The organism is Pseudomonas sp. MF08817 (assembly GCF_059862705.1).
In genome coordinates, this window is the sequence record NZ_JCBCUY010000016.1 from 1 (window position 1) to 115,343 (window position 115,343).

Here is a 115,343-nt window from a genome sequence, read left to right on the forward strand (position 1 = left end):
AAGCGTTTCGACTTCAAATGTCCTATCGAGGTCATAGGCGAGGTGATGCAAGCAGCCATGGCTATGCGGCATGATGCTCCGGCTTCAATTCAATAACCGTGTTGCACTCAGCTCCTGCAACCGCCCAATTAAAATCATTGAGGCCAAGGACGTCTTCGGTATTCTCAAGGATTTATTGCTAACGGCCGAATCCTTGGCGGGTGCCAATTTAACCAACCCGAAGATCGAGTTGATTAAAGCCGCACTGAGCATTACCGCAAAAGTGCTGGACAAAGTCAGCGAGGCGATGAAATACAGCCATCTTATTGAAGCCAGGAAGAGCGTGCAAATGCGCCTGGATACACGGCGCCAGGATCTGGCCACAACCAACAACACCATTAAGGATTACGTACAACGCAAAGAGCAACTGATCGAAGTACAAAGTATCGTCACTCCCCGGGAGGCCTATGAGCGGGAAGCTGGAACGATCGCCGAGTCAGTAAATAAGTTCCTAGAAATTATTGGAGCGGTTCCTACCAACGATCGTGCGGCAACCATACAAACATTCGTCGTGCACGCGGCATTGTTGCGCAAACACCTGGAGACGCTGCGAGCACAGTGGCGAACTTAAGTTCGGCAACCTCAGAGTAACTATCTGGGGGCAAGGGCAGAGCGGTGCAGACTCTGCCTTGCCCCAGGATGGGGAACCGCCCCGCCACTGAGCCTCAGGCTTGCAACTGCTCCAGCTGTATCCGTCGCAACGCATATTCCTGGGCCAAGGCCCTGACCTGCGGTTGGGGTGCCTGGCCCAGGGCCTGGCTGGCCACCCGTAAGAAATTCAAGTTGCCCAGCACCAAGGCCTGGCGCAACCAAACGAGCCCTTCCTCGATCCGCCCCCGCTCTACCATCACCACGCCATAGCTGAATTGCCCGCGAAAATCCCCTGCCTCGGCAGAACGCCGGTACCACTCCAACGCCGCGACCGGGTCGGCCGGGCAGTGCTGGCCCTCTTCCAGGTAGCGCCCCAGCAGGTTCATGGATTTAGCGTGGCCCAGTTCGGCGGCGCGGCGGTAGCAGGCCAAGGCGTGGGCCTGGTCTTGCACCACCCCGCGCCCGGTGGCCAACAGGTTGGCGTAGTTGTACAGGCCCCAGTCCAGCCCGGCCTCGGCGGCGCGGCGGTAATGGCCGGCGGCAACGCTGGCGTTGGCGGTGCAGCCCCAGCCGTGCTCATGGCAACGGCCGAGCATGTTGCGTGCCATCAAGTGGCCGCCATTGGCGGCGATCCCAAACCAGCGCAGGGCCAGGGCCGGGTCTTTTTCGATGCCCTGGCCGTCGAGGAGGATCTGCCCGAGCAAGGCCTGGGCGTCGGGCACATTGGCTCGGGCCGCCACCAGAATCGCCTGGGCGGCGCGCACCGGACTCTCGGCCAGCATGGCCCGCAGTTGCGCCAGGTTCAGCACTTCCTCGCGGCGCAGTTGAAAATTCACGGCTTACACCTCGACCCAGCGCCGCAGCAGGTTGTGGTAAGTGCCGGTGAGGCGGATCAGCGACGGGTGGTCGGGCAGGTCCTGGGTCAGTTGCTGGATGGCGCCGTCCATTTCAAACAGCAAGGCGCGCTGGCTGTCTTCGCGCACCAGGCTTTGCGTCCAGAAGAAGGAGGCGTAGCGGGCGCCACGGGTCACGGCGTTGACCTTGTGCAAGCTCGTGCCGGGGTACAGCACCAGGTCGCCGGCCGGCAGCTTGACCCGTTGCGTGCCGTAGGTGTCCTGGATTTCCAGCTCGCCGCCGTCGTATTCGTCCGGGTCGCTGAAGAACAGGGTCGAGGACAGGTCGGTGCGCACCCGCTCGGCGCTGCCCCGGGGCTGGCGCACGGCGTTGTCGATATGGAAATCGAAACTGCCGCCCGCGGTGTAGCAGTTGACCAGCGGCGGGAAGACCTTATGGGGCAGCGCCGCCGACATGAACTGCGGGTTCTGCCACAGGCGCTCGAGCATGGCGGTGCCGATTTCCTTGCCTAGCGGGTGGCCTTCGGGCAATTGCAGGTTGTGCTTGGCCTTGGCCGACTGATAGCCCGCGGTGATCTTGCCGTCCGCCCAGTCGGCGGTTTCCAGGGCCTCGCGGATACGGGCCACCTCGTCACGGGAAAACAGACCGGGGATATGCAGCAACATGGCGCGGGCACCTGAGAGCGAAAGGAGCGCAATGGTATTGATTCTTATTGGCCCTGTAAAACGCCATAGACGAACGAGAATGTAAAAACCGTAAAGGCCAATTGTAAAGAACGTAAATTCAGTGCAAATAGCAATGCCTCTCAATTGATACCGATACTTGTTTGACCTATATTCCGCGGCCTCAAATCCTTGGGGAGGGGAATTCACATGTCGCGTCAACTACCACAACTGCCTGTCAGCTCACCGCGTCTACTCGCTTCGGCCATTGGCGTGGCGCTCACCGCCACATCCGCGGCCCACATGGCCCACGCCGCCGAAAAGACCGATGAAAAGGCGCCGCGCAACGCCATCGCGTTGGACGCCACCCCTGTGGTGGGTGAATTCCAGGAGCCAACCTCCTACCAAGTGCAGAAGGCTTCGTCGCCCAAATACACCGCGCCACTGGTGGACACGCCGCGCTCGGTCACGGTGATCCCGCAGCAAGTGCTCAAGGACACCGGCGCGCTGTCGATGCAGGACGCCCTGCGCACCGTGCCGGGCATCACCTTCGGCGCCGGCGAAGGCGGCAACCCCCAGGGCGACCGCCCGTTCATCCGTGGTTTTGACGCCCAGGGCGACACCTACCTGGACGGCGTGCGCGACACCGGCTCACAGAGCCGCGAGATCTTCGCCGTGGAATCGATCGAAGTGAGCAAAGGCCCGAACTCGGCCATTGGCGGGCGTGGCGCGGCCGGCGGCACCATCAACCTGGTGAGCAAAAAAGCACACCTGGGCAACAGCTTCGATGGCGGCTTCACCTGGGGTTCGGACCAGACCCAGCGCTACACACTCGATGGCAACTACCAGTTCTCGGACACCGCCGCCGGGCGCCTGAACCTGATGAGCCACGAAAGCAACGTCGCCGGGCGCGACAAAGTCGACTACGACCGCTGGGGCATCGCGCCATCGCTGGCCTTTGGCCTGGGCACCGACACCCGCGTCAACCTCGACTACTACCACCTCGAAAGCAACGACCTGCCCGACTCGGGCGTGCCGTACACCATGCCGGCGTCGGGCAAGCCTGCCGACCGCAACAAATCCAACCCGGACAAACCCTGGGCCGGTGGCGACAGCAGCAACTTTTATGGCCTGGCCAACCGCGACTTCCGCAAGACCCGCACCGACACCACCACCTTCGCCATCGAGCATGACCTCACCGACGCGCTAACCGTCAAGAACACCCTGCGCCACGGCAACAGCCTGCAGGACTACATCCTGACCCAGCCCGACGACAGCAAGGGCAACGTCAACAACGGCACCGTGTGGCGCCGCATCAACAGCCGCGTAAGTAACACCGCCACCACCACCAACCAGACCGACCTGTTTGGTGACGTGTACATCGCCGGCTTCAAGAACAGCTTCTCCACCGGTATCGAGTTGAGCCGCGAGAAGAGCGTCAAGAGCTCGTACAACGTCGATACCGACACCACCCCCGGCTCCACCCCGGCGGACAACAGCTCCAAGTGCACCCCGGCGATGATCGGCACGCCCAGCGGTTTCAACTGCACCAGCCTGAGCAACCCGAACCCCAACGACAACTGGAACGGCGCCATCTCGCGCAACCGCGCCGGCACCGACACCACCGGCAAAACCCGGGCGATCTACGTGTTCGACACCCTCGAGCTGTCGTCGCAATGGCTGGTGAACATGGGCCTGCGCTACGACCACTTCGACACCGAATACGACAGCTACGACAAAAACGGCGCCACCCTGGTGAACAAGAACGGCGTGGTCGCCAAGGGCAAGGACACCAGCGAGTTCGTCACCGGCCAGTTCGGCGTGGTGTTCAAGCCCACCGAAAACGGCAGCATCTACGCCTCCTACGCCACCTCGGCCACGCCACCGGGCGCGACCCTGGGCGAAGGCATGGAAGGCAACCTGTTGCCCAACAGCAGCGACCGCACCGGCAACCTGCTGAGCAGCGACATGGAACCTGAAGAAACCAGTAACTACGAGATCGGCACCAAGTGGGACCTGTTCCACGATCGCCTGTCCCTGACCGCTGCAATCTTCCGCACCGAGAAAGACAACGCCCGCGTCCAGGTCAATACCACCTCCTACGAGAACGTCGGTACCACCCGCGTCGATGGCCTGGAACTGTCGGCCAGCGGCAAACTCACCGAGCAATGGCAAGTGTTCGCCGGCTACGCCTACATGGACGGCAAGCAGGTCGATGGCGGCGACGTGAATAAAGCCAACGACGGCAACCAGTTGCCTAACACCCCACGCAACAGTGCCAGCCTGTGGACCACTTACAACGTCACCCCGAAACTGACCCTGGGCGGCGGCGCGTTCTACGTCGATGAAGTGTTCGGCAGTGCGGCCAACACCACCATGGTCGATTCCTATGTGCGCTACGACGCCATGGCCAGCTACAAACTGACCAAGAACGTCGACCTGCAACTCAACGTGCAAAACCTCACGGACGAGCGCTACTACGACAAGGCCTTCTCGACCCACTTCGCCAACCAGGCACCGGGCCGTACAGCGCTAATCAGCACCAACTTCCATTTCTGATGGGTCAGCCGGTAGCAAGCGGGCTGCGCAGCGGCCCTCATCCCGTGTCGAACTAGGCACAAGAGCGCGGGCAAGCCCGCTTGCGACGGCCAAAGCCTCACGCCCCCAAATGCGTGGGGCTTTTGTGTGTAAAGAAGAATGTTTCTCGAAACCCCACGGCATAATGCGCGCCGTGAAAAATGGGCCCACACGGGCGAGGCGGTGGATGTGTTGAAGAAAACCCTGTTCCAGTTGCACTGGTTCTTTGGCATCAGTGCCGGACTGGTCCTGGCCTTGATGGGCATCACCGGGGCGGCAGTGTCGTTTCAGGACGAAATCCTGCGCGCGCTCAACCCCCAAGTGCTGCACGTCGAGAAGCAGGTAGCGGGGGTGTTGCCACCGGTGCAACTGGTGGAAAAAGTCGAAGGCGCCTCGGGCAAGAAAGTCTCCATGCTGTGGGTCGATACCGAAAACGGCAACGCCGCCAAGGTGTTCTTCACCCCGCCAGCGGGGGAGCGGCGCGGTGAGATGCGCTACTTCGACCCCTACACCGGCGACTTCCTGGGCGAGGCCCGTGGCCAAGGCTTCTTCGGCCTGATGCTGCAACTACACCGCTTCCTGGCCATGGGCGACACCGGCCGGCAAATCACCGGCGCCTGCACCCTGCTCCTGATTTTCTTCTGCCTCTCGGGCCTGTACCTGCGCTGGCCGCGCCAGGTCGGCAACTGGCGCGCCTGGCTGACCCTGGACTGGGCGAAAAAAGGCCGCAGCTTCAACTGGGACCTGCATGCCGTCGCCGGCACCTGGTGCCTGGTGTTCTACCTGCTGGCGGCGCTGACCGGGCTGTCCTGGTCCTATCAGTGGTACAGCAATGGCTTGAACAAATTGCTGTCGGACACCCCCAACGCGCAGATGCGCAAGGGCGGGCGCGGTGCGCCACCGGCCGGCCCGCCGCCGAGCGCCGATTACGCCGCCCTGTGGAGCAGCCTCTACAGCGCCGCCGGCCCGGGCCTGAGCACCTACAACATCCGCATGCCCGCCGGCCCCCGGCAACCGGCGACGGTGTTCTACCTGCTCAAGACCTCGCCCCACGACCGCGCGCTCAACCAGTTGAGCATCGACCCGGCCACCGGCGTGGTTAGCCGCCACGAGCGCTACGCCGATAAAAGCTTCAAGGCGCAACTGTTGGCCAGCATTTATGCCCTGCATGTGGGCAGCTACTTCGGCCTGGTCGGGCGCATTCTGGTGACCCTCGCCGCCCTGAGCATGCCGCTGTTCTTTATTACCGGTTGGCTGCTGTACCTGGACCGGCGCCGCAAGAAACGCCAGATCAAGCAAGCCCGCCAAGCCCTGGCCCCCAGCGCCAGCAACGCCCCGGCATGGCTGATCGGGTTTGCCAGCCAAAGCGGTTTTGCCGAACAACTGGCCTGGCAAACCGCCGGGCAACTGCAAGCGGCGGGCGTAGCGAGCCAGGTGGTGCCGCTGGCGGACGTCAACGCGCAAACCCTGCAAGGGGCTAGCCATGCCCTGTTTGTGGTCAGCACCTTCGGCGACGGCGAAGCGCCGGACAGCGCCCGCGGTTTTGAACGCAAAATCCTCGGCCAACCCCTGGGCCTGGACCACCTCAAGTACGCCGTGCTGGGCCTGGGCGACCGCCAGTACCCGCACTTCTGCGGCTTTGCCCGGCGCCTGCACGCCTGGCTCGGCAACCATGGCGCCAGCACCCTGTTCGCCCCGGTGGACGTGGACAGCGCCGACGCCTACGCCCTGCGCCACTGGCAGCAGCAACTGGGGCAACTGACCGGGCACGCCCCGGCCGACCTCTGGCAAGCGCCGAGCTACGAGCCCTGGACCCTGAGCCAACGCACCTTGCTCAACCCCGACAGCAGCGGCGCAGGTGTGTACCTGCTGGGGCTGACGCCACCGGGCAAGCGCAGTTGGCTGGCCGGTGACCTGGTGCAAGTGCTGCCACGCAACTGCCCGTGGGCCGTGGAGCATTTGCTCGATGGCCTCGGCGTGCGCGGCGACAGCTCGGTGCAATTGGACGGTTCGCTGGAAACCCTGGAACAGGCCCTGGCCACCCGCCAGTTACCGGAAAACCGCAGCCACCTCGTCGGCCTGCATGCCCAAGCCCTGGTCGATGCCCTGGTGCCCCTGGCCGCGCGCGAGTATTCGATCGCCTCGATTGCCGCCGACGGCGAGCTGGAACTGCTCGTGCGCCAGGAACGCCACGCCAGCGGCAGCCTCGGCCTGGGCTCCGGTTGGCTCACCGAATATGCCCCGGTGGGCAGCGCCCTCCACCTGCGGGTGCAGCGCAACAGCGGCTTTCACCTGCCCAGCGAACCGCTGCCGATGATCCTGCTGGGCAACGGCACGGGCCTGGCCGGGTTGCGCAGCCTGCTCAAGGCACGCATCGCCGACGGCCAACAGGCCAACTGGCTGCTGTTCGGCGAACGCCACCGCGCCCACGACTTCCATTGCCAAGGCGAACTGGAGAATTGGCTGATAGAGGGTGACCTGCAACGCCTGGACCTGGCTTTCTCGCGCGATCAGGCGGAGAAAATCTACGTTCAGGATCGCCTGCGTGACGCCGCTGAACCGCTCAAGCAATGGCTCGCCGACGGCGCCGCGATCTACGTCTGCGGCAGCCTGCAAGGCATGGCCTCGGGCGTGGACCAGGTACTGCGCGAGGTACTCGGCGATGACGCCGTAGAGCGGCTCACCGAACAGGGCCGCTACCGCCGCGACGTGTACTGACCGGCGGGCCTCTGTGGGAGCAGCTGTCCCTACTGCGTGCCGCCACCGCGAGCAGGCTCGCTCCCACAGAGGGAAAATCAGAACCCCACCCACACCACAGTTCAACTGTGGGAGCGGGCCCTGCCCGCGATGGCGGACAGCCTGCTATGGCAGGGTTGCCTGACCCACCGCTATCACGGGCCGGCCCGCCCCCACAGGAGATTGGGTGCCAAGCCTCAGCAGTGCCTGCTCACGATGAAGCCGGCACTGCTGGCTACGGGGCGGTCGGGGCCAGCACCAGCTCCTGGGTGTGAGGGCGCTTGAGCAGGGCGTAGCTGACCGCCGTCAACAGGCTACCGGCCACGATGGCCAGCAGGTACGCCAGCGCATGGTTGATGGCATTGGGGATCAGCATCACAAACAGCCCCCCGTGGGGCGCCATCAGTTTGCAGCCCAGGTACATCGACAGCGCCCCGGTCAACGCGCCGCCGGCGATGCACGCCGGGATCACCCGCAAGGGGTCTTTGGCGGCGAACGGGATGGCGCCTTCGGAGATAAAGCACAGCCCCAGCACAAACGCCGCTTTACCCGCCTCGCGCTCGGTCTGGACGAACTTGCGCCGGGCCAGGAAGGTGGCAATACCCAGGCCAATGGGCGGCACCATGCCAGCCGCCATGGTGGCGGCCATCGGCGCGTAGCTCTGGGAGGCCAGCAACCCCACGGAAAACGCATAAGCCGCTTTATTGATCGGCCCGCCGAGGTCGACACACATCATCGCCCCCAGCACCACGCCCAGCAGGATGGCGTTGGTGGTGCCCATGCTGTCGAGAAACGCGGTCAGGCCCGCCAACAACCCGGCCACCGGTTTGCCCACCACATAGATCATCACCAACCCGGTGAACAGGCTGGCCAGCAGCGGAATGATAAGGATCGGTTTGAGCGCTTCCAGGCTCTGCGGCAGGCGCACCCAGCGGTTGATCGCCTGCACCGCGTAACCGGCGAGGAACCCGGCGATGATCCCGCCGATAAACCCCGCGCCCAAGGTGCTGGCCAGCAACCCGCCGATCATCCCCGGCGCCAGCCCCGGGCGGTCGGCGATGGAATAGGCGATGTAGCCCGCCAGCAGCGGCACCATCAACTTGAACGCGCTCTCGCCACCAATCTGCATCAGCGCCGCGGCCAGGGTGCCCTCCTCTTTAAAGGCGTTGATGCCAAACACAAAGGACAAGGCAATCAACAGCCCCCCGGCCACCACCATCGGCAGCATGAACGACACGCCGGTGAGCAAATGCTTGTAGACCCCGGTTTTCTCTGTTTTGGCCGGGCCGCTGGCGGCAGTCGCGGCGTTTTCCAGCTTGCCTTCGGCCAGGGCTTTGTTGAGGGTGGCTTCGGCCTGTTTGAGGGCGATGCCAGTGCCGCAGCGGTAGATCTTCTTGCCGGCGAAGCGCTCGGTGGGCACTTCAATGTCGGCGGCCAGCAGCACCACCTCAGCCTGGGCAATGGCCTCGCTGCTCAGCGGGTTGCGTGCGCCCACCGAGCCCTGGGTTTCCACCTGCAACTCATAGCCCAGGCGCTTGGCCGCTTGCTGCAAGGCTTCGGCGGCCATGAAGGTGTGGGCCACGCCTGTGGGGCACGCGGTCACCGCCACCAGGCGCGGGGCCTGGGTGGGGGCCACAGCGCTGGCCGGCGCCGCATACACCTGGGCCTGCGTGGCGCCCCGGCGCAGTACCGCGTCCACGTCCTGCAAGGCCTGGGCCGGGGTGCACTGCAACACCCGTTTGCCGACGAACCGGGTCATGTCCAGCGCACCGCTGCTGACCACCAGCACCCACTCGGCCGCGTCCAGGGTGGCCGCCGATAACTGGCGCTCAGGGTGCGCGGCGTCATGCACTTCAACGCTGGCGCTCCAGCCCTGGCGCTGGGCCGCTGCTTCCAACAAACGCGCGCACAGCACGCTGGTGACCATGCCATTGGGGCAGGCAGTAACAATGGCTAACTTCATGGGCGACCCTCTTATTGTTCGGTCAGGGGGCGCACGCGCACGCCCTGTTCAAGTTGCGCCAACTGCGCAGTGCCGGTGATGCCGAAACCGATTTGCGTCACCGCCATCGCCGCGATGGCCGTGGCGGTGCGCAGGGTCTGCTCGGCGTCGTGGCCGCTGAGCAGGCCGTGGAGCATGCCGGCGAGCAAGGAGTCCCCGGCGCCGACGGTGCTGGCCACGCTCACCGTGGGCGGCACGGCGCGCAAGGCCGGGGCGGCGCTGAACCAGTCCACGCCTTCGGCGCCCTGGGAAATCACCACGTGTTCCACCCCTTCGGCGCGCAGGCGCCGCGCCGCTGCGGCCTGGGCCTGCGGCGAGGCCACGGCCACGCCCAGGGCTTGGGCCAGTTCTTCGGCGTTGGGTTTTACCAGCCACGGCCCCGCCGCCAGCCCTTCGCGCAGGGCCTCGCCGCTGGTATCCAAGGCGACTTTCAAGCCCAGCGCCTTCAAACGCAGGAGCAAGGCCCGCAGCCACTGGGCGCTGACGCCCCGGGGCAAACTGCCGGCGACCACCACCGCGTCATGGCCGACGGCGATCTGATCCAGGCAATCGAGTAACGCCTGTTGCGCCGCCGCGCTGACCTGCGGCCCCGGGCCGTTGAGGTCGGTGATGCGCCCGTCGCCCTCGGCCAATTTGATGTTGCTGCGGGTTTCCCCAGGCACGCGGACAAATTCATCGACAAAACCACGGCGGGCGAACAGGGCCTCGAAGGCTTGCGGGTTGGCCCGGCCGAGAAAACCGCTGACGGTAAGCTGATGGCCCAAATCGGCCAGCACTTGGGCGACGTTCAGGCCTTTACCGGCGGCATGGCTGTGCAGCGCCTCGCTGCGGTTGACCTGGCCGAGGTGGAGTTGGCCCAGTTGCACGGTGAGGTCCAGCGCCGGGTTGAGGGTGAGGCTGAGAATGCGCGCCATTACACCGCCTCCACGAGGCGGCGCACGTCGTTCGCGCTGCCCATGGCCAAGGCCTGCCGGGCCAGGGTTTGCGCCTGCACCAGGCTGAACTCGCGCACCCGCGCCTTGACCTCGGCGATGCTGCGCGGCGCGACGCTCAACTCATCCACCCCAAGGCCCAGCAACACCGGCACCGCCAGCGGGTCGGCCGCCAGTTCGCCGCATACCCCCACCCATTTGCCATGGGCGTGGGCGGCGCGCACCGTGATGTCGATCAGTTGCAGCACCGCCGGGTGCAGGCCATCGGCCTGGGCCGAAAGCGTAGGGTGGCCACGGTCGATGGCCAGGGTGTATTGGGTCAGGTCGTTGGTGCCGACGCTGAAAAAGTCCACTTCGCGGGCCAGCACCGGGGCCAGCAGCGCCGCCGAGGGCACTTCGATCATGATCCCCAGTTGCAGGTCGGCCACGGGGATGTCCCGGCGCAGGCGCTCGGTCATGTCGCGGGCCTGGCGCCACTCCTCGACGCTGCCGACCATGGGGAACATGATGCGCAGCGGCCGGTGGTCGGCGGCCCGCAGCAGGGCGCGCAGTTGCGCCTCCATGATGGCCGGGCGCTGCAGGGTCAGGCGAATGCCACGCACGCCGAGGAAGGGGTTTTCCTCCTTGGCGATGGGCCAATACGGCAGCGGTTTGTCGCCGCCCACATCCAGGGTGCGCACCACCAAGGGCCGCCCGCCGAGGCCGTCGAGCACACGGCGGTACTCGGCCTCCTGGGTGGCTTCGTCCGGGGCTTGCGGGTGGGCCATGAAAATCAGTTCGGTGCGCAACAGCCCAATGCCTTCGGCGCCCTGCTCCACCGCGCTGGCCACGCCGGCGCTTTCACCGAGGTTGGCGAACACTTCGACGCCGTGGCCGTCGGTGGTCAGGGCCGGTTGATGGCGTTGCTCGGCGGCGGCGCGCAGGCGTTGTTCGCGGTGGTCGCGTTCGTGCTGGGCGCGCTGCAAGGTCGCCGCGTCCGGGGCAACGTGCAGGCGCCCACGCTGGCCGTCCAACAGCAACGGCGTGCCCGGCGCCAACAACAACACCGCCGCGCCCGCGCCGACCAGGGCCGGAATACCCAGGGCGCGGGCGACGATGGCGCTGTGGGCGGTGGCGCCGCCCCGGGCGGTGAGGATGCCCGCGACCCGCGCTGGGTCGAGGCGCGCCACGTCCGAGGGGCCGACTTCGTCCATCACCAGAATGTAGGGCTGTTGCGGCTCTACCGCTGCCGGCACGCCGCACAACTGGGCCAGTACGCGGCGGCCGATGTCGCGCAGGTCCGCCGCGCGCTCGGCGAGCAGGGCATCGTGCAGGGCTTCCTGCTGGCGGGCAGCGGCTTCGATCACGCCCAGCCACGCGGCCTCGGCGCTTTCGCCTTGTTGGAGGCGGCTGCCGACCTCACCGGCCAGCTCCGGGTCGTCGAGCATTTCCTGGTGGGTGATGAAAATCTCGCGGATGGCTTGGGCGCTGCTGCGCTGGATCAGGCCTTGAATGTCTTCACGTACCGCACCCAACGCGGTTTGCAGACGTTCGCGCTCAATCGCCGGGGTTTCGCCGCGCACGGGGTAATCGAAGGGTTGCAGCACCTGCACATGAGCCGGGCCGATGGCGATGCCCGGTGCGGCGGCCACCCCTTGCACCAGGCTGCCGGCGGCCGGCGCGCTGAGGCTGGGTTCGGCCTCGGCCAGCGCTGGCGCGGTGACGGCGGGCAGTGGCTGCACCGCTTCGCCCAGGCCTTCGCGCACTGCCGCGAGCAGGGCCGGCAAGGCGTCGGCGGCAATGGCCGGGGCGGCGCTGAACTCCAGCACCTGACCACGGCGGGCGCCCAGGCTCAGCAGTTTGCTCAGGCTCTTGGCCGACACGGCGCTGTCCTGGCCGTCGACGATGCGCACGCGGACCTCGCCGTCGAAGCTTTTCGCCAATTGGGCGAGGATTTTTGCCGGGCGCGCATGCAGGCCGTGGGCGTTGGCCAGGGCGATGGCGGCACTGGGCCAGTCGGCGGGCACATCACCGCCCAGGGCTTGCAGCACCGCGCGACGGCTGGTGGCACGCCCCAATTCATGGCCGCGCCCCTCGATCAGCAACGCGCACAGGCGTTCGAGCAGGGCCTGATGCGCCTCCCCCAGGCTGGCCAGGCAAAACAGGCCACTGAGGGGCTGGCCCAGGTAGCGCATGGGTTTGTCCGGGGTGACGAACGCCAGCCCCGGGCGCTTGACCGTTTGTTCGCTGTGCAGCCACCACAGGCCATCGCCCAGGGGCAAGGCGTCCACTTGCTGCAACACCGCCGCAAAACCGTTACTCACGCAGTCGGCCTGGCGCAGCAGGCGGGCGCCGCGCCACACCAGTTCCTCGAAATCATCAGCCGACACGCCCAGGCCAATCATCTGCGCGTCCAGCGCCAGTTCCTGGGGCGCACCTTGCAGCAGTTTGAGCAGGGCCTCGGCGCTGCTGGCGCGGCGCAGGGCCTGGCCGAGATCTGTTTCGCCCAGGGCACGGGTCAGCAGTTGCAGCAGGCGCAGGTGTTCGTCGGACTTGGCGGCAATGCCGATGGCCAGGTAAACGATCTGGCCGTCGCCCCAGTCCACGCCCTCGGGGAATTGCAGCAGGCGCACGCCGGTGGCGAACACCTGGTGGCGGGTTTCGGGGGTGCCGTGGGGAATGGCGATGCCTTGGCCGAGAAAGGTCGAGCCCTGGGCCTCGCGGGCCTGCAAGCCGGCCAAATAGCCTTCGGCGACCAGGCCATCGGCCACCAGTTTGTCGGCGAGCAACCGCAGGGCCGCGGGCTTATCCACCGCCGACTGGCCAATGGATATCTGCTCCAGGGTGAGTTCGAGCATGCTTTCTCCTATTCAGCGCCGGGCGGCGCTAGGTATTTTTGTAGATTAGGCGTTTTGATAGCACGGCCGCAGGATGGCTTATCGGCAGCACCTTTCCCACGGCTTCAAACAGCTGAAAATACGCCTGCTGAAACGTTTAATCTAGAATGCTCGGCACGTTACTTCATATTCCATCTTCCTAGAAGCCCTGCCGGTCGGTACAGCTGCGACCTAGGTCGGCTACGGATTTCGGTTACGATTGGACAAACTCTCGGGACAAGCGCCACACAATAAGGAAAACCCGGTTTGAAACTCAGTGATATCGCGCAACTGGCCGGTGTGTCCGTGACCACCGCCAGCTACGTCATCAACGGCAAAGCCGAACAACAACGGATCAGCCGCAGCACCGTCGAGCGGGTGCAAGCGGTGGTTGAACAACATGGTTTCACCCCCAACCCGCAAGCGGCGGGGCTACGCAGCCGGCACACGCGAACCTTGGGGTTCATCCTGCCGGACCTGGAAAACCCCAGCTACGCACGCATCGCCAAGCTGTTGGAGCAAGGTGCCCGCGCCCGCGGCTACCAATTGCTGATCGCCAGCTCCGACGACGCGCCGGACAGCGAGCGGCAATTGCTGCAACTGTTCCGCGCGCGGCGCTGCGATGCGTTGTTCGTCGCCAGTTGCCTGCCGGCCGAGGACGACAGCTACCGCCAGCTCCAGGCCAAGGGCCTGCCGATCATCGCTATCGACCGGGCGATGGACCCGGCGCACTTCTGTTCGGTCAGCAGCGACGACCAGGACGCCAGCCTGAGCCTGACCCGCAGCCTGTTGCAGCCGCACTTGCGGCATATCGCCCTGATCGGCGCACGCCCGGAGCTGAGCATCAGCCAGGACCGCACCGCCGGTTTCAACCAGGCCTTGGCCGGGTTCGACGGGCACATTTTGATCGAACAGGGCGACGCTTTCAGCCGCGAGTGCGGCCAGCACCTGATGGAAGAACTGCTACAACGCCTGGGGCATTTGCCGGATGCGCTGGTGACCACCTCCTACGTGTTGCTGCAAGGGGTGTTCGACGCCCTGCATGACTTCCCGCTGCAATCGCGGCCCTTGCGCCTGGGCACCTTCGGCGACACCCAGTTGCTGGACTTTTTACCGTTGCCGGTCAACGCCATGGCCCAGCAACATCAACTGATCGCGCAAACCGCCCTGCAACTGGCTCTGGCCGCCATCGAACAACAGCACTATCAGCCTGGCGTGCACGCCATCGCCCGTACTTTCAAGCAGCGTATCGTCGAGGTGTGAGCGTGGAGCTGATCGACACCCATACCCACCTGGATTTCCCCGATTTCGACGCAGATCGCCCCGCGTTGCTCGCCGAGTGCCGCGCCCACGGGGTGCGGCGCATGGTGGTGCTGGGGGTCTATCAGGACAATTGGCAGCGGGTGTGGGAGTTGGTGCAAAGCGACGCCGACCTCTACGCGGCCCTGGGCCTGCACCCGGTGTACCTGGACGCGCACCGCAGCGCCGACCTGGCCCAACTGGGCGATTGGCTGACACGCCTGCGTGGCCAGCGCCAGCTCTGCGCGGTGGGCGAAATCGGCCTGGACTACTTTCTCCCGCACCTGGACCGCGACCGCCAACAGGTGCTGTTCGAGGCCCAATTGCAGTTGGCGGCCGACTTCCAACTGCCGGCCCTGCTGCATGTGCGGCGCAGCCACGCGGCGGTGATCGCCACCCTCAAGCGCCTACGCCTGGCGCGCGGCGGCATTGTCCATGCGTTCGCCGGCAGCCGTGAGGAAGCCCGCGAGTACATCAAGTTGGGGTTCAAACTGGGCCTGGGCGGCGCAGCCACCTGGCCCCAGGCGCTGCGCTTGCGCAAAGTCATCGCCGACCTGCCGCTCGAAGCCGTGGTGCTGGAAACCGATGCCCCGGACATGGCCCCCGCGATGTTCGCCAACCAGCGCAACAGCCCCGCGCACCTGCCGGCCATCTGCACCGCCCTGGCCGAAATCCTGGGTATCAGCCCCGAGCGTTTGGCGGCGGCCAGCACCGCCAATGCCTGCGCGGTGTTCGGCTGGTAGCGGCGCGGGTCACACCCGGAACGCGCTAATCAGTTGCTTGAGTTGCACCACTTGCACCGACAGCTGACGGCTGGCGTCTTCGGTCTGGTGGGCGCCCTGGGCGGTGCGTTCGCCGGCGCGGTTGATCTCGACGATGTTCTTGTCGATGTCGTGGGCGACGGCGGTTTGCTGCTCCACGGCAGCGGCGATCTGTTGGTTCTGGTCGACGATCATGCCCACCGCGCCGAGGATGTTTTCCAGCGCTTGCTGGACCTTTTCCGACTGGCCCACCGTGCCATTGGCCATCTGATGGCTTACGCCCATGGCCTTGACCGCCGCGCCTACACCGGTGTGGAGCTTACCGATCATTTGTTCGATTTCCTCGGTGGACTGCTGAGTGCGTTTGGCGAGGGTCCGCACTTCGTCCGCCACCACGGCAAAGCCTCGCCCCTGCTCGCCGGCACGGGCGGCCTCGATGGCCGCGTTGAGGGCCAGCAGGTTGGTTTGCTCGGCGATGCTTTTAATCACTTCCAGCACGCGGCTAATGGATTGGCTGTCGCTGGCCAGTTGGTTAATCACCAGTACCGATTGATCGATCTCGCCGGCCAATTGGGCAATGCTGCCCTGCTGCGAGGCCACCAGGCCACGGCCGCTGACGGTTTCTTCGTTGACGCTGTGGGCGCTGCTGACTGCCGCCGCCGCGCTGCGGGCCACTTCCTGGGACGTGGCCGACATCTGGTTCATCGCCGTGGCCACTTGCTCGATCTGGATACGCTGCCCGGCCACCGCTTGGTTGCTCTGGGCCGAGACCGATTCCACCTGCCCGGCCTGGCGCTCGACCTCGACCACGGTTTGGCCCACCAACTCGATCAGGTCATGGATCTTGGCCACGGTGCCGTTGAACACTTTGCCCAACTCGCCCAATTCGTCGCGGCTATGGGCGGTGAAACTGACGGTCATGTCACCGGCCGCCACTTTGTCCATCACTGCGCCCAAGCGACTCAGGGTGGTGCGGGTCGAGGCGTAGAAGCCGCCATAGAGGTAGACAATCAGTAGGAACACCGCTGCCAACGCCACCACCAGCAGCACCATGTGGGTGCGGTTTTGCGCCAAGCGTTGCTGCAACTCGACGCCGAGGAACTTCAGCGTGTTGTCGTTGAGTTGGTAGGTCTGTGCCATCAACGTACTGGCCTGGTCGTAAAAGGCCTGCCAGGGTGCGTCGAGGGTATCGACCATAATCACCTGTTCTTCAAACAGCTCACTGCCCTGCTTCAGGGAGTTTTGGCTGGCATCGGCCTGGGCGCTCAGGGCGCTGTGGGCGGCGGGGCTGGCGCCGACCGCGTCTTGGACCTTGAGGCCGTACTCGGCGTGAAGCTTCTCGATTTGCTGGAGAATTTCGTCGAAACGGGTGCTGGAAGAGGAATTGAGGAAGCCCTGCCCCAACGAATAACTGCCAATGGCCCGGCCTTCGCCCAGGGTCTGGGTGACTTGCGGGGTAACGGCCGTCACCAGGTCAGTGAGTTGGCGGATATCGCTCTGGGCGTCACCACTCAGGCCTGCCTGGCTGGCGATCAACTGGCTGAACACCTGGGCGCTACTGAGCAACTTGCCGATCAAGGCACTTTTGCTTTGCAGGGAGCTTTCGGCTTGCTGGGCCTTGAACGCGGCGATCATTTCATCGCGCTTGGTATCGAAGGCTTCGATCTGCTGAGGGTCCACCGCCATCGCCTGAAAGCCCTGCAAATGCTCCAGCACCGTGCGCTCCAGGGCCTCGATCTTGGCCTCCACATCCCCGGCCTTGCCCGACTGGCCCAGGACGGCGTTGATCTGCACCAGGTTGTTCAGGGTTTCCAGGTCGCGGCGCAGGGCCAGGCTGGCGCCCAGCAGGTCCAGGCTTTGCAGTTCGACTTGGGTGGCGTGGAACTGGCGGTAGGAATCACGCACCAGATAGAAATTGGTCACCAACATCGGCGCGAAGAACAAGACGCTGATTAGGCTGAACTTCATGCCGAAACTCAGGCGGTTCATCAGCGCGATGGCGGGATAGAGCAAGCTCTTCAAAAGACTTCTCCCTTACCTATTATTGTTATGGGCAGTCGTACAGGAGCAGCAAAAAGCCACTACTGAACGCAGATGCTTGTATAACTCAAATCAGCAGGGAGTTTTGTAACTTAAGGTTAACCGCCGGTCGGGAGTGCAGCGCCGACCGGCAGGTGCGACAAAGCGCCTACAGCAGCACGGTCCACAGGGCAAAAGTGGCATACCAGAGCACAGCGGCGCGTAGCAGCAGTTCCCAGATGCGGTCCAGGCTGGCGATGCCTTCGGCGCCAGTCTCTGGGGGCGGGATTTCGGCCCCGGCCAACCCGGCCTTTTCGATCAGCTGCGCGGCGCTGATGTGCCAGTTGAGTAATTCGTGCAGCATCACCCGGCTGACTGCCGCAAAGTTGCCCACCAGGGCGAAACTGGCGGCCAGCAGGCGCACCGGCAGCCAATCGAAGGCATGGCGCAGTTGGCTGGCGCGTTCGATCAGGGCCGTGCTCTTGCCCTGTTCAGCGGCTAACGCCAGCAGGCGATAGCTCAACGCCGCCACCGGCCCCAGCAGGAAGTACCAGAAAATCACCGTGAAGAAGCTTTGGTAGGCCTGCCACAGCAAGTGCCCCTGGACCCGCTCCAGCAACTGCTCGCCGCTGTCGGCGCCAATGTTCAGGTCGCGCTGGGCGACGTGGGCCGCCGCTTGCAGGTCTTCACGGCGCCAGGCATCGCGAAACGGCCCCAACTCCCCGAGCAGATCCCCGCGTCCCAGGCTGTAGATCACCACCAGCAGATGGATCGGCAATGCCAACAGGCCATAGGCCACGGGTTCCAGCACCAGCAACAACAGGCCCAGCACGGCCACCGGCAGCAGGATCATCACCGCCAGCACCAGCCAGGGCTGGTTGCCCAGGCGTTTGCCGGCCTCCAGTTTGTTCAGTTCGCGTACCCAGCCGCTGTCGCGCTGGAGACGCTGGCGCAGGGCCGAGAATTTCTCGACCAGCACCGCCAATAGCAACACCAGAAAACTCATTGTCCTTCTCCCTCATTCAAGGCCCGGCGATAGCGTGGCCAATCGAACGCCGGCCCCGGGTCGGTCTTGCGCCCGGGGGCAATATCGCTGTGACCGCAAATACGCTGCGTGGTGATGGCGCTGAACACCCCTTGCAACTGCCGGGTAAGGGCGACCAACGCGTGGTACTGGGCGTCGCTGAAGGGTTGGTCATCCGTGCCCTCCAGCTCGATCCCCAGGGAAAAATCGTTGCACCCCTCGCGCCCCTCGAACGACGACACGCCGGCGTGCCAGGCGCGGTCCAGGCAGGACACGAACTGCGTGACCTTACCATCGCGCTCGATCAGAAAATGCGCAGAAACCCGCAGGTCGGCGATGCCTGCAAAGTAGGGATGTTCCGTGACATCCAGGCGATTCTGGAAAAACTCCTGCACCTTGCCGGTAGCGAACTGCGCCGGTGGCAAGCTGATGTTGTGAATGACCAACAGGGAGACTTCATTCGCGGGGCGCGCATTGAAGTTGGGCGAGGGGCATAACTGCACGCCCTGACACCAACCGCTCGCGGGGTCCAACTGCATACAGGTTCCTTGGCACGGGTTGCGATGGCGCAGTATGCCGTGATCCGCCCCGCGGTTGCGATCACTTGCCGCGATTGAGGCGGCTCAAGTTGCCCAGCACCGACTCCAACGCCCGCTCGAACAGCAGCCGATCGTCGAGTTGGCGGGCCGTGCCGTCGCGCAGCTCCAGGGCCAGGGCGGCGCGGCTGCGTTTAAGCACTTTCATCCCGGTGCGGTTGACGAACAGGTATTGGCCCTGGGGTTCAAGGACGGAAATCAGCTTGCAGCGCAGGCGATTGTCCTCGTCTTCCTGGAACTCGACCCAGCAACCGGGGCGCAGCTTGGCGACCTGCAACAGGCCAGGGTCGCCTGCGGACAAGTCCGCAACCGAGGTGTCCAGTGGCGTGCTGTCCGCCTCACAGGTGCGCCGCTCCAGCAGCAGGCTGCGGCGGCGCTCGGCGTCGGTGAAGGCGATGAATTCAGCGAGCAACTCGGTGAAGATCGCCGGGTCGTCGTCGAAATCGTTGAGCAAGCGCTGCACCACCTGTTCGATGCGCAAGTACAGGGTGTCACGTTGGTGGTCGTCGCACTCGCCCGAGCCCAGGGCCGCGGCGGCGATTTCGTTGAGCAGGCGCCGCGCCGGGTGGTTGCCGCGGCTAAAGAAGCTTTTGTCCAGCACCGCGACCTTGAGCATCGGGATCTGCAAGCGCCCCATCAACGCCTTGAGGGACTCCGGCAGGTTGCGGTCGGCCAGGATGAATTCAAAGAGCATGGCCATCAGGTTGATAACGTCTTCATCGGCCACCGCCACTCCCCGGGCCTTGCCGCTCTTGACGCTGCCACGGGTGAGCAGTTGTTCGAGCTGGTTGCGTAGGTCGAAATCCTCCTGGGCGCCGGGCTCGGGCACGTAGTGCTGCAAATGGGAGAGCAGGCGCAGCAGGTCACGGGTGGAGATCGGTTGCGCCTGGGCGCTGGCTTCCAGGGTCGGCGCAACGCTGCCGCGCACGTGGAACAGCAGCTCCTGCAAGGCGCGGAAGACTTCCTCGACCTGCTCGTCACAGGCCCCCTGCGCAGTGGCGGCCGGTGCTGGGTGTGGCTCGGCCTCCACCGTGCTGCGGCGCCCCGGCGCGGCCTTGAGCTGGGGTAGCACGCCGGTGGCGATCAGCAGTTGGTTGGCGTCGCCGTAGAGCTGGTCGCTTTCGCTGAGCACGTACTTCTCGAACAGCTTGAGCAGGATCAGCTTGACCTTGATCTCCACCCCCAGGTTGCGCCCCGCCTGCAAGAAGTACTCGCAGAGCAACGCCGGGCCCATGGGGTTGTGGCGCTCGTCCAGGCGCTTGCCCAGCAAGGCGTTGAGGCGCGCGGTCAATTGGCCCAGGGCAAGGCCCTCTCGGCTCAGTACCCGGGCGACCATGGCGTCCACGGCCACGGCGCGCTCCAGGTCGTCATCGCGCACCTGGGTTGAGGGGTCGAAAGCGCCCGCCACCGGCAAGGACACTTGGGCCAGGTCGTAGTGGGTCAGCCCGGCACAAGCGGCGAAGAATTGCTCAAGAAAGCCGCGTTCGATGCTTTTGCGCTTGAGGCGCAGGTCGCGCATGGCTTCAAAGAAGGTGTTCTGTTCAACATTGTTCAGCGCCCGGTCGGCCATCTCGAAGAGGGTGTCGTCGGCATTGTCGAAGAGCGCTTGCAGGCCATGGCGCAGTTGCTGGGCGGCCTTGTCACGCACCTGAATCAGAATCACCGGCAGGCGGGCGAGCGGCGAAGGATTCGCCTGATCGGCAGTGCCTTTGTGCAAAGGCACCACATTCCCGTCGTTGTGCATCCAAGCCTCCTGGAACGGTGATTTAAAGATCGGTGCCACTGAAACGGCCAGGATGCACAGGGATGCGCGGGCCGAAAACAGGGACGTCAAAGCTATGACGTCAAATACCGGGCGGACTATCGGTAAAAGATGGCACTTGTGCCAGCATCCTCTGCAGCTGAGTGGAAATTAGCTTTTACGGCAATTATGTGACGGTGCGATAAACCCCGACGAAACCAAGCGCCAGGGCATTTGTCGCCTTGGGTTGGACGCTGGCATGCCCCTATAATCGGGCCACTTTGTTTGTGGAGCCCGTTATGCCTAATCTTCGTCTCGCCGACCTGTCCACCGAAATCGAAGCGAACGTGCGCCGTGCGTTGCTCGAAGACATCGGCAGCGGCGACATCACCGCCCAATTGATCCCCACCGAACGCCTGGCCAAAGCCACCATCATCACCCGCGACAGCGCCACCATCAGCGGCACGGCGTGGGTCGATGCGGTGTTCCGGCAGTTGGACCCACGCGTGGCAGTGCATTGGCAAGTACACGACGGCGAGCGTGTAAGCCCCAACCAGGCGCTGTTCCACCTCGAAGGGCCGGCGCGCTCATTGCTCAGCGGCGAGCGCAGTGCGCTGAACTTCCTGCAATTGCTCAGCGGCGTGGCAACGCGCGCGCAGTTTTTGGCGGACATGGTCGCCGATACCCGGGTCAAGTTGCTCGATACGCGCAAGACCCTGCCGGGCCTGCGCCTGGCGCAAAAATACGCGGTGACCTGTGGCGGCTGCCACAACCACCGCATCGGCCTGTATGACGCCTTCCTGATAAAGGAAAACCATATCGCCGCCTGTGGCGGGATCGCCCAGGCCATTGCCGCCGCGCACAAAATCGCCCCGGGCAAACCGGTGGAAGTGGAAGTGGAAAACCTCGGGGAGTTGCAGCAAGCCCTGGCCGCCGGCGCCGACATCATCATGCTCGACGAACTGAGCCACGACGATATGCACGAAGCGGTGCGCCTGAACGCGGGCAAAGCCAAGCTGGAGGCCAGCGGCGGAATCAACGAAAGCACCCTGCGGCCCATTGCGGAAACGGGCGTGGATTACATTTCCATCGGCTCGATGACCAAAGACGTAAAAGCAGTAGACCTGTCGATGAGGCTTAGCCTTTAAGCCGCTAAAGTTGCGAGCTACAAGCTGCAAGGGATTGGCTTGAGCTTGTAGCTTGCGGCTTCAAACTTGCAGCGCTAGACCACCAGATTATTCATCTCGCAGTATTCGTCCCATTCCACGCCCAGCACTTCGGCCGCTTCCTTGTGCAGTACAAGGCGCTCGGCTTCAAATGCTTCTGGGCTGGCGGTGTACTTGAGGGTCAGTTCCCAGGGCTGTAGCCCCTGCGCCTCGGCTTCGTCCTCGAAGGCCCATTGGATCTGGTCCTTCTGATCGTCGGCGCTCAGGTCCTTGATTTCGTCCAACAGCTGTGGCGCATCAAGCATGTACTTCTTGAGGGCTTCTTCGTGGCGGGCTTGCGGGTCCAATGCTTTAACGCTCATGTCGTTCTCGCTGATCGGGGGAATGGAAGATGGATCTGGATCATCAAGGATCTCTCTGACGCAAAAAACCGCTTACAGACCGGTTTGTCTGGCCTTCAGAACCATTCGGGATCATCTGAAAACAAGGTATCGCTGGTGCCCGAGACAGGAATCGAACCTGCGACCTTCGCGTTACGAGTGCGCTGCTCTACCGGCTGAGCTACACGGGCAGTGGGCTAAACCTAGCACTGACCTTCAGGTCAAGCAACTCGCGGGCGCGCCTCAATTTGTCGCGGGCAAAAAAAAACCCCGCAGCTTTCGCGGCGGGGCTTTTCTCTACCAGGTCAACGCGTGATTAAACGCCCGAAGCCTTGGCTGCTGCGACGTCCTTGATGGACAGCTTGATACGGCCGCGGTTGTCCACGTCCAGTACCAACACTTCCACTTCCTGGCCTTCTTTCAGAATGTCGGTCACTTTCTCAACGCGAGCGTCGCTCAGCATGGAGATGTGAACCAGGCCATCCTTGCCCGGCAGGATGTTGACGAATGCGCCGAAGTCGACGATGCGCTCAACCTTGCCGACGTAGATCTTGCCGATCTCGGCTTCGGCGGTGATGCCCAGAACGCGCTGGCGTGCAGCTTCAGCAGCTTCCTTGGTTTCGCCGAAGATCTTGATCGAACCGTCGTCTTCGATGTCGATCGAAGCCTTGGTTTCTTCGCAGATCGCACGGATGGTCGCGCCGCCTTTACCGATGACATCACGGATTTTGTCGGTGTCGATTTTCATCGCGATCATGGTCGGAGCATTTTCCGACAGCTCGGTGCGGGACTGAGCAATGATCTGGTTCATCTGGCCGAGGATGTTCAGGCGCGCTTCCAGGGCTTGGCCCAGGGCGATCTCCATGATCTCTTCGGTGATGCCCTTGATCTTGATGTCCATCTGCAGCGCAGTCACGCCTTTGGCGGTACCGGCTACTTTGAAGTCCATGTCGCCCAGGTGGTCTTCGTCGCCCAGGATGTCGGTCAGGACGGCGAACTTCTCGCCTTCTTTAACCAGACCCATGGCGATACCGGCAACCGGTGCCTTCATCGGTACACCGGCGTCCATCAGCGCCAGGGAAGCGCCGCAGACCGAAGCCATGGAGCTGGAGCCGTTGGATTCGGTGATTTCCGACACCACGCGGATGGTGTACGGGAACACGTCGGCGGCAGGCAGCATGGCCTGTACCGAACGGCGGGCCAGGCGGCCGTGACCGATTTCACGACGACCCGCGCCGCCCATGCGACCACACTCGCCCACCGAGAACGGAGGGAAGTTGTAGTGCAGCATGAAGGGGTCTTTTTTCTCGCCTTCGAGGGTGTCCAGCAACTGTGCGTCGCGGGCAGTACCCAGAGTTGCAACGACCAGGGCCTGGGTTTCGCCGCGAGTGAACAGGGCCGAACCGTGGGTCTTGGGCAGAACGCCGACTTCGATATTCAGCGGACGCACGGTGCGGGTGTCGCGACCGTCGATACGTGGCTTGCCGTTGACGATGTTTTCACGAACGGTGCGGTATTCGATTTCACCGAAAGCCGCTTTCACTTCGCTGGCAGAAGGCTGGCCTTCTTCGCCCGACAGCTTGGCCACGACCTGATCCTTCAGCTCGCCCAGGCGAGCGTAACGGTCGGCCTTGACGGTGATGGTGTAGGCCTGGGAGATCGCTTCGCCGAACTCGGCACGGATGTCGCCCAGCAGCGCGGTGGCTTCTGCTTGCGGCGCCCAGGCCCAGGTTGGCTTGGCGGCTTCGGCAGCCAGTTCCTTGACGGCGTTGATGACGACCTGGAACTCGTCGTGGGCGAACAATACGGCGCCCAGCATCTGGTCTTCGGTCAGCTCTTTGGCTTCGGATTCCACCATCAGCACAGCTTCGCTAGTACCGGCTACGACCATGTCCAGGCTCGAAGCCTTGAGTTGCTCATAGGTCGGGTTCAGCAGGTAGCCGGTGTCAGGGTGGTAGGCAACACGGGCAGCGCCGATCGGGCCATCGAAAGGAATGCCGGAGATCGCCAGGGCAGCCGAGGTACCGATCATCGCAGCGACGTCCGGATCGGTTTTCTTGCTGGTGGAGACGACGGTGCAGACAACCTGCACTTCGTTCATGAAGCCTTCGGGGAACAGCGGACGGATCGGACGGTCGATCAGTCGGGAAGTCAGGGTTTCTTTCTCGGAAGGACGGCCTTCGCGCTTGAAGAAACCGCCAGGGATCTTACCGGCAGCGTAAGTCTTTTCCTGGTAGTGAACGGACAGAGGGAAGAAGCCCTTGCCTGGATCTGCTTGCTTGGCACCAACGACAGTCACCAACACGCTGACGTCGTCGTCAACGGTGACCAATACTGCGCCGGAAGCCTGACGGGCGATGCGGCCAGTCTCGAGGGTTACGGTCGACTGACCGAACTGAAATTTTTTGATTACCGGGTTCACGGTGTCCTACCTTCTTTGTGGCTCTTGGGGAACTGGTTTTCTTGCGAAATTCTTGGGCAATGTCGGGAGTCGGCCCAACGCTACTGTCCAGGGTAAAACGTGTATCCAGATAAAACTTGAGGCTGGGAGCCTGCCATGGGCCAGCGGGAAACCCACTGACACACGGCAAACAACCAACCTCTAGCGCAATCGCTGATTAGCGACGCAGACCCAGGCGACCGATCAGAGCCTGATAACGACCCAGATCTTTGCCTTTCAGGTAGTCCAGCAGCTTACGGCGCTGGTTTACCATGCGGATCAGACCACGACGGGAGTGGTGGTCTTTACCGTTGGCCTTGAAGTGACCTTGCAGTTTGTTGATGTTGTGGGTCAGCAGTGCAACTTGCACTTCTGGCGAACCGGTGTCACCAACAGCTTGCTGATAGTCAGCTACGATTTGTGCTTTTTCTTGAACGTCGAGAGCCATGAGGCAATCCTTTTTTTAAGGAAACCACCCAAAAGGGCGGTTTCAACAGGCCAGGGACAAATCCCTGTATCTAAAAATGAGTAGTGACCATGCCTGTTAACAGCCACCCTCGTCCCAGTTTGTGCAAAAGCTACTGCGCTTTTACACCAAACTGGTTCCGGTCATTCTGACCGAATCAGTCGACGCGGCGCGATGCGCCCGTCTTCGCTCACTTCACCGATACCGATGAAGCGGCCATTGTGATCCTGTACCCGCACCATGCCGAACTTCGGCGCATCCGGGGCACGCACCGGTTGGCCGTTGAGCCAGTAGAACGCGCTGTGCTCGGAGAAGTGCAATAGCGGCCAATCCAGCAAACCGCTGTCCGAAGGCATCAGGAAGCGGTCGACCGCCTCGTTGCCGCCTTCGGCGTGAACCGCTTCGAGCTCTTCTAGCGTCACCGTCTGGGCCAACGTAAAAGGCCCAGCCTGAGTACGTCGCAGTTCTGCCACGTAGGCACCACAGCCCAGTTGCTCACCGATATCTTCCACAAGGGTACGGATATAGGTGCCTTTGCTGCAATCTACCGCCAGCCGCACAGTGTCGCCTTCAAAGGCAAGCAGTTCCAAGCGCGCAATAGTAACAGAACGCGGTTCGCGCTCCACCACTTCACCTGCACGCGCGAGCTTGTACAGCGGCTGGCCGTCACGCTTGAGCGCCGAGTACATCGGCGGTATCTGGCTGATTTGCCCACGAAAAGCAGGCAGAACGGCGTCGATATCCTCGCGACCAACGGTCACTTCGCGCTCCAACAACACCTCACCTTCGGCGTCTGCCGTGGTGGTGGTCTTGCCCAATTGCGCCAGGGTTTCATAGCCCTTGTCGGAATCGAGCAGGTACTGGGAAAACTTGGTGGCCTCGCCAAAGCACAGCGGCAATACGCCAGTGGCCAGCGGATCTAGGCTGCCGGTATGCCCGGCCTTCTCGGCATTCAACAACCAGCGGACCTTCTGCAAAGCCGCATTGGAAGTAAAGCCCAATGGCTTGTCGAGCAGGATGATGCCACTGACATTACGACGGATACGTTTGACCTGAGCCACCGATTACTCCTTGGTGTCTTCGGGTTCAGCCGCAACCGGATGCTGACTGTCTTCTGCCACCGCGCGCTCGATCAACGCAGACAGGTGGGCGCCACGCACAACGCTTTCGTCGTAGTGGAAGTGCAACTGCGGAACACTACGCAGCTTCATCTCGCGGGCCAGCTGCATACGCAGGAAACCGGCGGCCGCGTTGAGCACTTTGATGCTCTGGGCAATATCGTCGGCGCTGTCTTGGCCCATCACGGTGATGAAAATCTTCGCGTGACCGACGTCACGGCTGACTTCCACTGCCGTGATGGTGACGAGTCCTACGCGCGGGTCTTTGACTTCACGACGGATCAGCTGTGCCAGCTCACGCTGCATCTGATCGCCAATACGCTGGGTACGGCTATATTCTTTTGCCATGTCTTGTTACCTGTTACTGCCGCACGGTGAAACCCGTGGGGTCTGAAAGCGGCAAACGCCCGGCCTGACAGAAGCCAGACCGGGCGTTGCGTTTAGAGGCCTGCTGATGCGCCGTGCATTTGCATGCGGCTGCCCATCACGGCTCCTGAAGTGCGCGAGTTAGAGGCTGCGAGCAACCTGAACCTTCTCGAAGACTTCGATCTTGTCACCGACTTTGACGTCGTTGTAGCTCTTCACGCCGATACCGCATTCCATGCCGGCACGTACTTCGGAAGCGTCATCCTTGAAGCGGCGCAGGGATTCCAGCTCGCCCTCGAAGATAACGATGTCTTCACGCAGTACACGGATTGGACGGTTTCGGTGCACAACACCTTCGATAACCATGCAACCGGCGATCGCGCCGAATTTCGGCGAACGGAACACGTCACGCACTTCGGCCACGCCCAGGATGTTCTCCCGCACGTCGCTGCCGAGCATGCCGGTCAGGGCTTTCTTGACGTCTTCGATGATGTCGTAGATCACGTTGTAGTAACGCATATCCAGACCTTCCTGCTCGACGATCTTGCGCGCACCGGCATCGGCACGCACGTTGAAGCCGAACAGTACAGCGTTGGAGGCCAGTGCCAGGTTGGCGTCGCTCTCGGTGATACCACCGACACCGCCACCGACCACGCGCACTTGCACTTCGTCGTTGCCCAGGCCATTCAAGGCACCGTTCAACGCTTCCAACGAACCACGGACATCGGATTTGAGGACGATGTTTAGCGTCTTCTTCTCTTCCTGACCCATGTTCTCGAAGATGTTTTCCAGCTTGCCAGCATGAGCGCGAGCCAATTTGACTTCGCGGAACTTGCCTTGACGGAACAGAGCCACTTCACGGGCCTTCTTCTCGTCGGCCACTACGCTCATCTCGTCGCCAGCGTCCGGTGTACCGTCCAGGCCGAGGATCTCGACAGGAATGGAAGGACCGGCTTCCTTGATGGACTTGCCGTTCTCGTCGAGCATGGCGCGCACGCGGCCATAGTTCGAGCCCACCAGGACCATGTCGCCTTGACGCAGCGTACCGTCCTGAACCAGAACAGTCGCTACCGGGCCGCGGCCCTTGTCCAGACGGGACTCGACCACAACACCGCGACCCGGGGCCGAAGGCGTTGCCTTGAGCTCCAGAACTTCGGCTTGCAGCAGGACCGCTTCGAGCAGGTCGTCAACGCCGGTACCCATTTTTGCGGATACGGAAACGAATGGCGTATCACCGCCCCACTCTTCGGATGTCACGCCGTGAACCGACAGTTCGCTACGGATGCGATCGAGATCGGCGCCCGGCTTGTCGATTTTGTTCACCGCAACAACCAGTGGAACACCAGCAGCCTTGGCGTGCTGTACGGCTTCAATGGTCTGCGGCATTACGCCGTCGTCCGCTGCAACCACCAGGATCACGATGTCGGTAGCCTTGGCACCACGGGCACGCATGGCGGTAAACGCGGCGTGACCTGGGGTGTCGAGGAAGGTGACCATGCCGCGTTCGGTTTCAACGTGGTATGCACCGATGTGCTGGGTGATGCCACCGGCTTCGCCAGCTGCAACCTTGGCACGACGGATATAGTCGAGCAGGGAGGTCTTACCGTGGTCAACGTGGCCCATTACGGTCACGACAGGGGCACGGGAGAACGCCTCGCCTTCAAACTTCAGGGACTCGGCCAGGGAATCTTCCAGGGCGGTGTCGCTGACCAGGGTCACTTTATGGCCCAGTTCTTCAGCAACCAGTTGGGCAGTTTCCTGATCCAGTACCTGGTTGATGGTCGCTGGGGTACCCAGCTTGAACATGAACTTGATGATTTCAGCTGCCTTGACCGACATCTGCTGGGCGAGATCGCCCACAGTGATGGTCTCGCCGATCTTCACTTCACGCACGACAGGGCCGGTTGGGCTCTGGAAACCGTGGGCGTTGCGCTTCTTCAGCTTGGCCTTGCCGCGACCACCACGACGGAAGCCATCGCTTTCTTCGTCGGTAGTACGTGGCGCAACCCGTGGCGCCGGAGCCTTTTCCTTGACGGTCGCACGATGAGGAGCGTTTTTACGCTCGCCATCGCCACTGCCGCGACGGTTGTTATCATCGGCACGCGGTTTGTCGGGGCGACGTGGCTCCTCACGCTTGCGTGCATCCGCCGCTGGGGCAGGTGCTGCAACCGCGGCTTCACGCACAGGCTCGGCCGATGCAACAGGTGCTGCAACCGCAGGGGTCGAGACAGGTTGCGCAGCAGTAGGCTGGCGAGGCGCTTCTTCTTCGGCGCGACGCTTGGCTTCTTCTTCAGCCTTCTGACGGGCAGCATTTTCTACTGCGCGACGTTCATCCAGTTCACGCTTGCGCTCGGCTTCGATTTCTTCCGGGCTACGCTGCACGAAAACTTTTTTCTTGCGCACTTCAACACTGATGCTTTTGCTGCCAGCAACACGCAGGGTGCTGGTGGTTTTACGCTGCAAAGTGATCTTGCGCGGTTCTTCCACTTTCGCCTTGTGGCTGCTCTTCAAGTGAGTCAGCAGGGACTGCTTCTCACTATCGCTCACACCTTCATCGGCGGCGGTGTGCGGCAGACCTGCCTCACGCATCTGCTGCAACAGGCGCTCTACCGGTGTTTTGACCTCATCGGCCAGTTGTTTCACCGTGACTTGCGTCATGCACTTCTCTCCTCAGGCCGCGCCTAATTACTCGAACCAATGGGCTCGGGCGGCCATGATCAACTTGCCGGCACGATCATCGTCAATGCCGTCGATGTCGAGCAGGTCGTCAATAGACTGCTCGGCCAGGTCTTCGCGGGTAATTACGCCGCGCACCGCCAGTTCCATCGCCAAATCCTTGTCCATACCCTCAAGCGAGAGCAGGTCTTCGGCCGGATGGGCGTCTGCCAGCTTTTCCTCAGTAGCGATGGCTTTGGTCAACAAACGATCCTTGGCGCGAGCGCGAAGCTCGTTGACGGTATCTTCGTCAAAGCCGTCGATGTTGAGCATTTCCTCCACCGGTACGTAGGCAATCTCTTCCAGGCTGGTGAAGCCTTCGTCAACCAGTACCTGCGCCAGGTCTTCGTCGACTTCCAGCTCGTCGATGAAGTTGCGCAGAATATCGCCGGTTTCCGCTTGCTGCTTAGCCTGGATGTCCGATTCGGTCATCACGTTCAAGGTCCAACCGGTCAATTGGCTAGCCAGACGTACGTTCTGACCACCGCGACCGATGGCCTGAGCCAGATTGTCTGCGCCGACGGCGATGTCCATGGCGTGGGCATCTTCGTCAACAATAATTGCCGCGACTTCCGCCGGGGACATGGCGTTAATCACGAACTGCGCCGGGTTGTCGTCCCACAGAACGATATCCACACGCTCGCCGCCCAACTCGCCCGATACTGCCTGGACGCGCGAACCGCGCATGCCAATGCAGGCACCTTGCGGGTCGATACGCTTGTCCTTGGAGCGGACCGCGATCTTGGCACGCGAACCCGGATCGCGAGACGCTGCCATGACTTCGATCAGGCCTTCGGCGATTTCCGGCACTTCGATGCGGAACAACTCGATCAGCATTTCCGGCGCGGTACGCGACAGGATCAACTGCGGGCCGCGGTTCTCGGTGCGGATTTCCTTGAGCAGCGCACGCAAGCGCACGCCAACACGGAAGGTTTCGCGAGAAATGATGTCTTCACGAGCCAGCAACGCTTCAGCGTTGTTGCCCAGATCGACAATCACGTTATCGCGGGTCACTTTCTTCACGGTGCCCGAGATGATTTCACCCAGACGCTCGCGATAGGCATCGACAACCTGAGCACGCTCGGCTTCGCGAACCTTCTGCACGATGACTTGCTTTGCAGTCTGTGCAGCGATGCGGCCAAACTCGATGGACTCGATCTTCTCTTCAACGACATCGCCAACCTTGGCGCCAGGATGCGTTTGCGCAACCTTGCTCGGCCAGGTTTCGATTGCCGGATCATCCAGATCGGCTTCTTCGACCACCGTCCAGCGACGGAAAGTCTCATAGGCACCCGTGTGGCGATTGATTTCCACACGCAAGTCAACTTCGTCTTCAAAACGCTTCTTGGTAGCAGTGGCCAGGGCCAGCTCCAGCGCTTCAAAAATCACGTTTGCCGGTACGCCCTTTTCATTGGATACCGACTCAACAACCAGCAGTACTTCTTTGCTCATCGTACGCCTCGCCTTTCGCAAGCCATTGGATCCGCGGGATCCGCGTCTCAGTCAAAACTGGGAATTATATTGGCCTTGTCGACCATATCGATCGGCAACAGGAACTCGTGGTCTTCAACCTGCACCACGACGTCCTGATCCTCTACACCACGCAGAAGGCCTTGAAAATTGCGTCGACCTTCGAAAGGAGAGCGCAATTTGATCTTCACTTGCTCACCGGCAAACTGGGCAAACTGTTCAAGCGTGAACAGCGGGCGTTCCATGCCAGGAGAAGAAACTTCCAGGGTGTATTCAACGGATATTGGATCTTCAACGTCCAGAACACCGCTGATCTGACGGCTGACAATGGCGCAGTCATCCACCAAAACGCCGCCTTCTTTATCGATATAAACGCGCAACAGTGAGTGGCGACCTTGAGCCGAAAACTCAATACCCCAGCATTCATAGCCAAGGGCCACGACCACCGGGGCCAGCAAGGCCTGCAACTGTTCTAGCTTGCTCGACACCTGAACCCCCTCGTGCATGTTTGTGCATGCTGTGTAAATAAAAAAAAATGGGCGAAGCGCCCATCCCTGAAACGCCGTCGAATAGCGGCGTTATAAAGTGTCCAGCTAACAAAAAGCCCCTTAAAAGGGGCCCTTGAAACTGGTTGCGGGGGCCGGATTTGAACCGACGACCTTCGGGTTATGAGCCCGACGAGCTACCAGACTGCTCCACCCCGCGACAAAGCTGGGGCGGAAGTATACGACCGATCCCTTGCAGGGTCAATGTAACCTTCCACCTACAAGAAAGCCCGCAACAGCGGGCTCTCCTGATAATTGGTACCGAGAAGGGGACTCGAACCCCTACACCCTATGGGCACAACCACCTCAAGGTTGCGTGTCTACCAATTCCACCACCTCGGCAATACAACGTTACTGCATGAAACCCTTCTTACTTTTGCTCTTGAGCTGGAGGTACGTCAGTCGCATCAGTTGCCGACTTTTGCTCTTGAAGCACCGGTACATCATCAGAAGCCGGCTTTTGCTTTGGAACTTCCAACACCGCTGGATTAGGCAAACCTACCTGAGTCAGCTCTTGAGCTTTCTCTTTAGCAAAGTAACCTAACCCCAAGCTGGTTATGAAGAAACCTGCGGCAAGTATAGCAGTAAACTTACTAAGAAAGGTAGAGGAACCTTGGCTTCCGAAGACAGTATTTGAAGCACCTGCCCCGAAAGACGCACCAGCGTCCGCACCCTTGCCCTGCTGAAGCAATACCAGAGCAACTACGCCCAACGCACCCAGCAGATGAAAAACGACTACGACTGTTTCCAGCATTTTCTCAGTTTCCCGCGGCGCGACATATCGCACCGAACTCATCTGCATTCAGGGAAGCCCCACCAATGAGCCCCCCATCGATATCCGGCATGCCGAACAGTTCGACCGCATTGGCCGCCTTCACGCTGCCGCCGTATAGAAGCCGCACACCTCGTGCGACCTCAGAATTCTCTGCCGCCAACTGTGCGCGAATGGCTGCGTGCACATCCTGCGCTTGTTGCGGCGAAGCAGTCAGCCCGGTACCAATGGCCCAGACCGGCTCGTAAGCTATAACCGCCTTGGCAAAGGCACCGACTCCCAGCTCCTCGATGATGCTGCCTAGCTGACGCCCGACAACCTCAAGAGTTTTCCCGGCCTCGCGTTGCGCAAGGGTTTCCCCTACACACAACACCGGAGTCAAGCCACAAGCCTGTGCCGCTGCGAATTTCCGATTCAGCGTCCCATCAAGCTCGCCCATGATTTGACGACGCTCGGAGTGCCCGACAAGCACAAGGGAACAACCTGCATCCACCAACTGACTAGGCGCAACCTCACCCGTCAACGCACCTTGCATCGGTTCCACCGCAGAGTTCTGCGCGCCGACTGAAATCGACTTACCTTTCAAGCCATCAACCACTTGGTTGATATACAAGCAAGGCGGGAAAACCGCGACATCAACACCGCTCGACAAGGCCAGATGACGAAGGCCATTTATCAGCTCAGCGACGCTGGCGCGGGCACCGTGCATCTTCCAGTTACCAGCTACCATAGGGCGACGCATGCTGTACCTCGTCGGTCAAAGTGGGCGCAGATGTTACCCAACCCTTTCAACACTGGCAAGCCGAAATCAGGCAGAAACTTCAGCAACCAGTTTTGCCAGCTCCTCTGCATAGCCGCGAACCTGAGCCTCGTCATCACCTTCGACCATGACACGAACCAAAGGCTCAGTGCCCGACTTACGCAACAACACGCGCCCACGACCAGCCATCGCAGCAGTGACACGGGCGCACGCCTCTTTGACAGCATCATGCTCGACCGGGTTTACCCCACCCGAGAAGCGCACGTTCAGTAAGACCTGGGGGCACTTGCGCAGCGCCTGACGAGACTGGGCAAGGCTTTCATTACGCCGCTTCAAGGCCATCAAGACCTGCAACGCGGCAATAATCGCATCGCCCGTCGTAGTGTGCTGGAAGCACACGATATGTCCGGAGCTTTCACCACCAACCTGCCAGTTGCGCTCCAGCAGATCCGCAATGACGTAGCGATCACCTACATTGGCGCGAACAAATGGAATGCCCAGATCAGCCAGGGCCAACTCCAGCCCCAGATTGCTCATCAGCGTACCGACCACACCGCCCTGCAGCTGCTTACGCTCATGCAAATCGCGCGCGATGATGAACAAAAGTTCGTCGCCATCAACTATCGCTCCGGTGTGATCGACCATGAGCACCCGGTCGCCGTCACCATCAAAAGCTATCCCAAGATCAGCATGCTCAGCCAACACTGCCGCCTGCAATGAGGCCATGTGAGTGGAGCCACAATTGTCATTGATGTTCAGCCCATTGGGCTGTGCGGACAGCACAGTAACCTCGGCGCCGAGCTCGCGGAACACACTGGGTGCAACCTTGTAGGTCGCACCATGGGCACAATCAAGTACAACCTTGAGCCCGGAGAAACTCGTACTGGTAGGCACACTGCTTTTACAGAATTCGATGTAGCGGCCCGACGCATCGTTGATCCGCGAAACCTTGCCTATCTTGCTGGACTCGACCACCGTCATCGGCGTCTCAAGCAACTCTTCGATCATCAGTTCGATTTCGTCCGGCAGCTTGGTCCCCTGCCCGGAGAAGAACTTGATGCCGTTGTCATCATGGGGATTGTGCGACGCACTGATGACAATACCGGCCTGAGCCTGAAACGTGCGCGTGAGGTAAGCAATGGCTGGCGTAGGCATAGGGCCAAGCAACATGACATCGGCGCCGGCAGATGTCAGGCCAGCCTCTAGAGCCGACTCGAACATGTAGCCAGAGATTCGCGTGTCTTTACCAACAAGCACTTTGCAAGCACCCATGCTGCGGAAGGCCATACCTGCGGCCCATCCGAGCTTGAGCATAAAATCCGGTGTGATCGGGTAAACGCCGACACGACCACGAATGCCGTCGGTCCCAAAATATTTTTTAGTCATAAGTGCTCCATCATTCCTATTCGGCCGATTCCACCGCAGCGAGCATCCGCACCACATCGACCGTTTCGGCGACATCATGAACTCGCAAAATCCGTGCACCTTTCACAATTGCCAATGCAGCGAGCGCGAGACTGCCGTGAAGGCGCTCTCCTACGGGGCGATTCAACGCCAGGCCTATCATGCTCTTGCGCGAAACACCGACCAACAGCGGCCGACCAAGAGCATGCAAGGCGTCCATATGCTTAAAAAGACTTAGATTGTGCTGCAGGTTTTTAGCGAACCCGAATCCCGGATCGAGAATGATGCGATCAGGCGTGATTCCCACAGCGGCGCATTGGGCAACGCGCTCAACCAGGAACTCTCCGACCTCACCAACAATATCGCGGTACTGCGGGTTGTCCTGCATGTCACCCGGCTCACCAAGCATATGCATCAAACACACTGGCAGCCCTGTTGCCGCAGCTGCATCCAAAGCACCCTCCCGTCGCAGGGATCGAACATCGTTTATCAGCCCAGCCCCCAAACGGGCAACCTCACGCATCACCGCAGGCGTGGAGGTATCCACCGAGATAATGACATCTAGCTCACGATGAATGAGTTCGACAATAGGCGCGACGCGCTCCAACTCCTCAAGAGGCGATACCATCCGCGCACCAGGACGGGTCGATTCTCCGCCTACATCAATCAGCGTGGCGCCAGCGTCGACCATCGCTCGCGCATGACGCAAGGCTGCATCCAACTGGCTGAATCTGCCGCCATCGGAAAAGGAGTCAGGAGTGACATTAAGGATACCCATAACATGCGTATGGGCCAAATCAAGAACCCGATTGCCGCAAGGCAATCGGGTGGAGGAGGGAACAAAAGTCATTTCAAGCCTTAAACGTCAGCAGCAGGGCCGCCAATAGGTGTTTCCGGACGCTCATCCTGCACAACCGGCGGAGTACCCGAAGTACCGGCGCCACCCGACCAATCACGAGGCTCGCGTGGCGGGCGCCCCGCCATGATGTCGTCAATCTGTTCGGCATCAATGGTTTCGTACTTCATCAAGGCATCAGCCATCGCATCCAGCTTGTCGCGGTTATCCGTGAGGATTTGTTTAGCCGTGCCATAGCACTGATCGATGATGCTGCGCACCTCGGAATCGATCAGCTTAGCGGTTTCACCGGAGAAGCTAGCATGCTGACCACCGCCGCCACGACCGAGGAACACTTCACCCTCTTCTTCTGCGTACATCAAGGGGCCAAGCTTCTCGGACAAACCCCATTTGGTAACCATATTCCGCGCTATCTGGCTGGCACGCATGATGTCGTTGGACGCACCTGTCGTCACACCGTCAAAGCCCAAGGTCATCTCTTCGGCAATACGCCCACCGTAAAGCGAGCAGATCTGGCTGATGAGCGCACGCTTGGAGAGGCTGTAGCGATCCTCTTCCGGCAGGAACATCGTCACGCCCAGGGCTCTGCCGCGAGGAATGATCGAAACTTTGTAGACAGGATCGTGCTCCGGCACGACGCGCCCGACAATGGCGTGACCAGCCTCGTGATAAGCGGTGTTCTGCTTCTCTTTCTCCGACATGACCATGGATTTGCGCTCTGCGCCCATCATGATCTTGTCCTTGGCCAGCTCGAATTCTTTCATCTCAACTACACGCTTGCCTGTACGAGCAGCGAACAGCGAGGCTTCGTTGACCAGGTTTGCCAGGTCAGCACCCGAAAAACCAGGAGTACCGCGGGCAATTACCGCAGGAGCAACGTCGTCGCCCATCGGCACCTTGCGCATGTGAACCTTGAGGATCTGCTCACGCCCCCGAATATCGGGCAAGCCCACCACGACCTGACGGTCGAAACGGCCTGGACGCAACAGCGCCGGGTCGAGCACGTCGGGGCGGTTGGTTGCGGCGATGACGATGATGCCGTCATTCATCTCGAAACCATCCATTTCCACCAGCAACTGGTTGAGCGTCTGCTCACGCTCATCATGACCACCGCCCATGCCCGCACCACGATGGCGACCAACGGCATCGATCTCGTCGATGAAGATGATGCACGGTGCGTGCTTTTTCGCCTGCTCAAACATGTCGCGAACACGGCTGGCGCCCACACCGACGAACATCTCGACGAAATCGGAACCGGAAATGGTGAAGAATGGAACCTTGGCTTCACCAGCGATAGCCTTGGCCAGCAGGGTTTTACCGGTACCTGGCGGACCGACCATCAATACGCCACGAGGAATACGGCCACCCAAACGCTGGAACTTGCCTGGATCGCGAAGGAACTCGACCAGTTCGCCGACTTCTTCCTTGGCCTCGTCGCAACCTGCGACGTCGGCCAGGGTGGTTTTCACCTGATCTTCAGAGAGTAGGCGCGCCTTACTCTTGCCGAAACTCATCGGCCCGCCCTTGCCACCGGCCCCGCCCTGCATCTGCCGCATAAAAAACATGAAGACCGCGATTATCACCAGGATCGGGAAGCTAGCGACCAGAAGTTGAGTCCAGATACTTTGCTGTTCGGGCTGCTTGCCCTCGACAACTACATGGTTGTCCACCAGATCGCCAATCAGGCCATTGTCTTGGATCGCCGGACGGATGGTCTTGAAGCTGTCGCCATCGGTGCGCTTGCCGGTAATCACGTAGCCATCAACCGCTACGCGCTCGACCTTGCCATCCTTGACCTGCTGGATGAAGTCGGAATAGTTGAGGGTTTGCGGCTCGTTAGGACTGGAGAAGTTGTTCATCACCGTCACGAGGACAGCTGCGATGATCAACCACAGGATCAGATTCTTTGCCATATCGTTCAATTAACTACCCTCTGAAGCAAGCTCCGCTACTGGCGCGCGCTTCGCATGATATTCACCGGCCTAACTTACTACATTACCTACAGCTCTGGCAGGCGCTGTCTGTAACCCTTTGTGAAACTTTGACTACAAGATATTCGTAAAGCTTCGTGACGAAAGCGACACAAAAAAACCTATCGGCTCACTCAAAGACGCTCATCGCTGGCAGCGCCTTCTATCCCACGAAAACCGCGTCCCAGCAAATACTGCTCGCGGGAACGGTCACGCGATGAGATCGGCTTGCGCATCTGAACCTTGTCGAACAGTTTGCGGATGTCCTTGTGGTATTGATCGAAGCCTTCACCTTGGAAAACCTTGATTAAAAAATCACCACCTGGACGCAGTACCCGCCCCGCCAAGTCCAATGCCAATTCGCAGAGGAACATCGCGCGCGGCATATCTACAGCAGCCAATCCACTCATATTGGGGGCCATATCGGAAATCACAAGGTCTACCTGCGTATTTCCGACCGCTTCCAGGATTTGCGCCAGCACCGCATCTTCGGTGAAGTCGCCCTGAATGAAGGTCACATCGGGAATACTGTCCATTTCCAGGATGTCGGAGGCGATCAAGCGGCCCTGACCGCCAATCAGACGACTGGTCACCTGGGACCAACCGCCGGGCGCCGCCCCCAGATCAATAACGGTCATGCCTGGGCGGATCAAGCGGTCTCGCTCCTGGATCTCCAGCAATTTGTAGCTTGCGCGGGAACGGTATCCATCTTTTTGCGCCATTTTGACGTAGGGATCGTTGAAATGCTCTTTCAGCCAGTTATGGCTAGTCTTGGAACGGGCCACGGGCCACCTCTAAAAATAAATCGGGTCGTGATTAACTGGGCGGTCCCGGACTCGCTCGGGTAAACTGGCCGCCGCTTTTTACAAGATCAGACGCAGGGGTCAGATTATGCCGCTCACTCAAGAGCAGAAGAAACAGTACAAATCCATTGGCCACCATCTGAAACCAGTTTTGACTGTGGCTGACAACGGTTTGACTGAAGGTGTGTTAGCCGAACTCGAACGCGCCCTAGGCGATCACGAGTTAATCAAGATCAAACTCAACATCCTGGATCGCGAAGCGCGCCTGGCTGCCATTGCAGAACTCTGCAAGGCCGGCAAGGCTGACCTGGTCCAGGTCATCGGCAAGATGGCGTTGATTTATCGCAAGAACTTCAGCGCCAACAAGCAGCTGTCGAACGTGCATCGCTTCAAGTAAAAAAGAGTCAAGGGTGTGCTTCGCGCACCCTGCCACTCCACCCAGGCACGGGTTGCATCACCAGTACCAGCCCGCTGATGCCAAGCACAAGATAGTTCAATAACTGCCAGCGCAATGCATCCGGCAGCATCAACTGCACAATGAAGTACATCACGCTCGCATAAACAGCGACCAGCAGCATTTGCCCGCGAACATCCCGCCACAAGCCCGGCAGCCCCAGCACTTGCGTCAGCACCAAAATCTGGAAACACACGCACGCCGCTGAAAAACCAACCAGCAGCGTGCTCAGGGAACGTGAGATTTCATCTATCAGCAGCGGTGCCAGGCCGATTCGATCCAGCACCGGCAGCACGCCAAGATAAAGCAGCCAGAGGCCACCGACCCATAGCATCTGGGTCAATTGCCAAAGCATGGCGCCGGCCTGGAGCAGGCGCCCGCCTTCAGATGTGACGAACTTCGACAATCTCGTACTCGATCACACCACTGGGTGTTTTGACAGCGACTACATCGCCCTCTTCCTTGGCGATCAACGCCCGAGCCAGAGGCGATCCGACAGAGATCTTGCCGAGCTTGAAGTCCGCTTCATCTTCACCAACGATCTGGTAGGTGACGCGCTCGTCAGTCTCGACGTTGGCGATTTCGACAGTTGTACCGAAAATCACCTTGCCGGTGTGAGGAATGGTCGTAACGTCGATGATGACCGCATTCTGCATACGACCTTCGATGTCACGAATCCGCGCCTCGACCATCCCCTGCTGCTCGCGGGCAGCGTGGTACTCAGCGTTTTCCTTCAGGTCACCCAACTCGCGGGCCGTACCGATGTCCTGGCTGAGCTTGGGACGGACGACCTTGGTCAGGTGAGCGTGCTCTTCTTCCAGGGCGCGAGCGCCCTGAACAGTCATGGGGTACTTGGTTATGCTCATGCCTTCAATCCTGCGTGTAGATCCTGCAAGCGACGCACGGTCTTTTCCGGACCGAACTTGAGCGCTTCGCAGATGGCTTCGCCAGCAGCAATGGTGGTGGTGCAGTAGATCTTGTGCTGCAGAGCGTTGCGACGAATGGAATAGGAGTCAGCAATCGACTGACGCCCTTCTGTGGTGTTGATAATCAGGGTCACTTCGTCGTTCTTAATCATGTCGACCACGTGCGGACGACCTTCGGTCACCTTGTTCACGCGGCGCACTTTCAGGCCGGCCGCCTCGATCAACTTGGCAGTACCGGCGGTAGCCACTACATCGAAGCCCAGGCTGATAAGGTCACGGGCCACACCCGCCACCAGCGGCTTGTCGTCGTCACGCACACTGATGAAGGCAGTACCACCAGTGGGCAACACTTCACTGGCGCCCATCTGGGCCTTGGCAAAGGCTTCGCCGAAGGTATCGCCAACGCCCATCACTTCACCGGTGGACTTCATCTCTGGGCCGAGGATCGGATCGACTCCAGGGAATTTGGCGAATGGGAACACCGCCTCTTTCACACTGTAGAAGTTCGGAATGATTTCCTTGGTGAAGCCGATTTCCTTCAGGGTTTTACCTGCCATCACACGAGCGGCGATCATGGCCAGGGAAACACCGATGCACTTGGACACAAACGGCACGGTACGCGAGGCGCGCGGGTTGACTTCGATGACGTAGATGTCTTCGCCCTGCAGCGCCAATTGCACGTTCATCAGGCCGACAACGCCTAGTTCCAGGGCCATTTTCTTGACCTGCTCGCGCATTTCGTCCTGGATGTGGGCGGGCAGCGAGTACGGAGGCAGCGAGCAGGCGGAGTCACCGGAGTGAACGCCCGCCTGTTCGATGTGCTGCATGATCGCGCCGATCACCACGTCGGTGCCGTCGCAGACAGCGTCTACGTCCATTTCGATGGCGCAATTGAGGAAGTGATCCAGCAGCACCGGGCTGTCGTTGGACACTTGTACCGCTTCGCGCAGGTAACGCTTGAGTTCTTCTTCTTCGTAGACGATTTCCATCGCCCGACCGCCCAATACGTAGGACGGACGCACCACCAGCGGGTAGCCGATCTTGCTGGCTGCACGGATGGCTTCGTCTTCGCTGCGCACGGTGGCATTCGGCGGCTGGCGTAGGTTCAGGCGTTCAACCATTTGCTGGAAACGCTCGCGGTCTTCGGCACGGTCGATGGCATCCGGGCTGGTACCGATAATCGGCACGCCGGCTTCTTCCAGGGCACGGGCCAATTTCAATGGCGTCTGGCCACCATATTGCACGATCACACCCTTGGGCTTCTCGACCCGGACGATTTCCAGCACGTCTTCCAGGGTGACCGATTCAAAGTACAGGCGATCGGACGTGTCGTAGTCGGTGGAAACGGTTTCCGGGTTGCAGTTGACCATGATGGTCTCGTACCCGTCCTGGCGCAGGGCCAGAGCCGCGTGCACACAGCAGTAGTCGAACTCGATACCCTGGCCGATACGGTTCGGCCCGCCACCGAGGATCATGATCTTGTCACGGGTCGATGGGTTAGCTTCGCACTCCTCCTCGTAGGTGGAGTACATGTAAGCGGTGTCAGTGGCGAACTCGGCCGCGCAGGTGTCAACGCGCTTGTAGACCGGGTAGACCTCGAGTTTGTGGCGGTGGCGGCGCAGGCTCTTCTCGGTCACACCCAGCAGCTTGGCCAGGCGCATGTCGGAGAAACCCTTGCGCTTGAGGCGGTACATGGTGTCACGGTCGATGCTGGCCAGGCCCAGGGTCTTGACGCGCTCTTCGTCCTTAATCAGATCTTCGATCTGCACCAGGAACCAAGGGTCGATCATGTTCATGGCGAAGATGTCTTCGACGCTCATACCCGCACGGAAGGCATCCGCCACGTACCAGATACGCTCGGCGCCCGGCACGGTCAGTTCGCGCTTGAGCACCGCCATGCTTTCCGGATTGCTCAGGTCGAGCTTCGGATCGAGGCCACAGACGCCAACTTCAAGGCCGCGTAGGGCTTTCTGCAGGGATTCCTGGAAGGTCCGGCCGATGGCCATGACTTCGCCCACCGACTTCATTTGCGTGGTCAGGCGAGCGTCAGCCTTAGGGAATTTCTCGAAGGCAAAGCGCGGCAACTTGGTAACGACGTAGTCGATGGACGGCTCGAAGGACGCCGGGGTCTTGCCGCCGGTGATTTCGTTCTGCAACTCATCGAGGGTGTAGCCGATGGCCAGCTTGGCGGCGACCCGGGCAATCGGGAAACCAGTGGCCTTGGAGGCCAGGGCCGAAGAGCGGGATACCCGCGGGTTCATCTCGATCACGACCATGCGGCCAGTGGTCGGGCAAATGCCGAACTGGACGTTGGAGCCGCCGGTTTCCACGCCGATCTCGCGCAGTACCGCCAGGGAGGCGTTACGCAGGATCTGGTATTCCTTGTCCGTCAGGGTCTGGGCCGGTGCCACGGTGATCGAGTCACCGGTGTGCACGCCCATCGGATCGAAGTTTTCGATTGAGCAGACGATGATGCAGTTGTCCTTTTTATCGCGGACAACTTCCATTTCGTACTCTTTCCAACCGATCAGCGATTCGTCGATCAGCAGTTCCTTGGTGGGCGACAGGTCCAGGCCACGGGTGCAGATTTCTTCGAACTCTTCGCGGTTGTACGCGATGCCGCCGCCGGTGCCGCCCATGGTGAAGGACGGACGGATGATGCACGGGAAGCCAAGCTTCTCCAGCACCGCGTTGGCCTCTTCCATGGTGTGGGCGATGCCGGAGCGCGGGCAGGCCAGGCCGATGGATTTCATGGCCTTGTCAAAGCGCGAACGGTCTTCAGCCTTGTCGATGGTGTCGGCATTGGCGCCGATCATTTCCACACCGAACTTCTCCAGGACGCCTTCGCGCTCCAGATCCAGGGCGCAGTTCAACGCAGTCTGACCGCCCATGGTCGGCAGCAGTGCGTCCGGGCGTTCCTTTTCGATGATCTTGGCGACGGTTTGCCACTTGATCGGCTCGATGTAGGTGGCATCGGCCATGTCTGGGTCGGTCATGATGGTGGCCGGGTTGGAGTTCACCAGGATGACGCGGTAACCCTCTTCGCGCAGGGCCTTGCAGGCCTGGGCGCCGGAGTAGTCGAATTCACAGGCCTGGCCGATAACGATCGGGCCAGCACCGAGAATCAGGATGCTTTTTATGTCTGTACGTTTTGGCATGGGTTGTCACTCAATCCGCAGGTCCGACGGCATTCCCGAAGGAGGAACCGCCTTAAACAGTCTTTGAAGAACCTGCCGGGGCCGCCGGTTGCACCGGGGCCGCCCGCAGGCGCTTCGCTACATCAAGGCCAGCCGTTAGCGGCGCTTGGCCATTTCGTTGATGAAGCGGTCGAACAACGGCGCCACATCATTCGGACCCGGGCTGGCTTCAGGGTGCCCCTGGAAGCTGAACGCGCTCTTGTCAGTGCGCTCGATGCCTTGAAGGGTGCCGTCGAACAACGACTTGTGGATCGCCCGGACATTGGCCGGCAGCGTGGTTTCATCCACCGCGAAGCCGTGGTTCTGGCTGGTAATCATCACCACGCCCGTGTCCAGGTCCTGGACCGGGTGGTTGGCACCGTGATGACCATGGCCCATTTTCAGAGTCTTGGCGCCAGACGCCAGGGCCAGCAGTTGGTGGCCGAGGCAGATGCCGAAGACCGGGATATCGGTTTCCAGCACAGCCTTGATCGCAGTGATCGCGTAGTCGCAAGGCTCAGGATCACCCGGGCCGTTGGACAGGAACACGCCATCCGGGTTAAGCGCCAGCACATCGGCCGCAGGGGTTTGGGCCGGTACCACGGTCACGCGGCAACCGCGCTCGACCAGCATGCGCAGGATGTTCACCTTGACGCCGTAGTCGTAGGCCACAACGTGGTAAGGCAACTCGGAGGCCTCGATGGTGGCGTGGCTGTCGGTTTTCAGGTCCCAGACCGTGGAGCGCCACTCGTACTGCTTGGTGGTGCTGACGACTTTCGCCAGGTCCATGCCCTTGAGACCAGGGAAACCCCCGGCCGCAGCGATGGCGGCTTCTTCACTGATATTGTCGCCGGCCATGATGCAGCCGTTCTGTGCGCCTTTCTCACGCAGGATGCGGGTCAGGCGGCGGGTGTCGATACCGGCGATTGCCACCACGTTGTTGGCTTTCAGGTAATCGGACAGGGGCATCGTGCTACGCCAGTTGCTCGCAACCAGCGGCAAATCGCGGATCACCAGGCCGGCCGACCAGACGCGATCCGACTCGGCATCTTCAGGCGTGGTGCCCGTGTTGCCGATGTGCGGGTAGGTCAGGGTAACGATCTGTTGGGCATAGGAAGGATCGGTAAGGATTTCCTGATAGCCGGTCATTGCGGTGTTGAACACCACCTCACCAACGGTTTGACCGTCGGCTCCAATGGCTTCGCCGCGAAAAATGCTGCCATCAGCAAGGGCGAGTATGGCTGGCTTAGTCAAGAAGACCTCCCGTAAATAAAGCCTGAAAGGGCGATCGCAGGTTGCAAAAAAGCGGAGTGACGTATGGACACGTCACCCCGCTTTTTCACTGAATTATTCTGCGCGCTTTTAGTGGACACACTAAAGCTGTAGCTTACAGAAAAAGGCCTTTTTGGTCCACCGCTAAAGAGCCTTAAAGGCAGAGGAATGCGACAGAACATCGCTTAGCGGTTGAAAACGGGGCCCAAGCCTAAAGGTAGAGCCCCGTTTTAGCTACATCTCAACGAAGTTCGAGCACATCCTGCATGTCATATAGGCCAGCCTCGCGCCCTTGCAGCCACAACGCCGCACGTACGGCGCCCTTGGCGAAGGTCATACGGCTCGACGCCTTGTGGGTGATTTCCAGACGCTCGCCCTCAGTGGCGAACAGCACCGTGTGATCCCCCACCACATCACCTCCACGCACCGTGGCGAAACCGATGGTTTCGCGCTCGCGCTCGCCGGTGTGGCCTTCGCGGCCGTACACCGCCACCTTGGCAAGGTCACGCCCCAGCGCATCGGCGATCACTTCGCCCATGCGTAACGCGGTGCCTGAAGGCGCGTCGATCTTGTGCCGGTGATGGGCTTCGATGATCTCGATATCCGCATCGTCACCCATGACTCGCGCCGCCATGTCGAGCAACTTCAACGACAGGTTGACGCCAACACTGAAGTTGGCGGCGAACACAATCGCAATGTCCTTGCCCGCCTCGGCCAGTACTTGCTTCTGCGCTGCGTCCAAGCCTGTGGTGCCGATCACCATGGCTTTACCTGCCTGACGGCAGACTTCCAGGTTTTTCAGCATCACCGAGGGCAGCGTGAAGTCGATCAGGACGTCGAATTCGTCTACCACGCTTTCCAAGTTGCCGCACAGCGGTACGCCGATGCGGCCAAGGGAAACCAGCTCACCAGCATCGGCGCCGACCAGCGAACCGCCCGGGCGCACGATGGCGGCCGTCAAGCCGCACTGTGGCGCGCGCTGCTGCACCGCTTCGATCAGGTTCTTGCCCATGCGCCCGGCAGCGCCCATTACAGCTATACGTCGCATGCGCCGCTCCTTACAGATCACCGAAGAAGCGCTTCACGCCTTCGAACCAGCCTGTGGTTTTGGGCGAGTGGGTGTTGTCGTCCGCAAGGGAACCGCGCAGCTCTTCGAGCAATTCGCGCTGACGACGGCTCAGGTTGACCGGCGTCTCGACCGCAACACGGCACATCAAGTCACCCGCGCCACCACCACGCACCGGCGCCACGCCTTTGCCGCGCACACGGAACTGCTTGCCGGTTTGCGTACCTTCCGGGATTTTCAGCTTCACTCGGCCGTCCAGAGTCGGGATCTCCAACTCGCCACCCAGGGCCGCATCGACAAAACTGATCGGCACTTCACAGAACAGGTGCTTGCCGTCGCGCTGGAAAATTGCGTGTTCGCAGACATTGATGACCACATACAGGTCACCCGTCGGCCCGCCCTGGGCGCCCGCCTCGCCTTCGCCGGAGAGGCGGATGCGGTCGCCGGTATCGACACCCGCAGGCACCTTGACCGACAACGTCTTGTACTCTTCGACGCGGCCTTCGCCGTGGCAGGAGTCGCACGGATCAGAAATGATCTTGCCCTGGCCATGGCAACGCGGGCAGGTCTGCTGCACCGAGAAGAAACCCTGCTGCATGCGAACCTGGCCGATGCCGCCGCAGGTCGGGCAGGTGATTGGCGAAGAACCTTTCTTCGCACCCGAGCCGTCGCATGGCTTGCAGTTAACCAGCGTGGGCACACGGATGTTGACGGTGGTACCGCGCACCGCCTCTTCCAGGTTCAGCTCCAGGGTGTAGCGCAGGTCACTGCCGCGCTGGGCGCCGCCACGGGAACCGCCGCGAGCGCCACCAAAGAAATCGCTGAACACATCACCGAAGATGTCGGAGAAATTCTGGCCGCCAAAACCAGCACCGCCGCCGCCCATGCTCGGATCGACGCCCGCATGGCCGTACTGGTCATACGCGGCGCGCTTGTTGGGATCACACAGGCATTCATAGGCCTCGTTGGCCTCTTTGAACAGATCTTCGGATTCTTTGCTATCCGGATTACGGTCCGGGTGGTGCTTCATCGCCAGACGGCGGTAAGCCTTTTTCAGCTCCGCTTCGCTGGAGCCGCGCTCCACACCCAATACTTCGTAATAGTCACGTTTTGCCATAAGTCTTTGCACTCTTAAGGACGTTCGGCAAACCCCTCCTGAGCTTCGCCAAACTCGTTGAGCCCCAATACAGGCCCGGACCCAACTCACGTCAATTCAACGATCCTGGTCTTTTGATTTTTCAGCCAGGAACCCGGCCAAAAACGCGATGACTGCCGCCCGGAAAGCAGGAGCATTCCCGATCGCACCGCCAGCATCCGAACGAAGTCGCATACCGTGAAAATTCACTTGCTCCAGACACGCCAACGCGGGAGCAAGCTCCCGCGCGGCGCCATCCTACCAGCCACCGCTTGAATGCAGTTAACCGGCCGACCAACAACTAATTACTTGTGGTCTTTTACTTCTTCAAACTCAGCGTCGACAACGTCGTCAGCTTTTTCAGCCGCCGGCTCGCCTTGCGGTGCCGCGCCATCAGCTGGCTTGGCTTGTTCGGCGTACATCTTCTGGGCCACTGGCGCAGAGACCTTCGACAGTTCTTCAACCTTGGCTTCGATGGCAGCCTTGTCGTCGCCTTTGACGGCGGCTTCCAGGGCAACCACTGCCGCTTCGATGGCTGTCTTCTCTTCGTCAGTCACCTTGTCGCCAGCATCAGCGATCATTTTGCGCGTGGAGTGAACCAACGCATCGCCCTGGTTGCGGGCACTGGCCAGCTCTTCAAACTTACGGTCTTCTTCGGCGTTGATTTCAGCATCACGAACCATTTGCTGAATCTCGTCCTCGGACAGACCCGAGTTGGCCTTGATGACGATCGACTGAGTCTTGCCGGTCGCCTTGTCCTTGGCACCTACGTGCAGGATGCCGTTGGCGTCGATGTCGAAGGTCACTTCGATTTGCGGCACGCCACGGGGTGCTGGCGGAATCTCGGCCAGGTCGAACTTGCCCAGCGACTTGTTCTGCGCCGCTTGCTTACGCTCGCCTTGCAGCACGTGAATGGTCACTGCGCCCTGGTTGTCGTCGGCCGTCGAGAACACTTGCGATTTCTTGGTAGGAATCGTGGTGTTTTTCTCAATCAGCGCGGTCATCACGCCACCCATGGTTTCGATACCCAGGGTCAGCGGGCTGACGTCGAGCAGCAGCACGTCTTTCACGTCACCGGCCAGTACCGCACCCTGGATTGCAGCGCCCATGGCAACGGCTTCGTCCGGGTTCACGTCCTTGCGTGCTTCTTTGCCGAAGAAGTCGGTTACCAGTTTCTGTACCAACGGCATACGGGTCTGGCCGCCGACCAGGATCACGTCGTTGATCGCACCAACGTCGATACCGGCGTCTTTCAGGGCAATGCGGCAAGGCTCGATAGTGCGCTGCACCAGGTCTTCGACCAAGGCTTCCAACTTGGCGCGAGAAATCTTCACGTTCAAGTGCTTAGGACCGGTGGCGTCTGCCGTGATGTACGGCAGGTTGACGTCGGTCGACTGGCTCGAAGACAGCTCGATCTTGGCTTTTTCCGCAGCCTCTTTCAGGCGCTGCATCGCCAGCGGGTCACCTTTAAGGTTCATGCCGCTTTCTTTCTTGAATTCGTCGACGAGGTAGTCGATCAGACGAATGTCAAAGTCTTCACCACCCAGGAACGTGTCGCCGTTGGTAGCCAGTACTTCGAATTGGTGCTCGCCATCGACTTCGGCGATTTCGATCACGGAAACGTCGAAAGTACCGCCGCCCAGGTCATAAACGATCACGGTGTGATCGCCTTTTGCCTTATCCATACCGTAGGCCAGAGCGGCCGCGGTAGGCTCGTTGATGATCCGTTTAACGTCCAGGCCCGCGATGCGGCCGGCGTCTTTAGTGGCCTGACGCTGGCTGTCGTTGAAGTACGCCGGAACGGTGATAACCGCTTCGGTCACCGCTTCGCCAAGATAGTCTTCAGCAGTTTTCTTCATCTTTTTCAAGATTTCAGCCGAGATTTGTGGCGGTGCCATTTTCTGGCCGTTCACTTCAACCCAGGCGTCGGCATTGTCAGCCTTGACGATCTTGTAAGGGACCATCTGAATATCTTTCTGTACAACTTCTTCGTCGAAACGACGACCGATCAGACGCTTCACCGCATAGAGGGTGTTGTGCGGATTGGTCACGGCCTGACGCTTGGCCGATTGGCCGACCAGGATTTCACCGTCGTTGGCGTAGGCAACGATCGACGGCGTGGTGCGCGCGCCTTCGGCGTTCTCAATAACTTTAGCCTTGCCGTTTTCCAGCACGGAGACGCAGGAGTTGGTGGTCCCCAGGTCGATACCGATAATTTTGCCCATGTTCACTCTCCCGAAACTTTGGATTTGGTTGCCGCAGCAGTGGTGGCTATCTGCGGTAGCACTTAAACGCTTGACTTATAAATGGGGGCCTTACGGCTAATTTCAAGCCTGCTCGTCAATCGAGGGTGCAACAGCGGCAGGCGCCTTGCTGACCACGACCATTGCCGGACGCAACAAGCGGCCGTTGAGCTGGTAACCCTTCTGGAATGCGGCGACCACGCTGTTAGGCTCAAGGTCGGCATTCTCTTGAATCGACATCGCCTGGTGGCAATCGGCATTGAACGGCTCGCCGCACTGCGGGTCGATGGCTTCCAACTGATAACGCTTGAGGGTGTCCTCGAACATTTTCAGGGTCAGCTCAATGCCTTCGCGCATCGGACGGATACTCTCGTCGTCCGGATTAGACAACTGCAGGCCACGCTCCAGGCTGTCGATGATCGGCAACAGGTCGCGCGCAAACTTCTCCAGCGCAAACTTGTGGGCCTTTTCTACATCCAGATCGGCGCGACGCAGAACATTCTGCAGCTCGGCGGCGGTGCGCTTGGTTTGATCCTGCGCACCGGCCAGTTGCTCCTCGAGCGCTTGCACACGAGCCCCGAGATCCTCGTTGGAATCCTGGGAAGCCTGATTGGCATCTGGATTTTGCGTATCCAGCGTCTGTTCGTCAGCCATAGATTTCTCCTCTCAATTTCGTCTGCGAGCTCGACTCGCACTTCTGTCCCGGTATATGGGGCCGCATTTTCCAGGTTCAAGGGCCGCGGGCCGGCAAAACCCATTTCCCTGCGAAATATCAGGCTATTCAAATTCCTACTCGCACTAAAGATGCGTCGATAACGAGAAAAACGAGCTAAGCGCCGGGATTGTCACACCCGAATAAAACACTGTATAAATAACCAGACAAAACACCCGAGAGCCTCCCTATGCTGGTCCACCTGTCTGTCCATAACTACGCCATCGTTGAACATCTCGATCTAGAACTCGATCGTGGGATGAGCGTAATCACAGGCGAAACCGGTGCCGGGAAATCGATCATGCTCGATGCCCTGGGCCTGACTCTGGGCGACCGCGCCGATAGCGGTGTGGTTCGTCCAGGCGCGGACAAAGCCGACATCCTCGCAACCTTCGACCTGAGCGACATCCCGGAAGCCAGCGCCTGGCTGGCCGAGCGCGACCTGGACTGCGACGGCCCCTGCATCCTGCGCCGGGTCATTACCGCCGAAGGCCGCTCACGCGGCTACATCAACGGCACGCCCTGCCCTTTGGGCGACCTCAAGGCCCTCGGCGAACTGCTGATCGACATTCATAGCCAGCATGAACATCAATCCCTGCTGAAAACCGACACCCACCGTCGCTTGCTCGACGAATACGCGGGCGCCACCGACCTGGCCCGTCAGGTACACCTTGCCGCCCAGCGCTGGCGCCAGACCCGCCAAGAGCTGGAACACCTTTCCAACTCCGGCGACGAACAGCGTGCACGCCATCAACTGCTCAGCTACCAACTCGAAGAGCTGGAAAATCTGGGCCTTGGCGAGAACGAACTGGAGCAATTGGAGCAGGAACACAAAAACCTGACCAACGCCGAGACGGTGCTGGGGATCTGCCGGCAGGTCGTGGAGCAATGCAGCGAAAGCGATTCCGGCAATGTGCTCAACGCACTCACCGCCAGCCTCAACCGTCTCTCCAGCGTAAACAACAGCAGCGGCGCTCTGGGCGAGGCCACCAGCCTGCTGACCAGCGCACAAATCCAGGTGGAAGAGGCTGTTGGCGAACTCAATCGTTTCCTCGATCATTTCGATGCCGACCCGGCACGCCTCCAGTACCTTGAGGAGCGCTTGGACGCGATCTACACCCTGGCGCGCAAACACCGCATCCAGCCCGCAGACGTGGCGCAAATGCAGCAAAAACTTCTGGATGAAATCGAAACCCTGAACGCCAACGATGAATCTATCGAACGGTTGCGCGAAGAACTGACGTCCTATGCCCGCCACTACCAAGAAAAAGCCCGCGACCTGAGCGATCTACGCCAAGGTGCAGCCTCTGGCCTGGCGTGCGCAGTAGAAGCAGAAATCCAGCGTCTGGGCATGCCCGGTGGGCGCTTCACCATTGAACTGCGACCCAATACCGGCACCGAGCTGTTGCCCCATGGCCTGGAGCAAGTCGAACTACTGGTCAGCGCCAACCCCGGGCAGCCTCTCAAGGCCCTGGCTAAAGTGGCCTCGGGTGGAGAGTTGTCACGGATCAGCCTGGCCATTCAGGTGATTACCGCCCAAACCTCCCGTGTGCCGACACTGGTGTTCGATGAAGTCGACGTGGGTATCGGCGGCCCCACGGCGGAAATCGTCGGGCAATTGCTGCGGCGCCTGGGTGAACGCGGCCAGGTGCTGACAGTGACGCACCTGCCACAAGTGGCCTCCCAGGGCCATCAGCACCTATTTGTCCACAAGGTGCGCGGCGACGATGCGACCCACACCGCCGTATCCAAACTAAGCAAAAATGAACGCGTGGAAGAAGTTGCGCGGATGCTCGGCGGCATCGACCTGACCAAGGAATCCCTGGCTCACGCCAAGAAAATGGTAGTCACTGCAAAAAACTGAGTACGCCACAAAGCACGAAGGCGACCCTTGGGTCGCCTTCGCTCGTTTCGCGGACAACACCGCGCGACATGCTTACTTTTTCTTGCGTACGTACAGCACCAGATTGTGGTCAACCATCTCGAAACCGTACTTATCGACGATGGCTTTTTGCAGCCTCTCGATTTCTTCGTCGAAGAATTCGATGACTTCACTGGTCTCGACGTTGACCATATGGTCGTGATGCTTGCCGTCATCGAGTTCAAATACCGCGTGGCCGCCATCGAAGTTATGACGGACCACCAGGCCTGCCGCTTCGAATTGGGTCAGTACACGGTAAACCGTGGCCAGACCGACATCCTCTCCAGCTTCCATCAGCGCCTTGTAAACATCTTCGGCACTCATGTGACGCTGCTCGGCGGAATCGAGCATTTGTAGAATTTTGACCCGTGGCAGGGTCACTTTAAGGCCGGCTTTACGTAGTTCGCTATTTTCAACCATGGTCAGCTTTCTCGCGATGCTGCTTCGCAGCTTCTCTTAATACGGGTATGATCGGCGTTTACGTTGTCCCAGCCAAGATAGTGGAAGTCGCCCACCGATGCAAAACACCAAGCTCTTGCTAACCAGTTTCACCTTTGTGGGACTGCTCGCACTCGCCGGTTGTTCATTCCCCGGGGTTTACAAAATCGACATCCAGCAGGGCAATGTCGTCACGCAGGACATGATAGACCAGTTACGCCCGGGAATGACCCGCCGGCAAGTACGGTTTATTATGGGCAACCCTCTGCTGACAGACACATTCCATGCCGATCGCTGGGATTACTTGTATAGCCTGCAGCCCGGAGGCGGTGAGCGCCAACAGGAGCGCGTCAGCGTTATCTTCAACGCCAACGATCAACTCGTGAGCCTTTCCGGTGACTTCATGCCGGGCGTGAGCCGTGACGAAGCGATCCTGGGCAAAGACAGCGCCACAACCGTGACCGATCCGGCGCAGAACGCCGAGAAGGCAAAACCAGAAAAACCGGTCAAGCCGGGTTCTCTGCTGGATAAGATCCAGAAGGATGTCGACGGTGTAGAAACTGTTCCAGTCCCGAAGCCAGAGCCACTGGATACCTCGCCGCAATAATCGGCCAGATAACAAAAAACCCGGCATGCCGGGTTTTTTGTTGCACACCAAAAAGCTAGAGCCCCATCGCCTTGGCCTGCGCAGCTTTGGCCGCCCTCAAGCGTCGCACCTCTTTAGGATCGGCCAGAAGCGGGCGATAAATTTCGATCCGATCGCCCTCCTCGATCAAGCGGGCCTGCGGGTCTGCCACCACTTTGCCAAAGATCCCGACTTGGCAATGCTCCAGATCCAACTTCGGAAACTGCGCCGCAACACCCGACTCACGCAACGCTGCCTGCACACTCGTGCCATGCGCAACGCGAGCCTTGAGCAAAACCTGACGCTCGGGCTCGGCATAGACCACCTCGTACTCGATCAATGGCTCAACCATGCATCTGCTTGGCGCGCTGGCAAAACGCGTCCACCAGGGTGTTAGCCGCCTGATTGAACAAAGGCCCCAGCGTGGCACGCACGATGGGCCCGGCGTAATCAAAAGACAGGTCCAGGCTGATCTTGCAGGCTTTCTCCCCCAGCGGCTTGAACACCCAGATGCCGTGGAGCTGGTTGAACGGCCCTTCTTCCAGGTTCATTTCAATCGAATGCCCCGGCACCAGGGTGTTCTTGGTGACGAAGTGCTGGCTGAGCCCGCCCTTAGCCACGCCGACACTGGCGCGCATATGCTCGTCACTGGCTTCAAGCACCTGGGCAGACGAGCACCAGGGTAAAAACTCCGGGTAACGCGCCACATCATTGACCAGGTCATAGAGGGCTTGTGCCGGATAGGGCAACAGGGCCGAACGTTGGATATGGGTCGTCATGTCAGCGTCACTTCCACAGCTGGGCGGCAAATACTACGAGGATGCCGATGGGCGCCACATAGCGCATCAAAAACAAGGTCAGGGCAAACAGGGCCGGGCTGCGCATCGACAATTCATCACGCACGGCCTCGCGCCCCATCACCCACCCGGCAAACATCACGAAACAGAGTCCGCCAAGGGGCAACATGATGCGCGATGTAAAGAAATCGATCACCCCAAAGAAGTCCAGACCATTTGCCGCACCCCATTGGTAGAGATGAAAGCCGGCGCCATCGTTCACGAAAAACTTGGCCTGCTTCCAGATATTGAAAGAAAACACCGTCCCCAAACCGACGAACCAGCAACTGAATGACAGCCAGAACGTGACCCAGCCACGGCGAACCCCGCTGCGCTCCACCAGGTACGCCACCATGGGTTCGAGCAGGGAAATGGCCGAACTCCAGGCCGCTACCGCCACGAGAACGAAAAACACCAGCCCCATTAATTGGCCGAACAGGACATTGCCGAAGGCGAACGGCAGGCTGACAAACATCAGCCCCGGCCCTTCGCTGGGGTTCAAGCCCGCGGCGAACACGATCGGGAACAGCGCCAACCCGGCCAGCAGCGACACAAAGGTGTCCAGCAAGGCAACACCAACGATGGTCGCCGAGATTGAAGATTGTTTCGGCATATAGGCGCCGTAAATCATGATCGAGCCAACGCCCACGCTCAGGGAAAAGAACGCATGGCCCATGGCGGGCAACAAACCATCGAGGAGTTTTTCCGGGCGGAAGTCGAACATAAAATGCACACCGTCCATGAAATGCCCGGTGGTCAAGCTGTACACCAGCAGAATCACCAGCATCACGAACAGCAACGGCATCATGATCCGCAGGCTGCGCTCCAGGCCCGCGACCACGCCCTTGGCGATGACCACGGCCGAGAGCAGCATAAACAACGTGTGCCACAGCGTCAGGCGCCACGGATCGGCGATGACCTCGGCGAAATGCGCCCCCACCTGCTCTGGCGTCGCGCCCTGAAAATCACCGCGGCCCATATCGATGATGTAATCCAGGGACCAACCGCCCACCACGCTATAGAAGGACAGAATCAGCAGCGCCGTTATCATCCCGGCAAATGCGCCCCAGGACCAACGGGCACTGTGCCCCGCCTCAAGGGCCAAGACCTTCAAGGCATTGGCTGGACTCTGCCGCGCACGGCGCCCGATAAGGGTTTCGGCCAACATCACCGGAACCCCGATCAACGCGATACAGGCCAGAAAGGCCAAGACAAAGGCACCGCCTCCGTACACCCCGACCATATAGGGGAATTTCCAGATACTGCCCAGGCCTACCGCCGCGCCCGTTGCCGCGAAGATAAACACCCAGCGACTGGCCCAACCGCCATGGACAGAAACCTTGTCTGTCGACATCCAACACGTCCAGCGTCAAAAAAAGTGGCCGCATTGTCCGGGATTCACACAAGGTGCTCAAGCACGCAGCTTCACCGTAGCCGACTCGCGCGCAACTGCCTATAATGCCGCCCCTATGGCTAAACAGAAGAAACACCCAACAGGGACCATCGCGCAGAATAAAAAGGCGCGTCACGATTACTTCATCGAACAACGGTTCGAGGCTGGTCTGGTCCTGGCCGGCTGGGAAGTAAAAAGTCTGCGGGCGAGCAAGCTCCAACTGGTCGACAGCTATGTGCTGCTCAAGGATGGCGAAGCCTGGCTGCTGGGCAGCCACATCACGCCGCTGACCACCGCCAGCACCCATGTCATTGCCGACCCGGTACGCACGCGCAAGCTGCTGCTCAACGCGCGCGAGCTGGAGAAGCTGGCCGCCGCCGTGCAGCAGAAAGGCTACGCCTGCGTGTGCCTGTCGTGGTACTGGAGCAAGCACCTGGTCAAGTGCGAAATAGCCCTGGGCAAAGGCAAGAAGGAATACGACAAGCGTGATACCGAGCGCGAACGCGATTCCAATCGCGAATTGCAGCGCGCGGTGCGCAACAAAGGCAAGGAAGACTGATTCTCCTGGCCTGAGCCGGCTATCGCGGGCAACCCGCGGTAGCCGTCACTCCATTCCCTTGCGCCGCTCGGCCCGAGCCATGCGCTGTACTTCCTGACGCACCTCTTCCAACACTTCCTGCACATACAGGATGTGGCGGCTCGACACCTCGCGCGCGTCTTCGGCTCGCCCTTCAATAATCGCCAGGTACAGCTCCCGGTGCTGGCTAATCAGCATGTCGCGGGTTTCTGTACGCTGCTTGTACATGCCGCCGATGTTGGTCACTACGTTGCGCTTGAGCAGGTCGAACAGCCCGCGGATGGTGTGCAGCAACACCGCGTTATGGCTGGCCTCGGCAATCGCCAGATGGAATTTTGCATCCGCCGCCCCCTCCTCCAGGCGGCTGACATCGTCGCACCGGGCGTAGCAATTCTGTAGCTCTTCAAACGCGCCCGTCAGGCGCTCGCGGTCAACTTGGGTGGCACGCAATGCTGCGTAATAGGCGCAAGAAGCCTCCAAAGTGTGGCGAAATTCCAGAAGATCGCGCTGAGCTTCGGGGTTGCTCTCCAACAAATGCAGTAACGGGTCACTGAACGTCGAGCCCAGGGAATCAACCACATAATTGCCACCACCCTGGCGACTGACCAGCAAGCCCTTGGCCGACAACTTCTGGATTGCCTCACGCAACGACGGGCGCGACACGCCAAATTGCTCGGCCAATGCGCGCTCGGCCGGCAATCGCTCGCCGGACTTGAGCGTGCCCTCGAGAATCATCTCCTCAAGCTGCTCGACAATATCGTCAGACAAACGGCGCTGACGAATCTGATCAAACCCCATAACTCACTTCTCCACGATCCCGGCCACTCGCCGGGGTGTCTATTCTGGCCTATTGGCGCGGCGCCGACACCTGGCAGACACCCTTTGATTTACCCGTGCAGACGCCCGTGCGGGCCGGCATTGGACAAAAGTTTTAGGGCGACAAATTGACACGCCCAGCATAAGGCTTTTAACCTAGCGCCTAGCCATTGTAAATTGGTATGACCAATTATCCAATGCCGCTAATCAGTGCCTGACCAACAACAATTAGGGGCCACCCCATATGCAAACCTGGCAACAGCTGTACAGTCCGCTTGGCAGCCTCGGGCTGTCCGCCCTCGCGGCCGTGATTCCCATCGTTTTCTTCTTCCTGGCCCTGGCCGTGTTCCGCCTCAAAGGACACGTCGCCGGCAGCATCACCTTGGCGCTGTCGATCCTGGTGGCGATCTTCGCGTTCCAGATGCCGGTCGACATGGCGTTCGCCGCCGCCGGTTATGGTTTTGCCTATGGCTTGTGGCCCATCGCGTGGATCATCGTCGCGGCGGTGTTCCTCTACAAACTCACGGTCAAGAGCGGCCAGTTTGAAGTGATCCGCAGCTCCGTGCTGTCGATCACCGATGACCAACGCCTGCAAGTGCTGTTGATCGGCTTCTGCTTCGGCGCGTTCCTCGAAGGCGCGGCCGGTTTCGGTGCGCCGGTGGCCATCACCGCGGCATTGCTGGTGGGCCTAGGCTTCAACCCGTTGTACGCGGCGGGCCTGTGCCTGATCGCCAACACCGCCCCCGTGGCCTTCGGCGCCCTGGGGATTCCGATCATCGTCGCCGGCCAGGTAACGGGCATCGATGCGTTCAAGATCGGCGCCATGACCGGCCGCCAGCTCCCGCTGCTGTCGCTGTTCGTGCCGTTCTGGCTGGTGTTCATGATGGACGGCCTGCGCGGCGTCAAAGAGACCTGGCCTGCCGCCCTGGTGGCTGGCTTGAGCTTCGCCATCACCCAGTACTTCACGTCCAACTTCATTGGCCCGGAACTGCCGGACATCACTTCGGCCCTGGCCAGCCTGATCTCCCTGACACTATTCCTGAAAGTCTGGCAGCCCAAGCGCACCGCAGGCGCGCAGATCGCTGGCGCCACCTCCAGTGTCGCAGTCACCGCCAGCGCCGGTGGTTTCGGCCAGAAGCGCAGCACCGTGGCATCGCCCTACAGCCTGGGAGAAATCTTCAAGGCATGGTCGCCGTTCCTGATCCTCACCGTGCTCGTTACGATCTGGACCCTGAAACCCTTCAAGGCCATGTTTGCCGCCGGCGGTTCGATGTACAGCTGGGTGTTCAACTTCGCCATCCCGCACCTGGACCAGATGGTGGTCAAGGTTGCGCCCATCGTGGCCGCGCCGACCGCCCTCCCGGCGGTGTTCAAGCTCGACCCGATTTCCGCGACCGGCACGGCGATTTTCTTCTCCGCGTTGATTTCGATGCTGGTGCTGAAGATCAATTTCAAAACTGGTCTTACCACTTTGAAAGAAACCTTCTACGAACTGCGCTGGCCGATCCTGTCCATCGGCATGGTGCTGGCCTTCGCGTTCGTGACCAACTACTCCGGCATGTCTTCGACCATGGCCTTGGTGCTGGCCGGTACAGGCGCCGCGTTCCCGTTCTTCTCGCCGTTCCTCGGTTGGCTGGGCGTGTTCCTCACCGGTTCCGATACCTCCTCCAACGCGCTGTTCAGCTCGTTGCAGGCCACCACCGCGCATCAGATCGGCGTCAGCGACACCTTGCTGGTAGCCGCCAACACCAGCGGCGGCGTGACCGGCAAGATGATTTCGCCGCAGTCCATCGCCGTTGCCTGCGCCGCCACCGGCCTGGTGGGCAAAGAGTCGGATCTGTTCCGCTTCACCCTCAAACACAGCCTGTTCTTCGCCACCATCGTCGGCCTGATTACCCTGGCCCAGGCGTACTGGTTCACGGGCATGCTGGTGCACTAAGCGCACCGCGCTTAGGGTAAGCAAGAACGACGCCGGGCAGCGCTCCCGGCGTCAGCAATTCACAACCCGGTCTGCAAGGCTGCTGAAAGCTTGACCCTCTATCTTTCAGCGGCTGCGCCAGACGGATAACCGGGACCACCCGGAGACACGCCTGATGAGCGATCTTTTCTACAACGCCGTGCCGAACGCGACACGCGTCGCCCCGCCCCTGGCCGAACCACGCCAGTACCCTAGCGAGAAACCGGCGCGGGTCTACCTGTTCGGCACCTGTGTGGTGGATCTGTTCTACCCCGAGGCCGGGATGGACGCGATCCACCTGCTTGAACGCGAAGGTATTCGCGTCGAGTACCCGCAAGGGCAAAGCTGCTGCGGGCAACCGGCCTATACCTCGGGTTACACCGAGCAGGCGCGGCAAGTGGCACGGGCGCAACTGGCGCTGTTTGCCGGGGATTACCCGGTGGTGGTGCCGTCGGGTTCCTGCGCCGGGATGCTGCGCGAACACTATGCCGACCTGTTCAAGGACGAGCCGGACACCCTTGAACAAGTGCAAGCCCTGGCAGCGCGCACTTATGAACTGGCGGAGTTCCTGCTGTTCGTCTGCAAGGTGCGCCTCACGGACAGCGGCGAGCCGGTGAAGGTGGCGCTGCACACCTCGTGCTCGGCACGCCGGGAAATGAACACCCACCTGCACGGGCGCGCGCTGTTGGCGCAACTGGGCAATGTGGAACGGGTAGAACACAGCCACGAAAGCGAGTGCTGTGGCTTTGGCGGGACTTTCAGCGTGCGGATGCCAGACATCAGCGGCGCCATGGTCGCGGACAAGACCCGCGCCTTGCAGGAGTCCGGCGCGCACCAGGTGCTCAGCGCCGATTGCGGTTGCCTGATGAACATCAACGGCGCGCTGGAGAAACAGCAAGCGGCGCTGCGCGGGCAACACCTGGCGAGTTTCCTCTGGCAACGCACCGGAGGTGGCCAATGAGCGCGCCAACACTGATCCCCACCGTCGCCGTGGAAGAGGATTTTCGCGCAAGGGCCCACCAGGCCCTGGGCGATGCGCAACTGCGCGGCAATTTTCGCAGCGCCATGGACTCACTGATGCACAAGCGTGCGGCCTCGTTCAGCGATGCCCACGAACGCGAACACTTACGTGCCCTGGGCAACGCGATCCGCGCCCGGGCATTGTCCAAGTTGCCCGATTTGCTCGAGCAACTGGAACAGAACCTGACCCGCAACGGTGTGACAGTGCACTGGGCGGAAACGGTGGACGAGGCCAACGACCTCGTTCTCTCGATCATCCGCGCTCACGAGGCGCGGCAAGTGATCAAGGGCAAATCGATGGTCAGCGAAGAAATGGAAATGAACCATGTCTTGGCTGAACAGGGCATTGAATGCCTGGAATCGGACATGGGCGAGTTCATCGTCCAGCTCGACCACGAGAAGCCTTCACACATCATTATGCCGGCGATCCACAAGAACGCCGGTCAGGTCGCGTCCTTGTTCCACGACAAACTTGGCGTGGAATACACCAAGGACGTTGACCAACTTATTCAGATCGGGCGCAAGGTCTTGCGCCAGAAGTTCTTCGAAGCGGACATCGGCGTCTCCGGCGTCAACTTCGCCGTGGCCGAAACCGGCACCCTGCTGCTGGTGGAAAACGAAGGCAACGGCCGCATGTCCACCACCGTGCCGCCCGTGCACATTGCCGTGACCGGTATCGAAAAAGTCGTGGAAAACCTGCGCGACGTAGTGCCGCTGCTGTCGCTGTTGACCCGCTCGGCCCTGGGCCAGCCGATCACCACCTACGTCAACATGATCTCCGGCCCGCGCCAGCCCCACGAACTGGACGGCCCGCAAGAGGTGCACCTGGTGCTGCTGGACAACGGCCGCAGCCAGGCCTTTGCCGACAGCGAACTGCGCCAGACCCTCAACTGCATCCGCTGCGGCGCGTGCATGAACCACTGCCCGGTGTACACCCGCATCGGCGGCCACGCCTATGGCGAGGTCTACCCCGGCCCGATCGGCAAGATCATCACCCCGCACATGGTCGGCCTGGCGAAAGTCCCCGACCACCCCAGCGCCTCGTCGCTGTGCGGCGCCTGCGGCGAAGTGTGCCCGGTGAAGATCCCGATCCCGGCGCTACTGCGGCGCCTGCGCGAAGAAAACGTCAAGGCCCCGAACGCCCCCGGGCAAGTGATGCGCGGCCAGGGCAGCAAGTATTCGCGCAAGGAACGCTTTATCTGGAACGCCTGGGCGCGGCTGCACAGCTCACCGGCCCTGTACCGCTTGTTCAGCTTCGGCGCCACGCGCCTGCGTGCCCTGGTCCCCGCCAACGTCGGCCCCTGGACGCAAAACCACAGCGCGCCGAAACCCGCCGCCCGTTCACTGCACGACCTGGCCCGCGAACACCTGGCCAAGCAGGGAGACCGTTGATGAGCGCCAAACAGAACATCCTCGCCAAGTTACGCCACAGCCTCACCGGCACCACGCCTGTGGCCGACAACTTCGACGAAGCCCTGGTGACCGAGCCCTACACCTACGCGCCGGAGCAGCGCATCCCGCAGTTGCGCAAGTTGATGGAAGCGGTGCACACCGAAATCCACCTCAGCACCGAGCAGGATTGGCCCACGCTGCTGGCGCGCCTGCTGCACAACCGCCAGTTGCCCAGCCTGCTGATCGCCCCGACTACGCCCCATGGCCAGCGCGTGACCGCGTACTGGGCGCAAAACCCGGGGCTGCCGACCCTCAAGGCCTACGACCGCCCGGTGGAAGCGTGGAAAGCCGAACTGTTCAACAACACCCCGGCCAGCCTCACCTCCACCCTGGGGGCGATTGCCGCCACCGGTAGCCTGATCCTGTGGCCCACCCGCGAAGAACCGCGGTTGATGAGCCTGGTGCCGCCGGTGCATTTCGCCCTGCTCAAGGCCAGCCAAATCCGCGACAACTTCTATCAGGTACAACGCGAATTCAACTGGGCCGCCGGCATGCCGACCAATGCGCTGCTGGTCTCCGGCCCGTCGAAAACCGCTGACATCGAACAAGTACTGGCCTACGGCGCCCATGGCCCCAAAGACCTGGTGGTACTGATCCTGGAGGACCAATGAGCCTACCGGCCGCTTTCCTGCGCGATGCGCAGCAACTGATCCCGCCTGAGCGCCGCTTCGACGACCCGCTCTCCACCCTGGCCTTCGGCACCGACGCCAGTTTCTATCGCTTGATCCCCAAACTGGTGGTGCGCGTCGAGTCCGAAGACGAAGTGGTCGCCCTGCTGCAATTGGCGCGCCGCGACCAGGTGCCGGTGACCTTCCGCGCGGCCGGCACCAGCCTCTCGGGCCAAGCCATCAGCGCCTCGGTGCTGATCGTGCTGGGGGATAACTGGAATGGCCGCGAGATCCGTGGCCAAGGCACGCAAATCCGCCTGCAACCAGGGGTGATCGGCGCCCAGGCCAACGCCTGGCTGGCACCCTACGGGCGCAAGATCGGCCCGGACCCAGCGTCGATCAACGCCTGCAAGATCGGCGGCATCGTCGCCAACAACGCCAGCGGCATGTGCTGTGGCACCGCGCAAAACACCTACCACACCCTGGCCGGCATTCGCCTGGTGCTGGCCGACGGCAGCCGCCTCGACACCGAGGACGCCAACAGCGTCGCCGCATTCCGCCATAGCCACGCCGAACTGCTCGAACGCCTGGCCACCCTGGGCCGCGAGACCCGCGCCAACCCGCAACTGGCGGCCAAGATCCGCCACAAATACCGCCTCAAGAACACCACCGGCCTGTCCCTCAATGCCCTGGTGGATTTCGACGGGCCTGTGGATATCTTGAGCCACCTGCTGGTGGGTTCCGAAGGCACCCTGGGCTTTATCAGCGCGGTGACCTACGACACCGTAGTCGACCACCCGAACAAGGCCTCGGCGCTGATCGTCTTCCCCGATGTGGAAACCTGCTGCAACGCCGTCACCGTGCTCAAGCAGCAACCGGTTTCGGCGGTGGAGCTGCTCGACCGCCGCAGCCTGCGCTCAGTGCAGGACAAGCCCGGCATGCCGGCGTTCGTGCAGCAACTGTCGGCCAACGCCTGCGCGCTGCTGATCGAATCGCGCGCCGCGTCCTCTACCCTGCTCCACGAGCAATTGGCGCAGATCATGGCCTCCCTGGCCGGTTTCGCCGTGGAGAAGCAAGTCGATTTCACTGAAGACCCGGTGGAAAACGCTCGCCTGTGGGCCATCCGCAAAGACACCTTCCCCGCCGTCGGCGCGGTGCGTAAAACCGGCACCACGGTCATCATCGAAGACGTGACCTTCCCGGTGGAACAACTGGCCATCGGCGTAAATCGCCTGATCGAGCTGTTCGACAAACACCACTACGACGAGGCGATCCTGTTTGGCCATGCCCTGGAGGGCAACCTGCACTTCGTCTTCACCCAGGGTTTTAACAGCGCCGAGGAAGTGGCCCGCTACCAGGCCTTTATGGACGACGTGGCGCAACTGGTGGCCGTGGAATTCGGCGGCTCACTCAAGGCCGAACACGGCACCGGGCGCAACATGGCGCCGTTCGTCGAGCTGGAATGGGGCAGCGACGCCTATCAACTGATGTGGCAACTCAAACGCCTGCTCGACCCCCACGCCATCCTCAACCCGGACGTGGTGCTCAGCGACGATCCGCAAATCCACCTCAAACACCTCAAACCGCTACCGGCGGCCGACGAGCTTGTGGATAAGTGCATCGAGTGCGGCTTCTGCGAGCCAGTGTGCCCGTCCAAAGGGCTGACCCTCAGCCCGCGCCAACGCATCGTCATTTGGCGCGATATCCAGGCGAAAAAGCGCGCCGGCGTCGACACCACGGAGCTGGAAGCGGCCTACCGCTACCACGGCCTCGACACTTGCGCCGCCACCGGTTTGTGTGCGCAACGCTGCCCGGTGGGCATCAACACCGGCGACCTGGTGAAAAAGCTGCGCGCCCGCGATGCCGATCACGGCAAGACCGCCGATTGGCTGGGCAATCACTTCGCCACTACCCTACAAGGCGTGCGCTTCACCCTGCATGCCGCCAACGGCGCGCGCATGCTGCTGGGGGCGCCGCGCCTGGCGAAGTTCTCGGCGGCGCTGACGCGGCTGTCCAAAGGCAAAGTGCCGCAATGGAGCGGTGCCATGCCCCAACCGGAGCGGGCGGTGCGCTTCAGCCCGCCACTCACCGATGCGCGGCCGCGGGTGGTGTACCTGGCGGCCTGCGTGTCGCGGGTGATGGGCCCAGCGGCGAGCGACCGCGAGCAAATGTCGCTGTACGACAAGACCCGAGGCCTGCTGGAAAAGGCCGGCTACCAAGTGGTCGCCCCCGAAAACCAGGACAGCCTGTGCTGCGGCCAACCCTTCGCCTCCAAGGGCTACGCCGAACAGGCCGAGCACAAGCGCCAGGAACTCATCGGCGCGTTACTGCACGCCAGCCGTGGCGGCCTCGACCCGATCTACTGCGACACCAGCCCCTGCACCCTGCGCCTGATCCAAGACCTGGGCGACACACGCCTGGACCTCTACGACCCGGTGCGCTTCATCCGCACTCACCTGATGGAACGCCTGGACTTCACCCCCCAGGACGCCCCCATCGCCGTGCATGTCACCTGCAGCACCCAGCATCTGGGCGAAAGCCAGGCGCTGATCGACCTGGCGCGCCGGTGCAGTAACAACGTGGTCATCCCCGAAGGCATCCACTGCTGCGGCTTCGCCGGCGACAAGGGCTTCACCACCCCCGAACTCAACGCCCACGCCCTACGCAGCCTCAAGGACGCCGTGCAGCAATGCGACGAAGGCATCTCCACCAGCCGCACCTGCGAAATCGGCCTGAGCCTGCACGGCGGCATCGACTACCACGGTTTGGTCTACCTAGTGGACCGTGTCACCCAGCCGCGGGCAACCTGACCCACCGCCAAAAACGTTGGGAGAGGGCCGGGGCGGCTCTCTCCTAAAGCGCTTTGACCCACGCGAAAAAAAAACGAATTCCTGAGCATGTCTATAGTCACTTGCTTAGACCCCTTTGACAGGGGCCTATACCAACTCGGCTGACCGCCCCCATCGGCAGCACCGAGACCCTCAGCTCAAGGAGATACCCATGAAGCGTTCCGCACTGGCTGGACTGTTCATTACTGCTGCGATGCTGGCCTCACCGGTGTTTGCTGCCGAAGATTTGTGCGCGATCAACCTGCAGAAAATCAGCGATGCCAAGGTCAGTACCGGTGAAATGCCCGAAGACCTGAAAAACACCATCGACAAAGCCGAAAGCGAGGCTAAGGCAGCTCAAGCTGCCGGTAACAAGGATGAGTGCATTTCGCTCACCACCCAGGCGATCCAGGAAATTGCCAACAACAACAAGGGCGGTAAATAAGCCCAGCACGCTCTAGGCCAACCTTCGGGTTGGCCTTCTGTCCCGCGTTGGCGTACACTGCCGCTACTTGCTGCCCTAACAGATCCACAGGGCAGCAGGTTCGGGGCCGTTTAGGATTCGACGCCGGTTGCGAACCTTTAGGTGCATGCCGAGTTGGTAACAGAACTCGTAAATCCACTGTTGCAACTTTCTATAGTTGCCAATGACGAAACCTACGGGGAATACGCTCTCGCTGCGTAAGCAGCCTTAGCCCTTCCCTTCTGGTACCTTCGGGTCCAGCAATCATCAGGGGATGTCTGTAAACCCAAAGTGATTGTCATATAGAACAGAATCGCCGTGCAGTACGTTGTGGACGAAGCGGCTAAAACTTACACAACTCGCCCAATGCACCCTGCCCGTCGGGCGGCTGAGGGTTAACTCAATAGACACGGCTAAGCATGTAGTACCGACAGCGGAGTACTGGCGGACGGGGGTTCAAATCCCCCCGGCTCCACCAAATTTACATCTAAAGACGTCCACGGACGTCTTTTTTTGTGCCTAAAACCCAGCAAAATCAAGGCTTTTGGGTCTACCGGCGTCCATGGACGTCCGGCACAATCCACGACATCGGGTATTCCAGATGGTATTCCAAGCCCTTCAGTGGTAATTTTTGGAATACCAATTGATGTCATGGAACACCTCATGTGCGCCCAAGCCACCCGCCTCTCTGACCGCCAACTCAAAGCGGTAAAGCCGAAAGACAAGGACTACGTACTCAGTGATGGAGACGGTCTACAGCTGCGTGTGAGGGTTAATGGCTCTACGCTATGGAACTTCAACTACCGGCAGCCGATTACCAAAAACCGCATCAATATGGGCCTCGGAACCTACCCAGAACTCTCGCTCGCGCAAGCCAGGAAGAAAACGGTCGAAGCCAGAGAGCTTCTCGCCCAGGGCATCGACCCGAAAGAACAACGTAGCGAGTTGGAGCAGACAAAAAGGCAGGCAACCGAGCACACATTCGAGAACGTGGCGTCTGCCTGGTTTGAACTGAAAAAGGATTCTGTAACCCAGGCTTATGCCGAGGACATCTGGCGCTCGCTCACACTGCATGTTTTTCCCACACTGGGAACAACACCTATCTCGCAGATCAATGCCCCAACGGTCATCGAACTGCTGCGTCCTCTTGAAACCAAAGGCAGCCTGGAGACAGTGAAGCGACTGACCCAACGGCTCAACGAGATCATGACCTACGGCGTGAACTCGGGAATGATCTTTGCCAACCCGCTCAGCGGCATTCGGGCTGTGTTCAAAAAGCCGAAAAAGCAAAACATGGCTGCCCTACGCCCCGAAGAGCTGCCAGAGCTAATGGTCGCCATCGCCAATGCGAGTATAAAAAGAACAACACGCTGCCTGATCGAATGGCAGCTCCATACCATGACCCGTCCTGCGGAAGCCGCCACGACCTCCTGGGCTGACATCGATCTAGACAAGAAAACCTGGACGATCCCAGCGGAACGGATGAAGAAGCGACGCGCTCACGTCATACCACTCACCGAACACGCACTGGCTCTACTTGAGACGATCAAACCCTACAGCGGCCACAGAGAGTATGTGTTCCCCGCCGATAGAGACCCGCGGACTCACTGCAACAGCCAGACAGCAAACATGGCCCTGAAGCGAATGGGCTTTGAAGGGCGCTTAGTGAGCCACGGCATGCGTTCGATGGCTAGTACTATCCTGAACGAACAAGGATGGGATCCGGAGCTGATCGAGGTCGCACTTGCACACGTGGACAAAGACGAAGTGCGTAGCGCCTACAATCGTGCGGATTACATTGAGAGAAGACGCCCGATGATGGCTTGGTGGAGCGAGCATATACAGCAAGCGGGGACGGGGAGCCTTTCACTGTCCGCAATCCAAGCCCATAAAAGAGGCAGGCTAGCACTCGTATAGTCCGCAGGACTAAAGAGAAGATACTCACGTGCAGTTTACAGTTACTCCTCATTCGGGTTTGTGTCCCAGATACATCGCAGGCGGCTATGAGGCTTGACCACCGCGAGTGTTCAACTCAGTCAAGCCGCTAATCAACGGTTAGCCAGATTGCCGCGAAGCTGTTCACTGCTGAAAAACTCATAGTGCTCACTCCCTGCGGACAGATAAAAACAATCGCAGCGCACTGTAAACCCGGACTCAAAACACTCAACCCGCGTGCCAAGCCATGATCATGCTCTCGCCAACCCCATACAAGTTATCTTCAGGGGCCGGTGGAGAGCTGAGACCGATTTAAATTTTTCGCCCCAACGGCGAAAAACAAGGCGCTCCGGCCTTCAATTCCGTCAACACTTCCTCATACTCCAAGTCCCCCTCCGCCTCACGAGCAGGAATCACTTCTCCATGTAACTGAGCACGCAGGTCATCCCAACGTTCCAACAGGACCTGCCAGTTATGCTCGTCGTAAGTCCCTCGAAAGATCACTGGATGCACATCAATGCGCGGCAGCTCTGACGCTGGACTCCCCCGATCCAGCGCTTCACCCAACCGGCGACTCCAATGACTGCCCACTCGATCGACTCGGCCGATCTGTTGTTCGACCACACCGGGGTTCCACTCCGGGTGCATGAGGATGACGGTCTTGCATGCCTGATGCAGGTTGAGGCCTTCGCGGCCGACGGTGGATTGGGCCACGAGAACACGGGGAAAGCTGTTCGGGCGGTTGAAGGCCAGTTGCAACAAGCGGCGGGTAGATTGTTCAGTGCCGCCGTACATCAGGCGAGCGAAACCACCCTCCTGGTGGGAAAACTCGGGCTGCAGACGGGCGAGTAGCAGCTCCCATTGCAACGCAATTTCGCCGATATCCGGTGTGTGGGGATTGTCGTCCGTGTGCTGGTCGCCGGCAGCGCTCAGCAGTTGGCAAAAGGCGGTGCACGCTTGCTCAGGCGTCAGATGTTCGACGTCCCCGCCAGTGAAGTCGAGGATTGCCCGGGTAAACAGCGCCACGGGATGTTTCTCGGCGGTGCCCACCAGCTCCTTGTTGAGCTCGGCCTCCTGAAGGTGTTTGAACATCGCGCGGGGTACCTGCTCATGTTCGGGCAGTCCCGCATCCAGCCAGCCGAGCAGACGCCGGCGTAGCTGCTCCCGACGTGTGCTGTGGGTGCTGTATTGATTGGCCAGCAGCTCAGGGATGGAGTTGAGTTTCAGCCGGCAATTCAGCTGACGGTGCGCAATCTCCACTGCTGCCCATTCCGAATGGTCATCGGGCTCGTCGGCACGAGCCTGGATTACGCTTTGCGGCCAGTAACGGCCGGCCTCAAGGCTGCGAAGCATTTCACGTGCGTTCAGCAGCCGGACCAAGGCTCGCATGGGTGCGGTGAAACGGCCGAACACCAGCACCTTTTCCTCTTGCTCGTGTGCGGCTTCAATGGCCGTGATGGTGGCCAGAATTGCCGGGTGCTCAAACAAGTGGTGGGGATGCTGAAACGCCTGCGCAGCTGTCTTCAACCACCACTGCACGCGTTGCTGGCGCTTGTCATCGACCGCGCTGGACTGTCCGTAATTCGGCAGGGTAGAAGGCTCCGCTGGTTCATTAATTTGCGCTAGGAGGTCAGCGATTCCATGCCCATTGGCCAGGGTCAATCGCAAGCGTTTGGCTGTTGAGTTTTCGTCCAGTCGCGAGGCCACGGACAGCGCCTCGGTTGCGCACACGGCCTGTCGCCAAGGTAACTTCAGCGTGCGTACATCCACACTGACGGGCTTTTGGGTGTTGCGATAGCTTTCCCCCTGAGTTTCTTGGGCGAAGCGTGAAACGTCGGCGTCTTCACGTTTATCCCGGCGCAGCAGATAAGGGCTCAACGTCGATTGAAAGGCACTGGCAGCTGCCTGATATTGTTGACGGGCCGTGTCGCTGGAACGCCAATGAACGCGTAGATGACGGATGGCCTGCGCAAAGTCGTTGATCACAGGCTGAAGTTGATCGCGCACTTTTTCGTCGAGACCAAGCCGTTCGAAGGTTTGCCGCCATTGCTCGATATCCAGCTCCACAGGAGTCGCTGTCATGCACAAGCGACGGCTGTGCTGAGTTCCCTGCACCAGGTTATCGAGCAACCGGCTCAGGCCGCTGTCGGTGCCGCGACTTTTGTGGGCTTCGTCGATCACCAGCAGGTCGAAGGAGCCCAGGCCAAACCCGACCACCTGTTCAAGCCAACTCCGATGAGGAGTACCGCGGCGGTAATTGGTGTGAGTATCAGGGTTTGGCCAGGCATGCCCGGTCGTGACGTCAGTCAACCAGGTGTAAGCGGGTTGCGCGGCGTCTTCGCTGATACGCCCCACAATACTGGCGGCGGCTCGCTTGACCCTTTCATCATCAGAGCCTGACAGGTGGTAGCCATTTGGATACTTGAAACCTGTCTCTTTGCGCCAGCGTGCGAAGACTTCCGGCACCAACTCTCTGCGCCAGGGCGTTGCGTTCTCGCCCATACGCCAGTTGGCAAAGGTATGGGACAGCACCAGGGTGGACTCCTGAAACCATGGCTTTTGATCAAGGACCTCTTCGGCACTCCAGGCTTCAAAGTAGCCGAGCAGACCACGCAATATCGCGGGAGTTGCGACGCCTCCCAGCTTCAGCTCTGCCTGCCACTGATAGCCCAGCCCTGGCGGGGCGATGACGGCGGCTCGACCGCCAGCGTCCTTGACTGCGCGAATCAGCTCGACAGCGATACGGGTCTTGCCCATTCCCACTTCGTCGGCCAGCACTACCCCGTGTTCGCCAATACGATCGGCCAACGCATGCAGGCTGGCTCGCTGGCCTGGATTCAGGTGCGCAGCCGCCTCACCTGCGTCATCTGCAAGTTGTTGCTGTTGCATCGCCCGTTCGCGCAGTGAAGCCGCAACGGTTGCCCAACTGAAGGCTATCCGCTTCATGGCAGGACTCCCAGGGGATGTGAGGTGTCGAGTTTCCAGTGGGCCTCGATATTGCTCAGTGCGGTTTCGTAGCGCTGCCCTTGCGGATGGTCCGCTGTCTCGGCAAAACAAGGCCTGAACGCAGGTTGGCGCAAGGCATGGATGGGGTTGATTTCGAGTGTCAGAAACTGCTGCAACAACCCACAACCGGCGGCCTGAATGAGTGATTGCTCCAGTCGGGCACACCACACCGGCCAATCCCGAGGCTCCAGCGCAGTTTGTTTCGCGGCGATACCTTCGATCAGTTCCATCATTTGCCGGATCGGGTAACGCGCCGCTTCTTTTCCTGGCGCAATGGTTCCCTGTTTGTCGGCAGAGCGCTTGCTATCGTCGAATGCGTTGGGCAGTTCTTCTTCACCGGGCGAGTGTGGAAAACTGTCGAGTTGCATCCACGCATCCTCCAGGCTGATTTCTGGCAGCTCGGTGGCCGCCAATCGGCCAAACCCATCCAGCACCGGCACCGTCATGACATGCGTTGCACCCGCCTCTTGCCAACTGACAACCACCTGCCGCGGTCGTGGTCCGCACCAGGCGAAGCCTTGACCCTCAACATATGCACAAGGCTGTTGCGACGTATCCAGCACTGAGTAATTGCCGAGCGAGCGATCATCGGCGCTCAACCAGCCTTGCTCTGGTGCATCCGAGTCGCGCCACATCAAGTAAGCCACGGGCGCTGCGCTGAACACCTCGCTCCCCACCTCAAGATCCTTGCCTTGCTGCAGCGTCTCAGGGACGCATTCCTGCTCCCACTGAATCGGCAGGTAATAGCCAATCGATTCGGGATCAGCGCCCCCCAATTTTGCCGGGTACCAGTTCAACGGCGTCGGAGCGAATACCACCCCGGCCTCAAGGTTGCCCGTCGATCGCCCCATCTTCAGGGTGAAGCCCTGCCGAGTAAGATTGCCCGAGCCAAGGTACAGCCATGGGCTGGCTGTTTTTTCCGAATGCCCAGTCTCGCTGGCGCTGAAAATGAACTTGGCATGCAAGGTGCGTTTTTGCACGTCAGGAAAGTAGGCCGGCTGAGCCGCAGGTCGTACGCTGACGCTGGCAGCCGTCAAGGTCGCGGCTGCCGCTGCAATGCCCTGGCAGCTCGCCTCGTTGACAAACAGATCTACAGTGCTGGTCGCCGTCAGCAGACGCGGCTCTCCCGCTTCACCGCGCAAGCACCTGATGATGCTCAACGGGACCGATGCATGCTCACCGGGCATTGAAGATTCATAAAAACCCGAGCCCATGGCCAAGTAGTTACGCGCAGTTTCTCGACCCGAGGCATAAACGACTTTGGCTGGCAGCTGGGCGAGCAGCGACGCTTTTCGGTTATCGAAGAAACGCGCGTTCAATCCGCAAGCTTTCGGCTTGACCTGCTTGTGCAGGATCGCGTCAATATCCGCCACAGCCTTGGCTGTCAGCGGGTTGGCGAGCAGCGCACGGCAGTCGTAATGCTCCCGTAGCCACAGCAGTAGACTCCAGGCGCTGCAGATATCTGTCCGTACCTGCTGCGTTGCCTCGGTGGGTGCTGCCAGTTCGTCGCTGCACAGGTCCAGGCGCCAGATCAGGTCAAGGCTCTGCTCTAATGTCTGCCGGGTCCAGTTGCCGGTGGACACAAGCAAACGCAAGCACCAGGCGTCGCTCTTGTCAGTGCTGCGGTAACCCAGCACCGCGACCTTGGCGTGCATCAGGTTGAATGGCAATTCAGCTTTCGCCCAGGGTAAATGCAACAGGCCCGGCACTTCGACCGGGGTAATCTGGATCGCGCGCGGGTCCAGCATCAGTGCCAATAGCGTTTCCCCGGCATAGGCACGCTGATTGGCTTGCTGGTGGCTGAAACGCTCAATCGCATCGTTGAGAAACCTGTCGTCAGCCGAGAAGCCGCACAGCCAACCGAAGTGGCCAGTAAAACCGTCCGGCGTTTCGAAGTGTTGGGCCAGAGAGGCAGGAGCATGACTCATAAACTTACCTCTTCAAGGGCTACTGCTGGAGCCGAGGTGAGCCAGGCGCTCAATTGGCCCCGGAGATCCAGGTCCAGTCGATGCAAACGACCTACACGATGGGAAATCCAGGCTGGCAAAGCGGCGTGGGAAGCCTCGCCTTGGGCCTCGATAACGGCTTGGCCAGTATCGACCTCCAAAACCTGATGCTGGAACGCACCGCCAGGCAGAATGTCCTTGCCTTGCAGACGCAGAACCCGACCGTCGCGGCTCACCAGACTGGCCAACAGGCTCGAACTATCAGGATCCATACACTCATGGCAGAAGGTCGAGGCGACAGGATCGATTCGCTGCCGCTGAGGGTTATCCAAAAACAATCGGGCCATTTCGCGCAAATGGGTGATTTGCGTCGAGATGCGTTCGGGCAGGACACGCCCTAACTCGAACCGCTGCGTGCTCAACACCGCCATGTGCTGCTCCACCGCGTTCAGCACGTCGTAGGCGGCATCCTGCACTTGAAAAAACAGAGCGCCATAATGCAAGTCGTTCCAGTGTTCGGTATCGATTTCATCGGGTCGCTCGGCCCAATCGAACACGGCTTCCGGTTTGGCGTGACGAGCCCGTACCCAGCCACGTATGGCTGCACGTCGCAAGCCACCGCTGGCTGGCGAGAGTTCCGCATCGATGCGGCGAGACAACAGCGCACGGGCCTGTGCGGGTAATACTTGCAGAGGCGAGAGCAGCCCGGAAACGGGGCCTTTCAACCTATCTACAGAATCGCCTCGTTGTGCCCACTGCACCAACTCCTCTAACAGCGCTCCGTCATCCCCACAGCAGGCGTTAACGAATTCATGACCAAAGGCCGTGCAGGCAAAGGCATTAAATCGCTCACCCTGCGCGCGCACCAGCCCCAGGGCCAACAATGCCTGGCCGGTCCCCATTCGCATCGGTTGGCTGACATAGAACCCTGGCTTGCACAGGGTCTTGAAGTTGAAATTCGCCTTGCCGCGCAGTTTCTCCGAACCCCGCACCCGGGCATCACCCTGGCCTTTGTTCTGTTTGAGCGCGTAGTAGCAGCCCAACGCTTCAATGGCGTTGGCCGCGTCAATGTTCGAGACATTCGATTTGCGCTCGCGCAACTTCTGCGCGAGCGCGATACCCAGCATCGCCAAAAACAGCTGTTTGGCGTACCACACGCCGCCCATGCCAGGGACAGCGCGCTCGTTGTACTCACGCACTGCGGCGCCAATATCAAGCGTGCGGGTGCGTCTCTCGCCATCCAATTGTTCAGGACCAGAGAGTCCCCAGGTCATGCTCATAAAAGGCTTCCTTTGCGTTTGCAGCGAGTCAGCATGTGAGCTGGCGCATGGCCGTCGACGGTAGCAAAATGCCATAATCTCGTCCACGTCGGCTTCGCAGGGATCTTCATGATCGACCTTGCAAGTCCCAACTAAAGCTTGTCTGCCCCATGCCGATATCGTGCAGTAGATCTCTCTCGCAGGCACTCACGCCTACACGCACAAGGAAGTTGCGAATGTCTGTGGCCATTCTGATTTATCCACGCCTCATCTCTCTTCTCGTACCCCGCTGCCCTGCCGCTGAACGACTGGCCACAACCCGGCTGACTTCCCGGTGAGTACTACACACCGCTGCTCATACGATCCAGATGTCGCGCGCGACACAATATGTCGTGGGCATGTTCGACATTTACTCGTCTTGTTTTACCTCTGAACCAGCGAGAGATATTCCCATGCATGAGTCCTTCTATCCGTCGCAGAAACGCTCGAAGCAGCCCACCTTGTTCCTGGCCATCGACATGTGGGGGATTGAAGGTGAGTACGCCGACGGAAACTGGCATGTCCTGCTTCAAAGGTTCGCTCTGGACTGGAGCAAGAAACATCCGGACCAGGCAGCTGCAACGCTGTGGTCAAGCGTTCAACCCTGCAGCCTTTTCGCCAATGGGTCGTCTTGCTACGTCTCCGGCAGCTCCAGGTTGCCCGATGCGTTTTTTCAGCAACTGGAGAGTTTTCTACGCTCAGAGTTTGGTAACTGCGCCCGTATTGGTGGAGAAATCCAGGTCAATCCGGATGAGTGGCGGGTGTACCTGCACTTTGAGAACGGCGCAGTCTGGGAGAAATACAACGGCTATGAATGGAGGGAGCTCAAGTTTTGAAGCGACTGGAGCCCCTCACCCACAACGATGCCCATAAACGTTTTTTGATATACACAAGGATTCGTACTGATCATGTTGAACACCCAAAGCACCTACCTCAACTATCTGAAATCCATCCTGCCGCTCATTGTAGAAACCTCGATCCAGCCCGATGAGGTGACGCGGCTGAAGAACGATATCGAACATACCGAACTGCTCGTCCCCGTCATTGGTGCGTTCAGCGCTGGCAAGAGCAGCTTGCTGAACGCTTTCCTTGGCGAAAACGTCCTGGGTATTGGCCTGACGCCCGAAACCGAGTTGGCCACTGAGTTGCGCTACAGCAATGACCCGCATCTCCTGGCCATTCGCCTGGATGGCAGTAGTGAACGCCTGGACGTCAGCGCTCTTGCCGGTATCAAGACTCGCGCTAACGAATTCACCCACCTTCAGTTGTACCTGGATAACCCGCGACTCAAAGCCTCGCCCTCACTGGTGCTGGTTGACATGCCGGGGTTCGGCTCCTCATTGGCCAACCACAACAAAGCGATCGCGTACTACCTGCCCCGTGGCGTGCACTTCATCGTGGTGACCAGCGTGGAAGACGGCAACATCACTCAGTCGATGTTGCGTCAACTGGATGACCTGCAGACTTACGGGCGTGATTTCACCTTCCTGCTGAACAAGGTCAACCTGCGCTCGGACGAGCAAGTGCAAGAAGTCGCGGAACTGATCGACGAGCAGATCCGAATCAACTTTGTCGATACGCGCCCCCTGGTCAAGGTAGGACTCGACGGAGATGTCCAACTGGCCGAAGTGCTTGCGCGTCTGCAACCCGAACAAATCGTTCGCCAGGTGTTTGAAGATCGATTGAAAGATCTGACCCATTCACTGCTTAACCAGATCAACCTTGCGCTGACCTCGCTGAAAAAGAACCAAGCCGAAAATCAACATGCCCTGAGCGAGCTGGCCAATGGTATTCGGCAGATCGAGCGCAAGCGCGACGGCATTCTTGAAGACCTGCGCGACAAGCAGCTGGACCGCGCTGTAGACAGCTGCCTCAATGCGGTCGGCCGTGAACTTGATAACGCTCAGTCGGAATTGGTCAGCGCCGGCCTGGCGGGCAATCAGGACGCTTTCTCGCGGATCGTATCCGAAGTGGTCCGAAGCTCGATGACCCGCACCATTAAGGAGCAGATGGACATTCTCAGTCGCTCCGTTGTCACCGACTTTGCGCAAGCCGTGGGTGACCTTGGCAAGAGCATGAGCCAGTTCAGCAATGATCCCAACTGGCTGGACCAGATCACCGACAGGATCAACCGCACCCTGCAAAAAACCGGAGAGGCCCTGGGCAACTGGAGCGAATCGCTGGCCACGCGCAATACAAACGAACTGGAAAGACTGAAACAAGAAAGTGGCTGGAAGGACGGAAACCCGCTACCCAAAGTGAGCTATCAAGGCCTGGCCACCGTGCTGGCAGTCACTACGTCGGTAGTCAATCCACTGATCGAACTGGCCATCATCTTTCTTCCGCAGATTCTGTCCTTCCTTAATGAGGGGCGTCAGCGTGACCAACTCCGCCAGAAAGTGACCAATGAAATCATTCCTTCGGTTAAACGCGAGTTGCGGGATCGACTGCCGGTCCTGCTCGCCGAACAGATGGAAGTGCTGGTAACCCAAGTCAGCGTGGAGTTCGAGCGCGAAATCGGTGAAAAGCAGAAGCTCATTGATGAACTGGTCGCCAGCCGCAATCACGATACCGAGGCGGCCGAGCATCAGATCGCGCTGCTGACCCGCGCCAGAGAACAACTGCAACAACTCGCCAAACAAGCCCTCTACGAGTCGCAGCAATGAACGCACAGCACGTCCTGGATCTGAACCAACGCCTCCATCAATGGATGGAAAAGTACAACCCGGAGCTGGAAAAAGACATCGCTCAATGGCTACGCAAGCATGCCATCGACCGGACCGAGGACCTGAATAAGGCCTTCAGCAAACTGGCCGAAGAGAATCGTTTGCTGCAGATCGGCGTCGTGGGCCGAGTCAAGGCCGGCAAGTCTTCATTGCTCAACGCTCTGATCTTCGACGGTCATGCGATTCTGCCCAGGGCTGCCACCCCGATGACCGCTGCGCTGACCACCCTGACCCATGGCGACACCTTTGGTGCCGAGGTTCAGTTCTACAGCGCGGCTGACCGGGAAAATATCGAGCAAAACGCCCTGCGTTACGAGCAACGACTTCGCGAAGAAAAGTCTCGCGCCTACGAAACGCTAAGCCAGCGTCGTCAGCGCAGTGGCCGACACGTAGAAGACGAGCAGTTCCATGCCGACGTCGAGAAAACTGCCCGGCGAGCCCTGCAAGGCGAACATGCGCTGGCGGCCGCCCATGACCAGTGGCAGAGCATTCGCAGCTCCAATGTAGATTTCAGATCCCTCGACAGTCTGGGCCGCCTGCAGGCAACTGATGCTCTGTCATTAGCCGACAAGTTGCTGGACTATGTCGGCGTCGGCGGCAACTACATGCCGTTGACTAAAAGCGTCGATATCTTCCTGCCGCTGGACTCATTGCGTAACGTGCGCATCATTGACACCCCGGGCTTGAACGACCCTGTGCAGTCTCGCGAGGAACGCACGACAGCCCTGCTCAAGAATTGCGATGTGGTCTTTATCGTCAGCCCTGCCGGCCAGTTCCTCAGTGAGCAGGACATCGAGATGATGAGCCGGATCACCCAGAAAGAGGGTGTCCAGGAACTGGTGTTGATCGCCAGCCAGGTCGACAACCAGCTGTATGGCAGCGACACCCGCCAGCCAACGCTTCAGGGATCGCTGGACAAGATCACTCAGACGCTCAGCGCGCACATGGTCGATACCCTGCAACGCTTGAAGGTCCAGCATCCGGAGATCGGTGCGACTTTCGACAATCTGATTGATAAAGGCGCCGGCAAGGTCCTGCATACCTCGGGCATGTGCCACAGCCTTTCGGTTCGTTTTGACCAACAGAACGATTGGGACAGTGGCGAGCAGAAGGCGTGGGAAAACCTTCAAGCGAATTACCCTGACTTCTTTACGCCAGAGCATGCCGAACGTTGCCGAGGCAATCTCGACCTGCTGGCCAACACCGAAGCGCTGCGGGCGGTGCTGGACAGTGTCCGCGCGCAGAAGGACCGCATTATCGAAGATCGGCGCGAGGAGCTCATTCGCGCCAAGTCCTCGGCACTGGAAGCGTTCCGGGCCGACTTGCTGAACTTTACCCAGGCCAAGTATCAGGAAGTCCGCAATGCCGACATTGAGGACCTGAAGGCTCAGCGGCGCAAGCTGGACAGCCTGATGGTAGTGGGCACCTACGAGCTCGATAACGTATTGACCAATTGCGCAAAAGAGTTTTGCGAGGATCTGAAAAAGGATCTCACAAAGGAACTTGAATCTGCTTATCGCTCCACGCTTAAGGAGGTCGGTGCATCCGCTAGTGAAGAGTCGAAATCCAGAGAGGTGGTGCGCGACAGCATCGTGGCAAAATTTGCCAACTGGGGTTGGGGTGGCGGCAAGGAAACTCACCACTACACCGTATTCAAGTTGTTCTGGCGCCAGGTATGCAACGAGCTGGAGGAGTTTGCCGAAGGTCTGACAGGCACCCTGAAAAGCACAAGCGATGCCCTGACTAAAAAGTTTCGCGACAACCTAGTCAAGGAATCGACCGCGGTCGCCAGGCGTCACCTTGGCGATGACCTGGACACCGCGTTGATCATCCGAACCAACCAAGGTCTGGCTGCCCGCCTCAAGCTCCCCGTTTTTGAACTCAGCAGCCAGGAACTGAGCAAACTAAAAGGCACTGGCAGTTACCTGCTGGACGATGAGGCACGAGAGTTCCTGCACAATGCCCGGCATCTTCTGGATGGCCTCAAGGGACAGGCCAAAAAGCAAATCCGTCATTTGGCGGAGGACATGACTGAAAAGCTTCCACCCTCCTACGGCAGTGCATTTTTCCAGGATATGCAGGCGCGGATGGAACAGCTGGAAGAACAGGTCGAAAATGCTCTTCTGACCCTGGACCGCCTGCAACGCATGGCCAAGGAACTGGAGGCGGCATGAAGACTGAATTGTTTCCTCCAGCGCTGATGACCCAACTGGATAAACTCGGCCAGTTGTTCATCCGGCGTCGCAAGCTGCTGCGTGACGTTGTGGTCGAAACTCTCCAGGCTGCGGATGATCAGCACGATGCCTTGACCCGCGATTATCAGGGCGCAGTGGTGCGTCTTGAGACGCTGACTGCCGACCATGGGCAACTGACCGAACGCCAGGCCAGCACCGCCGCCGAGCTGACCGACACCCGGCAAGCCTTGCACGCTGTGCAGCAGTCGCTGGAGCAGGCCGATACTGAGCATACGCACGCTCAGCAGACGGCGCGGCTGCGCTTCGACACCTTGTCGACGCGGCATGCGCAACTGGTGCAGGAACGTAACAGCATTGAGGACGCTCGCCAGGTCCTCGAACAAAACCTCGAGCAAGCGCGACTTGAATTGCAAGCCGGTGCCGAAGCGCTCAAGGCGGCGGATGAACGTCATGAGACGCTGATCCAAGAGCACCAGAACACCCTGGCGCGCCTTGAAACCCTGACAGCGGAACATGGACAACTGACCGAGTGCCAGGCCAACACCGCTGCCGAGTTGATCAGCACCCGGCAGACACTCGAAGGTGTGCAGCAGTCGCTGGAGGAGGCCATCGACCAGCATCAGCGCGACCAGGAGCAGGCGCGCGAACGCTTCGACAGTCTGTCGATGCAACATGCCCAACTGGAACAGGAACGCAATACCGTCGAGTCGCAACGCCAGGCTCTTGAGCAGACACTGGAACAGACTCGCCTGGAACTGCAAGCCAGCATCAAGGCGCACGAAACACTGCAACAGATCCATGAAGATGAGCTACAACAGCACGCTCAGTTGGCGAACGAATTTCAGGCGTTGAATCAACGCCACGGGGACACCTGGACGCGCTTCCAGCTCATCTCCCGGCTGCTCGCGGCTCGCCCTCGGGAAAGCGCTGGCCTGGCCCGTTTCAGAGAGTTGTTGGCGAACGATTACATGGTGTTCGCAGACAATGAATCGTCCCTGGCCGCCGAAGCCAAGGCCCTCACAATGTTGCAGTCGATCCAGCAGGAACTGGCCTTGCTCGTAGGCTTTCCAGACGTTCATGAGCGCACCATCGTCGGCATTGTCGGTGGCTTCAGCAGCGGCAAGTCCGAGTTCATCAACAGTTTCATCCGTGACCCCGAGGTGCGCCTGGCGGTCGGTATGCAGCCAGTCACCGCTATCCCCAGCTACGTGCTGGCGACTGATGAACGGATGATTCGCGGGTACTCCGCGAACGGCGGCCATATCAAACTGGATGTGGACTTCTACAAAAGCATCTCCCATGCCTTCATCAACTCGTTCAGTTTCGACTTGAAGAGCCTGATGCCGTTCATGTGCGTGGGTGTTCAGATGAACCCTGACTACTTCAGCAACATTTGCTTCATCGACACGCCCGGCTACAACCCACCGGCGACGGCGGCCGAACACAGTCAGGGTGACAAACGCACTGCCATCCAGTTTGCGCAGCAGTCCGACGCGATCATCTGGCTGATCGGCCTCGACTCCAACGGCACGGTGCCTGACTCAGACCTGGACTTTATCCAACAGATTGGCGTCGAGCAGCGGTCGGTCTATGTCGTTCTGACCAAGGCCGACCTCAAGTCCGAAGACGACATCGAGTACGTCATGGATGAGGTCCAGGACATCCTGCAATCCGAGGGAATTGCGGTTGTCGGGATCAGTGCGTACAGCTCCACCCTGCGCAACGAAGTGGCTTATCGAGACGTGCCACTTCTGGAGTATTTCTCCCGGATCAACCTACAAGGTGATGCGCGGCAACACCTCGATGGGCGACTGCGCGAAGTTTTCTCGATGTATGACGATGCCATTCAGGCAGATATCAGCGCGATGCGTGCACAAAAAACCGCCATCAACGGACTACGACTCGACAGCCTGGAAATCGGTGGCAAGAATGTTTATGAGCGAATGCTCGGCCCCATCGACAAACTCGACAGCAAACTGGATACAGCACCACTGGAGCGCTGGCTCAAGGAGTCACGACGTCTGTTCGAAGACTTCAGCGATGCCGTCCGGCTGACTGCGGAAGTGCCCGAAACAGAGGTATAGAGGCGGGTTTGGCGAAAGCCACTTCACCGTCCATCTTGATCACACAACCCTCGTCAAAACCAATGACCGTAGAGAGAAACCCATGTCAGACAACGCATTTGAAAAGGATTACTCAGACGACTCGTTCTGGGACAAAGTTAAAAACTATGCGAAGTCCGCTGGCGAGGCGGCACTAGAACCCGCACTGAAGATGTACTACGCCGCAACCGACTCAGACACGCCCACCTGGGCAAAAACCACCATTTATGGTGCGCTCGGCTATTTCATCTCTCCGATCGACGTCATCCCCGACATCACGCCAATCGTGGGCTACACCGACGACATCGGCGTGTTGTGCGCAGCGTTGGCAGCGACCGCTACTCATATCAAGGCAGAACACGTGACCAAGGCGAAGGAAACACTGAAGCAGTGGTTTTCCTGATCTGACCGGGAAGCCTTACTACAGGTCCCGCTTGGGGTAAGGCTTCAGCATAAACAGGTGCAACCGTCAGCGTCATGGCATGGCCACAAACCATGACACACCCCATTCCATCTCTCCTGAAGAGTCAATCTCATGGATTACCAAACCCTCAAGGCGCGTCACCGACTTGAACGCGACAACCATCACGTCAACCTGACATTGCGTGTGCATCGGTCCTTGAGCTGGTTGCAACGCGCCGAACAAGCTGATGATCCCGACGGTCGTTTCGTTTTCCTGTGGATTGCCTTCAACGCCGCCTACGCAACTGACATCGACGAGAACTATCGGTTATCCGAACAGGAAACCTTCCGTGCCTTTCTGCGCAAGCTTTGCGATCTAGATCGCGAGCGGCAGATAGAGACGCTGGTATGGTCCGAGTTTTCCGGAAGCATCCGTGTGCTGCTGGATAACCCATACGTTTTTCAGAGCTTCTGGGACCACCAGAATGGCAAGATCACCGAGCAACAATGGAGCGAACGTTTCGCCGACGGCCGACGCAGAGCACAGTCCGCTCTGGCACAACGCGATACTGCCGATGTACTCGCGGTGCTGTTCAATCGCATCTACACCTTGCGCAATCAGATCATGCACGGCGGTGCGACCTGGGATAGCAGTATCAACCGACCACAATTGCGCGATTGCGGGAAGCTGCTTGGCAAGTTGGTGCCGTTAATCATCCATCTGATGCTGGAAAATCCCGACACGCTCTGGGGGGATGCATGCTATCCGGTCGTGCAGGCTTGAGTGGAAAGGGAATCAATCCCCGCCAGTGGCTGCCTTACGCCAAATATCGTTCTCTCGTTCCATTTGCTTGTACTTCTGGTACAGATCAAAGCTCTTTTTGAGCACCACGACCAGACCAACTGTTGCCAGCACGTTCTTCAGCATTGCTCATCCCTCTCTGGTCCATTTTGTGGATTCCAGACTAAGAGTCAGGCACGACAGATTGTGTCGAGCCTGAACACTCACTGACCACTGTTACCACGACACATTCTGACCAGCCCTCATCCCATCCTGCCTCCTCCACAGCATCAGGAGATTCAGCATGGGTACCCGACTCACCCCCTTCGCCCACGACAGCCGCCGCGCTGCCGACACTTGTGCACTCTCGCTGAAGTGGAGTTTCCAACTGCTGCTGGACCTGGGGGGGCATCGGAATTTAGTCAGTCGACACGGGTTCAACGATGATGATCTGGCCCGTGAGGTTGGCCTGACCAAATGGGTAGACCGAGACGAGTACAGCCCACCGCAAGCCTTGTCGGCCCTGCGTCGAGCAGCTCGCGCTTTCGAGGCAAGCAATCCGGATACACCTTACCCGGATCGCCTGGGGAGCAATCTGGAGGCATTGGGGACATTGTTGGGACTGGAAGAGGCAGAGTTGCGGGTACTGGGTTTCTGCGTACTGATGCATATCGACCCGGTGCTCTGTGATGCTACCGATCAGTTGGGCATGGTGGGATTCAACCGTACCATGAAAGTCCTCGCGGTATTGTTGGGCCTGCAACTCCCCGAGGTCGAGGCCTGCCTGGCGAGTAATAGCCCCCTGATCCGGGCGGGCTTGCTGGAGGTGGGGAGCAATTCCCGCGCCTCAACAGCACTGAGTTCGATGTTATCGGTGAGTAATCAGGAGCTTCCCGGCCTGCTGCGATTCAGCAAAGGCACATCACTGGATTTGTTTGCTTATGCCTTCCGCCTGAGTCCGCCAGGCAGCCTGAGCCTGGAGCACTACCGACACATCAAACAGCCACTGAACATCGCCGAACGCTACTTGGCCAAAGCCTTGGCACAGGGCCGTCAAGGCGTGAACATTCTGCTTTATGGTCCGCCAGGCACCGGCAAGACTCAGCTCAGTCGACTGCTCGCAAAGAGCCTGAGCAGCGCGCTTTATGAAGTGGCCTGCACGGACAGCGATGGCGACCCCGTGCATGCAAAACAGCGTCTGTGCTCCCTGCGCGCGGCCAATAGCGTGCTGCGCTCGCAACGGGCCCTGCTCGTACTGGATGAGATCGAAGACATCTTTCAAACCGCCAGCACCGACGCTCATAGTCGCTCGCAGAAGGGTTGGATCAATCGCATGCTGGAGGAGAATGCGCTGCCGTGTTTCTGGTTGAGCAATAGCATTGAGGCTATCGACGCTGCACATATACGTCGCTTCGATCTGGTGATCGAGATCCCCAACCCGCCCTTGGCGCAGCGCAAGCAGATGCTCCGTGAGTGTGGCGGGGGCAAGTTGAGTGATCAGTTGATAGAGCATCTCAGTGCCCATGAACAGGTGACACCGGCGGTGCTGGAGCGAGCCGTGCGAGTAGGCCGCAGCGTAGGAAACCGCGCGAGCAAGACGCTGGACACGACGATCCGTTGCATCGTCGACGGAACGTTGAAAGCACAGGGTCTCGAGAAGCTGCAACATGACGGCGGTAGCAGCTTGCCCACCTTCTACTCTCCGCAATGGATCAACGCAGACCATGCTCTTGACGGCCTGGTTGACGGACTACGTGTCCATCCCCAGGCACGCCTGTGCTTCTACGGTCCGCCAGGCACCGGTAAAACTGCCTTTGGCCAATGGCTGGCGCAAGAGCTGGGCAAGCCGTTGATGGTCAAGCGCGTCTCCGACCTGGTTTCACCCTATGTCGGAATGACGGAGCAGAATCTGGCGGGCGCCTTCGAGCGCGCACAACAGGAAGACGCAGTGCTGCTGCTCGATGAGGTTGACAGTTTTTTGCAGGACCGGCGCAAGGCGCGGCAGAGCTGGGAAGTGACCGCGGTCAATGAAATGCTCACGCAAATGGAGAGCTATCAAGGGCTGTTCATTGCCTCGACAAACCTGATCCGAGACCTGGACGAGGCTTCCTTGCGGCGCTTCGATCTGAAGGTACATTTCGGCTACCTGGCCACCGCCCAGGCCCAGGCGTTATTTGCCGCACACTTGAAAGCGCTGGCCTTGAAAGACCCGCAGCACAACGCAGCTAATCGCTTGCGAGGTGAGGCGCATCTGACCCCGGGTGACTTTGCGGCAGTGGCGCGCCGAGGGCGTTTCAAGCCATTCGCCAGTGCCGACGAGCTGGCGGAGGCGTTGCTGGCCGAGTGCCGGCTCAAATCCGCCGGGCAGCAGCGCCCAATCGGTTTCATACATTAACCAGACTAAAGGTTGCCGGGTTGTCGCCGATAGGCAGACAACCCGGCAAATTCGCTAGCCACAGGCCAGCTTCAACACTACAAGGATGATTTCTCTTGCCATCAGCCAAGACCCATACCGCGTTGAGTCGTCAATGGGAGTTGCTGCAACAGCTTCCCAAACGCGCCCCTGGTATCACAGTGAGTGAGTTGCTGACCCGCCTGACGAGCGCAGGCTACTCCATCAGCCGCCGCAGCATCGAGCGCGACCTGCGTGACCTGTCCCTGGTGTTTCCGTTGCAGTGCAACGATGGAGGAACGCCCTTCGGTTGGTATTGGAAACCGGGCGTGAGCGTCGAGTTGCAGGGCATCACCTTGACTGAAGCCGTAAGTCTGGCGCTGGTCGAAGATGCCGTGCGCCCGCTACTTCCGGGCAGCATGTTGAGCGTGCTGGAACCGCGCTTTGAGCATGCCCGGCAAAAACTCAAAGGCCTCGAAGACGGCAACCCCGCCGCCCGCTGGCCCGACAAAGTTGCGAGCGTTCGGCCGGATTTCAATCTTCGAGCTCCGGAAATCCAGGCAGAAACGTTGGAGGCACTGCAGCACGCCCTGATCAGCGAGCAGCAAGTTCATTGTCAGTATTACTCGGCACACACCGACAAACTCAGCGAACTGACTCTCAACCCCCTCGCGATTGTCCAGCGTGGGCTGATCACCTATCTCATCGCCACCGCTGCGCCCTATACCGATGTCCGTCAGTTCGCGGTGCATCGCTTTCGCGCGGTAACGGTACTCGACACGCCGTGCCAAGGGCTGGAGACGTTCGAACTGCAAACCTACCTGGCCACCGACGCCTTGCAGTTTGGCAAACCGGAGAAAATCCGGTTCAAGGCCTGGGTGAGCGAACACCAGGCAAGGATGATTCGTGAAACGCCCTTGAGCACGGACATGGTGCTGGAGGTGCTGACGGATGGTTTTCAGGTGCAGGCGACCGTCAACAATACCTGGCAGCTGCACTGGTGGATTTTGTCTTTGGGTGATTCGTTGGTCGTGCGGGAACCGCCGGAGTTGCGCCAACAGATGGGAGACACACTGCGGCGGGCGGCTGCAGCGTATGAGCATGAGGAAGGCAAGGCGAGCCTGGTGTAACTCGCCAGGAGGGCTCCAGCCTGGCGGATCAATGCACTTTGCCGACTCTAGCGAAGCGGTCGCGCCAGCCTGGCCTTGAAAATTTCCAGACGCGTAGCCGGCCGGACATCCAATGCAGTGTGTCGGCATGAGGGGCAATTGGAAAACCAGTCGATCCCCTCACGCAGCGCATCGCTGGGCGGCACCGTTGTTTTTTTCCAGTGGCATTGGGGGCAGGTGAAAGTGAAGGGATGGGGCGGCCAAGGCATGGAGATAACCCGTCAGTCGTAGAAAAATAAAATCGTCGACGCTACACGGCGTCAGGCCGAATCACCGGCGCGTTTGTCCAATTCCTGTTTCATCTCGTTGTATTCACGGAAGAACTCGTAGCCTTTTTTTACAACGACGATGACGCCAATAATTGCGAACAGATTTTTCATGCTGCGGTCCCTTATGGTTGCCTGACTCAAGCGGTTCGGTTCGGTGTAAACCATTCGTCCTGCTGATGAGGCGAGCATGAGGGCGAAGGGCGACAAGACGTGTCGTGACCGGATGACTCATCGGCGCTTTGCTGAAGACTGCACCCTGCGCGGACTACTCCAGCAAGAGCCCATTGACCAATCGATAAGCCTCAGGCAACGCCAGCTTTCCGCCTTCCACCGCCTCGATCAGCCGTAGCGCCTTATCGGCACTGATGACATCTTTCTCGATCACCTCACGAAGTGACGAAATAAAACCGGACTTGTCCAACAGCGTGACCGCCCCCATGCGCTCCTTGGCCTCCATCTCGGCCAACCGCTCCTGGTAGACCAACAACAATTCCTGCTTGCGCCCCTCTGACATCGCACCGCCGCGAATCCAGCGCGAGACGCCGTAGGCCAGAACACCACCGGCCGCCGCAACGCCGAGAGCCCAGCCTAGTGGCGTCGCCGCCACGGCAGTAACACCGACCCAACCGGCGGCCGTCGTGAGGACCGGAATACTGGTCGCACCCGCGATACCCGCCACAGTGCCAGCTGCGGCGGCACCGAGGCCGATACCGAGCGTGCTGATGCCCACCTCCCCCAGGATGCGAACACGGTCTTGGGGGGCTCGTTCAAGCTCATCGATGACCTTGAGCAGCTGCTTTTTGCTGACCTTCGGTGGCCGACTCATGATGTTTTCGCCGAAGAAAATTCAGCCATGATGATCTGGAGCGTCTCAATGAACAGATCAAAGTACGTCCGGGCCATTTCGATCAGGTTCTGCGGAAGCTCCTCCAGGCTCACCCCTCTGCCGTTCCGGTCCGGATGCTTATCGCGTTGATGACCGGTGGCCGCGATCGTCACGCCAAGCAGTGCCCCCAATGGCGCCAATATCGAACCGAGCAACGGAATCGCAGCGACCAGCGAAGCGATAGCAGCACCCAACACGGTGCCAATGGCCAGATTCTTATGCGCCGTAATGAAGTCGCGCAACTTCATTACGATCAGCTTGCCGATGGAAACAACCTTGTTACCGATGCGCTGAGTCACGTTGAGCAGCTCTTTGACTCGGACGGCGATTTCGGGCGACAGTCCGCATTCGCGCAACCAGATATAAAGATCGCTGCTGGCCATGGAATCACTTTCGGCTTGCATGAGTGCAAGCTCCAACTCGGCTTGGGCCTTTGTAATTATTGTTGTCATTGCGCTTCCTTTTTGAGCGTTACGTAAGTTTCAGTTCAGTGGCAAAGGAGTTGCGGCCCTAGGAAGCTCTACTGATTCTGAATCTGTGCAGCCCCTTGCAAAGGGTTTTAACACCGCTTGCAATCCGTTGTGTTCAACGCTCAGCACCGCGACGCCAACCCCATTGGCTTTCTGGTACGTCATCGTCTCCAACAAGGGAGCACCTCCTGCACGAGGCACCAGCAATATCGATAAATCCGGCTTGCGGCCCTTCCAGCGCAAGCAGTCCCGGTACAAATGCGCAGACACCATGCCCTCCAGCACCCACTTGCGCTCAACCCGGTACTTGGCGTCCATCACAAGGAACGAGCTCCCCGCCGGGCTTTCCACGGTGACAACAATGTCGGGGTAACGCGCCCCGGAAATGCTGGAAAATCCGTGACTAGCTCGCTGGTCGAACGCTGGACAGTGTACCTGCAGCCAGACATCGACCTGTGTATCGATACCTCGCCCGGTACAACGTATGTAGTCCAGACTCGTGCCGGGCCAACGATCACGCCACTGCAGGTCGGGATAGATCGACTTCATCATGGCCACCACCTGGAGGTAGCACCAACGCTCGTATATCTCCCATGTCGGGCTGATCCATAAGCGCTCTCCCTCGCTACTGCCGTCAATACCAGGACGCAGCACGTACCATCCATGACGATAGGCCCGAGCGTAAGCAGGATGAGCGGAAACCGCGTTGAGCCCGGCAGCGGAAATTCGAGGCTGGCGCAGAGAGCAGAACGGCTCCCTGCGTTGAATTCTACGAAGGTCACTTTGCAAGCCTTCGAGGAACTCGATCCGCCGTCCAAGCCGAGGAGTCAACGCGGAGCGAGCCCCCGTATCGCCCTCCCCATCAATGATCTTTTGCAAGGCGGCAATGACGTAACGGCTGCGTCGCAGGATTTCGCCAAGGACAACAGCCAACGCCTGATTGGCCGGATTATCGAGGTCCTCGAACACAGTGGGCACATCAAAGTGCAACACCTCACCGCTGGTATTGGCCTGTTCGAGGTTATAGAGCAACGCCGTCGCCGCAGGGTCTTGCAAGGCGCGTCGCAGGGTCTGGCGATCAATACGACGCAATTGATGCGCTGGCCGTAATGTTCGCTCTCGGTGCAGCCGTGTCAGCGGCTTGCGCAAGACTTCGATAAACGCTGACAACAACGCCGGGCCATAACGTTTCAGTCGGGCATATTGCAGGTGCGGGTTGCTGGTCAGACCTTCACGACCCACCTCCAAACGGGCGTATTCGTTGCCCATCAGCAAACGTATATCGAAGGCAAGGAGCTCGTCGAACATCGCGGCAAACGAAGTCTCGCCGAGCTTGTTTTGATCCGGAGCCACATCAAAGTGGTAGCTCGCTAAAACCTTGCCGTCAGTATCAATCAACTCAGCGACGACTTTGCCCGCATAAAAACCCGGCTCCCATCGCCATGCATCAAATGCCTCATGGCGCGAGCTCTCCAACGGTTCATCATCAACAAACAAGCGGGACTCGGGGACAATCTCGAAATAATAAGTGCCGCGCTCCATGAACCCCGAAGCCAAGGCTTCGGGGCTGACGTTAAACATGCTGCCTTGTTTGTCAACGCATCGGATAATCGCCATGTTTCAGCGCCAGAACCGGGCGGAACCCAAAGAACGCAAATCATCCAGCAACTCGCCGACTTTGGTTGCCGATTCCTCCAGCTTCATATCCCGCAACAAGGTACGGCTGTCTGCGAATGCAGCCTGAACCCGAGGTGTGTCTTCACCGCGCAGTTTGGGCAGGACTTTGGCGTAGATGGCTTGATCCAGTGCCGCATCAAAATCAATCACACCGCCGCGTCCGGCCTGCTCGATGTAACCAATGACATCGTGGATGGTGCGCCAGCCGAAATGCAGGCGTGCCGGGCGCAAGGCCTTGACCAGCCCCTTGAGCGTGTCACGGACTTTGGTAATTTTTGCCTCAGGCAAAGCACTGGTTTTCCAGCCGGGGAACGCTTCAACGTCGATCTCCCAGAACTCAATCACTGCCGCCCGGTCGAGCACCTTGTCGCTCAGGCCGTGTGTCGTTTCATCCATATTCACGGTACCAATGATCACCAGGTTACTCGGGTACGTGATGGTCGCCGGCACGCCGCTGATGTCATTATCCTGAGCATGGAGCTCAATGTGGCCACCTGTCTCCATGGCCGAAAGCAGCGGTGCCAGATATTGCTCCGGGTGCGACAGGTTCATTTCGTCCAGCACAACCGTATATGGACGTTCGGAGTCGGCACTGGCCCTAAGCAGGAAATCGATGAATGCAGTGCGTACGTAGCTCTCGCTATTCAATGGATTGACGTAACCCAGCAGGCAAGAGGGATCATGCCAGCCAGGCTGGACAGGGACTGTAAGCAGTCCCTCTGATGGCTGGCTTTGCCCCTCGTGCAACGCCAGCGCATAACCCCGAGCCAGTACCGTTTTACCGGCGCCACTGAGCCCGGTAAGGACAGCAAAATGGCGGCGCGGATGACTCCAGAGTCCTGCATCAAGACGAGCCACCAGGCTGATCGGAAAGGCGATATCTTCGGGAAAACTACGCTGGATGGTTTCCAGCGAGGGACGCTCAAACGGCACAGCGTCGCCACTGGATGGCACCAGGCTGGTTGAAACAGCCCCAGGGTCTGGAGTAAGTGATTGGGGTTCCCAGTGGATTTGCGCTGCCCAGGCCTCACCGAGCTCGGTCAGGTGCTGCAGTTTGTCTGCACGGGTTTCGACCAATTGCAGGGCACGCAGCCAAAAGGTCAAACTGGTCAATGCCCGATCGCTGGTCCACCCGGTGTTTACCTTTCTCAACGCTTCATTCAACGCACTGACGGACATTGGAGCGCTGTGCAATGCATAGAGCATGTGATCAAACCCAAGAACGCGGGTCAGCAGCCAGTCCGATACTTCATCAGGCTCGCCAGTCTCCAGCAGTCCCTCACCTCGCGGCGTCAGATGGATCTCGTCGCCTAGAGCACGCAGAACACCCCATTCGGCAATGAGTGAGTTGAGTTGCGTTCGGATACTCGACGTCGCGTGACTTGGGTTGATCGAGCGCATGTGCTCCACCAGGTCTTCTCGTTTGCACCCTTCTTTGGCGAACTCAATGATAGCCCTGATGGTCGCGATACCACCACCAATGGCGAGCATGCCTCGGCGGCGACGCTCAGCAGGTAATGGATTCAAGCGCTCCTGGCCTGTTGTGGGGTCAGCGATCTCCGTGGCTTCGGCTTCCTGCTCCTGTACGAATTTCCTGTAGAGCAGCCAAGGCAGAGTCATGCGCTCCAGCGACGGAGTTGACAGTCCTTTTTCCCGCTTACCCAAAACATCGTCCAGACGCTCAAGCACACGCTGATGCAGAGAAAGCTCACGCTCTGCGCTTCCCACACCTATCAACGACGCCAAAGTACGCAATTTCGGATAGTGCGCAAGCGTGGTCAGTTCAGTTGGGCACAGCGCGGCGAACAGACGATATTTTTTAAGCCGAGGGTTGCACCGTACAAGGGGTGGGGCCACTAGTTGGTTCAACTCGCGCCAGCCTTCCTTGAGCACTTGATCATGAAGGTGAGCATCACCCGTTTTAAGCGATGCCCGAATACTCCAAAGGCATTTGGCGACGAGAGGGTCGGCGATTACCTCGGACACCTTGACCGTTCCCATGCCCGTTTTAGTGATGACCTCACTTTCCCATAGCTGCTCCTGAAACGCGGGGCTGCAAAACTCGTCTTGATCGGCGTCCTGAACCTTGCGCAGGAACTCCGACAGCTTTTTCAACCAGTTTTGATACCACGACAACTCACGATGCTGAGCCAACACTGCTTCACAGGCTGCCTTGAGATTTGCGTCATCCTTCAGATCTACCGCCACAAGCCATGCCCCTTATTGTCCTGTTGGGCGACCGCGCCCAATATCGTCTTTGCTATATATTTGCATGCGGAGTTACACCAACCCCAGGAGAATCCAGCCTGTGACACGGGCTCCTGACCCATCATCATTCGGGCAAACGATTAACACGAGCGACTAGCCACTGAATACGTGCTCACGATGCCAAGCCAAGTAGTTCAAATGACGGTCATGAAGGCTCCGCAACCGGCATTGCGGGTTAATACCAAGTGCCAGTTGCAGTTCAGCTGTCAAGGTTTGCGCAATAATAATATCGCCCTCGTCGGTGAAGCTGATCAGCCCCTGGTCAAAGGCTTGATCCAGGTTGGGCACCAGAAGCAGTCCGTTAAAGGGATCGAGGCGCTCCGGATGCGTCGCGTCACGCCAAGGCTTGATGTGAGAAGCACGCAACATGGAAGCGAGCGCTATACCGCTGACGGCGCAACCTTGCCAATGCTTGAGCAGAGCTTGGCGATAAACGCCTTGTCCTACTCGCGCTCGAATAATGGCTTCGCGCTCGGTACTCTCAATTTGCTGCCCAAATGATGATTGCTCGAATATCTCAATCAGGCTGAATTCATCTTCCAATCGTTGCTCGATGGCCGTCGATTCGCCGGTAAGCACTGCGAACAGGCTGCGCAAGTCTTCATCATCCGCACAATTGACCGCAATACCGGTATTGCTAGTTGAATCCAGCGCGAGCGGAAATACTTCCAGGCTGGTGCTTTTATAGGTCTCATTGGGAGCGCCCTGCGTCAATGCCTTGATTTGCTCCCAATGCACTGATTTGCGATATGCCGGGTGCAAAACCAATGGTTGGAGTCCGACAGCGCCGATAGCTTTATGCTTGACGAATAGCGGGTACTCAAGCGCAGGGTGCTCATAGCCTCTAGCGTAGGCCTTTTCTTTGTACTTCAAGCTGCAACCATGGCCTTCCAGAAGCCTGCAAATTTCCAGCGAATCGAGCATGCGCCCTCCTGATGTTAATACCGTATCGGCGCCAATCACGAGAACCTCGAATCAAGGCCCTCGTGCCTCACACTTAAGGCAACAAAGCCTGCAGAATCTCCACCTTGCGCTGCAACTGCTCCACATGAGCCTTCTCCGCCCGAAGCGCCGATTTCAACTCGCGATTCTCTTCGGCGTGCCAGCTCAGCCGCTGCTGGCGCTCCTTCGTGGTCGCATGCCAATGCTCGAGCAATCTCCAGGCTTTGTTTGTCTGCAGATACTGCACCAAAAGCATCAGCAGGATCATCAACAGCATCAGCATCGCTACCGACGCCGTCCAATCCCAACCATCCATAAACATGTCCCTCATGTCGTCAACTCCAAACTTGCCAGAGTCACGATATGTAGTGTTAAACGACACGTCTAGAATGTAGACTTATACAGGTAAAGTATTCACTCACATGGAGGCGACATGAAACGCAAGCAAACCATCGAGCAGGTCCGTTGGGACCTCGCCCTTCGCTACCGACTGATCGAAACCGTCGCGTGGTGGGAAGGCCGGCTGACTACGGTGCACTTGACGCAGAGCTTCGGCATCAGCCGTCAGCAAGCATCCAAGGACATCAATACCTATATCACCGAGCATGCGCCTAAAAACCTTACATATGATCGACAGATCAAGGGTTACGTGCCGAGCAAACAGTTCAAGCCACTGTTCATCGATGACAGCGCCAGCGCCTACCTACACCTGCTTTACCAGAACAATGCTCGAGCGCCACACGTTGAGGGGCTGGCGTTAGCCTACGCCCACACCAAAGTACTGGAGGTGCCTGATCGCTCGATCAAGGCCGAGATACTGCGCCCACTGCTCAAGGCTTGCCGGGAGCATCTACGCCTGGACATCGACTACGTTTCGCTCAACAGTCCCGAACCTGAAGGGCGAACCATTGCACCACATACGCTGGTTTACACAGGCATGCGCTGGCATGTGCGCGCCTACTGCGAAAAAAACCGCGAGTACCGGGACTTTGTACTGAGCCGACTGCGTGGGGTTCCTGAACTGATGGACGGCGAGACCGAGAATGGCCTCTCGGACGACGACCAGTGGAATAGCGAAGTCAAAGTCATCATCAAACCCGATGAGCGTCTGACGGTGATGCAAAAAGCGATAATCCAGGAGGATTTCGGGATGGTCGATGGGCGACTGCAGATTCCCTGTCGCCAGGCGTTGGTCAAGTATGTGTTGCAGCGCTATCAGATTGATCCAAAGAACATGGACCCGAAACCAGAGGCGCAACAGATCGTGGTGGAGAACCTGAAGGAGTTGAAACCCTGGCTGTATGACTGACACCGGTCCCTTTCGACTGCCCTGTTCGCGACAACCTTGCCGCTGGCACACGACTCCAAAAAATACCGAGCCCTGACGCAGTGCGACATGATCTGTCGCACGAGTGAATCAAGCTCTGTATCAGCCCCCACGAGAGAACGCGATATTGAATAATCTGGAAGCCCTGAAGCTGGTGGAAACCACGTTCACCGAGATACTGAACGCCGACAAAGTGTCCGACCTGCAAAAGATACTGACGTCCGATTCCCTGCTGGAAAAATGGCAGATGGACCGCAACAAGTACCCAGAATTGCAGTTGAAGTTGACGGACCACGACATCAGTTCCCTCATGACTAAGGTTGGCAACGATCTTCGCTTGCATGCGGACCTCAGCGCCAAACTGGAAACTCCTCTGGAAAAGCTGCTCTACGCCCTGGTCTGGAAAAATGGCGACCTGCAAAAGGTGGCGCACATCATCAAAGGTGCAGCCGATGTCAGACCAACATCGCTGACTAACGGCCCAGGCCAGGTATTCAGACAGTTCGGCCGGCACCTGGCTGATCGCTCGGAATCCATTGTCGATCAGCACGTGCTTCGTGCCTTCGAACTCTATGAGCAGATCAACGACCCAGACTTTTCCAAGATCAAGACCATTCGCAAGAAGATCAACTGGGACAAGGATGTCGCCTGCATCGAACGCTACAAACGCTGGCTCTGCGAGCACTTCAAAGAGCGTCAGGATGCCGAACCTGGATTCGTGGTGAACATCGACATGGCGCTCTTCGCGCTCGGTCGAGCGGTAAAGATCACCAGCAAACGCGGCAACGGTGAAGCAGCGTAATACCATCACCATCGAGGACAGCGCCATGAAAACCTACAAAGCCTTTATGCAACGTGTGGTTGCCACCGCCGGCCCCCAAGCCAACTTCACCATCACGGTTCAAGCGGTGACCTCTGCCATGGCAAAGGTCACCGCTGAAGCCCAGTACCCAGGCTACAAATGCCTGAACGCCCCCACTCAGGTGCGTTGAAGTTTTGCCAGCTCATCTTGCAGTTGCAGCGCCAGCCCACTGGTTCGCTGCACATTGCGACTCACCGCACCTTCAAATACGCCCGGACTGGCTTCGACCAGGCTGAACCATTGCTTGGCACGGGTGATGGCGGTGTACAACAGCTCCTTGGTCAGCACAGGGTTAAGCGCATCGGGCAATACCAGAGCCGTATGGTTGAACTCCGACCCCTGGGACTTGTGCACCGTCATGGCGAAAACGGTCTCAACCTCCACCAGCCGACTCGGCATCACGAAACGTACGCCGCCGCTGCCATCGTTTCGCGGGAAGGCCACACGTAGAACACGCTCTGCAGAGGGGCCTGGTACCCAGAGTGCAATGCCAATGTCACCATTCATCAAGCTCAGGCTGTAATCATTGCGGGTGACCAGTACCGGTCGCCCTTCGTACCAACCCTGATCCCCCGACAACAACTCACAGCGGCGCAGTTCGGCGGCCACTCGCTGGTTCAGCCCTTCAACCCCCCAGGGCCCGCGACGCAGCGCACAGAGCAGGCGGAACTCATCGAACGCGCCCAATACTTTGCCAGCCCAACCGGCCCAGAGGGCACTGTCCCAGGGAGTGTCTTTCGCAGGACGCTGGTCTCGTAGCTGCTCAAGGTAATGGCGATAACCAGGAGCATCGCCTTTGCCGTTGATAATCAACTCGGTGAGTGCGGCATCATGCTCGCCTCGCAACTTGAGGTTGAACAGCTGAGGCAATTGCTGATTAAGCAGGCTTCGTGCTTCGGCGGCATTTTTCTCATTGACCAGTTTGGCCAGACGCCCAATGCCCTGCTGGGCATCGAAGCGTCGGGAGTAGCGCAGCATGACGGTTTGCTGGGCCAGCGGATCGCCGGCACCGACTGCCGTTTGCAACCCCGGAGCGCTGACCGACTCGCCACTGTGGGCTTCCAGCCAGGCCACTGTTTGCTCGCTATAGCCGCCGGCTTCAGCGTTGCGACAAAGGTCGCCCAACACGGAGCCTGCATCCACCGATGCCAACTGATCCTTGTCACCCAGCAGGATCAAGCGCGCCTGCCGAGGCAAGGCATCGAGCAGGCAAGCCATCATTTCCAGGTCAATCATCGACGCCTCATCGACCACCAATACATCCAGCTCCAGTGGCTTATCCCGGTGGTGAATGAAGTTGCGCGAATCCGGTCGACTGCCCAACAGACGGTGCAATGTGGAAACATCCGTCGGGATCGCCTCCTGCACCGGGGCGCTGACCGGCAGCTCACGGACGGCCTTGCCAATGGACTCGGACAAGCGTGCTGCTGCCTTGCCGGTGGGGGCGGCGAGACGAATCCGCAGCGGCTTCCCTTCCTCCACGGCCGGTGTTTGCAACAGCCCCAGCAAGCGCACGACCGAGGTGGTCTTGCCGGTGCCGGGGCCGCCGGTGATGACGCTGAAGTTACCTCGTGCCGCCAGCGCACAGGCAATTTTTTGCCAGTCGCTACGGCGTTCACCGTTAACTTCGAAGGTGTCAGGGAACAAGGCATCGAGCCGACTGGAAAGTTTTTCCGGTGTTACCGCGTCCACGCTCAAACGGGCACTCAGCGCCTGGGCAATGCTGCGCTCATAGTTCCAGTAACGACGCAGGTACAGACGCTGTCCGGTCAACACCAGCGGCCGCTCCGGGAATCGCTGCGGCTCGTCCCGATCCTCCACCATCGTGCTCAAGCACAACGCCCGGCGCCATTGCGCGACATCCAGGCCCAGCAACCATTGCGACGGTAATTGGCCGCCCTCCTCCCCTTCAGGAGGTAACGACAACACAAAGTCAGGCGCTTGCAGGGTAGCGACCAGATCCAGGCAGGAATGCCCGCGACCCAGTTGATGACTGGTCATCGCGGCGGCCAGCAACACACTGGCCTGGGCCTGGGGATCCTGTTCAAGTATGAAGGTGGCGAATGAGCGATCCAGTGCGCGCAACCAGCCTCGGTTCACCCAATTGTCGAGTTGATGCAGCAGCTCGCTGCTGTCGGCATCGCCAACGAACAACAGCGGGTGATCAACGTTGCGCTGGTTGTTGCTCAGCTGCTTAAGGGTCTGGCTCATGCGCTGGCCTCCGCGTGTTGCCCCATGAAGAGTTGGTCAAGCTGTTCAATCAACTGCCGTGGCGGCCTTTCGAAATGCACGCCATGGGTGGGCGCCTGGTGCCCACGGACGAACAGGTACACCGCCCCGCCCATGTGCTGTTCGTAGTCATACCCCGCAAGGCGCAGCTTGAGCTGGCGATGCAAGGCCAGCAGGTACAGGCACAGTTGCAGGTCGTAACGCTTGTCCAGCATCGTCTCGATCATCGCTTCGGCGTCGTAGGCCTGGTCGTTGCTGCCCAGCCAGTTGGATTTGTAGTCCGCCACGTAGTAGCGACCCTGATGTTCAAACGTCAGGTCGATGAAGCCTTTGAACATGCCGTTCAACTCATTGGGCGCCAGCACAGGGCGCGGTGCACCACCCAATGTATGTTGGCGCACCAGGGCATCAAGACGCTGAACGTTCACAGACCGGCTGGAAAACCAGAACTCCATCTCCACCTGATAGGTGCTCAGGGTCGAGAGCTTGCATTGGGTACCGTTGAACCGCAGTGGCGCATTCAGGTAGCTGCCCAGCCAGGCGGACAGCGGCTCGATCCAGGTTTCCCAATCGCGCAGGTTGCAGCGTCGGGCAACGGTGTTATGCAGGGTGATCGGATCTCCAGCCGCCTTGGAGAAACCTTCGCGGCCGGCCCATTCGAACAACCCGTGCAGAAAGGTGCCCGGTCCTGCGCCCCGAGGGAAACCGTGAATCCCGGCCCCGGCGGGCAAGGCTTCAGCTTCGTCCTCTTCCTGCAAGTTGGCTTCCAGCGCGGTCGCCGGCTCAAGATTGACACCCGGCTGCGCCCCCATCAGGACATTACCGTCGGCAATGGCCAACGCCGAGTAACTGGCGATCCACCAGTTAGCCGCAAGCTTGTGCAGGGGGCGCAATGCCGGCCCCACCCGCGGTGGCGTTGGCGCCGTATGCACATTGTAGGACGGCGAGGGGGCTGCGCACACTTCTATGTCATTGCAGTTTTTTGCGAAAGTCTCGACCACGCCGAGAAGTTCATCGGGAGTGACCTGCTTCTCACCTACCAACATGTAACCCAGGCCTGTCTTGTGCAGGTGCGTCGTTTTACTTCTGCGATCCGATGCTTGGGCTGCCATGCAAATCCAGGTGGCGTAACGAGCTCGGGTCAAGGCGACGTAGAGCAAGCGCATCTCTTCTCCCATACGCTCATCGTTGGCCCGCAGTTGTGCAGGTTTTGCCGATTCACCTTTTACCAACTCAATCACCAACGAATCATTTTCATCGTGAAACATCGGCGGGGTTTTGCTTTTGCCATCGATCTCCCTTGCGCTACAGGCAAACGGCAGCAGCACCAAGGGGTATTCCAGGCCCTTGGACTTGTGCACGGTGATCACCTTGATCAGGTCCGAATCGCTTTCCAGACGCAGAATTTCTTCTTCGCTCTGACCATCGACCTGCTCGGCCAGATGGCGGATCAGCGCATGCTCGCCATCGAGTTCGGCAGCGCTGCGCTGCAACCATTCGGCCAGATGCAACAGGTTGGTCAGGCGACGCTCACCCTGATCCTCCACAAGCAAACGGGCCGGCACCTTGAACGTGGCCAGCAGCTTTCGCAGCATTGGCAGAACACCTTGTTGCTGCCACAAGACACGCAAATCCCTGAACAACAGCACCTGTTGCTCCCAGAACAACTCATCCTGGTTCAATTGCTCCAGCGTCTGCCATGGCAGCCCGATGCTACGGGTCGCCATCGCCGCTCGCACCAGCCGATCGCTGGTCGGTTGAGCACAGGCTCGCAGGATATACAGCAGGTCTTTGGCCTCCTCGCTTTCGAAGACCGAGTCCCTGTCAGAGAGATAGACGCTGGCCAGTTGGCGCTGCACCAGGGCTTTGCGGATGGCTTCGGCTTCCTTGCGATTGCGCACCAGAATGGCAATATCGGCGGGCCGCAAGGCGATGAATTCACCCTTGTCGTTCAGCAAACCGGACCGGTTGATTGCAGCGGGATCGAGCCAGGCCTGAATCGCCGATGCCGAGGCTTCAGCGGCTTTGCGCAAGTACGTGGCGTTATTGATTACGCCCTGGGTTTCCAGATGCCAGAACGTCAGGGCCGTTTGGTCCGTGCCGTTGATCTGCAAAATATCGTCGCGCCCGTTGGCTTGTACGGTGTTGAACGGCACCGGATTGCCCTGGTCTTCCTTGGCAAAACGAAACGCTCCACGCGGCTGTGATTCGGCGAACTCGAAGCAGTGGTTGGCTGCATCGACCATCGCCTGGGTGGAGCGATAATTGGTGCCCAGCGTGTAATGACGGCCAGCCGTGGCCTCTCGCGCCTGCAGATAAGTGTAGATATCCGCGCCGCGGAAGGAGTAAATCGCCTGTTTCGGATCGCCGATCAGGAACAGCCCGCAGTCTTCCAGGTTCTCGCAGATGCGGTAGATGGTTTCAAAGATCCGGTATTGAACCGGGTCGGTGTCCTGGAACTCATCGATCAGAGCAACCGGGCACTGCTTGCGAATGGTCTCGGCCAAACGAGGGCCGGACGAGCTCTGCAAGGCGTGGTCAAGGCGATTGAGCAGGTCGTCGAATCCGATTTCAGCTCGGCGGCGCTTTTCTTCATCGAAGCGCTCATGCACTTCATGCAAGGCATGCAGCAGCACCTGCGCCCTGATATCAACCTTGGCGTTACGTTTTTCCAGCCAGGCATCAATGGCCTGTAGCGCCTGATGTTGGGGAACCTTGTCTTTACCAGTGAGCCTCAAGCCGGATTGACTGAACGCCTTTATTTTTTCAGGTGCAGGTTGCCCCCGACTCCACCGCTCCAAGTCGCGCAAGTAGCCATTGAATACATCATCCTGGTCTGCCCCCCTATAGGTACCTCCATGCATCCGGACCCGAACACTTTGCAGTAAGGCCTCTAGGTCGAACTGATGCTGTACCCACAACTGGCGAGCATTACGCTCCAGTTCGCCGACTGTTCCGTACCATTCACCCGGTTCCTGGAGTAATGCCTGCAAAGACCCAGGCGCTTCAAGAGGCTGGGTTTTGTATTGATAAGTCGCGTCCCGGCGTGTCAGCAACGAACCGAGCGCATCCCCCAGCTCCTGAGGGCTTTTGAAACAATCACCGATCGATCGCGCCTGCTCCACCGGCAACTCATAGAAATGCCGGCGCCAATAATCCCTGACCACCTCGGCCAGTAACTCGCTCTGGTCGGTTTCCAGTGTCTGGGTGAACAGGCTGCCACTGTCGAAGGCATGCTCACGCAGCATCCGATAACACCAGCCGTGAATGGTCGAGACGGCGGCCTCATCCATCCACTCCCCGGCCAATTGCAAGCGTCGAGCGCAGTCAGGCCACCGCTCCGTTGGGTACTCATCACGCAGTTGCTGCAGTAACTTGTCATGTTTGAGATCCGGTTCCAGAAAGCACTGCGCCGCTTCGGTCAAGCGCGCACGAATACGGTCGCGCAGTTCCTGAGTGGCGGCGTCCGTAAACGTCACCACCAGGATTTGCGGCGGAGTAAGCGGTGTCTTGAATGCGTTTTCGCCGCCATGCCCCAGCACCAGACGCACATAAAGCAAAGCGATCGTGAAGGTTTTTCCCGTGCCGGCACTGGCCTCGATTAATCGGCTGCCATGCAATGGAAAGTCCAGGGGGTTGAGATTAACTGGGCTCATTGGTCGCTCCCTGCGTTGCTGGAAGAAAGGTGTTTGAACAGTCCGCCATACAACCGCTTGGACCATGTGCCAAAATCACCGCAAGCAAATAGCTGGTCAAAGTCCGCGTAGGCGCGGCGCAAGGCAAAGGAGCTCTCTGCTTCTCCGGTGCGCTTGTAGCCACCCTCGAATGTCTCACGGGCCTTGTCCGAGGCCGCGTCTTTGTCTTCGCCATCCGCCCCCGCTTCCTCAAGCCATGCGAATGCGCTTTTGCAGGCGACCGGCAGTGGTTCACGCATGCCCGCCACCCAGGCGTCGAGCAGCGATTGCAACTGCGCCTGCGCCTCTTGCGCGGGCATTGGCCGGAACACCACATCACCGTTCAAACTGACCAGAATCGTGGTGCAGCCCGAACCGCTCAACTGCAACGCCAAATGTCGCACCCAGGGTCGAACCAGGTTGTGCCAGCGCCAACTGTCGTCGTTGCACAGTTTCTTGCTGTCGAGTTGCAAGTACACCCGCTCACCTTGGGCATTACAGCGAATGCCGCCCAGCCAGTCATTCAATCCCGGTGCCGGTTCGCACGCGGCAATCGTTGCCGCCGTCTGCCCGTCTTCGATTTCAGGCCATGCCTGCAGCTGCGCGTGGTAACGCTCCAGCATGTCCGGTAGAGGCTCTGCCAATGCCGATGCGCTCAAGGTTCCGAAGCCACCCAGCGGCAACTTGCCTTCGCGCTGCAATCGCTGAACGTGCCGATCGAGCTCGGCCACCGCGTTCTCGGGCCGGTAATCTTCTTCAACCCAGCGCTTGAGCGCCTGGCTGAGCCGGTCCTGGTGCTGCCAGTTTTCGAGGCCGTCGAGCTGAAAGGTTTCGTCGTCGCGGCCGGTCAATTCGTCATTGTCGAAATTGACCTTGAGCCGTTGCTGGAAGAATGCCCCGACGGGATCACGGACAAACCCGGCCAGTTGGCGCAGGGTCAACAGCGTGTCTTGAGCGAGCGCTGGCAACAAACCGGCCGATGGTTGCCCGGCTTGTGAATCATGCACTTCGCGCCACTCATGAGAATACGTGAACAGCCCGTCGGGCCCGGGCTTATCGGCAAAGTAGGCAGGGCTGAAAGGCTGGAGCGGATGTTCCTGAGTCAATGCATGGAGCAGCGCATCAGGCGTCGCGTCGGGCTCCGCCAAACGCCAGCCACTGGCCAGATGATCACGCAGTTGACCGATCAAAACCGAAGGTACGCGCTCGCTGTTGTCGCGAATATTGCGACCGACCCAACTGACGTACAGTTGTTCCCGGGCCGATAACAGCGCCTCAAGCAACAGGTAACGATCATCCTCGCGCCGCGAGCGATCGCCCGGACGGTAATCGTTGCGCATCAGATCAAAATCTACAGGCGGTTGTTGGCGCGGATAGTCGCCATCGTTCATGCCCAGCAGGCACACCACCTTGAATGGAATGGCACGCATCGGCATCAGCGTGCAGAAGTTCACCGCGCCAGCAAGAAACCGTTGTGACAAGCCGCCCTCTTCAATGCCGGCCATCCAGGTTTCATGCATCACACTCAGCGGCAGCGGTTCGTCGAACTGCGCGGACTCACATGTGCGCAACCAGTCGTCGAGCAACTTGAGTAGTTGGTTGACCAACAAATCTTCGCCGTCACCCACCGGCCGGAAGAACACTTTCAGCAGCGATTGCAGACGCTCAACCCAGAGTACCGGTGTGGCTGGCTGTTGCAGGTCTTCGCGGGCAATTTCCAGGTGATCGAGCAAGGTCAACAGCGGCCCGGCCAAGGCGGCTTCCAGTCCCGACACTTCATCGTACGGCTCGATGCCATTCAGCTCAGGTCCCTGGCCGGTCGCGTAGCCCAGCAACATGCGACGCATGCCGAAGCGCCAGGTGTTTTGTTCCAGGCCCGCCGGCATGTCCAGGCTCTCGCGCTGCTGCGCATCGAGTCCCCAGCGCACACCGGCACCGTCGATCCAACGCTGCAGGATCGGCACATCCGCTTCCTTGATACCGAAGCGCGCGCGCAGCGCCGGTACGTCCAGCAGGTCGAGAATATCGCTGACGGCAAAGCGGCTTTGCGGCAGTTCAAGCAGGTGTTCGAGGGCGATCAGCAAGGGCTGGCGCCCACGCTGTCCCTGGTCGGCCAGGGTAAAGGGCAGATAACGAGGATCATGACGCGGCACCTGACCGAACACGGCCTCGATATGCGGTGCATACGCATTGATGTCCGGCACCATCACAATCACATCGCGCGGGCTTAGCCCAGGATTGGCACTGAAGCGAGCAAGCAACTGATCGTGCAGCACCTCCACTTCGCGCTGGGCACTGTGGACCACGTGAAAGCGCACGGAGCGATCCTGTGCTACGTCGACCGGGGCCCACTCTTCGCGAGTTTCAGCCAAAGGACGCAATTCAAGAATGTCGCTTTGCAATTGACCTAGGAGGCTTGACGGTGGCTCGTCATTGAACAGGTCGATACGCCCGCCACTCACGCCTTCGAACAGGTGCCGATAGCTGTCTGGCTCATCATAGTGGTCAAGCAAGTTGATGTAGTCGCGACCTTGCTTGCCCCACGCGGCGAGCAAAGGCTGGCCATGCTGATTCGTGGCCATGGAAGTACTTCTGTTTGGCTGACGGCGATAGGCGTGGCCCAACAACTCTTTGTCGGCAACGATGTCGCCCCAGTGGTGGCGGCAAGGGTTGTGCACACACAGCAACACCTGGCTGTAGCGCGATAGCATGGCCAGGGCTTCGAGAACCTGTGCCGGCATCGATGAAATACCAAACACCACCACTCGCCGAGGCAGCCCTTTTGGAGCCTGGCCGGCTTCGCGCAGGCGTGCGACAAAACGCTTGTGAACACCGGCACGGCTCTGCTCAAGAGCGCCCGCGCCTACATCCGCCAATACTTCACGCCACAGCTCCGCCTGCCACAGGTTGTCGGGATCCAGCGGTTTCACACCGCCTTTGATGTGCTTTAGCTGATCACGCCCGGCCGCCCAGTCCTCCAGCCAATCGGCGCGATAGACCTGATATTGGTCAAACAGGTCCGCCAGACGTTCGGATAGTTGATGGCGCTTGCGCTGATCGTCATCGTCCTGAAGGAAACGCTGCAAGCTGCTGAAATGGGTTTTGTTGAGCAATTGAGGCAGCAAGCGCATCAGACGCCAACTCAGTGCAGTCTTGTCCAGCGGCGAAGACTCGGGGGTTGTCTCGGCCCCCAAGACAGACCGGTAAGCCTGCCACAGGAAACGCGCAGGAAGTTGCACATCCAACGCTGCTGCGATACCGCAGCCACCGTTATCCGGATCTTCAGCCAGCGCCAGCTTCAACCATTGAGCAATGCCGTTGCTGTGCACCAGCACGACTTCGTTTTCCAGAGGGGCCAACGGGTAGCGCTGCATCCAGCTCACCGCTAGCTCACGCAAATCGTCCAAGCGATTGCCGTGAATAATCATGAAGCCGGGCTTCAACGAGTCCGCATCCTGCATACGCCACCCTCAGATCTGAATACGCAGCTCTGTGGTACAGAGCAGCAAAAGGCCATCACTTTAAAACGATATGGTTACACGCCACCAGCCCGAAGAAGGTCAACACAACCATCTACAGGGGCCGAGCATAGGTTGCCCAAGGAGGAGAACAAATGCTGGGGGTTTGCACAGGTCAACTACTCACGCACATCCCCAACCGTTTCTGCTGAGACGACAGTTAGAAATAAATGAAAAGGCGTAAAAATCTGTGCTGTTTGTTGACAGTCCACGGGGTTCATCACCACTCACTTGAGCCTGCCCCCATGAAAACCTACCTAACCTTCATGCAACGTGTAGTTACTACCGCCGGCCCTCAAGCCAACTTCACCATTACCGTACAAGCAGTGAGCTCGACCATGGCTGGCCAAGGTCACTACCGAAGCGCAGTATGCCGGTTACAATTGCTTCAACGCCCCCACTCAGGTTCGCTGACGCTTCTCCAGCTCAGCCTGCAATTGCGGCGCCAGCCCGCCGATACGCTGCACATTGTGACTCACGGCACCTTCCCTCGGCCTGGCCTCGACCAGGCTGAACCAGCCCTTGGCTCGTGTGATTACGGTGTATAAAAGCTACTTGGTCAGCACGGGATTCAGCACATCAGGCAATTCCAACGCGGTATGGCTGAATTCCGAGCTTTGAGACTTGTGCACCCTCATCGCAACCTGCAGACAGGTTGTCGCGTGATACCAAATTCTTCATCGGCATGGGCGATTCGACTTAGAAATAACCAAATCACTTGCTCCAAGACAGTTTTTTCGAGACGAGACGCTCCCTAATTCGATCTGAATTCAGTTCAAAAAAATTTCAAACCTATATCACCTCGATGAACACCCTACCGTATTGACTGCGGCAGGGAATTTGGCGTGCCTGCTTTTGGCTGAGCACGCTCATCATTGGAGGATTTGCGTATGTATGCCCCCTGCCCTAGCTGCAACTCTGGACGTGTCGTCACGAAAAATATCGGTAAACAAGCGGGTGGATTAATTGGGGTCGCCGGCGGTGCAGCCAGTGGAGCCGCCGGAGCCTTATCGGCGGCGGAAGCCGGTGCGGTAATCGGTGTGGTCGGTGGGCCGGTCGGGATCACTATTGGCAGTCTTGCTGGAGCGATTTTGGGTGGTCTGGTCGGCGGGGTCGCCGGTGGGATTGCCGGCGCCACGCTGGGTGAACAAATGGATGACAAGGTACTGAACAACTTCCAGTGCCTAGAGTGCGGTTACAGCTTCAGCGTCAACCGTTAAGTCGTTGTGAACAGGCGCCGTGCCTCACTGAAAAGGCGCCGTCTCCCCTTTATTCGCAAGGAAACATTCCCATGGCACACCTGATCGAACAAATGGCTTACGTCGGCGCTACTCCCTGGCATGGTCTGGGCAGTCGCCTTTCCGAGAAGCAACCGCTGGAAATCTGGCAACGCGAAGCCGGCATGGATTGGAAGATTGAAGAAAGCCCAGTTCACTTCAAGGCTGACAGCATCGGCCCATTGGGAACCATCCACTCGTTCCCGGAACAAAAAGTGCTTTACCGCTCCGATACCAAGGCACCGCTCTCCGTCGTGTCCAACCGGTACCAAATCGTACAACCGCGTGAGGTCCTGGAGTTCTACCGAGATCTAACTGAAGTATCCGGCTACGAGCTGGAAACGGCGGGCGTGCTGAAAGGTGGTCGCAAGTTTTGGGCGTTGGCACGTACCGGACAAACGGCCGAATTGAAAGGCCATGACCAGGTAAACGGCTACCTATTATTGGCCACCTCCTGCGATGGAACCCTAGCCACCACAGCGACGCCAACCACGGTTCGGGTGGTCTGCAACAACACCCTGACCATCGCTCTTGATGGTACGACCCGTGCGATCAAAGTGCCTCATAACACCCGCTTTGATCCGCAAGTGGTGAAAAAGCAGTTGGGCATCGCCGTTTCGCAATGGGATGAGTTTATGTACCGGATGCGGAATTTGGCTGAACGCAAAGTACAGTGGCATGAGGCAATGGGTTTCTTCATGAACGTGCTGTGTGACGTCTCCCTACACAGCACGTTGCCGGAAGTCCTCCCCAACGAACGGGCGCTGCGTAGAGTCCAAGAACTGTACGAAGGCCAAGGTCGCGGCGCAACGCTGGAATCATCTCGCGGAACGGCCTGGGGCTTGCTCAACGCCGTCACCGAGTACGTCGACCATGAACGACGGGCTCGGAGTAATGAGTACCGCATGGACTCGGCCTGGTTCGGCCAAGGGGCTGCGATCAAACAGCGTGCCCTGAGCGTAGCCCTTCAACTCGCCGCCTAGTGGGGTTACTCGCGGTTACTTTCGGCTCGTACGTCTTGTTCCTCTCACCTATTAAAACGCCTGATCAGCTTGCTGCTGGTCAGGCGTTTTTTATGCATTAGGGAATACTCATGACCTCTCAAACACTACCAAAAACCACCGTAAAAACCCGGCCAGCGTTACGCCTGGTTGGCACCAAACAATTGCCGCGTGAAGATTGGCTGGCGGTACGTAAAGGCGGCATCGGCAGCTCGGATGCAGCCGCCGCTGTCGGCCTCAACCCTTATAAGTCTCAGTTGGAGCTGTGGCTGGAAAAAACCGGACGCGATGCCTCCTTGCCCAGGATCGATCCTCAGGACGAGGAGAGTCCGGCGTACTGGGGCAACGTCCTCGAACCCATCGTCGCCTGGCATTACAGCAAGCGCAGTAGCAATCGAGTGCGGCGAATCAATGCCGTGCTGCAGCATCCCAATCCAAAACTGCCCTGGATGCTGGCCAACATCGACCGCGAGGTGATCGGTGCCGACGATGTACAGATCCTTGAATGCAAAACCGCCGGCATCAACGGTGCTCGCCTATGGAAGGAGGGTGTGCCCGAATATGTGCAGTTGCAGGTCATGCATCAGTTAGCCGTAACTGGCAAACAGGCGGCGGATGTCGCAGTACTGCTAGGTGGCCAGCACCTGGAGATTCACCGCATCGAACGGGACGAGTCGATGATTGCTCGGCTGATTGATCTGGAGCGGCTGTTTTGGGATTACGTGGTCAGCGATACCCCACCACCGGCCGATGGTACGGTCTCATCGGAAGCGGCGTTACGCTACCTCTACCCCGAGGACAACGGCCAGACTCTGGACTTTAGTCAGCACCCAGAGCTGGCCACCAGCTACCTGGAGCTCAAGGCTGTTCGCCAGAGCATTGCCGAGCAGGAAACGCGTGAGACGCAGCTCAAGCAAGTCCTGCAACAGGCCCTGGGCACAGCCACCCGTGCAGAGTTTGCCGAGGGCTATATCAGTTGGAAGAAGTCCAAGGACAGCACCGGCTTGGATATCGAACAGATGCTCAAGGACAAACCCTACCTGCAGGCCCGCTACTCCAAGATCAAAACTGGCAGTCGCCGCTTTCTGATCGGCTGAATCCTCACCTCTCGCCCAAGCCACCTGGACCCTTCACGTCCCGGTGGCTTTTTCATTTCCAGATCAAGGATAACCACCATGCTCAAAGGTTTAGTGATCACCCCTCCGGTACTCGGGCGCATTTCCATCGGCAAGGTTGTCGAGAAAAACGGCAAACGCCTGCCGGAGAAAGACGATCAGTTCACCCTCACCTCCCAGGTACAAAGCCGCGACGGCTGGTTGCTGCACCCGCTCAATGAGGAATTACGCAACGGCCAGGACGGCAAGCTGCGCAGCATTCCCATCCGTTTACTGTTCAACGAGCCGGATCTGAATTTTCGTGCGGACTACAGCTTGTTCGACCGTAATACCGGCCGGCCACTGTGCGTCGGCAATGGTGAGACCTGCAAGCGTTTGACGAAGGACGGCATCCAGTCGCTTCCCTGTCCCTCACCGGATGTGTGTTCACTCGCTCAAGGCAATGCCTGCAAGCCTTACGGCCGGTTGAACGTAGTAATTGGCAATGACGATCCACTGGGCAGCTTTGTCTTTCGCACCACGGGCTACAACAGCATCCGCACCCTGGCAGCGCGTCTGCATTATCTGCAAGCAATCTCCGGCAATCGCCTGGCCTGTCTACCGCTGGAGCTGCGTCTACGTGGTAAGTCCACTCGGCAAAGCCACGGTACACCGATCTTCTACGTGGACATCACGGTACGCAGTGGGCTGAGCCTGGAAGACGCGTTGCTTGAAGCCAAACAGCGGGAAGAAACCAGACAAGCTTCGGGCTTTGACCAGAGCGCCTTGGATCTCGCGGCCCGCCAGGGATTTAAAAATGGAGCTTTTGAAGACAGCGAAGAGGACACCGGCGCCATCGTCGAGGAATTTTTCCCAGCCATTGAGGATCAGCCAAGCCTTGTATCCCATCAAGTCCAACTGACAGCGCCTGCCAAACCCTCACTCGCTCAAAAGCTGGACTCGCAAGCCACGCGGCACAACAGCAAGCCCACAGCCCAGTAACCCCCTCTCGACATTCCCAACGTTCTCACGCATTCGTATAGGAATAACCGCATGAAATATCACAAGCTCAGAGCCGGTGAAGAAACCGGCACCTATGTCATGGACTCTCCGGTTACCGAAGCCGACATCCTGCAGATGGCGCAACAACTTGCGATGAGTCGTCTGTCTAAAGGTCGAGCACTGACTGAGCCAAGACACGTGTTCAGTCATCTGCAAACACTGCTGCAGTACCATGAATACGAAGTCTTTGCTGTGCTGCTACTCGACAGCAAGCACAGGGTGATTGGTTTCAGGGAGCTATTCAGAGGCACACTGGACGGTGCCAGTGTGTATCCACGGGAAGTGGTCAAGATCGCTCTGGAGCATAATGCGGCAGCGGTAATCTTGGTGCACAACCATCCCTCTGGCGATCCGGAACCCAGCCAAGCCGATCGCACGCTGACCACCACCCTCAAGAACGCCCTCGACATGATCGGCACCCGGATATTGGATCATGTGGTGGTGGGCTGTGAAGGCTGCGTATCGCTGGCCGAACGAGGTTATTTGTAATCCCTAATTTTTCGCTTATGGGCATCAAACAACATCTCGTGGCCTTGGCAGGGATAAAAGAAAAGTCCTGTTTGAGCACCCTTCTAGCGGCTCAAAACAGGACTTTCTTTTTTTGTCAGGAATACCCTGATAAGCGACAGATCATTATTGAGTTAGACCCGATTGGACGTAGATCCTGCTTACTTCACCAGCTCCATCAGCTTCCCGAAGCTGTTCACCACATCGTATTTGACGTTCTCAGGGGCGTACTTCCTATTGATCTCGTCGAAAAACTTCCGTGCACATTCGATTTTGGTAGCCTCAATCGGACGCAAATCCATTGATGACATTGAGCCCTTGGTTTCAGCCACAAAGTACACATGCTTGATCGCTCCTTCCTTGAACGAAATCGCCCAGTCAGGGTTGTAATCGCCAACCGGGGTAGGGATCAGGAAGCCGCGCGGTAATTTGGCGTACACGACCACGTCGGTACAGGTGTCCAACTCCTTCACAAACTCGCGTTCGATACCAGAGTCGGTGATTACGTAGTCGTAGATATGGCGCTTCAGCTTATCACCGGCCTTGCTGAAGTCCTGCTTGGTCTGCCCTACGGTGAAGATGTCCAGATCGAACTTGTCCTCGACTGGGTCGTAGGCCAAATGCTCGATAATCATCGTCGCCTTCTGCTCATTGATCAACCGGACCGCTTCGGAGATGAAGCTCTCCGGATTGGTTCGGAACTGTGCAAACACCGCTACGCTAAGGCCTTTGAGGATGTCCGCAGTCGCGCGTCGTGTAAGTTGCGTGCCCTCAGCAACCTTACCAATGAGGTCATATTTCACTGCCGAATGGACAGACTGATGGTTTTCGACGGGATCTGTCTTCGTTAGCTTGAAAGCACTACCGCCCTTAACATCGTCGTAAGTTACCTGTGCAGCCTGCTCGCCGGTCTGGATCGTGTACTGCAAAGGAGTTACGCGCAAGCACTTGTCCAGCTCTCCAACAGCTTTCTTAACCAGTTCAGCTGTATCAAAATTGACGCTGTAGGCAGCCTTGCGGTTGATCCGACTCCACAGTTCTTTAAACTCCTGTCTGTCGAAATTGGCATTGGTTTCAAGTTTCTTGGCTTTGCGGCCATCTTCCGGCTTGAATAGCTGGCTTTCGCTGAAAACACCATCGATTAGCTGGAAAATTTGTTCCGCATGTGCCTGCAACTCTGGTGGAAGCGGGGCCAGTGTGCCGTCCTGTTTGGCTTCATGGTACGTGCCAGTAATGCGATCCGCATCGTCGCTATAGTCGTTTTTGAGCAGGTACTTATAGATCTGCTTGGCAAGTTGCGGCGTGACTTCAACATCGCCTGTGGGGGTTTTGAGCACCTTCCCGGTGAAATAGGCTTCGTCTGCCGCCTTGGGGCGTTCCGACAAAGAGTTGCTGATGTCCTCCTGCAGTGCAGAGACGAAGTCCTTGTAGCTCTCACTCGCCACTACGGTCAGTACGTTGACGTCATGGACGATGGCCGGATGATCCATCCGATCACCGGTTTGATTGACTGACAATCGTAACCCACGACCGACTTCCTGACGGCGGGAAATGGTGTTGTCGCTGTGCTTGAGCGCACAGATCACGAACACGTTCGGGTTATCCCAACCTTCCCGCAAAGCGGAGTGCGAAAAGATGAATCGTACGTTCTTTTTGTTTCTGGTGACGTCATCGTCCGTCGGCTTTGGTAATGACAGAAGTGTTTCCTTGTCCTTCAGGATCAAGTCGTACGCATCCACGTCGTTCGACAACCCTGCGTTCTCACCACGCTTTTCAATATCAGGATCGGCGAGCCGCTTGGTCTTCTTGTCGATGGAGAAGTAGCCGCTGTGCGTCCTGCCTGCATCGATACCCTTTAGGTACTTAATGTACGGTGTTTCATCCAGGTCCAGCACCTCGTTCAGATATTGGCGGTATTCCTCTTCGAAGATACGTGCGTAGTCGCCTTTCTCGTCCGCAACCGAGTAGTCGCGGTACTTGGCCACTTCATCGATGAAGAACAAGGTCAATACCTTGATACCTTGCTGGAACAGCGCCTGCTCCTTGTCGAAGTGCGCATTGATCGCCTCCCGAATCTGAATGCGACGCAGCGACGCTTCGTTCACGTCCCCAGTGGCTTCGCCAACAAAAAGCTCAACGCCGTTTGTGAAGCTCAAGATGTCGGTATTGGCATTGATGTCCGCAACCACATAGCCACGATACTGATCCAGCTCATTTGAAAAACCATCGGAGAAGAGATTGTCGCCCTTGGACAGCTTGCGCACCACGCGCTTGATCTCGCCGCTTTTCAGCTTCTGCTCGAACTCAACACGGGCCACAGGTGCCTTGCTCGAAATCTCGATGGACTGCAGGTACAGATAGGCATTGGTGCCCGCCAGCCCCTTCACTGAGATGCCGCGCACTGCGATTTTCTTCACCAGCTTCTGGTTGTAGGCGTCTAACGCGTCCAGCCGATGGATCTTGTTGTGCGTGGTCTTGTGAGTGGCCGAGTAGCGCAATACCATCAGCGCCTTGAATTCCTCCAAGGACTTCAGGGTTGCTGCACCCTCCATTTTTTGTGGCTCGTCCAGGATCAGAATCGGCCGATTGGCGCTGATCACATCAATCGGGCGGCGCGACTGAAAATCATCGAGCTCGTCATAGATACGCCGGTTATCAGCGCCACGGGCAGCAAACGCCTGCACGTTGATCACCATCACGTTGATACCAGCATCCGACGAGAAGCTCTCCAGATGGTGCAACTGCTTGGAGTTGTAGATGAAGAAGCGCGCCTTCTTGTGGTACGTCTCCAGGAAATGCTCTGCGGTGATCTCCAGTGACTTGGCCACGCCTTCACGAATGGCAATGCTGGGCACCACTATGATGAACTTGCTCCAGCCGTACTGCTTGTTCAGCTCAAAAATGGTCTTGATGTAGCAGTAGGTCTTGCCGGTCCCGGTTTCCATCTCGATGTCGAGATTGACCTTGCTGACCTTGGTCTTTACCAACTCGGTGGACTGCGGCAGGTTTTGCCGATGCTGCGCCTGGGTGATGTTTTCCAGCACGGCAAAGTCGGTTAGTTTCAGATCGGAGTTCTTGAATCCGCCCTCTGCAAACAGGTCTTCAATTCCTTTCTTGGCCTTGCCCGGGTCGATTCGGTAACTGATGGCCTCCGCTGATGCAGGTGTTTGCCCCTTGAAGCAGTCAACGACGGCTTGCACCGCTGCCGTCTGATAGGCCTGCGTTTTGAACTTGAGTTTCATTGGGTACCTCCATGTGCCCGACTCTTCGAGCGCACTGACCTGCGTGCAAATTCATTTCCAGAAAAAAATATCATCGCACGCCCCTCAGATACATTTAACTTCGGTGCCAGGCGACAACAGCTTGAAAATTTGCTCGACATTAATCTTGACTGAACTGTCCTTAAACCCCGCATCGCGGAACACCACGCGCAGTGGCTGGTGCTTGGCAAGCTCCTTCACGAAGGCCTCGTCGATACTACCGCTGGAGTCGAAGCAGGCAGCAAGCGCATTGCCATCGACAAAGAACACATCCTTACCCTGGATATCTTGCTTGACGAGCGGTAAGGCCAGATCAACTCCCCAATCCAGCATCACCTGAAACAACAGGTCTTCAGGCGTACGGTCTGGTTTGATATTGTCCACCAGTAAATCGATCTGGCTATTATCTAGGGCGTCTGGTGCGTAATAAACATCGGCCATGTTGGATGTGTCGATTTTGAGGACGCGAAAGCCAATGCCCAATTGCTGATTAGTTTCACTGATTTTCTTACCAGCTCGGCGAATACGTTCTTTGCTCACTTCGGCAATAGTCTTGTACCCTGCTTTAAACGCCTCGGAATCTTCGGCGCATTCCTCCGGCACTTGAACCATGATGAACCGACGATTGCCGCCGTCTTCTGCATTTTTCTTTAGAACGGCATGGGCTGTTGTAGCCGAACCTGCAAAGAAGTCGACTACGATTGAATCTTTATCCGTTGCTTGCTCAAGGAAAATGTCAATAAGTCGAGTGGGTTTGGGAAAGCTGAAGATGCCATTCCCGATCAGTGAATTCACCTCTCTTGTTCCATCACCAGTCGAGACTTCCTGTACCACGGAGGAAATATTCTTAAAAATACTCTCCATTTCGTTAAGAAAGAGCTTTTGCCGAGGTCTCCCCTCCGTGCTAGACGGCCATAGAACTCGCTTTTCGGCAATCTTCGTGGACATTGTAGTTGGTTCAAAGCGCCATCCCTTCGGCGGGCACCCGTAGTTAATTCCCGTTTGAGGATCGATCAAGTCATAGTGCAAGTTAGGTCGCTTATCTCGTGTAGCAAGCCCAGTCATGTCTGCGCTTCTCCAGGGCCCACGTGGGTCGTCATCTGAATTCTTAAACTTGCCCAGATCCTTCTCACTCCCACGAAGCGACGCACCATTAGAGTTTGTGTAGCAAACAATGTATTCATGGTCGGTAGATAGGCCGCTGACTGCCCTAGTGTCTTCGCTGACTCTAGACTTCCAAATAAAAGTCCCTACAAAATTCTCTTGACCGAACACCTCATCGAAAACCTTCTTCAGGTTGTCAATTTCTATATCGTCAATACTGGCAAAGATGAACCCATCTTCTGCAAGAAGTCGCTTAGCAAGCCTAATGCGTGGGTAAATTAGCGATAACCAATCGGAATGAAATCTTCCGTTTGCTGATGTATTGGCGACTAACCGATTACCTTTCTCGTCCTTTTGGTTTGACCTTTGCAAAAACTCCTCTGCCCCCTCAACAAAGTCGTCTTCGTAGATAAAGTCATTACCAGTATTATACGGCGGGTCGATATAGATCATCTTGACCTTGCCTAAGTAGGTTTCCTGCAGAAGCTTCAACGCATCGAGGTTGTCACCCTCGATAAACAAATTCTGTGTGGTATCAAAATCCACGCTTTCCTCGCGGCAGGGCCGCAATGTTTTGGCAATGGGAGCATTGGCGGTCAACAGCGCCTCCCTCTTTCCTGGCCAGTCCAGGCGGTAGCGCTCGTGCGGGCCTTCAACGATTGAGTCAGTCAACTCTTGTCGGAGCTGATCAAAGTCCACTGTCAGCCTCACGACGCCATCTTCACCCTTGGCTTCGGTGACACAACTGGGAAACAACTCGCGAATACCGGCGACATTGTCTCGTGTGAGGTTGGGCGAGTGCATTGTCATTTTTTCCACATTTTTTCCTCTTGCAGCTGTGCTTCCGTGAAAGGAGCTCAGCAGCTCAATTGTTCAAGTTTGTTTTGATAGATTCAGTCGTCTTATTGCCAGTCCTGGCAAAAGTGCACACGCAGACTCTCGATAGTCGATGGCAAGGTACCCTCACAGGTCACACCCAGATAAGTGGCCGCACGAGTGGTGCCCACGTAAAAGTACTTGTCAAACAGCGTAGGATGTAGCTCTGCAAGCTGGTCGATGCCAATAAAGAAAACAGCCTCGAACTCCAGGCCCTTGATGTGCTGGATATCGAACACGCGCACATTGCTTTCTTGCCCGACGGCCTGGCCCTCACGACAGGCGATGACCTGAATGTTGTGCTCGGCTAGGGCGGCATTCAGTGCCTCAGCCACCGGGGCCACGTCGTTTTCGGTATTCACAAAGATGGCGGTGGACGGCAATTGGCCAACAAAGCGCTCAATCTCACGAATGCGATCTGCTAGCCAGCTGACAACGACCACTCTCTCGCCGGCATGCTCCAACAAGGCAGGTGCCACGCCAGAGCTATCCATATTCGCGGGTAAACTGACGTTTTGCTCGGTGCCAGCGACGGCGCGGATCATGGCACGAGCCAAGTCGTTCAGTTGCTTGCTCTGACGGTAGGAAACGGTGATCTCCTTGATGACGAAGTCGGCAAAGACCCACTTCAAGTCGTCAGCGGAACGCGCTCCCCAGGTAGTCAGGCGCTGGTTGAAGTCGCCACAGGCAAAGAACGAGCGCAGTTGTGGGTGAGCCAGTGCTGCCATGCAGGCGAGCTGAATAGGCGAAAAATCGGTCGCCTCGTCCACCAATACTTGGTTGCGGTAATACCCCAGAATGGGCCGGAGCGATGACCAAGCGGGGCTGTCGATATCGCGCAGGACGCTGGGCCGGCTGATCAGGTCTCTTGCGGCGCGCAAGATGGCCAGCAGCACAATATCGAGTTCGAGTGGATGGATGTCGCGTGCCTCGAAGCCCTCGCTGCGATACCAGTTTCCGGTTTCTTGGCGTTCTCGCCGGAACGCACGGTAGTGTTTGGGAATGCCGTCGAGGTAGCGCTTGACCGGGCTCACAAAGCGCCGGGCGTTGGTCTGCACCAGAAGACTCGCTCCCACATCTGCACGGTCGGTTTCTGCCAGGCCACGATCGGCCAGCCACTCAATGATTTTGCCATTGCGAGAGGTCTTGTTCAGCATACGCTTGGAAGCTGCTGACCGAGCCTGGGCACGCACGGCTTGCATGTAGGCGTTGAGAGCAGCCGCGCGCCCCGTGCGCGATGTTGTGGTGTCTTCTTCCTCGTCGGCATCGAAATCGTCTTGCTCGTCAGCCTCCGTTGCCTGCGCCTGTTGCAAGCTGTCGATGACGCGAGCTAACTCATCCAAGAACGCCCGGTTGCGGTTGAGCTGCAGGTTGAGCGCAGCTTTGATCTTGCCGTCGGAGGCTTCCTTAAGGCTGGTGACGAGCGCCTGCACCTTGGGGAGTTCTGCGGCCAATGATCCGAATGTGGTTGCCAGAGCGCCATCACCTGCTCGCGCTAAGATGTCTTGCAAGCGTGCGCCCAAGCTCTTGACGTCGGGGGTCTTGGCATCATGGAGTAGAGCCGCAGCTTCATGCAGCTCCTGCACGTAGGCGCTACGTTGCCATGCATCGAAATCGTCAAACCATTGAATGGGCCGGTCAAGTGCAGCCTCGCTAAGGTTTGGCAAGCTCTCTTTCAGGACGAAGGTGCCGCCGCCAGAAGCAGTTCTGAGAACGCCAAAAGCGTTTCTGGCCAGCTCGCGCCGATAGTCCTGCCAAGTTCTGATGCGCAGATCTGAGGCAGGAACGCCTTCTCGGGCAAAAGCTTCTTTGAGGTACTGCTTGAGCAGTTCGGTAGGCGTGAACATCAGCCAGCTGTTGGAATGCGCAACGCCTTGCGCTGTAGCAACCGTCTCAACCAGGCGTTGCTCGCCTTCTTCTAAAAAAGCGGTATCAAGCTTTTGGCCGAGGCGCCGGATCAGGGTCGTCGTTTTGCCGGTACCGGGTGGACCCAAGATTAGCAGACGCTTGTCGAGAGGAAGACGGAAAATCTCGTCCTGGTATTGATCGAGTACGGGCTGATCCCGCAACCCCATCTTGGTGATAACGCTGCGGCGAACGCCGTCGATGATGTTGGCGTTGACGGTCTCCTCAGCCAGCAATTGGCCCAGGATATCTTCTGTGACTTCTTCCCCGGCAACCTCAGTCAGCAGAGCTCGCAGCGACTCGATGGTGAACGGCCCGAAATGCTCGGCTTCAACCACGGTGTCACGAGAGTCCCACCCATCGGCGAGTGCACTTGGCCGGAGCTGAGCTCGCTCAAGAACCTCAACAACGGTTCCATTGGGAAGCGTGAACTCTGCACCAATCGCCAATGAGGCCAATCGTCCAACAGGAGCCCGGTAGCTGGCCAAGTTGGGAAAACCCGATACCGGCGTAGTGCGGCAGATGTAGTAGGTTTTCTCTTCGCCCTCTTCATCAACGACCACAACGCGAGCAATGGCGGGCTCTGCCACCAATACCCGGTAGCTTTCACGGTTCGCCTGGCTGATCTGATCCAGTCTTTGGATAGCCGAACTGGACGTCATCGTATTGATGCTTGCCAGGGCATCGGATCCCAGTGTTCGTCCATCAAGAAGCTTGCTCTTGGAGGCCTCGGCGATGCTTTCGAGTTGCGCTAACGCCTCGCCCGCGACCTGCTCGATGTGTCTCTTCGATTCGTCATTCAGGCTCTGCGTCATGCGCTATCCCTACCGGTCAACTGTTCAAGTTCGTTTCTTAGCTTTCGCAAGAGCGCGTTGATCTCTACCTTGCGGTTGAATTGCTTTTCTTTGGCAAGCTTGCTCGCGGCCTTCTCGACCTCACGCTGCTTCGCCGCAACCTGTTCGACACGAGCGACCAAGTCAACAAGGTCTTCTTGCTGGCGCGCAGGTGTTGGAATCAGACGGTGAAGCAACTGTTCGTACAAGCCACCCAAGTCGAGCGCCAATGGCATGACTGCGCGCTCCACATCGCTCGGTAACCACGCCGTCGCAAAGTAGTCGCTCAACACCCAACGGCTCGCGTCTGATTCGTTCGGGCGCTTGAACGCGGCGACTACCTGCGTTCGGCCGTCAAAGCTCAGCTCGAAGATGATGGGGAACTGCACCGCACCATCTATGCAGCGCAACACATCCAAATTCAGCTCCGACGTCTTGAGCTGGATGGCGAAGATCTGAAGCTCCGGCACATTGGGTCTAGCGGGCAGGTTGATCGTTTCCGGAGCCAGCTT

The 115,343-nt window shown here is 59.2% G+C and carries 86 protein-coding genes, 3 tRNA genes, 1 other RNA gene and 1 pseudogene (1 of these 91 running past the window's edge); 34 read left to right on the forward strand and 57 right to left on the reverse strand.

Annotation, left to right across the window (positions count from 1 at the left end):
* Window positions 1–70: 70 nt before the first annotated feature.
* Window positions 71–610: an alpha-xenorhabdolysin family binary toxin subunit B gene (locus AC19YR_RS11795; RefSeq protein WP_500598553.1), complete on the forward strand. Its 540-nt coding sequence runs from the start codon at window positions 71–73 to the stop codon at window positions 608–610.
* Between the two features lie 94 nt (window positions 611–704).
* Here the strand turns inward: AC19YR_RS11795 and AC19YR_RS11800 are convergent, their stop codons facing one another.
* Together AC19YR_RS11800 and AC19YR_RS11805 are read right to left on the reverse strand one after the other, a co-directional pair.
* On the reverse strand, window positions 705–1,466 hold the full coding sequence (locus AC19YR_RS11800) for a tetratricopeptide repeat protein (RefSeq protein WP_500598555.1): 762 nt from the start codon (window positions 1,464–1,466) through the stop codon (window positions 705–707).
* 3 nt (window positions 1,467–1,469) lie between these two features.
* On the reverse strand, window positions 1,470–2,150 hold the full coding sequence (locus tag AC19YR_RS11805) for a Fe2+-dependent dioxygenase (protein WP_500598557.1): 681 nt from the start codon (window positions 2,148–2,150) through the stop codon (window positions 1,470–1,472).
* 207 nt (window positions 2,151–2,357) lie between these two features.
* On the opposite strand from AC19YR_RS11805, the gene AC19YR_RS11810 reads away from it, so the two are divergent.
* Both AC19YR_RS11810 and AC19YR_RS11815 read left to right on the forward strand, forming a co-directional pair.
* A complete protein-coding gene (locus AC19YR_RS11810) occupies window positions 2,358–4,706 on the forward strand; it encodes a TonB-dependent receptor (RefSeq protein ID WP_095105941.1) in 2,349 nt (782 codons plus the stop codon).
* Window positions 4,707–4,913: 207 nt separating this feature from the next.
* The gene (locus tag AC19YR_RS11815) at window positions 4,914–7,442 is read left to right on the forward strand and encodes a PepSY domain-containing protein (RefSeq protein ID WP_500598630.1); all 2,529 of its coding nucleotides are present in this window, start codon (window positions 4,914–4,916) and stop codon (window positions 7,440–7,442) included.
* Window positions 7,443–7,695: 253 nt separating this feature from the next.
* On the opposite strand, the gene AC19YR_RS11820 is transcribed toward AC19YR_RS11815, so the two are convergent.
* The 3 genes from AC19YR_RS11820 to ptsP are packed head-to-tail and all read right to left on the reverse strand — an operon-like array spanning window position 7,696 to window position 13,231.
* Window positions 7,696–9,423 carry a PTS fructose-like transporter subunit IIB gene (locus AC19YR_RS11820; protein WP_500598559.1) on the reverse strand — a complete coding sequence of 576 codons (1,728 nt, stop codon included), beginning with the start codon at window positions 9,421–9,423 and terminating at the stop codon, window positions 7,696–7,698.
* Window positions 9,424–9,434: 11 nt separating this feature from the next.
* Complete coding sequence (gene pfkB, locus AC19YR_RS11825; RefSeq protein ID WP_095105938.1) at window positions 9,435–10,376, reverse strand: 1-phosphofructokinase; 942 nt, start codon at window positions 10,374–10,376, stop codon at window positions 9,435–9,437.
* On the reverse strand, window positions 10,376–13,231 hold the full coding sequence (ptsP, locus tag AC19YR_RS11830) for a phosphoenolpyruvate--protein phosphotransferase (protein ID WP_095105930.1): 2,856 nt from the start codon (window positions 13,229–13,231) through the stop codon (window positions 10,376–10,378). The genes pfkB and ptsP overlap by 1 nt, the downstream gene beginning before the upstream one ends.
* A 285-nt stretch (window positions 13,232–13,516) precedes the next feature.
* Between ptsP and cra the strand changes: the two genes are divergently transcribed.
* Both cra and AC19YR_RS11840 read left to right on the forward strand, forming a co-directional pair.
* On the forward strand, window positions 13,517–14,512 hold the full coding sequence (cra, locus tag AC19YR_RS11835; RefSeq protein WP_500598562.1) for a catabolite repressor/activator: 996 nt from the start codon (window positions 13,517–13,519) through the stop codon (window positions 14,510–14,512).
* 2 nt (window positions 14,513–14,514) lie between these two features.
* Window positions 14,515–15,291 carry a TatD family hydrolase gene (locus tag AC19YR_RS11840; RefSeq protein ID WP_095105923.1) on the forward strand — a complete coding sequence of 259 codons (777 nt, stop codon included), beginning with the start codon at window positions 14,515–14,517 and terminating at the stop codon, window positions 15,289–15,291.
* A gap of 9 nt (window positions 15,292–15,300) precedes the next feature.
* Here AC19YR_RS11840 and AC19YR_RS11845 read toward each other — a convergent pair whose 3' ends face one another.
* The 4 genes from AC19YR_RS11845 to AC19YR_RS11860 form a co-directional block, all read right to left on the reverse strand.
* Window positions 15,301–17,331 carry a methyl-accepting chemotaxis protein gene (locus tag AC19YR_RS11845; RefSeq protein ID WP_500598564.1) on the reverse strand — a complete coding sequence of 677 codons (2,031 nt, stop codon included), beginning with the start codon at window positions 17,329–17,331 and terminating at the stop codon, window positions 15,301–15,303.
* A gap of 166 nt (window positions 17,332–17,497) precedes the next feature.
* On the reverse strand, window positions 17,498–18,334 hold the full coding sequence (ampE, locus tag AC19YR_RS11850; RefSeq protein ID WP_095105918.1) for a regulatory signaling modulator protein AmpE: 837 nt from the start codon (window positions 18,332–18,334) through the stop codon (window positions 17,498–17,500).
* Window positions 18,331–18,891, reverse strand: a complete 561-nt coding sequence (gene ampD, locus AC19YR_RS11855) for a 1,6-anhydro-N-acetylmuramyl-L-alanine amidase AmpD (RefSeq protein WP_095105916.1) — start codon at window positions 18,889–18,891, stop codon at window positions 18,331–18,333. The genes ampE and ampD overlap by 4 nt, the downstream gene beginning before the upstream one ends.
* A 61-nt stretch (window positions 18,892–18,952) precedes the next feature.
* Window positions 18,953–20,692, reverse strand: coding sequence for a DUF1631 domain-containing protein (locus AC19YR_RS11860; protein WP_500598566.1), 1,740 nt, complete (start codon window positions 20,690–20,692; stop codon window positions 18,953–18,955).
* A gap of 296 nt (window positions 20,693–20,988) precedes the next feature.
* On the opposite strand from AC19YR_RS11860, the gene nadC reads away from it, so the two are divergent.
* Entirely contained in the window at window positions 20,989–21,837 is an 849-nt protein-coding gene (gene nadC / locus AC19YR_RS11865; protein ID WP_500598568.1) for a carboxylating nicotinate-nucleotide diphosphorylase, read from the forward strand.
* Window positions 21,838–21,911: 74 nt separating this feature from the next.
* Here nadC and AC19YR_RS11870 read toward each other — a convergent pair whose 3' ends face one another.
* The 17 genes from AC19YR_RS11870 to rlmE all read right to left on the reverse strand — a co-directional run bounded on the left by AC19YR_RS11870 (window position 21,912) and on the right by rlmE (window position 37,902).
* Window positions 21,912–22,217 carry a DUF6388 family protein gene (locus tag AC19YR_RS11870; protein WP_095105910.1) on the reverse strand — a complete coding sequence of 102 codons (306 nt, stop codon included), beginning with the start codon at window positions 22,215–22,217 and terminating at the stop codon, window positions 21,912–21,914.
* Between the two features lie 133 nt (window positions 22,218–22,350).
* Window positions 22,351–22,426: transfer RNA gene (locus AC19YR_RS11875), tRNA-Thr, on the reverse strand.
* 125 nt (window positions 22,427–22,551) lie between these two features.
* The gene (gene pnp / locus AC19YR_RS11880) at window positions 22,552–24,657 is read right to left on the reverse strand and encodes a polyribonucleotide nucleotidyltransferase (protein WP_500598570.1); all 2,106 of its coding nucleotides are present in this window, start codon (window positions 24,655–24,657) and stop codon (window positions 22,552–22,554) included.
* Between the two features lie 196 nt (window positions 24,658–24,853).
* On the reverse strand, window positions 24,854–25,123 hold the full coding sequence (rpsO, locus tag AC19YR_RS11885) for a 30S ribosomal protein S15 (protein ID WP_003176135.1): 270 nt from the start codon (window positions 25,121–25,123) through the stop codon (window positions 24,854–24,856).
* 161 nt (window positions 25,124–25,284) lie between these two features.
* The gene (truB, locus tag AC19YR_RS11890; protein ID WP_095105906.1) at window positions 25,285–26,202 is read right to left on the reverse strand and encodes a tRNA pseudouridine(55) synthase TruB; all 918 of its coding nucleotides are present in this window, start codon (window positions 26,200–26,202) and stop codon (window positions 25,285–25,287) included.
* A 3-nt stretch (window positions 26,203–26,205) separates the two neighbouring features.
* A complete protein-coding gene (gene rbfA / locus AC19YR_RS11895; RefSeq protein WP_095105904.1) occupies window positions 26,206–26,607 on the reverse strand; it encodes a 30S ribosome-binding factor RbfA in 402 nt (133 codons plus the stop codon).
* A 159-nt stretch (window positions 26,608–26,766) separates the two neighbouring features.
* Entirely contained in the window at window positions 26,767–29,283 is a 2,517-nt protein-coding gene (infB, locus tag AC19YR_RS11900; RefSeq protein ID WP_500598571.1) for a translation initiation factor IF-2, read from the reverse strand.
* Between the two features lie 27 nt (window positions 29,284–29,310).
* A complete protein-coding gene (gene nusA / locus AC19YR_RS11905) occupies window positions 29,311–30,792 on the reverse strand; it encodes a transcription termination factor NusA (RefSeq protein ID WP_095105900.1) in 1,482 nt (493 codons plus the stop codon).
* Window positions 30,793–30,839: 47 nt separating this feature from the next.
* Entirely contained in the window at window positions 30,840–31,298 is a 459-nt protein-coding gene (rimP, locus tag AC19YR_RS11910) for a ribosome maturation factor RimP (RefSeq protein WP_176465021.1), read from the reverse strand.
* A gap of 140 nt (window positions 31,299–31,438) precedes the next feature.
* A tRNA-Met gene (locus tag AC19YR_RS11915) sits at window positions 31,439–31,515 on the reverse strand.
* Between the two features lie 96 nt (window positions 31,516–31,611).
* Window positions 31,612–31,697, reverse strand: a tRNA-Leu gene (locus tag AC19YR_RS11920).
* 28 nt (window positions 31,698–31,725) lie between these two features.
* Window positions 31,726–32,109: a preprotein translocase subunit SecG gene (gene secG, locus AC19YR_RS11925; RefSeq protein WP_095105896.1), complete on the reverse strand. Its 384-nt coding sequence runs from the start codon at window positions 32,107–32,109 to the stop codon at window positions 31,726–31,728.
* Between the two features lie 4 nt (window positions 32,110–32,113).
* Window positions 32,114–32,869, reverse strand: a complete 756-nt coding sequence (gene tpiA, locus AC19YR_RS11930; protein ID WP_500598574.1) for a triose-phosphate isomerase — start codon at window positions 32,867–32,869, stop codon at window positions 32,114–32,116.
* Window positions 32,870–32,935: 66 nt separating this feature from the next.
* Window positions 32,936–34,273, reverse strand: coding sequence for a phosphoglucosamine mutase (glmM, locus tag AC19YR_RS11935; RefSeq protein WP_500598575.1), 1,338 nt, complete (start codon window positions 34,271–34,273; stop codon window positions 32,936–32,938).
* 16 nt (window positions 34,274–34,289) lie between these two features.
* Window positions 34,290–35,141: a dihydropteroate synthase gene (gene folP / locus AC19YR_RS11940; RefSeq protein ID WP_500598577.1), complete on the reverse strand. Its 852-nt coding sequence runs from the start codon at window positions 35,139–35,141 to the stop codon at window positions 34,290–34,292.
* Between the two features lie 8 nt (window positions 35,142–35,149).
* Entirely contained in the window at window positions 35,150–37,060 is a 1,911-nt protein-coding gene (gene ftsH, locus AC19YR_RS11945; protein ID WP_095105888.1) for an ATP-dependent zinc metalloprotease FtsH, read from the reverse strand.
* A 191-nt stretch (window positions 37,061–37,251) separates the two neighbouring features.
* Window positions 37,252–37,902, reverse strand: coding sequence for a 23S rRNA (uridine(2552)-2'-O)-methyltransferase RlmE (rlmE, locus tag AC19YR_RS11950; protein WP_095105886.1), 651 nt, complete (start codon window positions 37,900–37,902; stop codon window positions 37,252–37,254).
* Between the two features lie 106 nt (window positions 37,903–38,008).
* Between rlmE and AC19YR_RS11955 the strand changes: the two genes are divergently transcribed.
* On the forward strand, window positions 38,009–38,317 hold the full coding sequence (locus tag AC19YR_RS11955) for a YhbY family RNA-binding protein (protein ID WP_095105884.1): 309 nt from the start codon (window positions 38,009–38,011) through the stop codon (window positions 38,315–38,317).
* Window positions 38,318–38,324: 7 nt separating this feature from the next.
* On the opposite strand, the gene AC19YR_RS11960 is transcribed toward AC19YR_RS11955, so the two are convergent.
* The 8 genes from AC19YR_RS11960 to grpE all read right to left on the reverse strand — a co-directional run bounded on the left by AC19YR_RS11960 (window position 38,325) and on the right by grpE (window position 48,846).
* Complete coding sequence (locus AC19YR_RS11960) at window positions 38,325–38,729, reverse strand: MFS transporter (protein WP_500598632.1); 405 nt, start codon at window positions 38,727–38,729, stop codon at window positions 38,325–38,327.
* Between the two features lie 28 nt (window positions 38,730–38,757).
* On the reverse strand, window positions 38,758–39,234 hold the full coding sequence (gene greA, locus AC19YR_RS11965; protein WP_095106997.1) for a transcription elongation factor GreA: 477 nt from the start codon (window positions 39,232–39,234) through the stop codon (window positions 38,758–38,760).
* Window positions 39,235–39,236: 2 nt separating this feature from the next.
* Window positions 39,237–42,458, reverse strand: coding sequence for a carbamoyl-phosphate synthase large subunit (carB, locus tag AC19YR_RS11970; RefSeq protein WP_500598579.1), 3,222 nt, complete (start codon window positions 42,456–42,458; stop codon window positions 39,237–39,239).
* A gap of 135 nt (window positions 42,459–42,593) precedes the next feature.
* The gene (gene carA / locus AC19YR_RS11975; RefSeq protein WP_500598581.1) at window positions 42,594–43,730 is read right to left on the reverse strand and encodes a glutamine-hydrolyzing carbamoyl-phosphate synthase small subunit; all 1,137 of its coding nucleotides are present in this window, start codon (window positions 43,728–43,730) and stop codon (window positions 42,594–42,596) included.
* A 259-nt stretch (window positions 43,731–43,989) separates the two neighbouring features.
* Window positions 43,990–44,796: a 4-hydroxy-tetrahydrodipicolinate reductase gene (gene dapB / locus AC19YR_RS11980; RefSeq protein ID WP_095105876.1), complete on the reverse strand. Its 807-nt coding sequence runs from the start codon at window positions 44,794–44,796 to the stop codon at window positions 43,990–43,992.
* Between the two features lie 10 nt (window positions 44,797–44,806).
* Window positions 44,807–45,931 (reverse strand): molecular chaperone DnaJ, encoded by a 1,125-nt coding sequence (gene dnaJ, locus AC19YR_RS11985; protein ID WP_500598582.1) that lies wholly within the window; start codon window positions 45,929–45,931, stop codon window positions 44,807–44,809.
* 323 nt (window positions 45,932–46,254) lie between these two features.
* The gene (gene dnaK, locus AC19YR_RS11990) at window positions 46,255–48,174 is read right to left on the reverse strand and encodes a molecular chaperone DnaK (protein WP_500598583.1); all 1,920 of its coding nucleotides are present in this window, start codon (window positions 48,172–48,174) and stop codon (window positions 46,255–46,257) included.
* Window positions 48,175–48,276: 102 nt separating this feature from the next.
* Window positions 48,277–48,846 carry a nucleotide exchange factor GrpE gene (gene grpE / locus AC19YR_RS11995; protein ID WP_095105870.1) on the reverse strand — a complete coding sequence of 190 codons (570 nt, stop codon included), beginning with the start codon at window positions 48,844–48,846 and terminating at the stop codon, window positions 48,277–48,279.
* Between the two features lie 248 nt (window positions 48,847–49,094).
* On the opposite strand from grpE, the gene recN reads away from it, so the two are divergent.
* The gene (gene recN, locus AC19YR_RS12000; protein ID WP_500598585.1) at window positions 49,095–50,768 is read left to right on the forward strand and encodes a DNA repair protein RecN; all 1,674 of its coding nucleotides are present in this window, start codon (window positions 49,095–49,097) and stop codon (window positions 50,766–50,768) included.
* A 72-nt stretch (window positions 50,769–50,840) separates the two neighbouring features.
* Here recN and fur read toward each other — a convergent pair whose 3' ends face one another.
* Window positions 50,841–51,245 carry a ferric iron uptake transcriptional regulator gene (gene fur / locus AC19YR_RS12005; RefSeq protein WP_003197684.1) on the reverse strand — a complete coding sequence of 135 codons (405 nt, stop codon included), beginning with the start codon at window positions 51,243–51,245 and terminating at the stop codon, window positions 50,841–50,843.
* Window positions 51,246–51,342: 97 nt separating this feature from the next.
* Between fur and AC19YR_RS12010 the strand changes: the two genes are divergently transcribed.
* Window positions 51,343–51,870 carry an outer membrane protein assembly factor BamE gene (locus AC19YR_RS12010; RefSeq protein WP_500598586.1) on the forward strand — a complete coding sequence of 176 codons (528 nt, stop codon included), beginning with the start codon at window positions 51,343–51,345 and terminating at the stop codon, window positions 51,868–51,870.
* Window positions 51,871–51,925: 55 nt separating this feature from the next.
* On the opposite strand, the gene AC19YR_RS12015 is transcribed toward AC19YR_RS12010, so the two are convergent.
* The 3 genes from AC19YR_RS12015 to AC19YR_RS12025 are packed head-to-tail and all read right to left on the reverse strand — an operon-like array spanning window position 51,926 to window position 54,078.
* On the reverse strand, window positions 51,926–52,240 hold the full coding sequence (locus tag AC19YR_RS12015; RefSeq protein ID WP_500598587.1) for an RnfH family protein: 315 nt from the start codon (window positions 52,238–52,240) through the stop codon (window positions 51,926–51,928).
* Window positions 52,233–52,667 (reverse strand): type II toxin-antitoxin system RatA family toxin, encoded by a 435-nt coding sequence (locus AC19YR_RS12020; protein ID WP_500598589.1) that lies wholly within the window; start codon window positions 52,665–52,667, stop codon window positions 52,233–52,235. Before AC19YR_RS12020 ends, AC19YR_RS12015 begins: the two co-directional genes overlap by 8 nt.
* A 7-nt stretch (window positions 52,668–52,674) precedes the next feature.
* Window positions 52,675–54,078: a sodium-dependent transporter gene (locus AC19YR_RS12025; protein ID WP_500598591.1), complete on the reverse strand. Its 1,404-nt coding sequence runs from the start codon at window positions 54,076–54,078 to the stop codon at window positions 52,675–52,677.
* A gap of 115 nt (window positions 54,079–54,193) precedes the next feature.
* Here AC19YR_RS12025 and smpB point away from each other — a divergent pair, with 115 nt between their 5' ends.
* Window positions 54,194–54,676, forward strand: coding sequence for an SsrA-binding protein SmpB (smpB, locus tag AC19YR_RS12030; RefSeq protein WP_095105858.1), 483 nt, complete (start codon window positions 54,194–54,196; stop codon window positions 54,674–54,676).
* Window positions 54,677–54,721: 45 nt separating this feature from the next.
* On the opposite strand, the gene AC19YR_RS12035 is transcribed toward smpB, so the two are convergent.
* Window positions 54,722–55,492 (reverse strand): GntR family transcriptional regulator, encoded by a 771-nt coding sequence (locus AC19YR_RS12035; RefSeq protein WP_095105856.1) that lies wholly within the window; start codon window positions 55,490–55,492, stop codon window positions 54,722–54,724.
* A gap of 262 nt (window positions 55,493–55,754) precedes the next feature.
* Here AC19YR_RS12035 and AC19YR_RS12040 point away from each other — a divergent pair, with 262 nt between their 5' ends.
* From AC19YR_RS12040 to AC19YR_RS12075, 8 genes are all read left to right on the forward strand, one after another.
* Window positions 55,755–57,449: a lactate permease LctP family transporter gene (locus tag AC19YR_RS12040; RefSeq protein ID WP_095105854.1), complete on the forward strand. Its 1,695-nt coding sequence runs from the start codon at window positions 55,755–55,757 to the stop codon at window positions 57,447–57,449.
* 154 nt (window positions 57,450–57,603) lie between these two features.
* Entirely contained in the window at window positions 57,604–58,428 is an 825-nt protein-coding gene (locus AC19YR_RS12045; protein WP_500598593.1) for a (Fe-S)-binding protein, read from the forward strand.
* Window positions 58,425–59,879 (forward strand): LutB/LldF family L-lactate oxidation iron-sulfur protein, encoded by a 1,455-nt coding sequence (locus AC19YR_RS12050; protein WP_500598594.1) that lies wholly within the window; start codon window positions 58,425–58,427, stop codon window positions 59,877–59,879. The genes AC19YR_RS12045 and AC19YR_RS12050 overlap by 4 nt, the downstream gene beginning before the upstream one ends.
* The gene (locus tag AC19YR_RS12055; protein ID WP_500598596.1) at window positions 59,879–60,550 is read left to right on the forward strand and encodes a LutC/YkgG family protein; all 672 of its coding nucleotides are present in this window, start codon (window positions 59,879–59,881) and stop codon (window positions 60,548–60,550) included. Before AC19YR_RS12050 ends, AC19YR_RS12055 begins: the two co-directional genes overlap by 1 nt.
* Window positions 60,547–63,357 carry an FAD-binding and (Fe-S)-binding domain-containing protein gene (locus AC19YR_RS12060; protein WP_500598598.1) on the forward strand — a complete coding sequence of 937 codons (2,811 nt, stop codon included), beginning with the start codon at window positions 60,547–60,549 and terminating at the stop codon, window positions 63,355–63,357. Before AC19YR_RS12055 ends, AC19YR_RS12060 begins: the two co-directional genes overlap by 4 nt.
* 190 nt (window positions 63,358–63,547) lie before the next feature.
* Entirely contained in the window at window positions 63,548–63,820 is a 273-nt protein-coding gene (locus AC19YR_RS12065; protein WP_095105846.1) for a PA2433 domain-containing protein, read from the forward strand.
* A 102-nt stretch (window positions 63,821–63,922) separates the two neighbouring features.
* Window positions 63,923–64,316, forward strand: a transfer-messenger RNA (tmRNA) gene (ssrA, locus tag AC19YR_RS12070).
* 185 nt (window positions 64,317–64,501) lie between these two features.
* A complete protein-coding gene (locus tag AC19YR_RS12075; protein WP_076013767.1) occupies window positions 64,502–65,755 on the forward strand; it encodes an integrase domain-containing protein in 1,254 nt (417 codons plus the stop codon).
* A gap of 330 nt (window positions 65,756–66,085) precedes the next feature.
* Here AC19YR_RS12075 and AC19YR_RS12080 read toward each other — a convergent pair whose 3' ends face one another.
* Genes AC19YR_RS12080 through AC19YR_RS12090 form a run of 3 tightly spaced genes read right to left on the reverse strand, consistent with a single transcriptional unit; the run spans window position 66,086 to window position 72,005 of the window.
* Window positions 66,086–68,719: a C-terminal helicase domain-containing protein gene (locus AC19YR_RS12080; protein WP_500598601.1), complete on the reverse strand. Its 2,634-nt coding sequence runs from the start codon at window positions 68,717–68,719 to the stop codon at window positions 66,086–66,088.
* Window positions 68,716–70,707, reverse strand: a complete 1,992-nt coding sequence (locus AC19YR_RS12085; protein WP_273504945.1) for a phospholipase D-like domain-containing protein — start codon at window positions 70,705–70,707, stop codon at window positions 68,716–68,718. Before AC19YR_RS12085 ends, AC19YR_RS12080 begins: the two co-directional genes overlap by 4 nt.
* Entirely contained in the window at window positions 70,704–72,005 is a 1,302-nt protein-coding gene (locus AC19YR_RS12090; RefSeq protein ID WP_499113275.1) for a hypothetical protein, read from the reverse strand. The genes AC19YR_RS12085 and AC19YR_RS12090 overlap by 4 nt, the downstream gene beginning before the upstream one ends.
* Before the next feature lie 431 nt (window positions 72,006–72,436).
* On the opposite strand from AC19YR_RS12090, the gene AC19YR_RS12095 reads away from it, so the two are divergent.
* The 6 genes from AC19YR_RS12095 to AC19YR_RS12120 all read left to right on the forward strand — a co-directional run bounded on the left by AC19YR_RS12095 (window position 72,437) and on the right by AC19YR_RS12120 (window position 80,232).
* Complete coding sequence (locus AC19YR_RS12095; protein WP_436367026.1) at window positions 72,437–72,859, forward strand: hypothetical protein; 423 nt, start codon at window positions 72,437–72,439, stop codon at window positions 72,857–72,859.
* Between the two features lie 72 nt (window positions 72,860–72,931).
* Entirely contained in the window at window positions 72,932–74,689 is a 1,758-nt protein-coding gene (locus tag AC19YR_RS12100) for a dynamin family protein (RefSeq protein ID WP_500598602.1), read from the forward strand.
* A complete protein-coding gene (locus tag AC19YR_RS12105) occupies window positions 74,686–76,923 on the forward strand; it encodes a dynamin family protein (protein WP_436367023.1) in 2,238 nt (745 codons plus the stop codon). The genes AC19YR_RS12100 and AC19YR_RS12105 overlap by 4 nt, the downstream gene beginning before the upstream one ends.
* Window positions 76,920–79,028 carry a dynamin family protein gene (locus AC19YR_RS12110; RefSeq protein ID WP_500598603.1) on the forward strand — a complete coding sequence of 703 codons (2,109 nt, stop codon included), beginning with the start codon at window positions 76,920–76,922 and terminating at the stop codon, window positions 79,026–79,028. Before AC19YR_RS12105 ends, AC19YR_RS12110 begins: the two co-directional genes overlap by 4 nt.
* Before the next feature lie 82 nt (window positions 79,029–79,110).
* Entirely contained in the window at window positions 79,111–79,449 is a 339-nt protein-coding gene (locus AC19YR_RS12115; RefSeq protein ID WP_130910758.1) for a YkvA family protein, read from the forward strand.
* A 132-nt stretch (window positions 79,450–79,581) separates the two neighbouring features.
* Entirely contained in the window at window positions 79,582–80,232 is a 651-nt protein-coding gene (locus AC19YR_RS12120; RefSeq protein ID WP_080520242.1) for a HEPN domain-containing protein, read from the forward strand.
* Window positions 80,233–80,244: 12 nt separating this feature from the next.
* Here the strand turns inward: AC19YR_RS12120 and AC19YR_RS12125 are convergent, their stop codons facing one another.
* Window positions 80,245–80,376 carry a hypothetical protein gene (locus AC19YR_RS12125; protein WP_265068627.1) on the reverse strand — a complete coding sequence of 44 codons (132 nt, stop codon included), beginning with the start codon at window positions 80,374–80,376 and terminating at the stop codon, window positions 80,245–80,247.
* 157 nt (window positions 80,377–80,533) lie between these two features.
* Here AC19YR_RS12125 and AC19YR_RS12130 point away from each other — a divergent pair, with 157 nt between their 5' ends.
* Together AC19YR_RS12130 and AC19YR_RS12135 are read left to right on the forward strand one after the other, a co-directional pair.
* A complete protein-coding gene (locus AC19YR_RS12130; protein ID WP_500598605.1) occupies window positions 80,534–82,624 on the forward strand; it encodes an AAA family ATPase in 2,091 nt (696 codons plus the stop codon).
* Between the two features lie 95 nt (window positions 82,625–82,719).
* Window positions 82,720–83,751 carry a helix-turn-helix transcriptional regulator gene (locus AC19YR_RS12135; protein WP_436367019.1) on the forward strand — a complete coding sequence of 344 codons (1,032 nt, stop codon included), beginning with the start codon at window positions 82,720–82,722 and terminating at the stop codon, window positions 83,749–83,751.
* A 573-nt stretch (window positions 83,752–84,324) separates the two neighbouring features.
* Here AC19YR_RS12135 and AC19YR_RS12140 read toward each other — a convergent pair.
* From AC19YR_RS12140 to AC19YR_RS12165, 6 genes are all read right to left on the reverse strand, one after another.
* Window positions 84,325–84,885: a hypothetical protein gene (locus AC19YR_RS12140; protein WP_076013778.1), complete on the reverse strand. Its 561-nt coding sequence runs from the start codon at window positions 84,883–84,885 to the stop codon at window positions 84,325–84,327.
* Window positions 84,882–85,397 carry a hypothetical protein gene (locus tag AC19YR_RS12145; RefSeq protein ID WP_076013779.1) on the reverse strand — a complete coding sequence of 172 codons (516 nt, stop codon included), beginning with the start codon at window positions 85,395–85,397 and terminating at the stop codon, window positions 84,882–84,884. Before AC19YR_RS12145 ends, AC19YR_RS12140 begins: the two co-directional genes overlap by 4 nt.
* Before the next feature lie 30 nt (window positions 85,398–85,427).
* Complete coding sequence (locus tag AC19YR_RS12150) at window positions 85,428–86,996, reverse strand: hypothetical protein (RefSeq protein WP_499113254.1); 1,569 nt, start codon at window positions 86,994–86,996, stop codon at window positions 85,428–85,430.
* Window positions 86,997–87,035: 39 nt separating this feature from the next.
* A complete protein-coding gene (locus AC19YR_RS12155; protein ID WP_500598608.1) occupies window positions 87,036–89,300 on the reverse strand; it encodes an McrB family protein in 2,265 nt (754 codons plus the stop codon).
* Window positions 89,301–89,453: 153 nt separating this feature from the next.
* Complete coding sequence (locus tag AC19YR_RS12160) at window positions 89,454–90,284, reverse strand: HNH endonuclease (protein WP_076013782.1); 831 nt, start codon at window positions 90,282–90,284, stop codon at window positions 89,454–89,456.
* Between the two features lie 73 nt (window positions 90,285–90,357).
* Window positions 90,358–90,633: a hypothetical protein gene (locus tag AC19YR_RS12165; RefSeq protein WP_017528827.1), complete on the reverse strand. Its 276-nt coding sequence runs from the start codon at window positions 90,631–90,633 to the stop codon at window positions 90,358–90,360.
* 102 nt (window positions 90,634–90,735) lie between these two features.
* Between AC19YR_RS12165 and AC19YR_RS12170 the strand changes: the two genes are divergently transcribed.
* From AC19YR_RS12170 to AC19YR_RS12180, 3 genes are all read left to right on the forward strand, one after another.
* The gene (locus tag AC19YR_RS12170) at window positions 90,736–91,611 is read left to right on the forward strand and encodes a helix-turn-helix transcriptional regulator (protein ID WP_076013783.1); all 876 of its coding nucleotides are present in this window, start codon (window positions 90,736–90,738) and stop codon (window positions 91,609–91,611) included.
* Window positions 91,612–91,756: 145 nt separating this feature from the next.
* A complete protein-coding gene (locus AC19YR_RS12175) occupies window positions 91,757–92,431 on the forward strand; it encodes a hypothetical protein (protein WP_076013784.1) in 675 nt (224 codons plus the stop codon).
* The gene (locus tag AC19YR_RS12180) at window positions 92,418–92,621 is read left to right on the forward strand and encodes a hypothetical protein (RefSeq protein ID WP_125833034.1); all 204 of its coding nucleotides are present in this window, start codon (window positions 92,418–92,420) and stop codon (window positions 92,619–92,621) included. The genes AC19YR_RS12175 and AC19YR_RS12180 overlap by 14 nt, the downstream gene beginning before the upstream one ends.
* On the opposite strand, the gene recD is transcribed toward AC19YR_RS12180, so the two are convergent.
* The 4 genes and pseudogenes from recD to AC19YR_RS12200 all read right to left on the reverse strand — a co-directional run.
* Complete coding sequence (recD, locus tag AC19YR_RS12185; protein WP_436367012.1) at window positions 92,609–94,702, reverse strand: exodeoxyribonuclease V subunit alpha; 2,094 nt, start codon at window positions 94,700–94,702, stop codon at window positions 92,609–92,611. The genes AC19YR_RS12180 and recD overlap by 13 nt on opposite strands.
* Window positions 94,699–98,376, reverse strand: coding sequence for an exodeoxyribonuclease V subunit beta (gene recB, locus AC19YR_RS12190; protein ID WP_500598609.1), 3,678 nt, complete (start codon window positions 98,374–98,376; stop codon window positions 94,699–94,701). The genes recD and recB overlap by 4 nt, the downstream gene beginning before the upstream one ends.
* Window positions 98,373–101,855 carry an exodeoxyribonuclease V subunit gamma gene (gene recC, locus AC19YR_RS12195; protein ID WP_500598610.1) on the reverse strand — a complete coding sequence of 1,161 codons (3,483 nt, stop codon included), beginning with the start codon at window positions 101,853–101,855 and terminating at the stop codon, window positions 98,373–98,375. The genes recB and recC overlap by 4 nt, the downstream gene beginning before the upstream one ends.
* Before the next feature lie 458 nt (window positions 101,856–102,313).
* Window positions 102,314–102,553 (reverse strand): annotated as a pseudogene (locus AC19YR_RS12200) (ATP-binding domain-containing protein); the annotation flags it as partial.
* 249 nt (window positions 102,554–102,802) lie between these two features.
* On the opposite strand from AC19YR_RS12200, the gene AC19YR_RS12205 reads away from it, so the two are divergent.
* From AC19YR_RS12205 to radC, 5 genes are all read left to right on the forward strand, one after another.
* A complete protein-coding gene (locus tag AC19YR_RS12205) occupies window positions 102,803–103,132 on the forward strand; it encodes a hypothetical protein (RefSeq protein WP_017528834.1) in 330 nt (109 codons plus the stop codon).
* A 71-nt stretch (window positions 103,133–103,203) separates the two neighbouring features.
* Window positions 103,204–104,172, forward strand: coding sequence for a DUF932 domain-containing protein (locus AC19YR_RS12210; RefSeq protein WP_500598612.1), 969 nt, complete (start codon window positions 103,204–103,206; stop codon window positions 104,170–104,172).
* Window positions 104,173–104,282: 110 nt separating this feature from the next.
* Entirely contained in the window at window positions 104,283–105,287 is a 1,005-nt protein-coding gene (locus tag AC19YR_RS12215; protein WP_500598614.1) for a YqaJ viral recombinase family nuclease, read from the forward strand.
* 78 nt (window positions 105,288–105,365) lie between these two features.
* Window positions 105,366–106,286 carry a recombination directionality factor gene (locus AC19YR_RS12220; protein WP_199918179.1) on the forward strand — a complete coding sequence of 307 codons (921 nt, stop codon included), beginning with the start codon at window positions 105,366–105,368 and terminating at the stop codon, window positions 106,284–106,286.
* Between the two features lie 51 nt (window positions 106,287–106,337).
* The gene (gene radC, locus AC19YR_RS12225; RefSeq protein WP_044268705.1) at window positions 106,338–106,835 is read left to right on the forward strand and encodes a RadC family protein; all 498 of its coding nucleotides are present in this window, start codon (window positions 106,338–106,340) and stop codon (window positions 106,833–106,835) included.
* Window positions 106,836–107,014: 179 nt separating this feature from the next.
* Here the strand turns inward: radC and AC19YR_RS12230 are convergent, their stop codons facing one another.
* The 4 genes from AC19YR_RS12230 to AC19YR_RS12245 all read right to left on the reverse strand — a co-directional run.
* Complete coding sequence (locus AC19YR_RS12230) at window positions 107,015–110,095, reverse strand: type III restriction-modification system endonuclease (protein WP_436367005.1); 3,081 nt, start codon at window positions 110,093–110,095, stop codon at window positions 107,015–107,017.
* Between the two features lie 84 nt (window positions 110,096–110,179).
* A complete protein-coding gene (locus AC19YR_RS12235) occupies window positions 110,180–112,027 on the reverse strand; it encodes a site-specific DNA-methyltransferase (protein WP_262502163.1) in 1,848 nt (615 codons plus the stop codon).
* 92 nt (window positions 112,028–112,119) lie between these two features.
* A complete protein-coding gene (locus AC19YR_RS12240; RefSeq protein ID WP_436367004.1) occupies window positions 112,120–114,813 on the reverse strand; it encodes an ATP-binding domain-containing protein in 2,694 nt (897 codons plus the stop codon).
* A protein-coding gene (locus AC19YR_RS12245; protein ID WP_017528842.1) for a DUF4391 domain-containing protein crosses the window boundary here: on the reverse strand, window positions 114,810–115,343 show its 3' portion. 168 nt of this gene lie beyond the right edge of the window; 534 of the gene's 702 nt are visible here — the last part of the coding sequence; its start codon lies beyond the right edge, outside the window — the gene reads right to left on this strand; it ends in the stop codon at window positions 114,810–114,812. Before AC19YR_RS12245 ends, AC19YR_RS12240 begins: the two co-directional genes overlap by 4 nt.

Bases quoted from the DNA above. Each gene is read 5' to 3' on its own strand.
- AC19YR_RS11795 (WP_500598553.1), top strand. From the start codon at position 71: ATGATGCTCCGGCTTCAATTCAATAACCGTGTTGCACTCAGCTCCTGC.
- AC19YR_RS11805 (WP_500598557.1), bottom strand. From the start codon at position 2,150: ATGTTGCTGCATATCCCCGGTCTGTTTTCCCGTGACGAGGTGGCCCGT.
- AC19YR_RS11810 (WP_095105941.1), top strand. From the start codon at position 2,358: ATGTCGCGTCAACTACCACAACTGCCTGTCAGCTCACCGCGTCTACTC.
- AC19YR_RS11820 (WP_500598559.1), bottom strand. From the start codon at position 9,423: ATGAAGTTAGCCATTGTTACTGCCTGCCCCAATGGCATGGTCACCAGC.
- pfkB (WP_095105938.1), bottom strand. From the start codon at position 10,376: ATGGCGCGCATTCTCAGCCTCACCCTCAACCCGGCGCTGGACCTCACC.
- ptsP (WP_095105930.1), bottom strand. From the start codon at position 13,231: ATGCTCGAACTCACCCTGGAGCAGATATCCATTGGCCAGTCGGCGGTG.
- ampE (WP_095105918.1), bottom strand. From the start codon at position 18,334: ATGAGTTTTCTGGTGTTGCTATTGGCGGTGCTGGTCGAGAAATTCTCG.
- ampD (WP_095105916.1), bottom strand. From the start codon at position 18,891: ATGCAGTTGGACCCCGCGAGCGGTTGGTGTCAGGGCGTGCAGTTATGC.
- AC19YR_RS11860 (WP_500598566.1), bottom strand. From the start codon at position 20,692: ATGCACAACGACGGGAATGTGGTGCCTTTGCACAAAGGCACTGCCGAT.
- nadC (WP_500598568.1), top strand. From the start codon at position 20,989: ATGCCTAATCTTCGTCTCGCCGACCTGTCCACCGAAATCGAAGCGAAC.
- AC19YR_RS11870 (WP_095105910.1), bottom strand. From the start codon at position 22,217: ATGAGCGTTAAAGCATTGGACCCGCAAGCCCGCCACGAAGAAGCCCTC.
- rpsO (WP_003176135.1), bottom strand. From the start codon at position 25,123: ATGGCTCTCGACGTTCAAGAAAAAGCACAAATCGTAGCTGACTATCAG.
- rbfA (WP_095105904.1), bottom strand. From the start codon at position 26,607: ATGGCAAAAGAATATAGCCGTACCCAGCGTATTGGCGATCAGATGCAG.
- infB (WP_500598571.1), bottom strand. From the start codon at position 29,283: ATGACGCAAGTCACGGTGAAACAACTGGCCGATGAGGTCAAAACACCG.
- nusA (WP_095105900.1), bottom strand. From the start codon at position 30,792: ATGAGCAAAGAAGTACTGCTGGTTGTTGAGTCGGTATCCAATGAAAAG.
- secG (WP_095105896.1), bottom strand. From the start codon at position 32,109: ATGCTGGAAACAGTCGTAGTCGTTTTTCATCTGCTGGGTGCGTTGGGC.
- tpiA (WP_500598574.1), bottom strand. From the start codon at position 32,869: ATGCGTCGCCCTATGGTAGCTGGTAACTGGAAGATGCACGGTGCCCGC.
- glmM (WP_500598575.1), bottom strand. From the start codon at position 34,273: ATGACTAAAAAATATTTTGGGACCGACGGCATTCGTGGTCGTGTCGGC.
- folP (WP_500598577.1), bottom strand. From the start codon at position 35,141: ATGACTTTTGTTCCCTCCTCCACCCGATTGCCTTGCGGCAATCGGGTT.
- ftsH (WP_095105888.1), bottom strand. From the start codon at position 37,060: ATGGCAAAGAATCTGATCCTGTGGTTGATCATCGCAGCTGTCCTCGTG.
- AC19YR_RS11955 (WP_095105884.1), top strand. From the start codon at position 38,009: ATGCCGCTCACTCAAGAGCAGAAGAAACAGTACAAATCCATTGGCCAC.
- AC19YR_RS11960 (WP_500598632.1), bottom strand. From the start codon at position 38,729: ATGCTTTGGCAATTGACCCAGATGCTATGGGTCGGTGGCCTCTGGCTG.
- carB (WP_500598579.1), bottom strand. From the start codon at position 42,458: ATGCCAAAACGTACAGACATAAAAAGCATCCTGATTCTCGGTGCTGGC.
- dapB (WP_095105876.1), bottom strand. From the start codon at position 44,796: ATGCGACGTATAGCTGTAATGGGCGCTGCCGGGCGCATGGGCAAGAAC.
- dnaJ (WP_500598582.1), bottom strand. From the start codon at position 45,931: ATGGCAAAACGTGACTATTACGAAGTATTGGGTGTGGAGCGCGGCTCC.
- dnaK (WP_500598583.1), bottom strand. From the start codon at position 48,174: ATGGGCAAAATTATCGGTATCGACCTGGGGACCACCAACTCCTGCGTC.
- grpE (WP_095105870.1), bottom strand. From the start codon at position 48,846: ATGGCTGACGAACAGACGCTGGATACGCAAAATCCAGATGCCAATCAG.
- recN (WP_500598585.1), top strand. From the start codon at position 49,095: ATGCTGGTCCACCTGTCTGTCCATAACTACGCCATCGTTGAACATCTC.
- fur (WP_003197684.1), bottom strand. From the start codon at position 51,245: ATGGTTGAAAATAGCGAACTACGTAAAGCCGGCCTTAAAGTGACCCTG.
- AC19YR_RS12010 (WP_500598586.1), top strand. From the start codon at position 51,343: ATGCAAAACACCAAGCTCTTGCTAACCAGTTTCACCTTTGTGGGACTG.
- AC19YR_RS12015 (WP_500598587.1), bottom strand. From the start codon at position 52,240: ATGGTTGAGCCATTGATCGAGTACGAGGTGGTCTATGCCGAGCCCGAG.
- AC19YR_RS12020 (WP_500598589.1), bottom strand. From the start codon at position 52,667: ATGACGACCCATATCCAACGTTCGGCCCTGTTGCCCTATCCGGCACAA.
- AC19YR_RS12025 (WP_500598591.1), bottom strand. From the start codon at position 54,078: ATGTCGACAGACAAGGTTTCTGTCCATGGCGGTTGGGCCAGTCGCTGG.
- smpB (WP_095105858.1), top strand. From the start codon at position 54,194: ATGGCTAAACAGAAGAAACACCCAACAGGGACCATCGCGCAGAATAAA.
- AC19YR_RS12035 (WP_095105856.1), bottom strand. From the start codon at position 55,492: ATGGGGTTTGATCAGATTCGTCAGCGCCGTTTGTCTGACGATATTGTC.
- AC19YR_RS12040 (WP_095105854.1), top strand. From the start codon at position 55,755: ATGCAAACCTGGCAACAGCTGTACAGTCCGCTTGGCAGCCTCGGGCTG.
- AC19YR_RS12045 (WP_500598593.1), top strand. From the start codon at position 57,604: ATGAGCGATCTTTTCTACAACGCCGTGCCGAACGCGACACGCGTCGCC.
- AC19YR_RS12050 (WP_500598594.1), top strand. From the start codon at position 58,425: ATGAGCGCGCCAACACTGATCCCCACCGTCGCCGTGGAAGAGGATTTT.
- AC19YR_RS12055 (WP_500598596.1), top strand. From the start codon at position 59,879: ATGAGCGCCAAACAGAACATCCTCGCCAAGTTACGCCACAGCCTCACC.
- AC19YR_RS12060 (WP_500598598.1), top strand. From the start codon at position 60,547: ATGAGCCTACCGGCCGCTTTCCTGCGCGATGCGCAGCAACTGATCCCG.
- AC19YR_RS12065 (WP_095105846.1), top strand. From the start codon at position 63,548: ATGAAGCGTTCCGCACTGGCTGGACTGTTCATTACTGCTGCGATGCTG.
- AC19YR_RS12075 (WP_076013767.1), top strand. From the start codon at position 64,502: ATGTGCGCCCAAGCCACCCGCCTCTCTGACCGCCAACTCAAAGCGGTA.
- AC19YR_RS12080 (WP_500598601.1), bottom strand. From the start codon at position 68,719: ATGAAGCGGATAGCCTTCAGTTGGGCAACCGTTGCGGCTTCACTGCGC.
- AC19YR_RS12085 (WP_273504945.1), bottom strand. From the start codon at position 70,707: ATGAGTCATGCTCCTGCCTCTCTGGCCCAACACTTCGAAACGCCGGAC.
- AC19YR_RS12090 (WP_499113275.1), bottom strand. From the start codon at position 72,005: ATGAGCATGACCTGGGGACTCTCTGGTCCTGAACAATTGGATGGCGAG.
- AC19YR_RS12095 (WP_436367026.1), top strand. From the start codon at position 72,437: ATGCATGAGTCCTTCTATCCGTCGCAGAAACGCTCGAAGCAGCCCACC.
- AC19YR_RS12100 (WP_500598602.1), top strand. From the start codon at position 72,932: ATGTTGAACACCCAAAGCACCTACCTCAACTATCTGAAATCCATCCTG.
- AC19YR_RS12105 (WP_436367023.1), top strand. From the start codon at position 74,686: ATGAACGCACAGCACGTCCTGGATCTGAACCAACGCCTCCATCAATGG.
- AC19YR_RS12110 (WP_500598603.1), top strand. From the start codon at position 76,920: ATGAAGACTGAATTGTTTCCTCCAGCGCTGATGACCCAACTGGATAAA.
- AC19YR_RS12115 (WP_130910758.1), top strand. From the start codon at position 79,111: ATGTCAGACAACGCATTTGAAAAGGATTACTCAGACGACTCGTTCTGG.
- AC19YR_RS12120 (WP_080520242.1), top strand. From the start codon at position 79,582: ATGGATTACCAAACCCTCAAGGCGCGTCACCGACTTGAACGCGACAAC.
- AC19YR_RS12125 (WP_265068627.1), bottom strand. From the start codon at position 80,376: ATGCTGAAGAACGTGCTGGCAACAGTTGGTCTGGTCGTGGTGCTCAAA.
- AC19YR_RS12130 (WP_500598605.1), top strand. From the start codon at position 80,534: ATGGGTACCCGACTCACCCCCTTCGCCCACGACAGCCGCCGCGCTGCC.
- AC19YR_RS12140 (WP_076013778.1), bottom strand. From the start codon at position 84,885: ATGAGTCGGCCACCGAAGGTCAGCAAAAAGCAGCTGCTCAAGGTCATC.
- AC19YR_RS12145 (WP_076013779.1), bottom strand. From the start codon at position 85,397: ATGACAACAATAATTACAAAGGCCCAAGCCGAGTTGGAGCTTGCACTC.
- AC19YR_RS12150 (WP_499113254.1), bottom strand. From the start codon at position 86,996: ATGTTTAACGTCAGCCCCGAAGCCTTGGCTTCGGGGTTCATGGAGCGC.
- AC19YR_RS12160 (WP_076013782.1), bottom strand. From the start codon at position 90,284: ATGCTCGATTCGCTGGAAATTTGCAGGCTTCTGGAAGGCCATGGTTGC.
- AC19YR_RS12165 (WP_017528827.1), bottom strand. From the start codon at position 90,633: ATGAGGGACATGTTTATGGATGGTTGGGATTGGACGGCGTCGGTAGCG.
- AC19YR_RS12170 (WP_076013783.1), top strand. From the start codon at position 90,736: ATGAAACGCAAGCAAACCATCGAGCAGGTCCGTTGGGACCTCGCCCTT.
- recD (WP_436367012.1), bottom strand. From the start codon at position 94,702: ATGAGCCAGACCCTTAAGCAGCTGAGCAACAACCAGCGCAACGTTGAT.
- recB (WP_500598609.1), bottom strand. From the start codon at position 98,376: ATGAGCCCAGTTAATCTCAACCCCCTGGACTTTCCATTGCATGGCAGC.
- recC (WP_500598610.1), bottom strand. From the start codon at position 101,855: ATGCAGGATGCGGACTCGTTGAAGCCCGGCTTCATGATTATTCACGGC.
- AC19YR_RS12205 (WP_017528834.1), top strand. From the start codon at position 102,803: ATGTATGCCCCCTGCCCTAGCTGCAACTCTGGACGTGTCGTCACGAAA.
- AC19YR_RS12210 (WP_500598612.1), top strand. From the start codon at position 103,204: ATGGCACACCTGATCGAACAAATGGCTTACGTCGGCGCTACTCCCTGG.
- AC19YR_RS12215 (WP_500598614.1), top strand. From the start codon at position 104,283: ATGACCTCTCAAACACTACCAAAAACCACCGTAAAAACCCGGCCAGCG.
- AC19YR_RS12220 (WP_199918179.1), top strand. From the start codon at position 105,366: ATGCTCAAAGGTTTAGTGATCACCCCTCCGGTACTCGGGCGCATTTCC.
- radC (WP_044268705.1), top strand. From the start codon at position 106,338: ATGAAATATCACAAGCTCAGAGCCGGTGAAGAAACCGGCACCTATGTC.
- AC19YR_RS12230 (WP_436367005.1), bottom strand. From the start codon at position 110,095: ATGAAACTCAAGTTCAAAACGCAGGCCTATCAGACGGCAGCGGTGCAA.
- AC19YR_RS12235 (WP_262502163.1), bottom strand. From the start codon at position 112,027: ATGACAATGCACTCGCCCAACCTCACACGAGACAATGTCGCCGGTATT.
- AC19YR_RS12240 (WP_436367004.1), bottom strand. From the start codon at position 114,813: ATGACGCAGAGCCTGAATGACGAATCGAAGAGACACATCGAGCAGGTC.